Source organism: Sphingomonas sp. SORGH_AS_0870 (genome assembly GCF_031453175.1).
Lineage (GTDB): Bacteria > Pseudomonadota > Alphaproteobacteria > Sphingomonadales > Sphingomonadaceae > Sphingomonas.
On the sequence record NZ_JAVIYW010000002.1, the window covers coordinates 1605633 to 1720975 of the forward strand.

The window sequence follows — 115343 nt, forward strand, 5'->3', positions numbered from 1 at the left end:
CGCGCCCAGGACCAGAACGCCTGACACGGTGAGCAGCGTCGTCGGCAGCCCGGTGGTGACGGCGATGCGCCCGGCGATGCTCGGCGCGATGCCGCCGCCAAAGATCTCGCCCAGCCCCACCACCAATCCCATCGCGGTCGAGGACAGCGTATAGGGCACGGCCTCACCCGCCACCGGCCCCGCCAGCAGCGCGTTCGCGCCACAGCAGCAAAAGGCGGCGAGGAACAGCAGCGCGAACAGCGGCAGCGGCGTGTGCGCGGTCAGCACCAGCGCGGCGAGCGCCGCCGCGCCGCCGAGGAACGCGGCGACCAGCGCGGGGCGGCGACCGATCACGTCCGATATGCCGCACAGCGCGATCTGTCCGACGAAACCGCCAAAGCCCAGGCCCGACATCACCAGCCCCATTTGCGGACCATCCAGCCGCACGACATCGGTCAGGAACACCGGCGTCATCGCGCCGAGGACGAAGATCCCGCTCATCGAGCAGAAGATCGCCGGGATGGCGACCCGCACGTTGCGCCGCGCCAGCACGTCGCGCCACGATGCGCGGGGGGCGGGATCGGCCGTCACGGCGGGGCGGGCCGCGCGGGGAGGATCGCGCAGCACCACGAACATCGCGCCCGCCAGCACGAGGCCGGGCACCGCGACGATCTGGAACACGGCGCGCCACGACGGCACGATCGCAACCAGCTGCGTGGCGATGATCGGGCCGAGCGCCAGCCCGAACAGCGCGAACGCCCCCTGGATGATGCCGAGATTGAGCCCGCGCCGCTCCGGCCGCGACGCATCCAGCGCGGCGGCGTAGCTCGCGGGACAATAGGCCCCCTCCGCGACGCCCATCGCCAGCCTCGCGACCATCAGCATCGCCAGGCTGCCCGCCAGTCCGCTGACCCCCGACAGCAGCGAGAAGCCGATCACGGAGGCGATCACGATCCGGCGGCGGCCGATGCGGTCGGCCAGATTGCCCATTACGATCGCGAACACGCCCCATGACAGGCCGACCGCCGCGGCCAGGTTGCCGAGGTCCTGATAATCCAGCTTCAGGTCGCGCATGATCTGCGGCGCGAGCGGCATCACCAGCCAGCGATCGAGCCCGACCAGCCCGAACCCCAAGGCGAGCAGCGCGATCGCGCGAAACTCATAACGACGGTCGCCGCTCAGGGCGCCGCCATCGGCGGTGGGGGAGGGGGTCATAGTTCCTCCCACTTGCCAGCGTCGGGCACGGGGGCGCCGAACGGCTCCACCGGGCGGCGTGGCCGGGCGTTCAGCAGCAACCGCGTCGCATCGGCGCGGCAATAATGGCCGGTCGGATCGAGTGCGCTCTTGGCATGGACGATCGCGTCGAAATCGGCATCGGCATAGAGCAGCCCTTCCTCATCCTCCGGCATCGGCTCGGTCAGCGAGCGGCCATCGGGTCCGAAGATCATGGAATTGCCGCCGCCCTGCACCGCACCGGTCGCGTTGAGCAACGCCACCTTGTCGGGCGTGTCGCACAACGTGTCGTAGACGTCGGGCGACATCACGCCGGTCGCATGAAGGACGAAGCATCCGCCCTCCAGCGCATAGACGCGGCTGGCGGCCAGGTTCGCCTCCGCGCTCAGACCATAAGCGATGCCCTTGTAGAGCGTGAAGGACGGCCAGGAGGCGACATGGATCTGCTCGCCCTGCGCATAAAGGGCGAACTTGCTCAGCGGCTGGACATGCTCGGCGCAGCATAGCGCGCCCAGGCGACCGATGGCGGTGTCGACGACCTTCAGGTCGGACCCGTCGCCCTCGCCGAACACGGTGCGCTCGACATGGGTCGGCTTCAGCTTGCGCCGGTTGAACACTGTCGTGCCGGTGTCGTCGATCAGCATCTGGCTGATGTAGAGCGTGCTGTCGGCGCGCTCGACATAGCCGATGACGCAGTGGATGCCATGCCGCGCGGCGGCCTCGCGGATGCGGCCCAGTTCGGGGCCGTCGGCGGCCAGGGCGTTGCGGTGGTAGCGCGGCAGGAACTGCGCGCCCCATGCCGGTGCGCCTAGCCATATCCACCAGGGATAACCCGGTATCCAGATTTCCGGAAAGGCGATCAGCTTCGCGCCGTTCGCCGCCGCCTGGGCGATCAGGCCGATGGCCTTGTCGGTGGACGCCTGCGCGTCGAGATAGACTGGCGCCGCCTGTACGACGGCGAGCCGAACCATGGGCTTCGTCAACGCACTCTTCCCCCTCGCTGATATGGAATGAAGGCTAGCGGCGGCATCGAACCGCGCTTGCCGCCTGCGGCCCGAAAAATGGCCCGGACCGGCATGGCGCGCCGCCGCATGCGGGCTATTTCGCGGCGGGCGAGGCCGCCCGCCGATAGGGATGGAGCTTTTCGTAGAACGGCCCCACCGGCCAGATCGAGCGCCGGTCCTTGGGCGTGATCATGAAGCATTCGATGTCGAGGATGCGGCCGTCGACGATCTTGAAGATCTCATAGATCACGAAGGTGAAGGGCGCATCGGCCTTGGGGCCATTGTTGCTGCTGATGCCGGGCACCACGTCCAGATGGCTGATCCCGATGACCAGGCCGCGCGCGGTGTCGACGATCGGGAAGCGGCGTTCGCGAACCACCGGGATCCAGCCGAACTTGGTGACGCCGATGTCGCAACTGTCGGAGGTGATGACGTCGGGCCGGTTGGTATTGGTCGTCGGCGTCCCGTTTTCGGTCCGGTTGCAGTCGGGATGGAACGGCACGATCGTCGGATCATGTTCCTGGATCGACTGGAAATACAGGTTGGCGATGCGCCGCAGCTCGGCGGCGGGGACGCGTTCCTCCGGCGGCAGGACGTCGGACCAGATCGGCTTGGGGAAATGAACGCCGTCCGGGTTGAAGAGCAGGTCGTCCTTGCCCGCGGTCAGCTGCTCGACCTCGGTGATCCGGCCGTCGGCGACCTTCAGCCGGGCGACGTACAGCGCCTGCCCCGCGTCCTTGCGGCGGACGATGCCGAAGAAGATCGCCTGCCCGGCCTCCGGGTCGACGATCGTCGATCGGCCGGTGATGATCGTGGCGTCCTTCCACACGCCGTCGTCGAGCCGGCCGGGCCGGCCATTCTCATACACCATCGCGCCGGGGGCGAGGGGCAGGCGGGCGGCGTCATGCGCCTCCAGCGCCAGCAGATAGCGGTTCGTCATGTCGAGCAGGCACCCGCGATCGCAGCCCGAACGGGCGGCGGGCGCGGGGGATGCGGGCGTGCGGGGCGTGGCGGCAACGGGTGTCGCCACCGCCACCACCGCCGCAATGGCCGGGAACCATGGTTTCATCGAATGATCCTTTCTGGCGGAAGGAAAGGGGGCCGACGCGCGATCGGCCCCGATCCATCAGAATTTGCCGCGAATGCCGAAGGTGACGTAGCGTCCGACGACGTCGTGCAGGCTCTGGTTGGCCGGATAGGACAGGCCCGGCAGCGCGCTGGCGTAGAGCGGGGCCTGTCGATCGAACAGGTTGCGCACGTTGATGAAGGGCGAGAAGCGGCCGCTCTCGACATCGTAGCTGATGTTCAGATCGGTGTAGAACACGTTCGGCATCCGGTTGGACGCGTCGGCGATCACATAGCTGGCCCGCGTCGAGCGGTCATAGCGGCCGATCCAGCGTTCCTGCACGTTCAGGTTGAAGCCGCCGTTCGCGTAGTTCACCGACAGGTTGCCCCGCCATTTGGGATAACCCGCGCCGTTGCCGCCGACGGAGGTGTTCGCGGTGCCCGCCAGTTCCTCGGCCGGCTGCGTCGCGCTCGTCTGCAACCTGAGCACCGGGACATAGCTGGCGAAGGCGCGCAGGGCCAGTTGCCCCTGACCTACGCCGAAGGTGTAGGAGGATTCGAAATCGAACCCCCGCGTCCGCAGCGAGGCGCTGTTCAGCGGCGAAACCAGGATGGCCGTGGGGACGGTCGAGCCGGACGTACGGACGATCAGGTTGCACACCGGGGCGTTTCCACCGCTGGCCTGGCAATCGTCATAGGCCTGTTGCGCGTCCTGCACGGTGATCGCATCGCGCAGCTTCAGGTCGAAATAGTCGATGGCGAGGCGGGCGCCGGGCAGCCAGGAGGGCGAATAGACGAAGCCCGCACTGGTGGTCAGCCCCTTCTCGGGCTTGAGCGCGGCGTTGCCGCCCGAGATCGCCTGGGTGGGGAAATTGCCCACGCCGGGGATCGACAAGCCGAAGACGTTGATCGAGCGCGAGGCGAACAGGTCGTACAGGGTGGGCGCCCGGATGTCGCGCGAACGCGTCGCCCGGATGACCAGATCGTCGACCGGCTGATAGACCAGGCCCGCCTTCCACGTCGTCACGCCGCCGCTGGTGCTATAGTCGGTATAGCGGACCGCACCGTTCAGGTTGAGCGAACGGCCGAGCGCGCTGTCCTTGGCCAGCGGAATGTCGACCTCGCCGAACACCTCCTTGACGTCGTAACGGCCCTTGGCGCTGCCGACGTTCGTGAAGCTGTGGCCGAGCGTCCCGCTGGGCACGAAACGGATGCCGGTGAAGTCGGTCGCCACGCCGGGATCGGAATTGCTGGTCTCGACCAGCGACTGGCGCCGATATTCGCCGCCGACCGCCACCGACACGGGCCCCGCCCATGACGAGAAGGGCGAACCCGAGATCGAGCCGCTGACCACGTCCAGTTCGTTGACGACGCGGTAGCGCGAATAGTCGTTGACATAGGCGACCGCCGCGGCCGACGGCGAACCCTCTCCGAACAGGTTGAGCGGAACGCAGCCCGGATAGAGACCGGGATTGGTCAGGCTGACCCGGCAGACGATGTTGCCGCTGCCGTCCCTCACCGCGTCGAGCGCGGCGTAGAATTTCTGGTTGTTGACCTCCAGCCCCTTCACGTCGAGCTGGGTGCGGCCATGGGAATATGCCAGGTTCCAGCGATAATCGCCGAAGCGTCCGTCGACGCCCGCCGTGACATTGTAGCTGCGGTTGAACGCGTCGGACACGCGCTGGCCCAGATCGCGGCTATAGCGCGACATCGTGATCGGCGCGCCGCCCGACGCGGCGGTGAGCTGCGCCTGTTGCTGCGCCGACAGGAAGGCGTTGGTGGGCGAGAACAGGATGCTGCCGAAATGGAAGTCGGAGCCGTAATAGCCGATATTGCGCGAGTCGGCGTAGCTGCCCTGGACGAAGGCGTTGACGCCCGGCGCGACGTCCATCGACAGGCGCGCAAAGGCCTGGTTGGTCTTCAGGCTGCCGGTCAGGCCGAGCTGATCGAAATAGGCCCCGTCGCCGCCGATATTGATCGACGGATTGCCCGTCGCCGTCCCCCCGTTGAACGCGGTCAGCGCGCCGCCCGGCTGGAAGGCGAGGCCAAGCGCAGGCAACAGGCCGCCGAACGACGAGAAGCTCAGCCGGGTGTTGGCCGCGGTGACATAGGGATTGGCGGCGGTCCCGGCGCCGACCAGGCTGTAGAGATTGCCCGCATAGCGTCGGTCGTAGCGGCTGAAGATACCGGCCGAGTCGTAATGTTCGAAGCTCGCGATCAGGTGCGCCCGGTCGCCGAGCAGCCCCGTCCCGACCGCCACGCCCGCGCGCAGGCTGGGCGCGTCGCCGCGCGTCGAGACGCCCTTTTGCAGCGTGTATTTGACGCCCGTGAATGTCTTGTCGAGGACATAGTTGACCACGCCGCTGACCGCGTCCGAACCATAGGTCGCCGACGCACCGGCCGTGACCACGTCGACGCGCTGGACCAGCATCTGGGGCAGGGTGTTGACGTCGACGCTGCCGTCGAAGCTGGTCGGCGGCAACCGCCGCCCGTCGAACAGGATCAGCGCGCGCGCGGGCCCGATGCCGCGCAGGTTCAGATAGTTGCCGTTGCTGGGCGTGTTGGCGTTGGTCTGGCCATAGCTGGTCTGGCTGACCGAATTGCTGAACTGCGGCAGCTGGTTGAGCCCGTCGGCGATGTTGCTGGGCGCGGTGCGGGTCAGTTCGCCCGCGCTCAGGACGGTCACGGGGCTGGGCGACTTGCTGCCGTCGCGTACCACGCGCGATCCGGTGACGACGATGTCCTTCTGCCCATCGGCGCCGTCGTTCGCCGGGCTGGCCTGGGCCTCGATCCCGGTGGCGGTCGTGGGTGTCGCCTCCTGCGCTAGTGCCGCGTGCGGCAACGCCATCAGGGAAACACCGGCCAATAACATCGAACTATATTGCACGCGCATAACGCCCCCTTCCTATGAACCAGGACCTCCTGACGGCGCCGCTCGAGCCTCTTTCGGGCTGGATGTCGGCTTATGGTGCGAACCTGCAAAGCCCGACCCACAAGACGGATAGTCTGCGAGGACGATCGGAAAAACTTGTACGGGACGGCCTGTTTTCAGGTTTGGAGCGGCGCAGGACAGGGGGGCTGGCGTCCCTGGGGGCCGATCGGGGTGCTGGCGGTCGGGTCATGGAATAAGGGCTTGCGGCCGAACCGGTCCCTATGAGAGCATCGCTCCTTCAGCCCTCCGGCACACGAGGATGCATCGTGGACGTTGAAAGCATGAAGCGCAGGCAGGTCGATGCCGTCAGCTTTGCCGCTTGGCGGGAGACGGTGCGCGAACAGATCGTCGATCTCGATTGCGCGCGCGCGGACGACGGCCCGTTCCACGCCTCGATCAGCAGTTGCGACCTGTTGGGAACCCGCATCGCCAAGGTCGCCGCCGGGCGCCACCATGTCTCGCGCGATCGCCGCCGGATCGCATCCGACCATGACGAATATGTCCTGCTGACCGTGCTGGTCGAGGGCCGGGTGACGATCTGTCAGGGCAGCCGCGAGGCGCGTCTTCAGGTCGGCGACATGGCGATCTACGACAGCACGCGGCCCTATGATTTCTTCGTGGAGGAGCCGTTCGTCCAGACCGTCTTGCGGCTCAGCCGCAAGGACATGGCCCGCCAGATCCGCAGCCTGGATGATCTGACCGCTTGCCCCATCTCGGGCGCGCGGGGCACCGGACGGCTGGCGGCACGCTTTATCTGCGATCTCGAGGATCAGCTGGGCCATATCGATCCCCGCAGCGCGCCCGCGCTCCATGGTGCGCTGATCGATCTGGTCGGTGCGGCCTTCACCGAGCAGACCTCCGACCGGCGCCCGCCGCTGCGCGAACAGCGGCATGTGCTGATGACCCGTATCGTCCAGTTCGTCGACACGCATTTCTGCGAAGAGACGCTGACGTGCGAGCGCGTCGCGGAAACCTTCGGCTTGTCGGAGCGCTATCTGCGCAAGCTGTTCGCGGAAAGCGAACGGTCGCTGTCGGAACGGATCTGGCACCTCCGGCTGGAAAAGGCCAAGCGCGACCTTCGCGGCAATCTTGCCTATCGGTCGTCCGTCACGTCGGTCGCCTATGATTGCGGGTTCAAGGATCCCGCGCATTTCAGCCGCGCCTTCAAGGAGAAATACGGCATGACCCCGCGCGATTACGCACGGGGCTGACTTCCACTCCGCCGGAATGGCCGATGCCGCCTCCGGGCGTCAGTCGCCCGCCGCCTTGCGATAGGCGGTGGGAGACACGCCCGCATGGCGGCTGAAGAAGCGGGTGAAATAGGCCGGGTCGGAAAAGCCGATCGCATAGCCGACCTCCGCCACCGACATATTGGTATAGAGAAGCGCGCGCTTGGCATCGAGCATGGCGCGCTGGTCCAGCATCGCGGCGGGTGACAGCGCCGCGACCCGCGCGCAGGCGACGCGCAGGCGGCTTTCGCTGGTCCCCAACGCCTCGGCATAATCGGCGATCGGCTCGCGCAGGCGGAAACGCTCGTCGATCCTGGCGCGGAAGCGGGCGACCAGGCTGTGGTGATGGCCGGGGATGGCGGGGGCATGGTCGCGCATCCTGTCGAGCGAGCGCAGCGTCTCGACCAGGATTGTCAGCAACGCGGCATCGACCGCCGCGCGGTGCCCCGGTCCCGACCATAGCAGCTCGCGCATCAGCGTCGCGATCTGCGCGCCGATCCGGTCGGTCGGCATATCGTCCGAACCGATGACCCCGGCCTGTTCGAAGACGGCGGCGAGCCCCGGATAGCGGCTGTCGAGCAGCGTCAGATGCCGGACCGACAAGGTCACGACCGCGCCCGCCGACTCGTGATGCCAGTCGAAACCATGCACGATCCCCGCCGGTACGATCACCAGCGCGGGCGCGCTGACGGCCAGGCTCTTCGTCTCGGCGCGCATGGTGCCGCCGCCTTCTTCCAGCAGGAAGAGCTGGACCAGATCGGCATGGGCGTGCGGCAGAATCGTCCATTCATGCGGGCGCGAACGGCTGTCCAGCCGTTCGGCATGAACGAAGCCCTCCTCCACCGCGCGGTGCGGTTCGCCATAGAGATAGAAGCTGGGAATGGCCGCGGACACCATCCGGCCATGCTATTGCGCGGCAACCGGATCGTCCAACTTTTTGCGCGCCCCGTCCATCGTGCGCCGCCATCGCAAAGCGCATGATCGGCACAAGTCGGCGAACAGGCCGACAGTCGAGAGGATGGATATGAGGCACCGGACACAGGTGGCGATAATCGGGGCGGGACCGGCGGGCATGTTCCTGGCCCATCTGCTCCACGCCGAAGGGATCGACGCCGTCGTGATCGAGCGACGCGACCGTTCCTATGTTGAGGGACGGGTCCGCGCGGGCGTGCTGGAACAGGGGACGGTCGCGCTGATGCGGCGGCTGGGCCTGTCGGCGCGGCTGGAGCGCGAGGGGCTGGTCCATGGCGGCACCAATCTGGCGCTCGATGGCGAGGTCTTCCGCATCGACATGGCGGCGCTGACGGGCGGATCGACCGTCACCGTCTATGGCCAGCAGGAGGTGATGCGCGACCTGTTCGACGCCGCCGAGGATCGCGGCGTGTCGATCGTCTGGAACGCGGCGGACGTCGCCCTGTCCGGGCTGGACGGCGATCGGCCGAGCGTGACCTGGCGGCAGGATGGCGCGGAACACCGGCTCGATTGCGACTTCGTGGTCGGCTGCGACGGCTTTCACGGCATCAGTCGCGCGGCCATCCCGGCCGACGTCCTGCGGGTGTTCGAGCGGGTCTATCCCTTTGGCTGGCTGGGCGTGCTGGCCGATGTCCCGCCCGCCGATCACGAACTCATCTATGCCAATCACGAACGCGGCTTCGCGCTGGCGTCGATGCGCTCGTCGACGCGCAGCCGCTATTATGTCCAGTGTGCGCTGGACGAGGACCTGGCGCAATGGTCCGACGATCGCTTCTGGGACGAGCTTTGCGTCCGCCTCGGCCCGGACATGGCGGCCAGGGTGACGCGCGGACCCTGCTTCGAAAAGGCGATCGCGCCGCTTCGCTCGTTCGTCGCCGAGCCGATGCGCTGGGGGCGGCTGTTCCTGGCCGGGGACGCGGCGCATATCGTGCCGCCGACGGGGGCCAAGGGCATGAACCTGGCCGTGTCCGACGTGACGATGCTGGGTCGTGCGCTGACCGAACATTATCACGAACGGTCGGATGCGGGGATCGACCATTATTCGGCCCGTGCGCTGGCGCGGGTGTGGAAGGCGGAGCGCTTTTCCTGGTGGTTCACCTCGGTGACCCACCGTTTCCCGACGATGGATGGCTTCGACCGGCGCATCCAGATGGCCGAGCTGGAATATCTGCGCGGTTCGCCCGCCGCGCAGCGGACGCTCGCCGAGAATTATGTGGGCCTGCCCCTGGAGATGGCATGAAGAGCAAGATCTATGACAGCCCCGCGGCCGCGCTGGCTGGGCTGCTGTTCGACGGCATGACGATCATGTCGGGCGGTTTCGGCCTATCGGGCAATCCCGAAAGCCTGATCCCGGAGGTCCGCGCAAGCGGGGTGACGGGCCTGACCGTCATTTCCAACAATGCGGGCGCGGACGGGTTCGGCCTGTGGATGTTGCTGGAAAGCCGCCAGGTCGCCAAGATGATCTCGAGCTATGTCGGCGAGAACAAGCTGTTCGAGCAGCAATATCTGTCGGGCGATCTGGCGCTGGAACTGAACCCGCAAGGCACGCTGGCCGAGCGGATCCGGGCGGGCGGTGCGGGCATTCCGGCCTTCTACACCAAGACCGGCGTCGGTACGGTGGTGGCCGAGGGCAAGCCGGTCGAGACGTTCGACGGGCAGGATTATGTCCGCGAGACCTGGCTGCGCGCCGACCTGTCGATCATCAAGGCGTGGAAGGCGGACCCGGCGGGGAACCTCATGTTCCGCAAGACCGCGCGCAACTTCAACCCGAACATGGCGACCGCCGGCAAGGTGACCGTGGTCGAGGTGGAGGAGATCGTCGAAGCGGGTGCGCTCGACCCCGATTGCATCCACACGCCCGGCATCTTCGTCGACCGGATCGTCCGCTCGACCATCAACGAGAAGCGGATCGAGAAGCTGACGACCCGCGCACGGGAGGATGCGGCATGAGCTGGACCCGCGACGAAATGGCGGCGCGCGCCGCGCGCGAGCTTCAGGACGGATTCTACGTCAATCTCGGTATCGGCATCCCGACCCTGGTCGCCAACCATGTGCCCGCCGGGATCGACGTGACGCTTCAGTCGGAAAATGGCCTGCTGGGCATCGGGCCCTTCCCCTATGAGGGCGAGGCGGACCCCGACCTGATCAATGCGGGCAAGCAGACGGTGACCACGCTGCCGACCTCCAGCTTCTTTTCCAGCGCGGACAGCTTCGCGATGATCCGGGGCGGCCATATCGACATGGCGGTGCTGGGCGCGATGGAGGTGTCGGCCGGTGGCGACATCGCCAACTGGACGATACCGGGCAAGATGGTGAAGGGCATGGGCGGCGCGATGGACCTGGTCGCGGGCGTCAAGCGCATCGTCGTGGTGATGGACCATGCCAGCAAGTCCGGCACCCCCAAGATCCTGCCCGAATGCACCCTGCCGCTGACCGGCAAGGCCTGTGTCGACCTGATCGTCACCGACCTGTGCGTGATGGCGTGCGACAAGCCGGGGCTGCGGCTGATCGAACTGGCGCCCGGCGTGACGCTGGACGAGGTGCGCGCCAAGACGGGTGCGCCCTTCGCGGAGCAGCTGGCATGATCGGCTATACCAGGGATGATGCGGGCGCGCCGCCGCTGCTGGTGCCCGACTATCGCTCCACGGCGACGCGGGCGCCGCTTCGGCCGCCGATCGCGATCCCGCCGACGCTGACCGAGACGACCGGGCCTGGCGGCTGCTGGGACCGGCTGATGGGATCGGCGCTCGCCGACCTGACGAAGCAGCACAAGGCCGAGCCGCTGGGCCAGCGGATCATCGTCGCGGGCCGCGTGCTGGACGAACAGGGGCGCGCGGTGCCCGATACCGTCATGGAAATCTGGCAGGCCAATGCTGCCGGTCGCTATATCCATGCCAAGGACCAGTGGGACGCGCCGCACGACCCGAACTTCACCGGCGCGGGGCGGGTGGTGACCGATGCGGAGGGACGGTATCGCTTCGTCACGGTGCGACCCGGCGCCTATCCCTGGGGCAATCACCGCAATGCCTGGCGGCCCGCGCATATCCATCTCTCGCTGCTGGGCCCCGCCTTTGCGACGCGGCTGGTGACGCAACTCTATTTCCCCGACGACCCGCTGATCGAGATCGATCCGATCGCCAATGCGGTGCCCATGCCGTACCGCCAGCGGCTGGTCGCGCGGCTGGACATGGATGTCACCGAGCCCAACTGGGCGCTCGGCTATCGGTTCGACGTGGTGCTGAAGGGACGCGAGCAGACGCCCTTCGAGGAGGATCATCATGACCATTGATCCCGCCGACCTGCGCCCCCAGGCGCGCGCCGACAATCAGGACCCGGCGCTGTTCGGCCAGACGCCCAGCCAGACGGTCGGGCCGTTCTTCCACTACGGCCTGCCCTGGCGGGGCGGCGCGGACCTGGTCGGCCGGTCCGACATGGGCGCGCGGCCCGAACTGATGCCGGAGGCGCATTATGTGCTGAACCTCTCCTCGCCCACCGGCACGCCCGAGGGGCGGGTCATCGAGGTCACCGGCCGCGTGCTCGACGGACAGGGCGCCGTGGTGCCCGATGCGATGGTCGAGATATGGCAGGCCAATGCGGCGGGTCGCTATCGCAGCCTGGACGATGCCCGGCAGGAGGTGCCGATCGATCCGCATTTCGTCGGCTTCGGCCGGTCCGCGACCGATGAGGAGGGCCGCTTCCGTTTCCGCACGATCATGCCCGGCCGGGTGCCGGGACTGGCTGATGGCCTTCAGGCGCCGCATCTGGCCGTGTCGATCTTCGCGCGCGGGCTGCTCAGGCGGCTGGCGACCCGCCTCTATTTCGAGGGGGCGGACGGCAATGACACCGATCCGGTCCTCGCGCTCGTCCCGCCGGAGCGTCGCACCACGCTGATCGCGGTGCAGGGCGCGCCGGGCGTCTGGTCGCTCGACCTCGTCCTGCAGGGGGAACGCGAAACGGTGATGTTCGACCTGTGACCAGCCTGTTGCGCCTCCGCCCGGCCGCGACGCCGGAGATGATCGCGGTGTTCGACGATGCGGCGACCATCGCCCATGCCTGCGCCTTCGAGGTGGCGCTGGCACAGGCACAGGCCGCCCATGGGCTGATCCCGGCAGCGGTGGCGGAGGCCATCGCCAAGGGTGTCTCCCAGGTCCGGATCGATCCGGCCGAACTGGCCGAAGAGGCGGCGCTGGCCGGGACGCTGGCCATTCCGCTGGTAGCACAGCTGCGCGGTACGTTATCGGGCGAGGCCGCCAAGGCCCTGCATCACGGCGCGACCAGCCAGGATGCGGCGGACAGCGCGCTGATGATGCAGGTCCGCGCCGCGCTTCCCCTGGTCGCGCGCGATGCCCGCCGGGTGGTCGCGGCCTTGGCGGACCTCGCGGCGACTCATCGTGCGACCCCGGCGATCGGGCGCACGCTGCTTCAGGACGCGATCCCGGTCGCCTTTGGCCTGCGGCTGGCGCAGGCTGCGGCGGGGATCGCCGAGGCGCTCGATCAAGTGGAAGAGGCGGTGCAACGCCATGCCCTCATCCAGTTCGGCGGCGCGGCGGGAACGCGCGCCGGATCGGGCGGGCAGGGCGCGGCCATCGCGGCGCATATGGCGGATGCCCTCGGGTTGATGACGGGGGCGCCCTGGCATGCGCGCCGGACGGGAGTGGCGTCGATCGGCGCGGCGATCGGCATCCTGATCGGCACGCTGGGCAAGCTGGCCCGCGACGTGTCGCTGCTGGCGCAGAACGGCGTCGGCGAGGCGCGGGAGCCCGCGATCGCCGGACGCGGCGGTTCCTCGGCGATGGCGCACAAGCGCAATCCGACCGGCTGTCAGGTCGCGCTGTCCGCCGCGATCCGCGCGCCGGGCCTCGTCGCCGCGCTATTGGCGGGGATGCCGCAGGAACAGGAACGCGGGCTCGGCGGCTGGCAGGCGGAGGGTCCGGTCCTGGCCGAGCTGTTCCTGCTCGCCTCGGGCAGCGCCGCTGCGATGGCGGTGGTGGCCGAGGGGCTGGAGATCGACCGCGCGGCGGTGGCGCGCAATCTGGCCAGCGCGGGCATGGGCGACGACCTGGGCGAAAGCGCGGCCATCATCGCCGAATTGCTGGCTCCGGGACTGGAAGGGAACTGATATGGCGTTCACGACACGCGGCGGCACCCGCCTGCACTGGCGGCTGGAGGGCGCGGACGATCGTCCGGTGCTGGTGCTGCTCAACTCGATCGGTACGGATATCGGCCTTTGGGACCGGACCGTGCCGCTGCTGCTCCCCGCCTTTCGCCTGTTGCGCATCGATGCGCGCGGGCATGGCGGATCGGACGCGCCGGACGGTGACTATAGCCTGGCGATGCTGGCCGCCGATGTCGCCGCGATCATGGACGATGCGGGCGTCGGGACGGCGGCGGTGGTGGGCGTGTCGCTGGGCGGCATGGTCGCGATGCAACTGGCGCTCGACCACCCGGAACGGGTGTCGGCGCTGGCGCTGATCTGCACCTCGGCGACGATGGACCCGGCGGCGTGGAGCGCGCGGATCGACACGGTACGCACGCAGGGCACCGGTGCCATTGCCGAAATGGCGGTCGGGCGCTTCCTGTCGCCCGACTTTGCCGCGCAGCATCCCGAGATCGCCGAAACCTTGCGCGACGGCATCGCGCGGCAATCGGATGCCGGTTATGCCGGGGCGGGCGCGGCGATCCGCGACATGGCGCTGATCGAGCGGATTGCGGGGCTTGCCGTGCCGACCCTGGTCGTCACCGCGATGCGCGACGTCTCCACCCCCTATGCCGGGCATGGCGAGCATCTGGTCGCGACCATCCCCGGCGCGCGCCATGCCGGGGTCGAGGGGGCGCACCTGCCACCGATCGAGGCTCCCGCCGCGCTGGCCACCGCGCTGCGCCGCTTCCTGACCGCCGACGACGGGGTCGAGGCGGCGAGCGATACGCTGTTCGAGGCCGGGCTGATCAACCGCCGCCGGGTGCTGGGCGACGAATGGGTCGAACGCAGCCTGGCGAAGCGCACGCCCCTGACGGCCGATTTCCAGGCGATGATCACCCGGATCGCCTGGGGCGAGATCTGGGGTCGGCCGGGGCTGGACGATCGGACCCGCCGCCTGATCGTGCTGGCGATCACCTGCGCATTAGGGCGCTGGGAGGAATTCGCGCTGCATGTGCGCGCCGGGCTGACCCAGGGCGGCTTTACCCGCGACGAGCTGAAGGAAGTGCTGATGCAGGCCGCCATCTATGCGGGCGTACCCGCCGCCAATACCGGCTTTGCCGAGGCGCAGAAGATCATCGAAATGCTGGAACAGGACGCCTGATGCCCGACGCTTATATCTGCGATGCGATCCGCACCCCCATCGGCAAGCTGAACGGCGCGCTGGCGAGCGTTCGGGCCGACGACCTTGCCGCCATTCCCCTGCGCGCGCTGATGGAGCGCAACCGCCATGTCGACTGGCAGGGCGTCGACGACGTCCTTCTGGGTTGCGCCAACCAGGCGGGCGAGGACAATCGCAACGTCGCGCGCATGGCGGTGCTGCTCGCCGGTCTGCCGGAGACGGTGCCGGGCGGGACGGTCAACCGGCTGTGCGGATCGGGGCTGAACGCGGTCGGCATCGCGGCGCAGGCGATCCGCAGCGGCGATGCCGAACTCGTCATGGCCGGGGGTGTCGAGAGCATGACCCGCGCACCCTATGTCATGGGCAAGGCGGCGGGCCCCTTCGACCGGGCACAGCAGATCGAAGACACCACGCTCGGCTGGCGCTTCGTCAATCCGGCGATGAAGGCGGCGTATGGCGTCGACACCATGCCCCAGACGGCGGAAAACGTCGCCGACCAATGGCGGATCGGGCGCGAGGAGCAGGACGCCTTCGCGCTTGCCAGCCAGCAAAAGGCGGCGGCGGCGATCGCGAGCGGTCGCATGGCCGTGGAGATCGTGCCCGTCACCATCCCCCAGCGAAAGGGGGAGTCGATCGTCGTCACGCAGGACGAACACCCCCGCGCCACCAGCCTGGAGGCGCTGGCGAAGCTGAAACCCGTCGTCCGCGCCGACGGCACGGTGACGGCGGGCAATGCCTCGGGCCTCAACGACGGCGCGGCGGCGATGCTGGTCGCCTCGGAAGCGGCGGCGGCCCGCCACGGCCTGACGCCCCGCGCGCGCATCTTGGGGCTGGCATCGGCGGGTATCGCGCCACGGATCATGGGCGCAGGGCCGATCGAGGCGGCACGCAAGCTGTGTCGGAATACAGGCATAGGCCTGGACCAGCTCGACGTCATCGAACTCAACGAAGCCTTTGCCGCGCAGGCGATCGCGACCTTGCGCGACCTAGCCATCGCGCCCGACGATCCTCGCGTGAACCGCAATGGCGGTGCGATCGCGCTGGGCCATCCGCTCGGCATGTCGGGCGCGCGCATCGCGATGACGGCGGTGGAGGAACTGCATCGCACCGGCGGCCGCTATGCCATGGCCTTCATGTGCATCGGCGTGGGGCAGGGGATCGCCCTGATGATCGAGCGAGTCTGATCGAGGCCGCAACTACTATTAGGACATCGGCCCAGGGGCATCGATGGACCCGTTTTTGAAGAACACCGGACGATAGAGGAATATAGCGTGCGTCAACATCGCGTCGCCGTCGTGCAGGCTGGAACGACCCTGTTCGACACCCCCCATACGCTGGAGCGGATGGCCGCCCATTGCGAGGCCGCTAAACAGGACGGCGTCGAACTCGCGGTGTTTCCGGAAGCCTATATCGGCGGCTATCCCAAGGGCCTGGACTTCGGCGCGCGCATCGGATCGCGCACGGCCGAGGGGCGGGAGGATTATCTGCGCTACTGGCGCGCGGCGATCGAGATCGATGGGCCGGAGGTCCGTACGATCGGCGGCTTCGCGGCCGATATGAAGGCGAATCTGGTGACGGGCGTGATCGAGCGCGACGGCGCCACGCTCTATTGCACCGCGCTGTTCTTCGGGCCGGATGGGGCGCTGATCGGCAAGCATCGCAAGCTGATGCCGACCGCCAGCGAAAGGCTGGTCTGGGGGCAGGGCGACGGTTCGACGATCCCGGTCCTCCAGACGCCGGTCGGCCGGATCGGCTCGGCGATCTGCTGGGAGAATTACATGCCGCTGTTGCGCCAGTCGATGTACGCGCGGGGCGTCGAAATCTGGTGCGCGCCGACGGTGGACGAGCGTGACATCTGGCAGGCGTCGATGCGCCACATCGCCTATGAGGGACGCATGTTCCTGCTCAGCGCGTGCCAATATATGACCCGCGCCGACGCCCCTGCGGACTATGCGGCATTTGCCGGGGAGGACGCGACGGCGGAATTGATCAAGGGCGGCAGCATCATCGTCAATCCGATGGGCGAGATCGTGGCCGGGCCGCTTCACGGCCGCGAAGGCGTGCTGGCCGCGACGATCGACCTAGATGACGTCGTGCGCGGGCGATATGATCTCGACGTGGCCGGTCACTATTCCCGGCCGGATGTGTTCGCGCTGCGTGTCGATGCGACGCCCCGGTCGGCGCTCTCCGTGGAAGCGGAGGACGCCGCTCCGCCCGCATAAGGCATAGCGATGCCTTATCCTTCCCTCGCCCCTCGCAGAGGGGAGAGGGTTGCGCAGACTTGGCCTTTGCAAAAGCAAAGGCTTAGTCGGAGCTGGGTGAGGGGTGGGCGCTCGCGAAGCGAGCGCGCGAGCCTTTGGGCTCGCTCAACCCCTCACCCAAGCTGCGCTAGCCAGCAGGCTGGCAAGCTTCGCTAACCCTCTCCCCTGTCCAGGGGAGAGGGCAAGAAGAAGGCATCCCCGAATATCGATCGGCCTTAGTAGCCGACGGTGAAACGCCGCCGGATGTGGGCCGGAACCTCCAGTTCGTCGACGAGCGCGATCGCATAATCCTCGAACGAGATGCTGCTGCCGTTCGCGTTGGTCAGGAGCGCGTCGCCGCCGAGCCGGAACGTCCCGGTCCGCTCGCCGGGGGCGAAGACCGCCGAGGGCGACAGGAACGTCCAGTCGAGATCCGTCTCACCCCGCAGCTTGTCGAGAAAGGCCGCCCCGGCCAGCGCCTCGTCGCGATAGGCGGCGGGGAAATCGGGGCTGTCGATCAGGCGCTGGCCCGGCGCGACCTCCAGGCTGCCCGCGCCGCCGACGACCAGATAGCGGCGCACGCCGGATGCCTTCACCGCATCGATCAGTGCGTCGGGGCCGCTGGCGAGGAAATGGACCGAGCTGATGACCGCGTCATGGCCTCGCAGTACGTCGGCCAGCGCCGCGCCGTCGTGCAGGTCGACAGCGACTGCGCGAACACCCGGAGCGGTGGCGATTTTGGCGGTGTCGCGTGCGATCGCGGTCACCATGTGATTGCGGCGGACGAGTTCGGCAAGGATGCGCGAACCGGCATTGCCGGATGCGCCGATCAAGGCGATGTTCATGATGTTACGTCCCTTCTTGTGAAATTACGCCGCGCGGTCCAGCGCGGCCAGAGCGGTGAGCAGGCGATCGCCGCCCGCATAGATATCGTCCCCGCGAACGATGACGTGCCGACCGCCGACGATCGCGACCAGTTGCGGCACCCCGCTGATCCGCAGCGCCGCCATCGCCCGCTGCGTCTCGGCGATCCGGGCGTCGGTCCGGGCATGCAGGTCCGCGTCATGGCGCAGGCGATCGGCCAGCGCCGCGACGTCGAGCGCGATTCCCGCCTGGTCCGCCACCGATGCGGCGATCCGCGCCACCACCATTGCATCCGACGTATCCTCTCCGCCGACATAGCGAGCGATCTGCGCCTGATGCAGGAAGCGTGGCTCCAGGCCATGCTGCCACTCGCCCAGCGCCACCAGTGCGTGGGTCAGAGCGGAGGAATCGAACACGCCGCCGGGCGCCTGGAGGACGCGCTGGTGATAGGCTTCGCTGAACGGCTGGCCCGTCATACTCGCGATGCGCTGGTCGTTGTGCCAGGCATGATCCGCGATCGACGCGGTCGGCCGGGGCGCGGCGAACAGGCCGGACGGCATCATGTCCAGGCGGCCGCCCGCCTGCTCGGCGAGCGCGGCGAGCGCGGGCGCGCTGGCATAGCACCAGCCGCACAGCGGATCGAAGAAATAGCGGAACTGCATGTCGCCTATGCCGGTCATGGTCATCGTCCTGTGGCTCGGCAGCATGAGGCTGCCCGGTCGATGACGGAGATAGGCGGTTCGATGACCTGGATAAATCGGTACAAATCGTACACACTGTAAGTCCAAACAGGACAATCATACGATGGACGCCCCCAATCTCAATCGCCTCCGCTATTTCACCGCGACGGTGGAGACGGGCTCCTTCACCCGCGCGGCGGAGCGGCTGGGCGTCGCCAAGACGGTCGTCAGCCATCAGGTCGCCCGTCTGGAGGAGGAACTGCGTGTCGCGCTGCTCAAGCGCACCACGCGCAAGCTGCACCTGACCGATGCCGGGCGGCGCTTCCACGAACGCGCGATGGCGATCCTGCGCGATGCGGACGATGCGTTCGCCGAGGCGGCGCAGGGGGTGGAGACGCCGACCGGCACGCTGACGGTGACGGCGCCCAGCGATTATGGCCGGGCGGTGGTCGCGCCCGCCATGGCGGCATTCCTCGCGCGCTTTCCGGCTGTCCGGGCCGAGGTGACGTTCGACGACGCCGTCCTCGATCTGATCGATGCGGAGGTCGATGTCGCCATCCGGCTCGGCTGGTTGCCGGACAGCGGGTTGCAGATGCGTCGGCTGGGCAGCTTTCGCCAGTTGCTGGTCTGCACGCCCGACATGGCGCGCCGCGCGGTGGACGCCCTGTCGCCGGACGCGCTTGGGGCGATGCCGTGGATCGGCAACCGGCTGCTGCGGCATCCGCTCGACTGGACTTTTTCGCGCGAGGGGGAGGAGCGGCGCTGTACCGGGTCGCCCGTCGTCATGGCGGACAAGACGCCCGCCACCCATGCCTGTGTCCTGGCCGGGTGCGGGCTGGCCGTGCTGCCGGATTTCGTGGTCGCGGCGGACCTGGCGGCGGGGCGGCTCGTCCATCTGCTTCCCCAATGGTCGCTGCCAGACGGGGGCGTCCATGCGGTCTTCCCCGAGGCGCGGTTCCGGTCGGCGCGGGTGCGGCATTTCATCGACGTGCTCGCGGACATCGAGCGCAGGCGATCGGCCTAGTCCGGTTCAGCGGCCCGCAACGCGGAAAATGGCACGCAGCGGCGCCAGCATGTTGCGATGGTCGACACGGGCGCGTTCGGGCGTTTGTCCCAGCCGGGCCGACAGCCGCCGATGCGCCGTGCCGAGCGCGTGATAGGGGACCGACGGCAACAGATGATGCAGCGCGTGATAGCGAAGACCGACCGGCGCCCAGAGCGCGGGCAGTAGCGCGGGGGGCGGCACATTGACCGAATCCAGATATTGCGCGGTCAGGCTCATCGGCGTGCCCGCCTCATTCTCCCACAGATGCGCGACGAGCGTGCGGAACTGGTTGATGACCGCCAGGCCCGAGCCGAGGAGGAGCGCCAGCCCCGCCTGCGTCATGCCGACGGTCCCGGTGGCGACCAGCAGGATGACCGCGACGGCCCATGCGCTGGCCGCGATTTCGAGGCGGAGCCATTCGCGACGCGCCTGTCCTTGCGGCTCGGTCCGGCGAAAGGCCGGGTTGATCGCCAGCGCGGAATAGCGGGCGACGGTCGCCCGGCGCAGGCGGGCGCTGCCGATGCCGAGCGGCGCCAGCAGGCCGAAGCGGATCAGCAGGCCCAGCGGGGCCAACCCCGCCGCCATGAGGAAGAGGACCAGATGCTGCGGTCGCATCGACGCCAGCGGCAGATATTCCGGGTCGCGCGTCGTGCCATAGATGGGTCGGGCATGATGCCGGACATGGACGTCGTCATAGAGGAAGGACGGGGTCAGCAACGGAATGCCGAACAGGAGATTCCAGGCAGCCGTGAACCCCGGAAGCTGCGACCGGCGGAGATGCGCCAGTTCGTGGATGAAGCTGAGCCCGCGATAAAAGGCGAGCATGGCGACCACGCCCAGGACGATCGTCGCGCCGCCGAGCGGAAGCCGCATCATGCCCGCAAGGCTGGCATAGGCCACCATGGCGGTCAGCAGCAGGTCGGCCCAGTAGATGCGCGGATCGGGTCGCATGAGGTCGCGGCCGATCGCGGCGGCGGCCGCCAGCAATTCGCGGTCCTCGGGGCGCTGCGCCGTCGGGTCATCCATGAAGCGTCTTCCAGCGCGATACGAAGGCGGCCGCCCGGACGGCTACATCTTCGGCCGTGTCGCCGGGGCGGTAGAGCGCGCCGCCCAGCCCGAAGCCATCGGCACCCGCCGCGACATAAGGGGCGAGGTCCTCGGGCTCGATGCCACCCGTCGGACAGAGCGGAACGCCGGGGCCGATCACCGTGCGGAACGCCTTGACCGCGCTCGGCGGGATCATCTCCGCCGGATAGAGTTTCAGCCCGTCGGCCCCGGCATCCAGCGCCGCCAACGCCTCGGTGGGCGTGGCGACGCCGGGCAGGGTGACGAGTCCGCGCGCACAGGCGGCGGCGATCAGCGCGGGGTCGCCATGGGGCGTGACCATCAGGCGGCCCCCCGCCTCGATCAGCCGGTCGAGCTGGTCGATCCGGCGCACGGTCCCCGCGCCGACGATCGCGCCTTGTCCCCATCGCCCGGCCAGACGCGCGATGCTGTCGAACGGATCGGGCGAGGTGAGCGGCACCTCGATCAACCGGAAACCTGCCTCGACCAGCTCGTCGCCGACCGCCTCGACCTCCGTTGGCGTGATCCCGCGCAGGATCGCGACCAAGGGAAGGTCCGCCATGATGTCGGAAAAAAGAGTCTTCATGCCGCCATCCTCGCGTCGGTGGTCGGCCAGGTCGTATCGCCGGTCATGTCATGCGCTCCGTCGCAGCGTTCGGGATCAGGGGAGGAGCCAGTGGCGGATGATACTGGCGACGATGCCGAGCGTCAGCACGCTCGCCAGCCAGATCGCGGCCATCCAGCCGAGGCGGCGCCACAGCGGCGCGGGGGGCTGGCCGACCATCAGTGATAGCCCTCGGTGACGGTCTTCCCGCGAAAGACATAATAGGCCCATGCCGTGTAGGTGATGATGATCGGCAGGATGAAGACGGTGCCCACCAGCATGAAGATCTGGCTCTTCTCCGGTGCGGCGGTGTCCCAGATGGTCAGCGCGCGGGGCACGATATAGGGGAACATGCTGATCCCCAGGCCGACAAAGCCCAGCGCGAACAGGATGAGCGTGACCAGGAAGGGCAATGTCTCGCGACCGCGCTTCAGGCTCCAGAAGAAGATGAAGCCGAAGACGATCGTGGCCAGCGGCACCTGCGCGGTGAAGAGGACACCGGGCATCCGGAACCAGCGATGCCAATAGTCGATCGCCAGGAACGGCGTCGCGGCACTGACCGCCGCCATCGCGACGAGCGTCGCGATGCCGAGGCGGAACGCCATGCGCCGCGCATGGTCCTGAACGTCGCCATGCGTCTTGCCGATCAGCCAGCTCGCGCCCAGCAGGGCGTAACCGGCCAGCAGCGCGACGCCGGTCAACAGGCTGAACGGCGACAACCAGTCGAACGACCCGCCCGCATAGGCCCGGCCCGCGACCCGGATGCCCTGCAACACCGCGCCCAGCATCACGCCCTGGGCCAGCGTCGCCACCACCGAACCGCCGCAAAAGGCGACGTCCCAAAAGGCCCGGTGCCGGGGGTCGCGCCAACGAAACTCGAAGGCGACGCCGCGAAAGATCAGGCCGAGCACCATCGCGATGACGAGCGGATAGGTGGCGGGCAGGATGATCGCATAGGCCAGCGGGAAGGCCGCCATCAGGCCGCCGCCGCCCAGCACCAGCCAGGTTTCGTTCCCGTCCCAGACCGGCGCGATCGAGTTCATCGCCTGATCGCGCTCTTCGCCGACCTTCAGCGTCGGAAACAGGATGCCGATGCCCAGGTCGAAACCGTCCATGACGACATAGGCGAACACGGCGAAGGCGATGATGAACGCCCAGATGGTGGCGAGATCATAATCGTAGAACATCGCCGGTCACTCCTTGTCGAGCGCGGGGGCGGGGGTGATGCCCGCCGCGCGTTGCGGGGTGGAGGCGGGCTCGGTTTCGTGCGCCTCCGGCGGCTTGGCCATCAGGCGGAGCAGGTAATAGGTGCCCGCCCCGAAGACGACGAAATAGACGACCACGAAGGTCAGCAGCGACGTGGCGACCGCCGATGCCCTGAGCGGCGAATGCGACTGGGCGGTCAGCAGATAGCCATAGACGGTGAAGGGCTGGCGGCCGACCTCGGTCGTGATCCAGCCCGCGATCACCGCGACGAAGCCGGACGGCCCCATGGCGATCGCCAGGCGGTGCAGCGGCGTCCAGTCATAGAGCTTGCGACGGAACCGGGCCGCCAGGCTGGCCAGCCCCAGCAACAGCATGACCATGCCCAACCCGACCATCACGCGAAACGACCAGAACAGGATCGCCACGGGCGGTCTCGCGGTCGTCGGCGACGGTGTCCAGACCGGCGAGCGGCGCGTTCGGATCGTGCTTCAGGACGAGCGAGGACGCCTTGGGCACCTCTATCGCATAGTCGATATGCTTCGTGGCCGGGTTCGGAATGCCGAACAGGATCAGCGGCGCGCCGTCGGGATGGCTGTCATAATGACCCTCCATCGCCATGATCTTGGCCGGCTGATGCTCCAGCGTGTTCAGCCCGTGCGCGTCGCCCGCCAGGATCTGGGCGGGGGCGGCGATCGCGACCATCCACATTGCCATCGAGAACATCTTGCGCGCGCCCGGATTGGTCCGGTCCTTCAGCAGGTGCCACCCGCCCACCGCGCCAACGACGAGCGAGGTGGTGAGATAGGCGGCGATGACGACGTGCAGCAGGCGATAGGGGAAGCTGGGGTTGAAGATGATCGGAAGCCACGATCCGGCGGGAACGAACTGCCCCTGCGCGTTGATCGCGAACCCGGTCGGCGTGTGCATCCAGCTGTTGGTGCTGATGATCCAGGTGGCGGAGATGAAGGTGCCGAGCGCCACCATGCAGGTCGCGAAGAAATGGAGCCGCGGCCCGACCTTGGTGATGCCGAACAGCATGACGCCCAGGAACCCCGCCTCCAGGAAGAAGGCGGTCAGCACTTCATAGGCCATGAGCGGGCCGACGATGGGCCCCGCCTTTTCGGAGAAGACCGACCAGTTGGTGCCGAACTGGTAGGACATGACGATCCCCGACACCACGCCCATGCCGAAGGCCACGGCGAAGATCTTCAGCCAATAGCGATAGAGATTGGCATAGACGCCGCGTCCGGTCCGCAGCCAAAGCCCCTCCAGCACCATCAGGAAACTGGCCAGCCCGATCGAAAAGGCCGGGAATATGAAGTGGAAGGAAACCGTGAACGCGAATTGCGCACGGGCCAGTAACAGGGCTTGGTCACCCATGGCGAACTCCTTGTCTCGGGCGCGCCGTCGGGGCGCGTGACAACACGGCATGGCTTTCGCCACGCGGCAAAGAAAATGCGTCGGTGCGTTCGGTCCGGCGGACCGGATCGGATCAGATCAACTCAGATCAGCGATATCTTTCGCGTGGCGTCCGGCGCGATCATCGCACCGAGCAACCGCAAGCCCCGCTCCAGCCGATCATGGGACAGCATCCCGCCGATCGACACCCGCAGCGCCGACGACACCGCCGAACGATCGACCGCAAAGGCCTCGCCGGGAATGGCCGACAGGCCATGCGGGCGGACCGTCTGCGCGATCGATCCGGCGTCGGCATCGGCGGGCAGGGGAACCCATAGATGATAGCCTTCGTCCTGCATATGATAGCTCCCCTTGGGCAGGCATTTGCGCACCATCGCCTGGCGGGCCTGCGCCTCCCTTCGCACCGCCGCCACCAGGCGCGCGAAGGTGTCGCCGCCCACCCAGTCCGCGACCGCCGCGGCATTGAGGGGCGGGGCCATGATCGCGGTTTCGTGCATGTCCGCCGCCAGTCGCCAGGCCTTGGCGATGTCGGGCACATGCAGCCAGGCAACGCGCAGGCCCGGCGACAGGATTTTCGACACGCTGGCGATATGCCATGTCCGGTCGGGGGCGAAGGATGCGATCGGCGCGAGCGGCCGTTCCGGCAACAGTCCATAGGCGTCGTCCTCGATCACCATCAGTCCGTGCCGCTCCGCCACCTCGGCGATGGCGCGGCGACGATCCAGGCCCATCGTCGCGGTCGTCGGATTGTCGTTGGTCGGCACGATATAGACGGCGCGTATCGTCCCCGCGCGGCAGGCGGCGTCCAGCGCGTCCGGGACCATCCCCTGGGCATCCACCGAAACCGGCTGGAGCAGCACGCCGTAGCGCCGCGCCAGTGCCAGGAGGCCCGGATAGGCGAACGGCGCCACCGCCACGCGATCGCCCGCCACCAGCTCGGCCCCGAAAAACGCGTGCAGCGCCTGCTGGCCACCGGCGGCGAGCAGGACCATGTCCTCCTGCGTGGCGATGCCGCGCCGCCGCAGCAGCGCCGCCCCGGCTTCGCGCAGCGACGGCAGGCCGCCGGTCGGCTGATACTGGAACAGCGCGCCGCCGTCCGGCCCGCCGAGCAGGGCGGCGGTCGTTTGGCGAAAGGCATCGACCAGCTCTCCACCGGGGAGTTCGGGCGGCGCATTCATGCCCGGATCGATCCGCTCGACCAAAGGGGGGCGCGCCATGTCGGGTGCGGCGGATCGGACGGGCTGTTCGCGCACGAAGCTGCCCCGGCGGCCGTCCCCCTCGATCAGCCCGAGCCGCTGCGCTTCGCCATAGGCCCGCGTCACCGTCGTCAGGTCGACCCCCAGCGTCTCCGCCAGCGCGCGTTGCGGCGGCAGGCGGTCCCCCGATCCCAGCATTCCGGCCTCGATGTCGCGCGCCAGCGCGTCCGCAATCGCCAGATATTTGGGTCCGGATGACGAATCGATATCGGGTGTCCAGCTTTGCATGGGTGTTTTCTTATCCCTCGAACCATGCAATGTCCATGCATAATCCATGAGCTGGACATTTTGTCCTGTCAGTCGCGGTGCAGCTCGAACGCCTCACGGCCCGCCAGCGCGGCGCGAGCCATGGCGCCCCCGTCATGCACGGCCAGCGGCTCGCTATGCGGGTGCGCTTCCCACAGGGTTTCGTCGGCATAGCATCGCAGGGCACGTTCCAGCCGCTGGACCTTTGCGGCCATGCCGCAGAGCGCATGAAGCGCGACGCGGACTTCCGGGAAATCGTCTCCGCCGCCCGCCCGGATGATCCGCGCATCCTCGTGCCGACCGAGGCTTTCCAGCAGTTGCGCCGCCGCGCAGCGGGCATCCTCCCGCAATTCGCCGGTCACCCGGTCAGTCGCCGAAGCGGTTGTCATCCCGTCCATCCATCCGGTTCCAAAGCGCTTCGGTGCCTGCTTCCACCGACCGGTTCACATATTGCGATGCGACCAGCCACCCCTTGATCGGACGCAGCGGCAAGAGGCAGCCGAGCAGCATCAGCGGCATGGAGGTCAGCAGATGGACCCACCAGGGCGGGCTATAGGCGACCTGTATCCACACCACCACGAAGGTCAGCGGGAACGCGACGATGCACAGCGAGAAGAAGGCCGGCCCGTCATCAGGGGCGGCAAAGCGATAGTTCAGGCCGCAGCATTCGCATTGGGGCGCGAGCTTCAACCAGGACGCGAACATCCGGCCCTTGCCGCATCGGGGGCAAAGCCCCTTCCAGCCACTCTTCAAAATCCGGCGAAAGCCGTCGGAAAGGATATTTGCAGGCATAGGAGCACCATCGCATGGTCGTTTATCCATGCATAATGCATTATGTATGGTTTGTCGATTCTTATGTATGGCTGAATGGATTTCCCCCACGCCGACCGCAAGCCGCTCGCGTCATGTCGCCGACCGCCGGATCGGCCCCGCTGCCACTGTCATCTGCTGGCTGCGATCGAGGAGTCCGGACCCAAGGGGGCGAACTGGACCTGCATCCACTTGGCAACCGCCCCTTGAGATTATCGGGACGCCATCGCCAAGTGGGTGCAAATCATAAACCCTGGCCCTAACGCGCCGGCACGCCGACGATAATGGGTGCGGGGGTGCTCAGCGGCGGCGGTTCGCCTCCTCCTACAAAGCGGAACAATTCTGCCATCTTCTGCAATACCCGGAGGCCGCTGACCTGTTTCTGCGTATAGTTCGAAAGCTGGTTCTGCTTCGCTTGGAATAGCGCCTGCTGGCTATCGAGCAGATCGAACACGGACCGCTGACCGGATCGAAACTGTTCGCGGTAGAGCGTTACCACCTTTTGAGCAGCATCGATCTGTGACTCGATCGTGGCCATTTTCTCATTGGCTGCCTTGAGCGACTGGAAATCGACTCTCAGATCCTGTTCGACGTCACGCCGAACTTTCAGCAACTGGTAATCCGCCTCGCGCAGCCTTGCTTCGATCCTGCGTTTCAGCGCCATGTCCGCGCCGCCATTGAGCAGATTGTAGCTGATCGTGACGACGGCGCGAGCATCGTCGGCGCGTCCCGTACGGCCCATGACCTCGTAGCGATGGTTGCCCTGGAGATCGAGGCCGATGCGCGGGAAGAAATTGCCTTTTTGACTGGCAAGCTGACGCTCGATCGAGCGACGATCCTGGCTCGCCTGCGCCAGATCGGGGTTTCGCTGTTCGATCACATCGACGGCGGAATCGGGGTTGGGCGGCAGAGCTGAGTCAACGGGGGGCAGATCGGTCGCGCGGTCGGGAAGGCGCCCTGTCAAACGGCGATAGGCTTCGCGCTGCTGTTGAAGCTGACTCTGCGCGTCGAGCAGCAACTGTTGAAGATTGTCCTGTCGGACCTGTGCGCGGCTGACATCCGCGCTGGTCGTGAGCCCCAAATCCTTCTGCACCGCGATCATCTTGGACATTTTCGCTTGGGTCTCGATCTCCTCGCCGATCAAGTCGACAAGCTTCTGTTTTTCCAGAACGCCGAGATAGGCGGATGATATTTCGAACGATATCTGTTCGATCTTCTTGCGCGTGCCCCATCGCGCACTGGCATAAGCGGCGTTGGCACGCTTGATGTCATTGATGGTGACACCGAAGTCCCATAGGTTCTGATGAATAGTCAGCACGCCCTCGCGTCGCTGGAGCAGCGAGTCGCTGGCCGCATTCGGTTGGACATATTCGGGACCGCTGGCCAATGTCATATCGACCCGGGGAAGATATGCCGCGCGTGCTTCGTTCACGCCATATTTTGCGTCGTCCTGCTGCGCGAGGGCGATCTGGATATCCGGGTTCTGCTTGAGCGACGCGACGATGGCGTCACGGAGCGACTCCTTCGCCACGGCACTCGGCTGAGCATCAGGCTGAACGGTGGTCGTGGGGGCGGCGGCGGCGGCGCTGCGCCTCCCGCCTTGCTTATTCGGAGAGCGTGGCTCCGCGCCACCGGCCTGTGCGGCTATCGCAATTGCAACCCCAAGAACAAGCCCGTTCCCGGCATACCACGACGGCTTGGATTTATTCGTCATTGTCGCATTCCCCCCGGAAAGAAAGATTGGTGGATCATCGTTATTCGCGGAAAGCCCCATCCCGCACGCGGATCAGAGGCCCCAAAATATAGCTGAGCACCGTCTGGTGACCGGACCGGATGTCTACTTCTGCGGTCATGCCTGGCAGCACGGGCTTTGTTTTGTCGAACCGGCGCGTATCGGCGCGCAGTCGTACCCGGTAGTAAAGCTCGCCTTTGGGATCTTGCAGGGCGTCGGCGGAAATATCCTCGACCCTGGCATCGAGCCCGCCGAAGATGGTGGAATCATACGCGCTGATCTTCACCACCGCCGGTAGGCCAATCCAGATGTTGCCGCGGTCGCGCGGCGAAACGCGCGCTTCGATCATCACGGCGTCGTCGACGGGCACGATCTCGACAAGAGGCTCGCCCGGCTTGGCGATGCCGCCCAGGGTCTGGACAAGCAGCTTGTTGACATAGCCGTCGGTCGGGGCGCGAACCTCCTCGCGAAAATTGCGATCCTGAAAGGCGTTGAGCGCGTGCCCGGCCTTGGTCATTTCCAGTCTCAGGGTCGCGGCTTTTTCGCGGGTGTCGGACAGATATTTCGTCCAGGCTTCGCCGCGCTTCGCCGTCGCCTCCGCAAGCCCGGCCTGGGATTTGGGAATTGACGTGATCGTATCGGAGATACGGGTGCGGACCTGCTGCAATTCGCCCTGTTTCTCGAGCACGGCATTTTCCGACACCGCTTCGGATGCCAGGGCACGCCGCAGCCGCTCCAGTTGCGTTTCGACCGTGCTCTCTTCTTTGCGGAGGCTGGCCAGTCGCGCCGTGGAACTCGCGATGTCGGCACGGAAACCCTGGATTTGATGGTCGTATACGCTGATTTGCTGCTGAATATCGGCGCGCTGCGACGCAAAGAATGCCTCTTCCGACCGAGCGATATCAGGAGCCAGTCGTGCCAGTTCGGGCGGCGCAGTAAAATGATCTGCGCCGGATGCTTCGGCTTCAAGGCGAAGGATGCTGATATGTTTCGCTGCAACGTCGGTCTGTGCGTTGTCGAGTTCGGCGTTCGATTGCTGGTTGGATAGGCGCAGAAGGATATCGCCCTTGCGGACGCGTTGTCCTTCGCGAACCAGAATCTGCTTCACGATCCCGCCTTCCAAATGCTGGACCACTTGGTTTTGGATCGAAGGCAGGACGCGACCGGTGCCACGCGTGACCTTGTCGATCTGGAACAGCGCCGCCCATAGCAGGAGGCTCGCAAGAGCAACGGCCAGCACTTTCAAGATGTTGAAAGACTTGGAAGTTTCAATCCTTGCACTCCAAGGTTGAAGTCCGTCTATCCTTGTAAAATTTAGGTTTTCCTGCGTTAAGTCGCCATCGGCGCGGAATATCCTGCTGATAGAGCATGATAAACTAGTCAGAAATCGAGTCATGCGTCTTAGCATTGTTCGAATATGCCCTTGCGTTATCCTGTTTGCCTGTGATTTACGCTTAATATATAAAAAGAATGTAGATGTGGAGATGCAATGGGGGAATCGTGCTTGTTATGAGGAAGCGAAAGTCATACTTTCAAATGGTTATCGCGACTGTGATGCGGAGTCGCGTGAGCTTCCAGGGCACGAAACTTAACGGCGTTGTTGGGCTTGGACTGGTCGATGCAATTGTAAAAATTGCTGAAAATTCGGGTATTACTGTCGGTTCTGTCGATTTGAGCGCGTCACTGCCGATGAGCGGTGGTGATCTCGATGCCCGGTTCGCGCCGTTCGCATGCGCGCGCGTGGATCTGGACGCCAGATGGGAACGGCGCAACGTGCGGAAGCTGACCGAAGCGCATCTGCCTGCGGTGCTTTGCCTGATCGATGGCGGCTATCTGGTCGCCAGGGCGAGATCCAGCGTCGGAGAATTGACGATAATCGACGGTACGGGCGAACGGCTTGTCCCGATCGATGAGGTTGCCGCAGCGACCACCGATCAGATGCTGATCGTTGGCCATGTCGATTCCGTCAACGGTAGTTTGGCCTGCGACCAGCGTGAACGCATACGGGCCAATCCCCGCACTTGGCTGTTCTCATGTTTCCTTTCGGAACGGCGAAATTTTGCGCAATTGTTGCTGGCCGCGTTGCTGCTCAACATGTGTGCTTTCGCCATCCCATTGTATATGCGGGCCATTTACGATCGGGTGGTGCCGAACCTGGCCGTCGATACCCTGTGGGCGCTCTCTTTCGGCGCTCTGCTCATCCTGGTCTTCGAATGCCTGTTCAAGCAGACGCGGTCGGTTTTCATCGATGCGATCGGTCTGCGCGTCGGTCAGGGCATACAGCATCGCGCCATGGCCTCGGTGTTGCACGCGCGGATCGACAAGTCGAACTGGACCGTCGGAAGCCTGATGACGGCGCTTCGCGATATCGAATCGATGGCGATGCTTGCGCCGCATGCGGCGGCCACCTTCTGCGTGGAAATTCCCTTTTTCTTCGCCTTCCTTGCCCTGATTGCCATGATCGGCGGCTGGGTGGCGGTGGTGCCGCTATTCGGCGCTCTTGCGATGTCCCTGATCGGACTGGCTTCGGCCTATGGACTGAAGTTCGGCAGCCATCGGTCCAGCAAATTGGTGCAGGCGCGCAGTAACCTGGTCGCTGACGTCGTGGGCAGCCTGCATACGATCAAGAGCAATCAGGCCGAAGGGCGCTTTCTGCGCCGATGGGACATCCTCTCCGACCATGTCGGCATGAATGGCAAGGCCACCCGTCATTGGCAGGAGATTCCGGCGGTCGCCTCGGCCTTCATCGTTCAGGCGGTGACGATCGGGATCGTCGTCATCAGCATCTATCAAATCCGCGCCGGGGTGATGACGGCTGGTGCGCTGATCGCCTGCAACATGTTGGCGGGTCGCGCCATGGGCCTCGTCTCGTCGGCGATCGGGATCATCGGCAAGGGCTATCAGAGTCTGACGCAATTCGGGGCACTGGCCAATCTCCTGGCGCTCGAGCCAGAGGTCGAAACATCGGACATGGCAGTCAAAGCCCGTCCCTTTGTCGGGCAATTGGCCTTCGAGAATGCAGGCTATGCCTATCCCGATACAAGCGCGCCGGTTCTGCATGACATAAACCTGGAGATCGGGCCTGGCGAGAAGATCGGGATCATCGGGCTGGCCGGCTCCGGCAAATCCACGCTGCTCAAACTGCTTGGGGGCCTGGTCGCGCCCACCTCAGGCGCGTTCCTGATCGATGGTCATGCCGTAGAGCAATATGCGGCCTCTCTGCTGCGGGAAAACATCGCGTTCGCAACGCAGGATGCAACGCTTTTCGACGATACGATCTATGAGAATATCGTGCTGGGGCGTGCGGCTCCCGATCCGGCATTGCTGGAGCGGGCCCTGAAGACTTCGGGCGTCCATCAGTTCGTCATCCAGTCGAAGGAAGGCCTGAGCCGCACGGTCGGGGGCGGGGGCTGCCGGCTTTCCGGTGGTCAGCGCCAGGCGGTGGTGCTGGCGCGTGCCTTCATGCGCGACCCCCGCATCCTGTTGCTGGACGAACCCACCGCATCGATGGACATCGATGGGGAACAGGCCGTGATCCGCGGACTGCGGGAATTCAGCACCGACCGGACATTGGTCATCGCCACCCATCGGTTCGCCGTGCTCGACCTCGTGGACCGGGTGCTTTGGATGGAGAACGGACGCATCCTGGCCGATCAACCCAGGGACCAGCTTCTGGCGCACCTGCGCCAGCGTCAGACGGCACGCGCCGCGTGAAGGGCGCCATTCACGGGCAAGCAACCGGACAATCAGGGAAAGGGGTAACGTGGCAGGGGCATCTGAAGACGGCGAAGTCAATCACTGGCCGGCATTCGTGGACGTACTGACCGCGGTGATCATGGTCGTGACCTTTCTGCTGGTCATCATGAGTGCGGCGGTCATGGAACTGTCCAAGCGGACGGTTCAGGTCATGCAGCAGAAGATCAATGAGATGCAGCAGAGCAACGGGCAGCGGGCGGTGGCAGGGGAAACGGCACCGACGGCGAGCAATCCTGCGAACAAGGCGGCCAGCCGGGGTGTCGAGGGCATGCGGCCTGTCCAATCCCCGTCCGATGCGGCTTCGGGCAGTTCCATCGCGCAGCTCGGCTCTCCGCTGATGTCCGAAACCGCGACGAACGGGAAGGACCAGTTGTCCATCCTGACCCGGGATACGCCCGATACGATGCGGATCGCTGCCAAGTCGACGGAGCGGCCCAGCGAGACAAAGGGCATGCGCATCACCACCGCCTCAACGCTCCTGCGGGTCGACTTCGATCCGAACGCTGTTCGATACACCGATGAGGACGCGGCAAAGGTGCAGTCTTTCCTGAAAGGCGCGGCGCAGCCAGGCCGGAAATATGGGATCTGGTCCTTGGTCAGCAGTACCGGGGCGATCTCCGAGCCGATGCGGATCGCATATTATCGGGCGGCGGCGACCCGCAACCTACTGATCCAGGCCGGTATCAAGCCCGACGATATCGTCACGGAAACCCGCGTGGTGGACCCCAAGTCCGATGACGCGAACTCCGTCCGCATCGTCGTCAAGAATTGAGGGGCATGGCCATGAAACGCCAGATACGCGACGAACTCATCAAGATGTCGGCGGTCATGACGATCATGATCGGCGTCGGCGTCTATGCGCACGACTTCGTCATCGCGGGCATCAAGGCCAAGATGGCGCTGAACCTGTCGATATTTGCGCTGTTTTCCGTCGCTGCGATCATCGCCTTCCGCAACGTCCTGGCGCTGAGCAACGAAGTGCAGGCCCTGCGCGCGCTGCAACAGAGCAGCGCGATCCTGGAGGCGGACGACAGCGTCTACGAAACGCCCGCGAGCATCTTCCATGAGCCGCACCTGCTGGGACAGGGCTATCGCCTGATCGCGGAACAGCTCGCCAAGGACGGGGTCGTCAATCTGCCGTCCAAGGTGGCGGAATCGCTCGTCCACAGCGTCGACCAGCGCATCAACGAACAGAAGTCGGTCATTCTCTACTTCTCGGGCCTGATGGTCTTCATGGGCCTGATCGGCGCGTTCATGGGCCTGATGCATACTGTCGGGTCCGTGGGTGACCTGATCGGGGGTATGGATGTCTCCGGCACGGCGGGCGGCGACAGCTTCGGCAAGATGATCGAAGGCATGAAGGCCCCGCTGCGCGGTATGTCGGTGGGTTTCAGTTCTTCGCTCTTCGGCCTGTCCACATCGATGGTGCTTGGTGCGCTCGAGCGTTGCATGACCAAGGCGGCCAAGTCGCTGAGGGACGATTATGAGCATTGGCTGTCGAGCGTCACGACCCTCGAAGGTGCCACGGAAGTGGAGTCGCGAGGCGTAGTCGGGGCCGGCGCGCCTTCATTGGTGCGCGCGATGGACGTGGCGGCGCGCCAATTGTCGACCTTGCACCAGGCGGTGGAGCAGGGGCAGCGGAATGACCTCGGGATACAGGTGACATTGTCCCGTCTGCACGACGCCATGGCCGACCTGTCGAACATGGTGGCACGCGTTACCGACCCCACACCGCTGCTTCAGCCGATCGCCGATGTCGTGGCCGATCTGGGGCGGCACCAGGTTCGATTGGCGGCCGATATGGAATTGCTCTTCGCTGAGGTTCGGTTCGACCGCGCCCACTTGCATGACGTGATGACGTCGCTGCGCGAAATGGCCTGGCAGCAGCGTCATGCCGAGAATGAACGCGAGGATCGTATCGTCCGAACGCTCGACCAGATTCTCGCATGCGGGGAAGCTTTGCTCGATCGGGAACCCGTAACCCTGCAATGGCCGGTCATGAAGGACGATGCATCCACGCGCTTCGATGCGCGAATGCTGCATCATCGTCTTCTGGCGGCTTTTGGCAGACGCCGGGACGAAATCCGGACGAAGCGTGACTATCGCCGGTTCGCCATCGAGATCCGGGAGACGATGGAACGGCAATATCGTCTCCAAGAGGAATTGCAGCGGGAGGTCGCGCGGTTTCGGAATGCCGTCTCGGCCGACCGCGTCAAGGCGGCCACGCTTCTCGATGCGCTGGCGCAGGAGAGCGAACGTCTTTCCGCGCTGGCCGGGATGATCGAAGCCAGCGGAATGGCGGCGACCGTGCGGGGCGAGCTTGAGCATGCCCGTGCGCATATGAATGTTTTGACCGCACGTGCGGAGCGTCTGCGTGACGATATCACCGAGACGCGTATCAACGAAAATCTGGGGAAAAATTGATGGGCATGTCTCGCGCCAAGGCGGTCGTCTGGAAAGTCTTCCACCGGGATTATGCCGCCGCCCGATCTCAGCGTCGGCTCGAATGTCGGCTGGATGCCAGTCTGACACTGATCGAGAGCGGTATCGTTCTGAAAGGAAAGATACTGGATATCGCCAGCAAAGGGGCATTGTTTCGTCCGCCGCAAGTCTATCTACTCAATCGCGCGGGAGGCTTTGTGCGATTGTCAGTAGGAGAAAGTGTCGTGGAAGGTGTGATCGTCAACACCACGCCGCGCGGCTATGGCGTTCATTTCAGAGAGATGTTGTCACTCGACGCGATCATATCCTGATCCGAGTCGAAGGCGGCGTCTTATCCAAAAGCCTATTGCACTACACGGGCGGCATTGTCGGAATAATGACAAGCTCACCCGTTTTATTTGATATTTAACCTCAATCGGTCTGGCAGGTCAAAAATGGTTCAGGCGAACAAGGCAGCGCAGCAGGGCGCAGGCAAACCGGATAAGACCAACACGGCGTCGCAAACGGCGATGCCGGGTAACGGTGAAGCGGCGATGCTGGGCGATATCCCGTCCCTGGGTGCCTTGAAGGTCGTGCAAATGGGCCCCGATGGAAAGGCGCTTTTGGGAATTCCCTATGCGTCGTTCACGGCCCAGATCGCCGATGTCGATCTCATTCTGGTGTTCGCCGATGGTAGCCGGGTCGTCATTCCCGGCATGGCCCTGGCGACCTTCTCCGGGCAAACGCCGACCTTGGTCTTCAACGATAAGACGATCACGTCCGCGCAGGTCATCAATACCGTCGGCGAGATCAACGATAAGAGCGCGCTGATCAACGTCAGCCTCTCGTCGGATCAGGCCGATGAGAAGGCCGCAAAGCCGCACAAGGAACCGTCCGCCACCAAAGAGGATCAGGCGCAGTCTCAGGCTCAGTCCCAGATCCAGCCGCAGGATGCCACCCAGATCCAGCAGGCCGAAGTCCAGAAGCAGCAGCAACAACACAAGTCGGACGAGGATCGCCAACGGCTGACGCAGAAGATCAGCGATACCAACGCGTCTTCCTCGCCCCCACCCAGCAGCGGCAACCCGGCTGGTACCTCACAATCCAAAGACACGGTCGACAAGGGAACGGGCATAGGGCTGGGCAAGCTCGTGCCGACGCTGACCTTCACCCTGTACAATCAGGAGGGCGTCAAGACGACGTCGGAGAGCGGGGCGAACCACATCACCGGATCGACGGGCGCGGCCAGTTCGTCCACCGACAAATCCTATGGAGCGCAATCGGCGCGGGAGACGATTTCGGGAACCGGCAGCGACGACGTGATCGTCGTGGACAGTGCGGCGCAGGCGCCGTCCGGCGCCAGCTCGCGCACCCTGCATGTCGAGGCGATGGTGCCGGCGGGCAGTCTCGCCCTGCAGCAGGTGCTCGTCCCCACCCTGCCGGACGGCTATTCGGTCCAAAACGCGACCAAGACCGACAAGGGCTGGGTCATCTCGATCGACCAGGGCAATATCAAGGTCGTCACCTCGGGCGTCGACGCGACGGGCGCGACCGTGACCTATCCGTCGACGGAAACGCACTTCACCTTCGACGTTCAGCTGACCTACGTTCTGCCGAAACTCGGTACGCCGGTGGCATCCAGCGGATTCCAGAACGAATTCTTTCTGCCGATCGCGCTGGGCCTGTCCACGGGGGGAGCCGATTACACCTATTCCGTCGACGTTTCGACGCACTTCGGCATCCACATGGTGTCCGGCGAAGCCGACATGAAGGCGGTCGATCCAGTCACGGGCGCGCCGATCTATGTGCTGTTTTCGAACCCGCCGGGCAATATCGTCAACGCGGGCGACGGCAACGACCTGATCGTCGCGGGCGCGGGCGCGGACCAGATCGATGGCAATGGCGGCACCGACACGGTCAGCTACACCATGTCGAACGCCGCGGTGACGGTCGACCTGAAGGCGGGGACCGGCAAGGGCGGCTATGCCGAGGGCGACAGCTACACGTCGGTAGAGAATGTCATCGGCACCGCGTTCGACGACACGCTGACCGGCAGCGACGCCGACAACGTGCTGAAGGGCGGCGAGGGCGCGGACAAGATTGATGGCGGCGGCGGTTTCGACACCGTGTCCTATGCCGATGCCTTCGCCAACGAGAAGACCCCGCCCGCCGATAAGACCAAGGGGTTGGAAATCCACCTTGACGGCACCGCCAGCCATGGCGGCGATGCCGAGGGTGACATAATCGTCAACGTCGAGCATGTCATCGGCTCGGATCGCAACGACGCCCTCTATGGCGCGGCGGCCAACGACACGCTGGAGGGCGGCAAGGGCGATGACCTGCTGGTCGGTGGCGGCGGTGCCGACACGCTGACCGGCGGTGATGGTATCGATACCGCGAGCTACGCCACCGCGAGCGCGGGCGTGACGGCCTATCTGGACGGCACGCCGGGCAGGGGCGGCGACGCGGAAGGCGACAAGCTGTCGGGAATCGAGAACCTGGTCGGGTCCGCGTTCGACGACAATCTGTACGGCGATGCGGGCGACAATGTGCTGACCGGCGGGGCCGGGGCGGACCATGTCGACGGCGGCGCTGGCATCGACACCGTCAGCTTTGCCGATAGCAAGGTCGGCGTCAGCGTCTATCTCGACGGGCGGGTCAGCCATGGCGGCGATGCCGAGGGCGATACCTATGCCAATATCGAAATCCTGGTCGGCTCGGACCTGAACGATCGCCTGGTCGGCGATGCCGCCGACGATATTCTGAGCGGCGGCAAGGGCGACGACATTCTGGAAGGCGGGGCCGGGGCCGATACGCTGAAGGGCGGCGACGGTTTCGACATCGCCAGTTACGCTGGTGCGGCGTCTGGCGTGCAGGCATCGCTCAACGGATCGCCGATGACGGGCGATGCGGTGGGCGACACGTTCGTCTCGATCGAGGGACTTGAAGGCTCTGCCTTCGATGACGTGCTGACCGGTGACGACACGGCCAACACGCTGATCGGCGGCGCGGGCAACGACAATCTCGTTGGTGCGGGCGGTGCGGATGTGCTGGACGGCGGCGACGGGGTGGATACCGCCGACTATAGCGGCTCGCGGGCGGGCGTGACGGCCTATCTCGACGGAACGGCCGGTGTTGGCGGCGACGCCGACGGCGACAGGTTGCGCAACGTCGAGAATGTCACGGGTTCCGTCTTCAACGACGTTCTGACCGGCGACGCGGGCGCGAACCGCCTGAGCGGCGGGGCCGGTGACGACGTGCTGGTGGGCAGCGCGGGCGCCGATACGCTCGACGGCGGGGCGGGCCATGACATCGCCGACTATGCGAACAGCGCGGCGGGCGTGCAGGTCGCGCTCGACGGGTCCGTGTCCCATGGCGGCGATGCCGATGGGGATATGCTGACCGGCATCGAGGAAGTGCATGGTTCCGCATTCGACGATGTGCTGAAGGGCAGCGCCGGAGACGACGTGCTGGTCGGCGGTACGGGCGACGACATGCTGGTCGGCGGCCTGGGGGCCGACGTGCTGGACGGCGGCGACGGGTTCGACACCGCCGATTATTCGGACGCCTCGGCCGGCGTGAACGTCTATCTGGACGGCCGTGCCTCCACCGGCGAAGCGATGGGCGACCGGCTGATCAACATCGAGCGTGTGTTGGGCGGTCGATATGACGATCTGCTGGTCGGTAACGCGGGGGCGAACGACCTGGCGGGCGGTGATGGCGACGACGTCTTGGTGGGCGGCGCGGGCGCCGACACGCTGGAAGGCGGGGCGGGCGAGGATATCGCCGATTATTCCGCCTCCAGCGCCGGGGTGACGGTCGACCTGTCGACGGGGCAGGGGCATGGCGGGGACGCCGAGGGCGATCGCCTGAGCGGGATCGAGGACATCATCGGTTCCGCGTTCGACGACGTCCTGATCGGCGACGACCAGAACAACCGGTTCGTCGGCGGCACGGGCGCCGACCAGATGGTCGGCGGCGGCGGCATCGACACGGCGGATTTTTCCGGCTCGACGGCGGGCGTGTCCGTCTCGCTGGACGGCAGCGTCGGGCAGGGCGGCAGTGCGCAGGGCGACACATTGTCGGGCATCGAGAATCTGATCGGGTCCGACCTGGACGATCGCCTGGGCGGCGACGGCGGTGCCAACACGCTGACCGGCGGCAAGGGCGACGACGTGCTGACCGGGCGTGGCGGGGCCGACCAGCTGATCGGCGGCGCGGGCTTTGACACGGCGGATTATTCGGACTCGACGAGCGCGGTCGACATCGGGCTGGACGGTGGCGCCAACCATGGGCGGCGACGCCGAGGGTGACGCCTATGACAGCATCGAGGCACTGGTCGGTTCGGCATGGAATGATCGCCTGCGCGGTTCGGACCGCGCGGACGAGCTGCACGGTGGTGGCGGCGACGATATGCTGACGGGCTCGCTGGGCGCGGACATGATGGATGGCGGTGCCGGGTTCGATACCGCGGACTATCATGCGTCCTCCGCCGCGATTACCGTCGACCTGCAAGCGGGGACGGGCGCAGGCGGACTGGCGGGCGGCGATACGCTGATTTCGATCGAGCATGTCGTCGGCACCGACTTTAACGATATGGTGAAGGGCAGCGCCGCAGACGAGACGCTGGAGGGCGGTGCGGGAGACGATATGCTGTCCGGCGGCGGGGGTGCCGACACGCTGGACGGCGGCGCGGGCTTCGATACCGCCAGCTATGCCGATTCGAGCGCGGGCATCACGATGGCCATGGACGGCTCGGTCGGCAGCGGCGGTGACGCGCAGGGCGACCGGCTCGTCTCGATCGAACATGTCATCGGCTCCTCTTTCGACGATCGCATCACCGGCACGGCCGGGGCCGATACGATCGACGGCGGGGCGGGGGCCGACGAGCTGATCGGCAACGACGGCGACGATATCCTGTTGGGTGGCAGCGGCGACGACCGTCTGATGGGCGGCGCTGGCGCGGACACGCTGACCGGCGGCGAGGGCGACGACGATCTGGTCGGTGGCGAGGGCGCCGACGTGCTGACCGGCGGCAGCGGCAGCGACACTGCGGACTATGCCACGTCTGCGGCGGCGGTTCGGGTGAACCTGGCGACGGGCCTCGCCCATGGCGGCGACGCCGAAGGCGACACGCTGTCGGGGATCGAGAACCTGACCGGATCGGCGGGCAATGACGTGTTGACCGGCGATGGCGGCGCCAATGTCCTGACCGGCGGGGCGGGGGACGACCTGCTGACTGGCGGGGCGGGCTCGGACACGCTGGTGGGTGGCGACGGCATCGACACGGCCGATTATGCCGCCTCGTCCGCTGGCGTTGCGGTCGACCTGACGACCGGCTTCGCGCAATATGGCGATGCCGAGGGCGACCGACTGAGCGGGATCGAGAATGTCATCGGCACCGCCTTCGCCGATCGGCTCCGCGCGGCAGCGTCGGGCAGCAGCCTGACCGGCAGGGCCGGCAACGACGTGCTGATCGCGGGCGCGGGTGCCGATCGGCTGGATGGCGGCGCCGGTATCGATACCGCGAGCTTCGCCAATTCCGCGGCGGGCGTGACCGTCGACCTGAAGGCGGGCCGCGCGGATGGCGGCGATGCGACCGGCGATACGCTGACCAGCATCGAAAGCCTGATCGGATCGGCCCATGACGACGTGCTGACCGGCGGGGACGGCGGCGCGGTCATCGACGGCGGCGCGGGCGACGACGTCGTCACCGGCGGTGCGGGCGCGGACACCCTGATCGGCGGTTCGGGCGACGACTTTCTGGTGGGGGGCGCCGGGGCGGATAGCCTGCAGGGCGGCGCGGGCTTCGACACTGCGGACTATCGCGCATCGGGTGCGGGGGTGACGGTCGATCTGTCGGCGGGCACCGGCCGGGGCGGCGATGCCGAGAGCGACCGGCTGAGCGGCATCGAAGCCGTCCTGGGCAGCGCCTATGGCGATGTGCTGACCGGCAATGCCGGGGCCAATATGCTGGTTGGTGGCGCCGGCGACGACGTGCTGATCGGCGGCGCGGGGGCGGACGATCTGCAGGGCGGTGCGGGCATCGACGCCGCCGACTATAGCGCGTCGAGCGCGGCGGTGACGATCAACCTGACGACCGGCGTCAACAGCGGCGGCGATGCGCAGGGCGACGTGCTGGACAGCATCGAGCGCATCGTCGGGTCGACGTTCAACGACACGCTGACCGGATCGGACGCGGCCGACACGTTGCAGGGCGGCGCGGGCGACGACGTGCTGACCGGCGCCGCAGGCGCGGACGTGCTGGACGGCGGCGATGGCCGCGACACCGCCAGCTATGCGCAATCGGCCGATGGCGTGCGCGTCGACCTTGGCACCGGTGTCGGCCATGGCGGCGATGCCGAGGGCGACGTCCTGATCTCGATCGAGAATCTGACCGGGTCCGACAATGATGACGTGCTGATCGGCGATGCCGCGGCGAACACGCTGTCGGGCGGAGCGGGTAGCGATCGGCTCGATGGCGGAGCGGGCAATGACGTGCTGCGCGGCGGTTCGGGCGACGACGTGCTGGTCGGTGGCGCCGGTGCGGACGCGCTGCAGGGCGGTGACGGGGTCGACACCGCGGATTATTCGGCCTCCGGAGCGGGCGTGTCGGTCGATTTGTCGTCCGGTACGGCGTTGGGTGGCGATGCCGAGGGCGACACGCTGTCGGGCATCGAAGCCGTGGTGGGCAGCGCCCATGACGATGTGCTGGTCGGCGCGTCAGGCATCAACAGGCTGTCGGGTGGAGCGGGTAACGACGTCATTCGCGGCGGCGCAGGAGCGGACGTGCTCGACGGCGGCGTCGGCAACGATACGCTCGATTATACCACTTCCGCACAGGGGGTGACCGTCAACCTGGCCACCGGCGCGACAGCGGGCGGGGATGCGCAGGGCGATCAGATCAGCGGGTTCGAGAACGTCACCGGCGGCAGCGGCAACGACGTGCTGTCGGGCTCCAGCGGCGCGAACGTGCTGCGCGGCGGAATGGGCGACGACGTGCTGGCGGGCTTGGGCGGCGCGGACGTGCTGGATGGCGGCGACGGCAGCGACACGGTGGATTATTCCGCCTCGTCCGCTGGCGTGACGCTCGACCTTGCGGCGGGAACGGCAAGCGGCGGCGATGCGACGGGCGACGTGCTGGTGTCGATCGAGGATGCGATCGGCTCTGCGCATGACGACGTGATCCGCACGGCGGCAGCGGGGTCGGTGATCGTCGCGGGTGCCGGTAACGACGTGATCTATGCCGGGGCCGGTGCGGATACCATCGACGGCGGTGCGGGGAGCGATCGCATCGATTATTCCGCTTCCAGTGCGGGGGTCAGCGTCAGTCTGGCGACCGGCACGGGTACAGGTGGCGACGCGGCGGGGGATCGCATCTCCGGCGTCGAGGATGTCACCGGTTCGGCCTTTGCCGATCGGCTGACCGGTGATGCGGGCATCAACCATCTGGTCGGCGGCGCGGGCGACGATGTGCTGGTCGGCGGCGCGGGGGCCGACACGCTGGAAGGCGGCGTGGGCTTCGACACGATCGACTACAGCGCGTCGACGCAGGGCGTGACGCTGGATCTTGCGAGCGGTACGGGCCAGGGCGGCGATGCGGAGGGCGACAGCTTCTCGGGCATTGAGGCCGCGATCGGCAGCAACCAGGGCGATGTCTTCGTCGGCGACGCCAATGCGCATGTCCTGTCGGGACAGGGCGGCGACGACCGGCTGGAGGCGGGCGCGGGGGCGGAGAGCTTCGACGGCGGTTCGGGTACCGACACGGTCGACTATTCGCGCTCCACTGCGGCGGTGACGGTGGACCTTGCCGCGGGGACGGCGAGCGGGGGCTATGCCACCGGAGACGTGCTGCGCAGCGTCGAGGCGGTGGTCGGCAGCGGGTTCGACGACGTGCTGAGCGGTACGGCCGGGGCCAATACGCTGCTGGGCGGGGCCGGCAACGACGTCATCCGCGGCGGGGCCGGGGCGGACCAGCTCGATGGCGGCGACGGGATCGACACGCTCGATTATGCGACGTCGCAGAGCGGCGTGACGATCAATTTGACGACCAACACGGCGAGCGGCGGTGACGCGAGCGGCGACCAGATCGCGAATTTCGAGAATGTCACCGGCTCGACAATGGCTGATACGCTGACCGGCACCAGCGGTGCGAACACCCTTACGGGCGGTGCTGGCGACGACGTGCTGGCGGGTCTGGGCGGTGCCGACGTGCTGGACGGTGGCAACGGATTCGATACGGCGGACTATAGCGCCTCGGGCGCCAGCGTGACCGTGGACCTGTCGACCGGCACCGGGGCCGGTGGCGATGCGGCGGGCGATCGCCTGATCTCGATCGAAAAGGTCATTGGTTCCACCTTCAACGACCGGCTGGTCGGCGCCGCCGGTGCCGAGACGCTGCTGGGCGGCGCGGGCGACGATATCCTGGTCGGCAGCGACGGGGCGGACACGCTGTCGGGTGGCGACGGCAACGACACCGTCGATTATTCCGGCTCCGCCGCTGGCATCGTCGTCGGACTGGACGGATCGGTCGGGCATGGCGGTTACGCCGAAGGCGACGTGCTGCGCGATGTCGAGAATGTGATCGGCACCGCGCAGGCGGACACGATCACCGGCAATGGCGCCGCCAACACGCTGACCGGCGGTGCGGGCAACGACATGCTGGACGGCGGCGCGGGCAATGACGTGCTGGACGGCGGCATCGGCAACGACGTGCTGCGGGGCGGTGTCGGCGCGGATGTGTTGCGCGGCGGCGACGGCTTCGACACGATCGATTATGCGACCTCGGGCGCCGGGGTGACGATCGACCTGCAAACCGGCACCGCCAGCGGCGGCGACGCGACCGGGGACAGCTTCTCCAGCATCGAACGGGTCGTCGGCTCGGCCTATGACGACAGCCTGTCGGCGGCGGCAACGGGATCGACGCTGGACGGCAATGCCGGCGCGGACGTGCTCAGAGGCGATGTGGGCACCGACGTGCTGCGCGGCGGCGAGGGCGACGACCTGCTGGTCGGCAGCGGCGGCGCGGACGCCATGGACGGCGGCAGCGGCGTCGATACGGCGGACTATTCCGCCTCCACGGGGGCGGTGACGGTCGATCTGGCCGCAGGTACCGGCCGGGGGGGCGATGCCGATGGCGACACGCTGACCTCGATCGAGCGGGTCATCGGTTCGGCGGGCGACGACGTGCTGATGGGCGACGGCAATGCCAACACGCTGATCGGTGGCGCGGGCGACGATCTGCTCGCCGGTGGAGCCGGCGCCGACTTGCTGGACGGCGGGTCCGGGAGCGATACGGCGAATTACGCCGGGTCGGCGGCGGCGGTGACCGTCGATCTGACCAGCGGCACGGGCATCGGCGGTGATGCGCAGGGCGACACCTTGGTCCGCATTGAGAATCTGGTCGGCTCGTCGATGGCCGATACGTTGACCGGCGATGCGGGGGCGAACCGGCTGACCGGCGGTGCTGGCAACGACGTGCTGGCGGGCCTGGGCGGCGCGGACGTGCTGGACGGCGGTGGCGGCAACGACACGGCGGACTATAGCGCATCGGGTGCGGGCGTGACGGTCGATCTGCTTGCCGGGACGGCGCAGGGCGGCGACGCGCAGGGCGATGCGCTGGTCTCGATCGAGAATGCGATCGGCTCGGCCTATGCCGACGTGCTGACCGCGGCGGCGGCGGGCGGTCGGCTGACCGGCGGCGCGGGCGACGACCGGCTGGTGTCGGGCGCGGGCAGCGATACGCTGGACGGCGGCAGCGGCACGGACATCGCCGATTACGCCCGCTCGAGCGCGGGGGTGACGGTCAATCTGGCGACGGGCACCAATAGCGGCGGCGATGCGCAGGGCGACACGCTGGTATCGATCGAGCAGGTCGTCGGCTCCGATTTCGCCGACATTCTGACCGGCGACAGCGGTGCCAACATGCTCGTTGGCGGCGCGGGCGATGACATGCTGGAAGGCGGCGTGGGCGGGGACGTACTGGACGGCGGCGCGGGCAACGATACTGCGAGCTATGCCAATGCGACGGCGGGCGTGGCGGTCAGCCTTGCTTCGGGTCAGGGCAGCGCGGGCGAGGCCACCGGCGACGTGCTGGTCGATATCGAGAACCTGACCGGATCGCGCTACGCCGACACGCTGACCGGCGACGCGGGTGCCAACGTGCTGATGGGTGGTGCCGGCGACGACGTGCTGGCCGGCCTGGGCGGTGCGGACGTGCTGGATGGCGGCACCGGCAGCAATACGGCGGACTATTCGGCGTCCATGGCGGGTGTTCAGGTCAACCTGTCGACTGCGACGATCACCGCCAACCAGCTGACGGGCGGTGCGATCACGGCCGGTTCGGGGCAGGGCGGCGATGCGCAGGGCGACACGCTGCGCAATATCCGGAACGTCATCGGCACCGCGTTCAGCGACTATCTGATCGCAGGGGCGTCGGGTGGCCGTCTGTCCGCTGGCGGTGGGAATGACGTTCTGTTGGCGGCCGTCGGCGCGGACGTGCTGGACGGCGGTGACGGCAGCGACACCGCGAATTATTCGCTCTCCACGGCAGGGGTGGTGATCGATCTCTCGCTCGGCACCGCCAGCGGCGGCTATGCGGCGGGCGACACGCTGATCGCGATCGAGGCTCTGTACGGCTCGAATTTCGCAGACACGCTGACGGGCACATCGGGCAGCAACGATATCCGTGGCGCCGCTGGCGACGACGTGATCGAGGGGCTCGGTGGCGGCGATATGCTCGACGGCGGCGCGGGGATCGACACGGTGTCCTATGCCCGGTCGGGCGTCGGTGTCACCGTCGATATGGGCCTGGCCACCGCGCAGGTGTCCGCAGGCGATGCGTCGGGCGATATCCTCAGCGGGTTCGAGAAGGTGCTGGGCTCGGCCTATGCCGACCGGCTGACGGCGGCGGCGACGGGCAGCACGCTGATGGGCGGCGCGGGCAACGACACGCTGGTCGCAGGCGCCGGGGCTGACACGATCGACGGCGGCGCCGACAACGATACCATCGACTATTCCGGCTCGACGGCGGGCATAACGGTCGATCTGGCGACCCAGACGGCATCGGGCGGCGATGCGCAGGGCGACGTCATCACCAATGTCGAGAACGTCATCGGCACGGCCTATGCCGATACGCTGACCGGCGATGGCGGCGGCAACATCCTGCGCGGCGGCGCGGGCGACGACGTGCTGGCGGGTCTGGGCGGTGCGGACGTGCTGGACGGCGGCGACGGCACCGACATGGCGGATTACAGCGCCTCGGCCAATGGCGTCACCATCAACCTGACGGCTGGCACGGGGTCGGGCGGCGACGCCGATGGCGATACGCTGATCGCGATTGAGAACGTCACCGGCGGCAGCGGCAACGACGTGCTGACCGGTACGGCGGGCGTCAACCTGCTCAAGGGCGGCGGCGGAGACGATGTGCTGGCGGGCCTGGGCGGCGCGGACGTGCTGGATGGTGGCGCGGGCAGCAACACCGCCGACTATAGCGCCTCGGGTGCGGCGGTCTATGTCACGCTGGGTAATCTTCAGATCGCGACCCCGTTGGGGATGGTCACCAGTGCGGTGGGGCGTGGCGGCGATGCCGAGGGCGACACGCTGGCCAACATTCAGAACCTGATCGGATCGGCCTATAACGACATTCTCGCCGCGTCCGCAGGCGGAGGCAAGTTGCAGGGCGGCGGCGGCGGCGACAATCTGGTCGCCAATGTTGGTGCCGATCAGATCGACGGTGGCGCCGGCTTCGATTTCGTCAACTATGCATACAGCAACGGCGGCGTGACCGTGAACCTCACCACAGGTGTCGGGTCGGGCGGCTATGCGCAGGGCGATACCTATACCGGGCTCGAAGGCATCTACGCCTCCGGTAACGCCGACACATTGACCGGCACCGGCGGCGTCAACATCATTAAGGGCTTTGCCGGCAACGATATCATCGAGGGGCTGGGCGGCGCGGACACGCTCGATGGCGGGGACGGCATCGACACCGTGTCCTACGCCAATTCGGCGCAAGGCGTCACGGTCAACCTGAACCTGACCACGGCGCAGCTGTCGGGCGGGGACGCATCGGGCGATATCCTGAGCAATTTCGAGAATATCCTCGGTTCGGCGCAGGCGGACATCCTGACCGGCAATGCGGGTGCGAACACGCTGACCGGTGGCGCGGGCGACGACGTTCTGGAGGGCGGCGCAGACGCGGATACGCTGGACGGCGGCACGGGCAGCGACACGGCGAGCTATGCCGGGTCCGGCGCGGGCGTGACCGTCGATCTGAGGGTGGCGACGGCGCAAAGCTCCACGGGGGATGCGTCCGGCGACGTGCTGACCGGGATCGAGAACCTGACCGGCTCGGCGCTTGACGACATGCTGACCGGCAATAGTGGCAACAACGTCCTGCGCGGCGGTGCGGGGAACGACACGCTCGTGGGGCTGGGGGGAGACGACACGATCGACGGCGGCGACGGGACCGATACCATTACCTATGTCGCCTCGCTGACGGGTGTCACCGTCAACCTGACCACCAACGTCAATCTGGGCGGCGACGCGCAGGACGACCTGATCCAGAATGTCGAGAATGTCACCGGCTCCGCCTTTGACGACACGCTGACCGGCGACGCCAACGCCAACGCCCTGCTGGGTGGCGACGGTAACGACGTGCTGGCGGGCCTGGGCGGCGCCGATACGCTGGACGGCGGCGCGGGCAGCAACACGGCCGATTATTCCGCATCGGGTGCGGCGGTTTCGGTTAATCTGAGCCTGGTCAACGGCACCTATGCCAATGCCGGTCAGGGTGTCGGTGGCGATGCGCAGGGCGACACGCTGGTCAATATCCAGAACGTCATTGGTTCGGCGTTCAACGATTATCTCTACGCTACTGATTCGGGCGGCATGCTGACGGGCGGCGCGGGCGACGACGTCATGGTCGCAGGCGCGGGGAATGACGTCTTCGATGGCGGTGCGGGCAATGATCTGGTTAATTATATGCGGTCAAATGCGGCCGTTACGATCAACCTGACCACCAGAAGCGCATCCGGCGGCTATGCCACTGGCGACACGTTGACCGGTATCGAAAGCCTGCTCGGATCGACGTTCAACGACACGCTGACCGGCGATGCGAATAACAACAGGATCAGCGGCGACGCAGGCAACGACGTGATCGACGGCGGCGCGGGCGACGACATCCTCGACGGTGGCACTGGCACCGACACGCTGAGCTATGCCAGCGCGACCAGCGCCGTCCGGGTGACCGCGAACTATTGGGTGTGGGTAAATGGCGTCGGGCAGGCCGCGTCATACAACACCGTCGGCGCCGGCGCAGACATCACGAGCAGCTTCGAAATCCTGGTCGGTTCCGCATACAGCGACATTCTGAAGGGGACTCGGGAACTCTATGGGTTCCAGGCTGGCGCGGGCAACGACCTGATCTATGCGAACAACAACCAGAATACGAATCTGGATGGAGGCGCGGGGATCGACACCCTGAGCTATATCGAAACGAGTAACTGGGGCGGCGTCTCGGTCGACCTGTCCACCAACGGCAATAGCGCGACCAGGGCATGGGGCGGATGGGCCAATAACGATGTGATCGCGAATGTCGAAAACCTGATCGGGTCCAACTTCACCGACTATCTGGCGGGTGATGGCGGGGTGAATGCGCTGGACGGAGCGTCGGGCAACGACACGCTGGTCGGCGGCGGCGGCAACGACGTGCTGTTCGGCGGCGACGGGGACGACATCCTGATCGGCGGCACCGGAGCGGACGCCCTCATTGGTGGCAGGGGCACCGATACCGCGAGTTGGGCAGGGTCCAGCTCCGGCGTGAACGCGAGCCTCGCGACGGGCGTCGCGTCTGGCGGCGATGCGGGCACGCCCGGCGCGGCAACGCCCTATGCCAATGCCAGCCTGATCGCCGGCTGGAGCTTTTCGGAAGGATCGGGCAATACCGCCACCGCGATTGGCGGGACGCAGAGCATCGTGCTGAGCAACGCCAACTGGGTCGCCGACGATCATGGCGGCAAGGCGGTCGATTTCGCGGGGAACGGCAACAGCAATGCAAGGGTCGGCGCGCTGACCTTCGGTGATAGCTTCACGATCGCTACCAAGGTCAATTTCGATCAGCCTGCTGGCTCGAACGAGGGAATATTCCGCTTCGGGATCAGCAACTCCACCAATTCCGCCGGCCAGATCTTTCTCAGCCGCACCACGTCGGGGGGGCTGTACTATGAAATTCGTGACGGTGTGACGGGCGCCATCTACGGGGCGCAGACGGGCGGCGGTCTTACCGCCGCAGGCAATTGGTACGACGTGGCTGTCACCTATCAGGCGGGCCGCTTGACGATCTACCTGAACGGGGATGTGGTCGCCAGCGCAGATACCGGGGCCAAGCTGACGAACACCACCTACAATGACAACTATATCGGTCGGGATTATTCGAGCGCTCGCCCGCTCGATGGGAAGATGGACGATTTCGCCGTCTTCAACTCCGCACTGACCCAGGCGGAAATCCAGCAACTCGCGATGCAGACCAAGGGGCTGGAAGGTTCCGGCCTGGTGACCGACACGCTGTCGGGGATCGAGAACCTGACCGGCACCGATTATGCCGACACGCTGACCGGCGATGTCGGTAACAACGCGCTGGACGGCGGCCTGGGCAACGATACGCTTTCCGGCGGTGCGGGGGACGATGTCCTGATCGGTGGCATCGGCGCGGACCGGCTGGACGGCGGGGCGGGCTCCGACACCGCGTCCTATGCCGGGTCGACGGCGCCGGTCACTGTGAACCTCGCCACGGGCGCTGTCCTGGGCGGGGATGCGCAGGGCGATACGCTGATCAACATCGAGAATGTCACCGGGTCGGTCGGCAATGATACGCTGACCGGTGACGGCAACGCCAATGTCCTCACGGGTGGGCTGGGCAATGACACGATCGCCGGCGGCGATGGATACGACACCATCTATGGCGACGGGGCGACCTCTGCCGACCTACGGAACCTGATCACCTTTGGGAACCCGGCCAATCTGTTGGTGAATGGGGGTTTCGAAGCCTATACGGGCGCGGCGCGCAATTCCGCTACGTCCTTTACGGCTACCGCTGCGACGGGCTGGACCAGTCCGATCGGAAGGATCGACATATTCAGCAACTATACCAATTCCGATGGAACGCCGCAGAACCAGGCGATGCGCCTTCAGTCAGGTCAAGTCGCTGACGTTTGGCAGAACGTCACGACGACCGCCGGTGAAACCTACATCCTGAAGTTCGATCTGGGAAACTGGAACGGAGGCTCCGCCGGATCGATCAATGTGCTGTTCAACGGCACGGTCATCGATACGATCAATTCCATCGTGGCCGCCAATGGCTGGCAGAGCTTCGCCTATCTCGTCACCGGTACGGGGGGCAGCGACAAGATCGAATTTACCACCAATGGTAACGGCCTGCTGGTGGACAAGGTCGTTTTCGCGAACGCTGGCGGCAACGACACGCTATCGGGCGGCGGCGGCGGCGACGTCATCGATGGTGGGTTCGGCAACGACCGGATCGATGGCGGCGATGGAGACGACTCCATCATCGGCGGCACCGGCAACGACCGGATCGATGGCGGCGATGGGGACGACTCCATCATCGGCGGCACCGGCAATGACATGATCGACGGTGGTGCGGGCGACGATCGCCTGTATGGAGACTCGCTGCCACTGACATCGCTTGCGCCGGTCGAGACGTTCGAAGGCGGTCTCAATGGCTGGACCGGCGCGACGGTCACTGCCGCCGTGGATGGTAGCGGCAATTATCTGGGGCCGCTGGGCGGATCGGGTAACAATGCGATCGTTACCGAACAGATTTCGAAGACCTTCGCGATCAATAGCGGCGGTGCTCAGCAGGTAACGCTGACCTTCGACGCGCTTCGGATCGACTCGCTTGACGGAGGTGACAATCTCTCGGTCTATGTCAACGGCAAGGTCGTCGCGACGATCACGTCGACAGCCACGGTCTTGCCCAATGCGGGGGTGACCGCGACGTTGAGCAGTGGCGCGACCACGCGGATTTATTCCGCCGGCTGGGGCGGTGACACAGCCAACGATACGATCTACCAATTGACGGTGAGTGCGCCGATCGCGGCGGGGGATACATCCGTTCGCATCGGTTTCGGCAGCAACGCCAATTCCCCCATTAGCGATGAAAGCTGGGGCTTCGACAACATCCTCGTTCAGGTCGGGGGGGCGGGGGCCACCAACGCCGTCGGCGGCGACGATGTCATCCGGGGCGGTGCGGGTGACGACGTGATCGATGGCGGCGGCGGCACCGATACGGCGGTCTATTCGGGCAATCGTTCCGCTTATACGGTCACCTATTCGAGCTCGACGCAGACCTATACGATCAATGGGCCGGACGGAAACGACACCGTCACCAATGTCGAAAGGTTCCGATTCGACGACGGCACGCTAAGCGCGGCGCGGTTGATTGCAGGCATGACGATCACGCCGACCGGCACCATCGCCGAGAACAGCGCCGCCGGCACCGTCGCCGCGACGCTGGCGATGGCGGACGGCAACAGCGCGACCTATGCGATCACCGGGGGTCCCGATGCGGCGTCCTTCACGGTGTCGGGCAACACCATCGTCCTCGCCAACGGGGCGTCGCTGGATTACGAAGCAGGGGCGACCCGCAGCGTCCAGGTGACCGCGACCGATGCGGACGGATCGACCCATATCCAGACGGTGACCATCGCCGTCACCAACGTCAACGAACCGCCCGTCATCACCTCGCCAGCGACCCTCTCGATGGCGGAGAACGGAACGGTAGTGGGAACGCTGACCGCCAGCGATCCCGATGCGGGCACGACGCTGAACTGGGCGATCGCGGGCGGCGCCGATGCCAATCTTTTCACGATCAATCCCACCACGGGGGCGTTGACCTTCCGCACCGCGCCCGATTTCGAGGTCCCGCAGGATGCGGGCGGCGACAATGTCTATAACCTGACGGTGTCGGCGAGCGACGGCACCAACGTCACGACGCAGAACCTGGCCGTGACCCTCACCAACGTCAACGAGGCCCCGTCGCTGACGCTGAGCGGCGTCGGCACGGTGATGGAGAACCAGGTTGCGGCGACGGTGGCGACGTTCGTGGCCAGCGATCCCGATGCCGGGGATACGCTGACCTATACGCTGGGCGGTACGGATGCGGCGCTTTTCATGGTGGACGGCAATACCGTACGCCTGAAGGACGGCGTCAGCCTCGACTATGAGCAGGCGGCGACCCGCAGCCTGACGCTGACCGTGACGGACTCGCACGGTCTGTCGCAGACGCGGGCGCTGACCTTCAATGTCGGCGACGTCAACGAAGCGCCGGTGTTCACGACACCGACGACGGTATCGATGGCGGAGAACGGCATGGCGGTGCAGGTGGCGCATGCCAGCGACCCCGATGCGGGCGCGGTCGTCACCTATTTGCTGGGCGGCACCGACGTGGCATTGTTCGCGATCGATGCGCAGACCGGTGCGATCACCTTCCGCACCGCGCCCGACTTTGAGGCACCGCAGGATGCGGGCGGCGACAATGTCTACAATCTGACGGTGTCGGCGAGCGACGGCACCAACGTCACCACGCAGAACCTGGCCGTGACCCTCACCAACGTCAACGAGGCCCCGTCGCTGACGCTGAGCGGCGTCGGCACGGTGATGGAGAACCAGGTCGCGGCGACGGTGGCGACGTTCGTGGCCAGCGATCCCGATGCCGGGGATACGCTGACCTATACGCTGGGCGGTACGGATGCGGCGCTTTTCATGGTGGACGGCAATACCGTACGCCTGAAGGACGGCGTCAGCCTCGACTATGAGCAGGCGGCGACCCGCAGCCTGACGCTGACCGTGACGGACTCGCATGGCCTGTCGCAGACGCGGGCGCTGACCTTCAATGTCGGCGACGTCAACGAAGCGCCGGTGTTCACGACACCGACGACGGTATCGATGGCGGAGAACGGCATGGCGGTGCAGGTGGCGCATGCCAGCGACCCCGATGCGGGCGCGATCGTCACCTATTTGCTGGGCGGCACCGACGCGGCATTGTTCGCGATCGATGCGCAGACCGGCGCGATCACCTTCCGCACCGCGCCCGACTATGAGGCACCGCAGGATGCGGGCAGCGACAATGTCTATAACCTGACGGTCTCGGCGACGGACGGCACCAACGTCACCACGCAGAACCTTGCCGTCACCGTCACCAACGTCAACGAGGCGCCGTCGCTGACGCTGAGCGGCGTCGGCACGGTGATGGAGAACCAGGTCGCGGCGACGGTGGCGACGTTCGTGGCCAGCGATCCCGATGCCGGGGATACGCTGACCTATATGCTGGGCGGTACGGATGCGGCGCTTTTCGTGGTGGACGGCAATACCGTACGTCTGAAGGACGGCGTCAGCCTCGACTATGAGCAGGCGGCGACGCGCAGCCTGACGCTGACCGTGGCGGACTCGCACGGCCTGTCGCAGATGCGGGCGCTGACCTTCAATGTCGGCGACGTCAACGAAGCGCCGGTGTTCACGACACCGACGACGGTCTCAATGGCCGAGAACGGCATGGCGGTGCAGGTGGCGCATGCCAGCGACCCCGATGCGGGCGCGGTCCTCACCTATTCGCTGGGCGGCACCGACGCGGCATTGTTCGCGATCGATGCGCAGACCGGCGCGATTACCTTCCGCACCGCGCCCGACTTTGAGGCACCGCAGGATGCGGGCCGCGACAATGTGTACAACCTGACGGTGTCGGCGAGCGACGGCACCAACGTCGTGACGCAGAACGTGGCGGTGACGATAACCAATGTGAACGAGGCGCCCCAGATCACCTCCACCACGGCTGCTACCGTGGTGGAAGGTACGACGGCGGTCGCCACCGTGGCTGGTACGGACCCGGAAGGACAGACGCTGCGCTATGGCCTGTCCGGCACCGACGAGGCAAGGTTCACGATCGACCCGACGACGGGCGTGTTGCGGTTCATCGCGGCGCCCGATTTCGATCACCCGACGGACCTGGGCGGCAACAACCGCTATGACATCGTCGTTTCGGCCAGTGACGGCACCAATGTCACCACACAGGCGATGACCATCGACGTGGTGCGCGATCAGCGGCCGCCGACGATCACCTCGCCAGCGACGTTCACGATCGCCGAGAATGGGACCAGTGTCGCGACGGCCACCGCGAGCGATCCCAATGCGGGCGATACGATCAACTGGTCGATCGCGAGTGGAGCGGATGCGGCACGCTTTACGATCGACAGCAGCACGGGAGCTTTGCGCTTCGTCGCGGCACCGGATTACGACGCCCCCTCCGATGCGAATCGCGATAATCAGTATCAGGTCGTGTTGCGTGCGACGGACCAGACCGGGCTCTTCAGCGACAAGGCGGTCACCGTGACCGTGACCGATATCAACGAGGCTCCCGCTTTCGTGACGGGCGCAGCGCTCAGCGTGCCGGAAAACAGCACGGCGGTCGGGACGATCCTGGCCGTCGATCCAGAGCGTGGCGCGGTCAGCTATTCGATCGTCAATGGCGGTGATTCTGCCCTGTTCACGATCGACAGCCGGACAGGCGCCTTGTCGCTGGTGTCGCCACAGGACTATGAAACCGTCGGAGCGGTCCATTATCAAGTCACCATCGCGGCGTCCGATGGCACGCTGAATGCGACGCAGACCTTCGATGTGGCGATTACGAACGTCAATGAAGCGCCTGTGCTGACCCCGACCGCGACGGTGACGGTGGCGGAAAACCAGACGGCGGTGACGACGATCGTCGCGCATGATCCCGATGCGGGTGCGCAACTGGTCTACGCCATCGCAGGCGGTGCGGACGCCAATGTCTTCGCCATCGACTCGCGTACCGGCGTGCTCAGCTTCCGCAACGCCCCCGATTACGATGCCGGCCAGCATAGCTACGAGGTGAAGGTGCTCGCCTCCGATGGCTCGCTGGCGACGACGCAGACGCTGACGGTCAACGTCACCGACGTGGACGAAGCGCCTGTAATCACCTCGCCCAACAGCGCGAGCGTGGCGGAGAACGGCACCACGGTCATGACGATCGCGGCGCGCGATCCCGAAGGGCATGCGCTGCAATATTCCATCACGGGCGGGGCGGATCGGTCGCTGTTCTCGATCTCGTCCACCGGCGTTCTATCGTACAAGACCGCGCCGGATTACGAGACCGGCAGCCATCTGGACGAAGTGCAGGTGTCCGTATCGGACGGCACGCTAACCACCAGCCAGATGATCCGCGTTGCCGTCACCGACGTCAACGAGGCTCCGGTCATCACCTCCGGCGATTTCACGATCGACGAGAACCAGCTTGTGGTCGGAACGATCCAGGCGCGTGATCCAGAGGGCGCGTCGTTGATTTACGCGGTGGGCGGCGGCAATGACGGCGCGCTCTTCAATGTGGACTCCGCCACGGGGGCGATCAGTTTCCGTAACGCCCCCGACTTCGAGGCGCCCAGTGACGCTGATGGCAACAACATTTATGACGTCGATGTGCTGGTGTCGGACGGCACGCTGGTGACGATCCAGCATGCCCATGTCACCGTGCGTGACGTGCAAGGTGAGGTGGTCGTCGGCACCAGCGGCGACGATTTTATGAATGGCGGCGTCGGCAACGACAGCCTTTCGGGTTTGGGCGGAAACGATATCCTGATCGGCGGTGTCGGCGCGGACCGGCTCGATGGCGGAGATGGCAGCGACCAAGTAGATTACGGCCAGTCGTCCGCGGGCGTGACGGTCTATCTGGACGGAACACCGGGGGTCGGCGGCGATGCCCAGGGCGACGTGCTCGCGGGGATCGAGAACATAAACGGATCGTTGTACAACGACGTCCTGCTCGGCAGCAGCGGTAGCAACGTCATCGATGCTGGACCCGGAGACGATGTGCTGAACGGTCATGGCGGGGGCGACACGCTGATCGGCGGTACCGGTACCGATACCGTCAGTTACGCCGATGCCACGACCGGCATCGGGATGACGCTCGGCATGGGGCCGGGGCAGGGTGTCGGTACGAGCGGAGCCGCCAATGGCGACACGCTGAACGGTATCGAGCGGGTCATCGGGACGGATTATGACGACCAGTTCGTCCTCAGCCTGTCGGGAGGAATTTCGATCGACGGCGGGGCGGGGAACGACATGGTGACGCTTGCGCCCGGAAGCGGTTCAGTCACGAACACCGATCTCACCTCCGTGCTAAGCCATGTGGAAGAGATATCGTTCACGCAGAACAATGTCAGCGCGAACCTGACCGTGGATGCGGATTTCATTCGTGCCCTGGCTGGTGCAGGCAATAGTTCTCATTTGACGTTGCATACGGACGGGAACGACACCCTGACGATGGGCGGGAACGTGGTTCAGAACGGCAACGAATACACCTTCTATAGCGATAGCAGTCACCTGCATCAGATCGCATCCTTGACACTTGCGGGATAAATCGAATGCCTGTTGCTGCGCCAGCCGTCCGAAGCCTCGGCAATTCGCCGTGACGTTCGTCGTCAGCGGTCGTGTGCCGGGCGTCGACCGGTTCTATGATACGATACGCGGCACCACCGCTGTTCCGACGAAAACTTCGCCCGCCTATTATCCTGTGGTGCGATCCGCAGGACGAGGCGGGCGAGCGCTTCAGGAATCCTTATCCGGGATGCGGATATTCTGGGGCCAGGATCTTAGGTGGGGGGAAGCTGTTCGATCGCTGGAAGCCGAACAATCGGGGCGAGAAGAGCTTTGAAATAGAGGCTAGTATGGAGTTGCGTGGATTGCTGCTCATCCGTGATGGGATAGGCGTTTGTCGCAAGCCATATCCCTCTGACATATGCGGCGAGGAATGGCCGCCGAATGTGCCGTACCCGCTATTTTACACAAGGATGTCGGCCAGCAGGAGCTCGACCTGTGTGAGGTGTTCAACGTACTTTGCAGCATTGTGAAGACAATCGCCCCGTGGCGGTGGAGGCCCAACGATCTGCCGCCTGGGTAACGGTGTAACAACGCAGGTCTGGTTGACGGCCGGGGTCAAGCCGAAGAAGGCCTCGAAAATCCACATGGCCGTCACCTTGCCGGGTCATCTGCTGGCTGTCCTTATAGCGCGGCTTTGTCCGTCTGCCATAAGGTTGGGGCGAGCGGTGATTTGCATCGGCAACCCGCTTCACCGCCTCGTCGAAGACTATAAGCGTTACGCCGAAGCTTGCCGGACTGCATCATGATGAACCAGGCTGTCGCCCTCGCCGCAGATGCATAAAAACCTTCACGCCGAGTGGCATAATTCGGTCAGGATCAACCTGCTCTCGAACATGGCTAACGCGGGAATGTGAGACACAATGGCAGGCCCCGAAGCGAGAAATTTCGATAGATGAGGGGGCGCCTCGAGCCATCGCGGTCAGGCTGTTTTGAATGAACCAGACGATGTTGCTAATCACACCATGTCCGCAAAAAAAGCGCAGATTTCTGCCGCTCTTGTCTTTGAAATGGTGACCCCTACGGATAGAGAACAGCTTTAGCATAGCGTGCCAATTAGTCTCAATATATTGAGATATAACTGGGTTCTGTGCTGTAATTGTTCATAGCTGTTCCATTGCTATCCCTAGAATTGCAAACAATATGGGGGAGAGCAGGGGGTACAGGATTTGTAGGGAATCCTGACATGCGCTTGACTGTAATGAAGGTGAAGACCCTTGGGTCCGGGCGACACTTTGACGCACACGGGTTATGTCTTGTCGTGCGCCCAACGGGATCGCGATCCTGGGTGCTGCGGATGCAGTTCAAAGGTCACCGCCGGGATTTCGGCTTGGGGCCTGTTCACGATGTTTCGCTAGCCGAGGCGCGCTGCCGCGCAGCAGAACTGCGCAAGATGGTAAGGGCTGGCCTCGACCCCGTGAAGGAAAGGGGGCTGCGGCGCGCCAACGTCCCCACCTTCGAGATCGTAGCGCGGCGGTGCTATGAAGCCCTGAGCGGCGGCTGGAAGGATCGGCGGCATGCCTCTTGGCTGTCCAGCCTCGAGAACCATGTGTTTCCCGAGATCGGCACGAAGCGGATCGATGCGATCGGCACCAAGGAAGTGTTGCTGGTGCTCGAGCCGATCTGGCTGACGATCCCAGACACAGCCCGTCGGATCCTGCAGCGGATTGGGGCCATCCTCGATTTCGCGCACATCAAGGGGTACATCCCGGCCGAAGTGTCGCTGCGTTCGGTAACGCGAGGCCTGCCGAGGCAACAGCAGCAGGTAACCCACTGGGCAGCGATGGCCTACGCAGATGTCCCCGCCTTCTGGTCGCAGTTGGTGGCTGAAGCGAATAGCGTTGGCCGGGACGCCCTGAAGCTCACGATCCTCACTGCAGTGCGTTCGAATGAGGCGCGGCTCGCGACATGGCGTGAATTCGATTTCGACGGGGCGATATGGTCGATCCCGGCGTCGCGCATGAAGATGAAGCTACCACATCTCGTGCCGCTGTCTGAACCGGCGGTAGTACTCCTCCGTCGGCTAAAGGAGGAGCATGAAGCGCTCTGGCCCGGCTCGATCGATGATCAGTATCTTTTCAGTGCCCGAGGCACGGCACCGATCAGCGACGTTACGATGCTGAAGGCAATTCGCGACGCCAAGATCGGCACCATCACGGTTCACGGTTTCAGGAGCAGCTTTGCCGATTGGGCTGCCGAATGCACCAATGTCCCGAAGGAAGTGACCGAGAAGGCGTTGGCGCACCGGATCCCCAATGCAGTCGAAGCCGCTTATCGACGAACAGACTTCTTCGAAAAGCGCCGGGACCTAATGGCGAAGTGGGCGCAGCACGTATGCTCAGGGCAGGGGGTGACCGCGAAGAAGGTGATAGGACGACCTCGTAAAGCCACCATGCCCAGCGGTTAAAAGGGGTGGGCCGGAGCTGCCGTCGCTGGGCACGGCAGCCATCGACCACTTATGCCGTTCCGGCCAAGCCACGGGTACGACCGCTATCGCCGAAAAGGGCCAGTCATAGGTTCTCGACCAAAGGCCAGCTTCGCCCGGTCGAAAGCCATTCGTTGCACGCTCCTCCGCCCCGACTATGGCTGCTGCGGCACACCATTTGGCAGTCCCATTTCTCCATCTCTTGGGGACATTTTCGGGAAAGAGCAATTGGGAACAGATTTTGGGAAAACTGCCACCTACAGACGCGGGAAAGGCGCGCTGCGCTCGTCCTGTCCCGCTGGAGGTTCCCAATCGGGAAAGCAGCGGCGGTATGCTCACACCACCTCGTGCGGCTCGTCCACGTCTAACGGCTCAACCCGTGCCTTGAGCAGGTCGAAGGTGGCATGAGCAATATACAGGCTTCAGTGAGTGGCCTCGTTCCTGAGGGCAATGCGCTTTCGCGCTCCTCATCGGAACAGCTTACGCAACCGCTGCGACCGGAGCATGCGCAGGGTGTCAGAAGCGGGCACGCAAGGAGCCGATCACCGTTCGCGGCGCGCCGGGATAGTTCTCGAGGCGTTGCACAGCGGACTCAATGAAATAGCGATCGGTCAGGTTGCGGCCCGTGACGGACAGTTCCAGCCCGGTGCGCGGGATCGTATAGCTGACCGTCGCATCGTAGATCGTATAGCCGTCGACGAAGAAACTATTGTCGAGATCGCCGCTGCGCCGGCCAACGCGGGTCACGCCGCCAGCTACGGTCAATCCTTCGAGCGTCCCGCCAAGGACGTAGCTGCTCCACAACCGCCCCGACCAGCGTGGAACGTTGGTGAGGCGATTACCAACGGCGAAGGTCTCGTCCTCACTGATCGTCGCGTCGAGGTGACTGGCGCTGGCGATCACCTGCCAGCGCCGTGTCAGATGGCCCGCAAGGTCCAGTTCAGCGCCGCGGACATGCTGCTCGCCGGTCTGGATGGAGAAACCGGTATTGTCGGGATCGACGGTCGCTACATTGCGCTTGCGGATGTCGAACACGCTAACGGTGGCGGTCAGCCGGCCGCCCACGGGATCGAACTTGACCCCAGCTTCCCATTGCCGGCCCCGTTCGGGATCGAGGTAGCGGCCATCCGCCCGTTGACTCGTCTGTGGCTGGAAACTCTGCCCGAAACCGCCAAAGAACGAAACTGCGGCAACAGGCTGAAGCACGATGCCGCTGCGGAACGTCGTCGCGCCACTGTCGCGATTGGCACGCGTGGATGCGATCCGGTCGCTCTGGCGATCACGTACCTCGTCGTGGCGGACGCTGCCGAGCAGTTTCAGCCAGCTCGCCACCGTCAATTGATCCTGAAGATAGACGCTGTAGAGATCGGAGCGGCGCAGGAAGCGGGCGTTGGGCGTCACGCTGGGCGGGGTAGCCGTATAGACGGGTGCAAGGATGTCGATCGCGGCGATGTTCGCCCGGTCGTTGACGAAATCGAGCGTAGCGCGGCTGTAGTTAACCCCGGCCAGCACCGTGTGGCCAATGCGGGCGGTGGCGAAGCGTGCCAGTGCCTCACCGCGAATATCCGCGGTATCCAGCTGCTCGGTACGCACCGTCGCGCGCCGGCTCAACGTGCGACCGTTGCTGGCGAACGCGCGATTGTCGATCGCGTAATCGTCGTCGACGGTCGCCTCAACGTAACGCGCATTGAGCCGCAGTGTTAGCCAATCCGCCGCCTCATGGGCGACATCAAGCGACGCACGCGATCGATGCGCTTCCGTGCGCGACCAGGGTTCGGCCAGAAACCGGTCCCGCGGCAACGTGACACGGTTGTCGGCACCCACGACCAACCCGCGGTCGAACGGCCCGCGCTGGGTGGCATGATCGAGGTCGAGGTTGATGACGGTCGCCGCGCCCGGCGACCAGCGGGCGGACGCCGCGACGAACTGGCGTGTCGAGTCCACCGTTTCGGCCCCGCGAAACCCGCCAAGCGTCTGCGCCGCGCCGGTGACCCGTACCGCGAGCGTATCGGTGACCGGGCCGCTCGCCGTCGCCGACACCCGGGCGAAGTCGAAGCTGCCGCCTTGAAGCTCTATCTCAGCGGTAGCGCGGTCGGCCGGCCGCCGGGTCGTTATATTGATGACGCCGCCAGGATCGCCCTGACCATACATGACCGAGGCGGGGCCTTTCAGAACCTCGACCGACTGCACGTTGGCTAGATCGAGAAACACTTCCGACCGGTCCGACACGCGGTTGAGCAGCACACCGTCGATCGCGTACCGCGGTGTCGCGAAGCCCCGCACCTGGAAAATCTCACCCCGATTGCCTGCTGTTGTGGCTGGCTGCACGCTCGAAACATTGCCCAGCACGTCGGTGAGGCGGATGCTATTCTGATCCTCGATCACGCTGCGCGTAACGATTTGGATCGACTGCGGTATATCCCTGACAGGCGTAGAAGTACGGGTCGCCGCATCTGTATGGTCATCGGTGTAGGTCGATCGTTCACCGGTGACGATAATATCGCCCCGTTGCTGTTCGGGTTCTTCCGCCTTTGCCAGCACAGGCGACGAAATCAGTAGGCATGGCAATGCCACGCCAGCGAGCCAGCAAATCATGAGGTGCTCCCTGAGTACACCCGCTGCGGGGCCTTATTTGATACTGACACCGGTTAGCAATAAGCGATTCCTGATGCAATCGCTTGCATGGTTGCCATATATCTGCCGGAAGGCTGCAGCGGGGGCTGCCCGCGGGGGGGCAGCGTGATCGGAACCCTGTCTGCTGTCAGTGCCCCAGAGCCGACGGATTTCGAGGCTCGGGTTGGATGCGACGCTGTCGTCACCACCGCCGCGGCGTGGAGCAAAGACCGACGGTGGTCCTGAGCAGCCCAAGGGGCTTTCCAAGCGTATAGCCACAGGGGGCACTTGATGGCTCATGCCGCTCTTTTCGCGCCGCTATGGTTAAGCTGAAGGCTTCGTTCTCAGCTGTATTGGGTTCTGAGAAGCCTTTCCATTTCCCGAAGTTCGATCCCGATCGGCACGGTGGCCGGGCTTAACGTACGATTTTGACCATCCTCTCACCGGACACCTAATGGACTTTCCAGTCGAGAATGGCTCGCAGGCCCAGCATCACCACGCCCGGCGCATGACGCAGGCCCGATGGGCGATGGACATATTGGATATCGGGCTGAAGTGTCAGAAAACGCGCGACACGGTCGCTATAGGTCAGCTCGATCGTGCTTTCCGATCGCGTCAGAGGCGGTTTGTTGGGGGGATTGGCGCGACGATAGGCGCGGCTCAGGCCCGCGGTCGCCAGTCCGATCGAGACGAGCGACTCGGGACGTGAGGGCAGGACGCCTTGCCCGGTGACGCCAAGCTGTATCCCACCCGCAAACGGCGTCGTCAGCCCATCGGACACGCCCGCACGCAGAAAGGTGCGCCAATAGCCCATTTTGCTTGCGTGACCGATCACATCCTGCTCGATCAACCCGTACAGACCACGCGACGCGGCGGTATCGGGCGCAAGGGTGATGCCCGGCGGCAAGATCCGCTGCTGCCGGTTGCTGTAGGTCCAGCCGCCCAGCGTGATCGCCGTTCGCCCCTTGATGCCCGCCTCGGCAATGAACAGCGCTGATCGCGGGCCGCCTTTATCTGCCACGCCACGCGGGGCTCGGATGACGGCCGCCTGCACATAATAGTGCTTGTCCTCCAGACGGACGCGGATCGCTAGATCGGTCCGGGGAAAGATGGACGGCCCATTCGGTCCCGTCGCCGCCAGTTCCGACCCGATGCCGAAGGCGGGTGCGATCAGCGAGGCGGCCGAGGGATTGGCATAGAATTCGCTGTTCAGGTCGTACTTGCCAACCAGGATCGACCCACGCCCCCCGGAAAAGTGCTGTTGCACCCAGGCCTGGTAAAGGAGCAGGTCGGGACGGGCGACCTCGATATTGTCGACGCCTTGCAGCGTGCCCGCAATGTCGTTGGGCCGCGCACCGGCATTGCTCAGGGCGCCGACATAGGCGCTTGCCCCCTGCCAGCCCGCCGCACGTTCCAGGTCGAGTGATGCCATCAGGTCGACATTGTCGAGAAAGCGCGCGCCCCGCGCCCCATCGCCCGCCGCGACGCCGAAAAGGTCGGCCTTATAGAGCAGGTCGAGGCTGAAGGTGCTGGCCTGCTCCTGTTCGCCCTCGCTACCGGTTTCGGAGCGTGGTTCCGTCTCCTGCGCCAAGGCAGGCGACGGCAGCGCGGCCAGCATGGGCATTGCCATCAGCATGATCGATTGACGAAGCGTCATCGACGTAATCCCCTTTGCGGCCGGCAGGGCTAGAGCCATGGCTCCCGCCCGCACTCACGCGGCGACCGGCTGGCAGGCTGCGGCGGGATCGTCCGCCAGCGCGGCAATCGCCTCCATGTCGAGCAGCCCAACAAAGTCCTCCCCACGGCGAAGAACGCCGGACAGACGCCAGGGCCCGTGCTGCGGCACGATGGCGGGCACCTCCTGCCGGTCGGCATGCTCGTGACAGGCCACGTCGACGACCTGATCGACTAGCAAGCCCAGCCATGCGCCATCCCGCGCGGTTTGGACGATCAGGATGCGCGCATCGTCCCCGGCTCCCGCCATCGTGGTGGCGGCAAGGACGCGCAGGTCGAGCACCGCCACCGACTGCCTGCGCAGATGGATCAATCCCACCATCCAGTCGGGTGCGGAGGGCACGCGAAAGGCCGGACGTCGATCCAGGATCTCACGCACCTCCGTCACCGGCAGGGCGAACAGCGAACCACCGATCGCGAAGACGACCGCTTCGATTTGGCCGCTCATGCCGCGCGCTCGAACAGGCGGCCTTGCTCGTCCGGGTTGCCCGACGTCAGGTCGAGCGCAAGGCTCCGCGACGATGCAGACGGCTTGATCGCCTTTGCGCTACGAGACTTGCCGGACGTGTTAGCGGCAGTCCGTTGCGCCGGGCGACGAGCACCATGATCCCGCCCCGCCTCATCAATATGGAAATAGGAAATGCTGGATTGCAACTGGCCAGCGTTCTCCGCGAGTTGTTCGGATGTCGCCGACATCTCTTCCGCGGCGTTAGCATTCTGCTGCGTGACCTGATCGAGCTGCTGGATCGCCTGATTGATCTGGACGGCGCCGATATCCTGCTCGCGGCAGGCGGCGCTGATCTCGGCAACCAGCTCGGCGGTACGGCGGATGTCGGGCACCAGCTTGACCAGCATCTCGCCCGCCTGGGTGGCGGCACCGACGGTATCGGACGACATACCGCTGATTTCCGCAGCGGCCGTCTGGCTGCGCTCGGCGAGCTTGCGGACTTCCGCCGCAACCACCGCAAAGCCACGGCCATGTTCACCGGCCCGCGCCGCTTCCACTGCCGCGTTCAACGCCAGCAGGTCGGTCTGACGCGCGATTTCCTGCACGATGCCGATCTTCTCAGCGATAGTGCGCATCGCGATCACGGCCTTCTGCACCGCCTGACCGCTCACTTCCGCGTCCTGCGACGACTGGCGGGCGATCTTCTCGGTCTGGGTCGCGTTGTCGGCGTTCTGTTTTATGTTGGCGGCCATCTGCTCCATCGACGCCGAAGCCTCTTCCGCAGCGGCGGCCTGTTCGGTCGCACCCTGGCTCACCTGCTCGGACGAGGACGACAGCTGCTGGCTGCCAGCGGCTACGCTGGAGGCCGCTTCCGTTGCTTCGCCGACCACGGTGCGCAGCCGCTCAACCATCGCGACCAGCGCATGGCCCAGCTTGTCCTGGTCAGATAGCGGCTGATGCTCGACCGTTAGATCGCCCTGCGCAATTTGATCCGCCAGCGTGGCAGAGGCGCGCAGATTGTCGGTCATGTTATTCACGACATCTACCAGGTCACGGATCTCGTCGTTGCTTGGGATCTCAATATTCTGATCGAGATCGCCTGCCGCCACGGCGCGAAGGGCAGCAGAAACACGGCCCAGACCGCGCGAGACGATCCTGCTGATCCACAAGGCACCCCCCATGGCGATCAGGAAGGCCGCAGCAGCCACGGCCAACAACGTCGTGCGCGATTGCGCATACAGCGCATCGCCGGCCTCATCCGCCTTCGTCAATTCCAACCGCTGGCGCTCCACGATCTTATCAACCGTATCGCCGATCCGCACGGCCGCCTTGTTGGCGGCACCCAGCGAAATGATCGATGCTTCTGCGTTGCGATTGGCGAGCGCCAGTTCGACGGCCTTGTCGGCGATTGACTTATACTCCGCCCAGCCGCGTTGCGCGTCGGCATACATCTCGCGATCGATTTCGTCCTCCGTGCGAGAAACTTCGTCGATCAGCCGATCGGCGCGGGCACGTTGCCGGCGCAGTTCCGTATGTTGCTTGGCCATGAAGTCTGTGTCGTCGCTCATCGTGAGATTCTTTTGCGCCACGATCGACGACGTCATGGCATCGTTGAATTGCTGCATACGGTCCAGCGAGGCGACCGGATCATCCACCATGTTGCTCTGGGCCGTGTTCAGGGTCGACAAGCGGTTCACGCTGAACCCCACGATGACCGCCAGCATGGCCAGGACGATCGCGAATGTCGCGACCAGCTTCACTTTGATCGTGGCTCGCATGCTTCTGCTCCCTGTTCACCTAATATATGCCATGTGCGATCAAAAATGATGCAAAGTCAGTGTGATGACTTTGTCGAATGGCAATGGCACGTGATAAATTCAGCAAGGCTCTCTCGATCCTTGGCCAGATTGGTAGATTACAAAAATTTAATTTATGATTGGCTGGATGAGAGTGTTTTGTTAACCAGATCGCATCTTCGTCTGTGAAACTTCTTAAATTAAGCGCCAACATCCTGAATTTTTGGAAAAATAGCCACCGCCACTCTGCGCGCAGGTAGCTGGAAAAAAAGTTCAACGTGCGGTCTTTGATTTGATTCCAAGCCAACATGACAGATGTGTCATTCTACCGACGTCGCTCACTGGCCAATCTACCGGCAGGCGATTCGAACCATCGTTACGATGGCTGCCGCAATGCCGATTGCGGAAGTGAGGGGGGGGCGCATAGGCCGTAGCGGGTATAGATACGTCGCCCGTCATAGGCCGTATCGACATTAGGATTTCCAAACGGAGGTGAACGCTGTTTCACAGTCATCCGTGTTGAGGCGCGGAGCGGGCGGTCGTGATCACGCGGCACGAGTTGAGCGAGGCGCTACGGTTACGGATTGCATCGCTAGTTCCGGGCAAGGCGGCTGATCCTGGCTGGCTGGATGGGGGCAGGCTTGGGCGAGCGGATCGGTTTGTCGGATCAGGAATGGTCGCTGACCGGGTCACTGCTATTGGCCGAGCGCGGACGAGGCTGTCGTCCCGCTGGTGACAGCCGGCCTTCTTTGAAGGCATAATGTGGATCACGCGGGCAGGGGAGCAGTGGCGGTATCTGCCGGAGGCATATGGCAAGTGGAACAGCGACTTCCGACGCTATGGTTCTGTAAGCCCCCCCATTTTTTACATGCTTTGGCTCATTTGCCGTCGCAACGGAAAGCGGCCAAGTCGCGCCAGCAGCAGCGCGCCATCCCAAAATACCATCCCAATGGGAATAGTAGGCCGCTTCCACTGGTTCCGGTATGGTGCCGTCGCTTATCTTCGATTCCGGGACCGCGATCTATCTATGATAGGTGCCCGTAATCCGAGCCGTAGCGATCGTATTGGCGCGGATCATGAAGCCAGCCAGCGCATTGCTGGCGCCGAATGGCAGATCGAGCTTGTCGACCCCCAGTGCGTGGACCGTCACGACATAGCGATGCACCTCGCCGGGGGGCGGGCACGCTCCGCCGAACCCGATCGTGCCGTAGTCGTTGCGCAGTTCCGTCGCGCCGTGCAGCGCGTCCGCCTTGCCGCTCACGTTCGCTGGCAGGCGCTGCACCGACGCTGGCAGGTTGACGACAGTCCAGTGCCACCAGCCCGATCCGGTTGGCGCATCAGGATCGTAGACCGTCACGGCGAAGCTCTTGGTCCCCGACGGGGCGTTGCTCCATGCGAGGGCGGGCGACTGGTTGCCGCCTGAGCAGCCGAAACCCTCAAATACCTGCGCGGGCGCCAGCATCGCACCTTCCGCGATCGACGGGCTGGTCAGGCGGAAGGGTTCAGCGGCCAGTGCCGGCGCAGAGAGGGTGGCAAGCGGCAGAAGCAGGGCAAGGCGCATGACGGGTCCGATCATGGGAGTGGATGCCCACTTGTACTGCGGATCACCGCGCAGGACCGTCGGCAGACGCTCGAAAACTGTCGGGAAACGCTCAGATAGCGCGGTTACGGATAGCGCGGGGCGGATGGCCGAAACGACCCCTGAATGCTTCGGTGAAGTGGGAAGGCGTCAGAAAGCCGCACTCCAGTGCGATCCGCGACACCGGATCGGCGCTGGTCTGCAGCATCAGCAACCCGCGTTCGAGCCGTGCGTTGCGCAGCACCACCGAGAAGCGCAGCCCGGCGTGACCCAACCACCGGCGGAACGTCGCCTCGCTCATTGCCAGGGCGGTCGCGACTTCAGCGGCGCGCCATGGATGCGCCAGATCGGCATCGATCAGCGCGCGCAGCCGCTGGAGCGGCCCATCGCTGGCGTAGGGTAGATGCACGCCCTTGTCGTGCAACCATACCAGCGGTTCGATCGCCCGGTGTCGGCGAATGGCAGCGGGCAGGGTGTCGTTGCTGAGGGTGTCGGCCAGATGGTCGAAGACCGCGGCTGCCTCGGGATCGCCTGCAAGCACCTGCGGGACGCCTCCGCCCTGCGAGCGAGCCGCCGCATCACCGAACACCAATGCAATAAGTTCAGGCGGATAGAACAACCCCTCCGCGCGGTAGTGCTTGTCCCGCGTCGGCCTGTTTTCCATCGTCACCAGAGCGCCGGCGGGAAAGGCCACGACATCCCCTGGTCTGGCCAGGATCGAGCCGAACGCTGGATGATGGATCTGCTTTTCGCCCGATTGCACCAGGCAGACGAACGCACGCGAGATGAAGACGTCGTCCATCGGCATGGCAGTTGCCTGGCCGATCGTCACGGCCACCACCTCTTCCGCCCCCACCATCCGCATTCGCAAATTTGCCCCACCAGGTTAGTTCGATTCGGCGTGACCTCGGCTCTCCTTCGCTGTCCAGAAGTTTCTTGAAACGCGATCGTCGTGGATAGTCTTGCTCCGTCCGACGTCACTCGATCGAGGCGTCTCAACGATCAGGGTTAGCAAGACGGCACCGATCGGCCGTGTCTCGATCATACCGCGACGATTCGTTAGGCGATCCCCGGTGGGAGCCAGTTGCGGCATGCGGTGGCGACCGCCGCATCCTGTTGTCCCGAACAGCTTTTCTTTCCGGCGGTCCGCAGCCGCGCCAGCGTCGCGCTACCGTTCTGTTCGGTGCCCCACGCGACCAGTGCCTTGCCCAGCTTTTCCAGCCGCGTCCGGGTTCGTTGCCGGTATCCTTCGGGTTGGCTGGCCAGTTCGCTAATGACCGCGCCGGACGCCTTTTCGATCGCGGCATGGTCGGTGGGCGTGAGGCGCAGCAGTCCCTCGACATAGGTCACCCCCCATTGCACCCGACTAGCCGGGCCTTCGGACGTTTCGTAGCCACGCCGCAGCCAGTCGATCGCCTGCCGCCGGTCGCCGCGCGCCTCGGCCAGTTCGGCGAGCGCTGGCATGTAGTAATAAGGTGTGCGCGACCGTTTGAGTTCGGCTTCCAGCAACCGTTGCGCCCCGGCCGCATCGCCGGCATCGGCCAGCAAGTGCGCCGCGCCACTGATGACTGCCTGCCGTTCATAGGGGCTGGTGACGCTGCGGTCGGCCCATGCAACCCTTTCGCGCACTTTGGCCAGCAACGCGGCGGCCGGTGGGGCGGCGGGGCCGGCGCGATCGCGGTACAGCGCGACCGCCGCGTCGACCGATGCAAGCCGCTCCGACGCGACAAGCCGGGTGTCCACGAACAGGGCGTCCAGTGCCCCGACGATCGCTTCGCCGATCCGCTGCCGATCCGCTCCTCCGCCAGGAACCGCACCGTTGACGAGTTTCACCGCGCCATAGGATAGCGAGGCGCGGTTGGCCCGGACCTCTGCGGGATCGGCGAGTACCGTCGTCAGGGCGTGGCGCAACCGGCTGCTCTCTGCGGGAGACAAAAGCGGGGCGGTATCGGGGCGGACGGTTTGCGCCTGTAAGAGGAACTGGCGTTGCAACCGGACATCAGGGGCGGCGGCCGCCAACGCGGCCAGCGTCGCCGCCGCAGTGGCAGATCGGCTCGGGTCGTGCCACCCCCCATATCCTGCGAGCAACGCCCAATCGTCGTTCGACAGCGATTGCCTGGACCGGACACGCTGCAGCAGCGTATCGACATTGCCGGTGCCGCGATGGACCGCATCCAGTGCCGACGCGACCTGTGCGCTATCGCCGGTGCCCGACAGCCGCGTCACTTCGCTCCGATCGGGACGCAGCAGTATTAGTGTCGGATAGCCGGTGACGCCGAACCGTTCGCCCCATGCCTGCGCTCCGGGCGTATCGCCGTCCAGATAGACGGGGATGACGTCGCGTGTCCTGCTGATGAAGTCTGGGTTGCGGAACAATCCGGCCTTTAACTGATTGCAAGGCGGACACCACACCGCCCCCCAATAGAGCAGCACCGGCTTGTTCTGTTCGCTCGCCTCCGCAAACGCATCTGCGACGTCGCCGTGGCGCCACGCGATCTCGGTGGCGGCGGTGGCTGTCTTCGGTGGTGGGGACGACCGGTCCTCTTCGCCACAACCCGAAAGCACGAGCAGCGCGGCGGCGGTAAGATACGTCCAGTAGCGCGGGGACATGCGGGCCTCCTTGTCATGCCGGGTCATAGCGAAACCTTCAGGTCGATGCTGGCGGTGCGCGGTTGCCCCGGCGACAGCGAATAGCAGCAGGTGCTGGTACCGCTGTTCCAGTAGCGGGTGTCGAACAGGTTCTGAACCTGTCCGCGCAGCGTAAGTTCGCGCCCGCCGAGCTGGAAGCGATAGTCGCCGCCCAACGTCGCCAGCCAGACCCCGGGGGTATAGACGGTCCAGTCGCGGGGCTGGTTGTTGAAGATTGCGGCCTTGCCCTGATAGCGGACCAGCGCCCTGAGGCCGACGCCGGCCAAGAAGGCGGGGTCGTAGGATGCATCGAACACCGCCGTTACCCGCGCGACGCCGTGCAGTTGCCGTCCGACCAGCCAGCGATTGGTGGCCCGTTCATGCGTGCCGTCGACGAAGGTCGTCGATGCGCCGAGGGATACGGTGGGGACGGGCACGACCCGCGCCGACACCTCGATCCCCTGATAGCGTTCGATGCCGTCCTGCACGAGCCGGTTGTCGTCGGTAACGAAGTTCGCCCCGCGGTCGAGCCGGAACAGCGCGACGGCGCCGGAGAACCGGTCCCATTCCCATTTGGCGCCGACTTCATACTGGCGACTGGCCAGCGCGGGCAGGATGTCGCCGACATTGTCGTACAGGTTGCTGACGATCGTCCCTTCGGACAGCGCCTGGATATAGCTGCCGTAGAAGGTCAGCGCCGAACTGGGGCGATAGAGCAGTGCGAAGGTCGGCGTGACGCCGTCGGTGCGATAGTCGCTGGTACGTTGCTGGCTGCGCCACGCCCATGCACGCGAATGATAGTCGGTGTAGCGCGCGCCGGCGATGACCGACACCGTGTCGGCGATGGTGATCGTGTCGCTGACGAACGCCGATTTCTCCTCGTTCCAGCCCAGCGGCCGGATTTCGAGGTCGCGGCGATCGTCATAGGTCCAGCGGGCGAGGACGGGGCGGAAGATGTTGCTGCCCGCCTGAAAGGTCGCAAGATTTTCGGCATGACGGCCGAGGCTGTCGCGCCAGTCGAGCCCGAGGTTGAGCTGGTGCGCGAGGCCGAAGGTAGCGAACTTCCCCTCGACGAACACCGAACCCAGTCGGTTGCGATAAACGTTGCGCCCGTTGAACAGGCGCAGCGAATAATCCCCCGCCTGGTTGAGCAGCATGATGCGTTCATAGGGCAGCCGGTGGTCGTTGCCGACCTGTCCGCCGGTCAGCCGGACATACCAGTCGGGGTTGACCTGCCACGTCAGGCTGGTGATCGCGGAATACAGGCGCCCGTCGGTATAGGTATCGCGCGAGGCGAAGCGCGTCCGCCCGCTGACCGGGGCAGGCACCACCCGGTCGCGATAGGTCGGCACCGCCGGGTTGGCATTGCCGCCGACCACGAAGCTGGGTTCGGCGCCGTCGATCTGGTTCCGTTGATAAAACGCATCGGTGCGCCAAGCGATATCGGGCGAGAGGTCGACGCGCAGCCCGATCGCCGCGCCCTGACGCAAAATCTCACTGTCCGCATAGGTCCGGCCGAACTCCTGGACCGCGTTTAGCCGGAACCCGACTGGCCCGACCGTGTCGCCGATATCGACATGCTGCCGGAACAGCGCCGCCGACTGCCACCCAACGCTGATATTTGCGAGCAGCGTCTCGGTCGGCTTCTTGGTGACGAAATTGATGACGCCGCCGGGGGCGGCATAGCCATAGATGAAGCTGCCGGCACCCTTGAGCAACTGCACCTGTTCGAGGAATTCGGGTGGGGTGTCGGCGCCCTGCGAGTCCCGCAGCGGTACGCCGTTGTAGAGTTGGGTCCGTACCGCCGCGCCGCGTACCGTCACCCATTGCGAATGGATATTGTAGCGGCTGCCGCCGTCGCGGGTCACGCTGGCATCACCGACGAAATAGTCGGCGGTGGTCAGCGCGCGCAGTTTCTCGATATCGTCGCTGTCGACGCTGGTGATCGAGAACGGCGTTTCGAGGTTCGAGCGGGTGCCGAGCGCGCCGCCGCTGATTTCCTTCTGCTGCTTGCGGCCGTTAACGACGATGTCGCTGTCGGGACTTTCCTTCGCTTCCTCCGTCTTCGCGGCGTCGGTGCGCGGCGGTGTGCCATCGAGCGGTTCGGCAAAGGCGGACGGTGCGGCTAGGAATGCGGTCGCCGCCAGCAAAAAGGCGCAGTTCTTCATGATTCCCCCCAAGGATAAGATGTGATGTCGGCACCGTCTGCGGTGCAGATCGCGGACGTGCGCCGCGCCGGCGCTTCAGCGCGCCGCGGTAGCCATCTGCGATTCGTACCGGCCGCGTACGATCCGGCCGGCGATCGACTGCGGATCGCGCAACAGGTTGTAGATCGGGCAGGACGCCTCGACTGCGTCGCGCAATCCATCGATCCGCGCGGCCGGTTCGGGCGATGCGATCGCCACAGTATAGGCGATGTCGCGGAACCGGGCCGCCGTCGCCCCGTCGCCGCGCGGCGGCAGGACCGCGCGGGTGCGCACTTCCAGGCCATCCAGCACGATGTTGCGTTTCGCGGCCTCGATCTCGAAGATATGGGTCATGCAGGTCGCGAGCACGCCGACCAGATGCTCTTCGACCGTCGGGGCGAGGCCGTTACCCGCGCGGTCCGCCCGGCTGTCGTGCAGGATATGGTAATTGCCCTTGCCGGTCCGGGTGGTGCGCAGGCCGCTGTGCGGTTCGATACGGGCATGGGCGCGCAGCCCGGTCGGCGGCGCGGCGGTGCCGGCGGCGGAGGCCTGCGCCAGTCGCGCGATCGCCTGGCGCTTTTCGACCAGGAAATCGCGCAGTCCGGGCGGCGCACCGGCATCGGGTTGCGCCGCGCTGACGGTCAATCCGACCGGACCGTGGGCGATCGCCTGCGGATCGCGCACGGCGGCCAGCACCGGCGATGCGCGTTCAACATCCTGCCGCAGCGATTCGAGGTCGGCGTCGCTGGCCGACGACGCGATATAGGCGGTGTAGGCAAGGTTGCGGGGATAGGACACCTTGCGCGTGCGGGCGATTTCGGGGGCGTCTGGGTGACTGGTCAGGACGATGTCGATCGCGTCGACGGGCAGCTTGCGCCGTGCTGCCTGGGTCGCGAATTCGTCGGCCAGCGCGCTGGCCAACACCGCCGCGAACGTGTCCCACGATCCCGCGCCCAGATCATAGCCGGCATAGCCGCGGTCGCTATCACTCAAATACTGGAAATCGCCGATCCGCAGGCGTCGTACGCCCGAACGGCTTTCCGCCGTGGCCCGCGTTTCGATGACCTGCTCCACATCGGGGCTTGCCTGCGCCGCACGTCGGCGGGCCAGCACCTGCTCGAGCGACGGGTCGGCGTCCGGTTCGGACGCGAACGTCGGCGACGGGACGGTTGCCAGCATGGCGATACCCGCCAGCACGGCGATCGCACCCCGATGCGAACGTCGTTCGTGTCGTACGGCGCGCGGCCGCAATCGGTTCGGCATGACCCGTTCCCCCTATGATTCTGATCTGGCGCGGCGGCCCTCTCCCCGGACCGATGCATGACCGTCGCGGCCCCGTCTGAGTGCCTCGCGAACCAGGCAAGCTTAGGTCGCCGGCCGGCTTCCCGGAACAAATCATATCTATCAAGTAGGAATAAAAGGGATTGCTGTCACTCGGCCGGTTTCGAGCGGATATGGCTCACCCGTTGTGGGGTAGAGTAAGCCTCTTCATGGAGGGGCTGTTGCACGCTTGCGGTAGAGAGCCGACGCGACTGTGTCCGGCTTCATCGGAGCCGGAGTCATACTTGGCGCGGCGGAATCGATCGGGACACCGGCTGCGGTCAAGTCCGCTGCCACCTATTCGAACAGAAGGACCGGCCAATCGCGCTCGGCATCGGTGATACCGCGCCTAATATTGGTGCGCTCATCACCCCGCTGGCGATCCCGGCGCTCGCGGTCGCATTCGGGTGGCAGGCGGCGTTCCTCGTCGCAGGCGCGCTGGGGTTGGTGTGGGTGGCGGCGTGGTTGACCGTCAAACTGCCGCCGCCGCTCCCCGACGGCGAAGGATCGACGCGGATAGGGGCGTTCGCCACCCTCTGGGCCAAGCGCCTCGGTGCCACGGTGACCGGGACCTTGGGATCGGACACCAAGGCCGCGATCGCAATCTCGCATGGGCTCGATCCGGTGATCTTCGGGCGTGACGCTGACTTCGCGGCCGAAGTGCCCATCATGCAAAGCGCGTCGCCGCCATAGAGGGTGCCGCAATGGTTGGTCTGGTTCGGGAAGATCATGTCGACCATTCGCAACGGCTGCGCCGCATCTCTCGGAACCGTCTCACCAATCGGGGGCAGAGGGTCTTCGCTTCCGACGGCAATGAGCGTGAACCGACCACGGGTACATAGCCGTCGTAGGCCTGATACCGGTGCCTCCGCGATCAGTTCGACCTCGACGTCGAGCGATTTCCGGCCGCCCCCACGACACGGCCCGTCACCTCCACCATGTCTCCGATCTTGGCTGGCGCTGCGAAATCAATTTTTTTCCGACAACGCGGTGACGAAGGCAGCACGGCCGTGACGAGACGCTGCAAGGAAGGCGATTTTGTCCATGTGCTCCAAAGCCACCCCACCGAATAATGTACCGTGGTGATTAGCATCGCCGGGAAAGACCATGTCGATCAGCTGGATGGGGGTGCTGCGGTATTCCTGTGACATCCTGATCCTCAATCATTCGCGAGGGCATCCAGACGCCAGCGGCCAACGGGAGAGGTGTACCTCTTCCCGCAGCAACGCAGCGGCCAGACCGGGCACCCCGCCGGTGGTCGCTATGGCGTCGAAGGCAGGTCTCCTGGCTTGCAGGTCGTCATGAAACCCCGGCCTTCCCGGCACCCAGGCGCCAGTGACACACGAGGGCATTTCTATTCGCCGCTTACAGTTGCGGGGGCAGCATCGGCATCGAACCGATTTCCCGTCTTAGGCTTCGGCCATCCGGCGAAGGAACCTTGACCGTGCCGGGGTCGCAGAAAACGTCCCTTCAGGTCAAGATCAGGGGGCCGACAGCGCATGGCGTGACCGACGTCACACGATCACGACGGCGCCTCGAACGGGATCAAGATATAAAGATATCTTTATATGGTCGTTGACTCCATCGGACTGATGGTGTTCAACGACTATGTCGAGGTTCCCCATCCCAGGCGTGGCGATGGGGCTAAGACGGGAAGCCGGTGGTGTCCTTTGGGGCAGAATCCGGCGCTGCCCCCGCAACTGTAAGCGGCGAGTGGCGGCTCCATTTCGTGTCACTGGGTTCCCGCAAGGAGCCTGGGAAGGCCGGAGCCACCGCGTTGACCCGTGAGCCAGGAGACCTGCCTTCGACGCCATAACGTTCCTCGGACGGGGGTTCCTCCGGTGGATCGCGCTTGATGCGACGGTCCGTGGCTTGCCGCCATCCGGGCCTGTTCACGCCTCGCGCGCTTTCGCCTGACCTCCCGCCCGCAAAACCTGGGTGAGTCATGACGAATAGCGGGTTCACATTCTCGATCAGCCATATCCCGTTCGACGAGGATTATCGTCCCGCCGACAACACGCGCATCACCACCAACTTCGCCAATCTCGCGCGTGGGGACAGCCGCCAGAAGAATCTGCGCAACACGCTGGTGATGATCGACCACCGCTTCAACGCGCTGATGCACTGGGATAACCCCAGGGGCGATCGCTATACGCTGGAGCTGACAATCGTCTCGGCCGCGCTCACGCTCGGGGACGGCGCGGACGACGAAGCGTTTCCGCTGATCGAAATCCTGCACACCACCGTGACCGACCGGATCAGCGGCGAGCGCAGCGATGGCATGATCGGCAACAACTTCTCGTCCTATATTCGCGATTACGACTTCAGCGTCGTCCTGCCCGATCACCTGAAGGCCGGGGGTGGCGGCGCGCCGGAGGGGTTCGGCGATCTGCATGGCAACCTGTTCAAGCATTTCCTTGGATCGAGCGCCTACCGCGACCACTTCCGCAAACCCCCGGTCATCTGCCTCAGCGTATCGAGCAAGGGGGTCTATCGCCGGACCGCCAACGTACACCCGATCCTGGGCGTCGAGTATCGCAACGACAAATTCTCATCCACGGATCAGTATTTTGCGAAGATGGGCATGAAGGTGCGATATTTCATGCCGCCACACAGCGTCGCGCCGTTCGCCTTCTACCACATCGGCGATCTGGTCAGCGACTACACCAACCTCGAACTCGCCAGCACCATCGCGACGATGGAGACGTTCCAGAAGATCTATCGCCCGGAAATCTACAACGCGAACTCGGTCGCGGCGGAGCATTATCAGCCGAGCCTGAGGTATCAGGACTATTCGCTGACCCGCATCGTCTACGATCGCGAGGAACGCAGCCGCCTCGCCGTCGAGCAGGGCAAATTCGCCGAAGAGCATTTCATCAAGCCGCATTGGCCCGCGCTTCAGCGCTGGTCCGCGACCTGCGGACTCTGATCCCTACCCACACGACAGGTATTTGCATCATGACGACATTGTTGCCGACGACGACCGCAGGCAGTCTGCCCAAGCCATTCTGGCTGGCCCAGCCTGAGACCCTGTGGTCGCCGTGGAAGCTGGAGGGCGAGGAACTGGTCGCGGGCAAGCAGGATGCGCTGCGCCTGGCAGTCGACGATCAGCGGCAGGCCGGCATCGACATCCTGGGGGACGGCGAGCAGACCCGCCAACACTTCGTCACGACGTTCATCGAGCATCTGGACGGCGTCGATTTCGAGAAGCGCGAGACGGTGCGCATCCGCAACCGCTATGACGCCAGCGTGCCGACGGTCGTCGGCGCCGTCTCGCGGCCGACGTCGGTGTTCGTCGATGACGCCCGTTTCCTGCGCGCCCAGACCGATCAGCCGATCAAGTGGACGCTGCCCGGGCCGATGACGATGATCGACACCCTGTACGACGCCCATTACCAGAGCCGGCAGAAGCTGGCATGGGAGTTCGCCCGCATCCTCAATGCGGAAGCCCGCGAGCTGGAAGCGGCTGGCGTCGACATCATCCAGTTCGACGAACCCGCCTTCAACGTATTCTTCGACGAAGCGAACGACTGGGGCATCGCCACGCTGGAGCGCGCGGCCGAAGGGCTGAAGGCCGAGACCGCTGTCCACATCTGCTATGGCTATGGCATCAAGGCCAATACCGACTGGAAGAAGACTCTGGGTTCCGAATGGCGCCAGTATGAGGAGACCTTCCCCAACCTCCAGAGGTCGAAGATTGATATCATCTCGCTCGAATGCCAGAACTCGCACGTGCCGATGGACCTGATCGAACTGATCCGGGGCAAGAAGGTGATGGTTGGTGCGATCGACGTCGCGACGGACACGATCGAGACACCGGAACAGGTCGCCGACACGCTGCGCAAAGCGCTGCGCTTCGTCGATGCCGACAAGCTCTTGCCCGCGACCAATTGCGGGATGGCGCCGCTGGCGCGCAACGTCGCACGGGGCAAGCTGAAGGCGCTGGGTGCTGGCGCGGAAATCGTACGTCGAGAGATACTCAGCTGATCACGGCGGTTGGATCGCCAGCGCGGGATGGGTCCCAGGCTGGCGAGAAGCGCCTACCTGTGGCACCTGCAAGATTGCCCATAGCTGCCCTATCGGGCGATCGACATTGGCGGACAATCACCTACCACTTTGTCCCAAAACACCTATCAAACAGGATGTTGGGGCACTGGATAAACTCCCATTTCACCATCCCAACAGGAATGCCTCTGCTATGCTGGCCGCCGCTCCAATGAAAAGCACCGGTAGGCCGGATCACCCTCAAAGCGGCTTCCTGGCGACGCCATTCTCGTCAAAATTGTCGTCGTCGAGCCAGGCCTTGAAACGATCACGTTGTGCAGGCCACTCAGGCGCCAGGAGGGAGAACCATGCGGTATCACGACGACGGCCCTTCACGATCCCGTCGCACCGCCATGTCCCTTCATGGGTGAAACCGAAGCGGCTGGCAGCGCGGATAGACGCTGCGTTCAGGGCGTTGCAGCGCCAGACGACCCGGTGATAGCCGAGCGCGTAGGCATGGTTCATCATCAGGAATATTGCTTCGGTCGCGGCGCGGGTGCGTTGCAGGACGGGTGAGAACCAGATGCTGCCGATCTCGATGGCAGCATCGTCCGGCGCGATATCACAGAAGGAGGCCCAGCCCGCAGCCGTTCCGCTGGCTCGCGGGATCACGGCGAAGAAGGGTTGCCGGCCGATCCCGGACAATCCCGCGACATGCGCGGCGAACGCCTCCTCCGTCGCGAACGGCCCATAGCGCAGATAGGTGAAGGAGCGATCCGCTCCTTGCGCGACACGCCAGAGATCGGCCGCGTGCGCCATCCCGAGCGGTTCGAGCGTAACGGCGCGACCGGCATGGATATCGAACCCCGGCAATGGCGGAGCCGCACCGGTGACGACGGCACCGAGCGGCAGGTCGTCGGTCCGATCCGGCGCGGGGCCGGCGGTCACCGCAGCCGCCCCGATGCGAGCAGGGCGGACAGGCCTGCGGGGAAAGCGATATCCCCGCCCAGTTCGGGGGCGGGTTCGGGTGCGGCGAAGGTGCTGCGGATCGGCAACACCCCGGCCCAGACCGGGTGCGCTGCCTCGTCACCGTCACTGGGCGGCTCGGCCCGTGCCTTCACGCTGGCTTCCTCAATATCGAGGTACAGGACACTGGTTGCCTTCAGTTCCTGCGTGGTCATCGGCCGCAATGTCTCCCAGCGACCAGGGAACAAGCCGTCGGTGAACCGCCGCAGCGCGTCGGCGATCGCGTCGGGTTCCTCGACGACCCGCGCGATGCCAAAGACCATCGCCGAGCGGTAGTTGACCGAATGATTAAACGCCGACCGCGCCAGCACATAGCCGTCCATATGGCTGACGGTCAGGCAGACGCGCTGTCCCTCGGCCTGACGCAGGAAGCGGCTGGCCGCCGAGCCGTGCCAATAGATCCGCTCCCCCTCGCGCCAGTGGATGGTCGGCGTGACATAGGGCTCGCCATCGATGACATAGCCGACATGGCAAAGCGGCGCGGCGTCGAGCACCGCATGGACCGTGCCGGTGGCATAGTCCGCGCGGCGATGCCCACGCCGCACCCGGCTGCGTTCGGTGATCGGATAGGCGTCCTTGTCGGATGAATGATCGGTCGGTGTCATGTGGCCCCCTTGCCTGTTGCGGGGCCGCCATGTCAGGAAAGCGGATTGCTGCATAATGCCACTTGCGCAAAGATCGGCAGTCCAGTTGAAAGGGACATGGCCGCCACACATCCTGCCACCTGGATCCTGATCGATCGCCGCGCCGGGTATCTCGAACGACAGATCCATGACGCCATCCGCGACCGGGTTTTGGCGGGGCAGCTCGTGGCAGGCGAGCGCCTGCCGTCCTCTCGCGCGCTGGCGGCGATGCTGGGGGTGGCGCGATCGACGGTCGTGGCGGGCTATGAGCTGCTGCGTGCCGAGGGCTTCGTGACCGGGCGGGCGGGGTCGGCGATGCGGGTGGCCGACCTGCCGCCGGCTCCCGACGGTGCACGTGCAGCGCCGCTGCCGCGATTATCACCGCCGGAACCGGAGCCGGAACGGTTCCTCCCGTTCCGGCCGGGCCTGCCCGATCTCGACAGTTTCCCGCACGAGGTCTGGTCCCGCTGCCTCAGCGCCCGTGCGCGCCATCTGCATATCCATGACCTCGGCTACCGCGATGAGAACGGCCTGCCGGCACTGCGGCAAGCAATCGTCGATCATGTCACGCGGGCGCGGGCCGTGCTGGCCGACCCCGAGCAGGTCATCATCATGCCGTCGACCGCGGCCATCCTGGCGCTGCTCGCGCGGGTGCTGCTGCCAGCTCCCGGCCGGACCGTCTGGCTGGAAGAACCGGGATATCGCACCGCCCACGACATCTTTGTCGCGGCAGGCGCCGCGATCGTGCCGCGTCCCTGCGATGCGGAGGGCATGACTATCGGGCATAACGATCCGGCACCGTCGATCATCTACGTCACGCCGTCACACCAATATCCGACCGGCGTGGCGATGAGCCTGACGCGCCGCATCGCCCTTCTGCACTTCGCCGCTGCACAGGATGCCGTCATCATCGAGGACGATTACGACAGCGAGTTCCACTATGCGTCCCGTCCGCTCGCGGCGTTGCAGGGGATCGATCGCGCGGATCGCGTGGCCTATGTCGGCACCTTCTCCAAGGTGCTCGCGCCCGGCCTGCGCATTGCCTATGCGGTGCTGCCGGCGTGGCTGCTTGCGCAGGTACGGCCTATCCTGCGGCGCGAGGGCGGGTCGGTGCCGATCCATGTCCAAGCGGCGATGGCCGATTTCCTGAACGCCGGACATCTCCGCGCGCACGTCCGGACGATGCAGCGCGTCTATGCCGAACGGATGACGGCGCTTTGCGATGCGTTAGCCACCGTCGCCGGAGATATGCTCTGTGTCGAGCCAGCCGCGGGCGGGCTGCAACTGCCCGTCTGGTTCCGCGACCAGCGTATCGACGATCGCAAGGTCGCCCATGCGCTTCAGAACCGGGGGATCGGCGCGATGCCGCTTTCGCCCTTCCATGCGGCCATGCCGCGCAACGGCCTGCTCTTCGGGATTGGGGGTGCGACGGATCGGAATATCGCGCGCCTCTCGAACGTCATTGAGCGCAACTGGCCATTTTATCGCATTTCGACGTCTTGAACGCCGATCCGGTCGTTCTCGAGACCGCAGCGATTCCGAGAACGGTCGTGCCGTCTCGCTGACCGTTCCCAATCGGGAAGGTTGGGAGGGCCTATCAGAGCCGCGGATCAAGGTATGCCAGGATCGGTGGGGTGTGGTTGTCCGGGACCACCGGGGTCCGTCTGCAACGTAGATTCTAGACGTCGCTTTTGCGATGATATATCGTACCATATATGTTGGAGGCTCGGGGGGAAAGCGTTGATAGCGAATCTGTTACGGTGGTGATTGGTGCCGCCTTGTCGATGCTGCCCGGCGCCGCGCTGGCGCAGATCGCTGAGGACCAGCAGACGAACCCGAATGATATCGTCGTGACGGCGACGCGGACCGAGAAGCCGATTATCGACGTAGCTGCGGCGATCACCGTTGTCGACAATGACGAATTGCGCAGACGCGGCCTGACGATCGGGAGTGATGAGTTCCGCGGCATTCCCAGCATCTTCTTTCGCCGCACGGATGGCGATGCAGAGGATGATTTGCAGTTCTCGTTCCGAGGCGTGACCGGTAGTGCCGGAGGGGATACGTTCCTGGCACTGATCGACGGCATACCATTCGTCGGTCCGGATGAGCAGGTGTTGCTCAACCAGATCCCCTACGGGGCGATCGGCCGTACCGAGATCATACGTGGACCTGTATCCGCACTGTACGGGCGCGGGGCGACGGCCGGCGCGGTCAATTACATCACGCACAGCCCGGGCGTCGACAGCACGACTGCTTCGCTGACTGCCGGGACGTACGACTATTTTCGCGGGGAAGCGACCTTCGAGCGGAAGATGTTCGGCGATGGGGGTGGGGTACTCCTGTCCGGCTTTTACGAAGATGACGGCGGATGGCGGGAAAACTCCCATCGAAAGCTGCTGAACCTATTCGGCAAGGTCGTCGTGCCGATCGGCTCGGACACCACCCTGACGGCCTATGGCAACTCTTTCAGTCGAAAGGTCGAAGTGCCGAGCAACATTCCCCTGCTCGGCGACGGGACCCGTGTCGCCGTTGCAGGAGGCCGTCGGGGCTACATCGGTTACTTGCCGAACGACCTGGAGACCAAGGGAGGGATCGGCGCTCTCAGGCTAAGGCACAGCTTCGGGAGCGATGTCGAGCTTGTGCTGACCGGGCAGCATCGACGGTTCGACCGGAACAACAGCTTCAATCTGTACGTCAGTGGCAGCGTCGATCCGCGGGCGGAAGCCTATGCGGTCAACGGCTTTGCGCGGCGTGACGAGAGCAATGTCTGGATAGGCGATGCGCAAATTACGGCTCGCTTGGGCGCTCACACGATCGTGGCCGGTGGCAATGTCGAGCATGCCCGGATGGACGAACGCGACTTCTGGTCCGGCGAATATGGATTCACGCCGCAATGCCGGTTCCGCTTCTTTCAGATCGATATCAGTTACGCGACCGGAGCTGTACTGAACGCAGATGCGCCCTGCTTCCAGCGCGATTTTCTCCTTACCGACGGGACGGTGCGAAACCGCTTCTGGGGTGCATATTTTCAGGACGAATGGGCCGCGAGCGATCGGCTGACCGTGACTCTCGGCCTGCGATATGATGACTTCCGCCGGCGCGCGGTCTTCCGCCCCATCCCGGCGGCCTTCAATGCGGGTGGCCGGCTGTCGGCATCGGAGAATGCCTTTTCGCCCAAGGCGAGCGTCGCCTATCGTCTGGGTGAGCGTGACGGAACACGCGGCACGGTTTATGCCTCTTACGGGCGAGGCTTCAGCTCCAACTTCGGACCGCTCTTCTACTTCGATCCGGCCTTGTATCAACTCGACCTCAAACCGATGACGATCGACAGCTACGAGGTCGGCTACAAGGGCAAGACGGGCTCCGGCATCCTTGCCTGGGAAGCGGCGCTGTTCCGCTACGATCAGCGCAACCGGCTTGTCACCACCACGAACCCGGACCCGAACGCTCCATCGACCCTTCTAACGACCGGGCAACGCTACCGCAGTCAGGGGGTCGAGCTTTCCGCCGTCGTGCGCCCGGCCTTCGGCACCAGCGTTTCCGTCAACTACTCTTATGTGGATGCGGTGTGGCAGGAATACCGGGTGCCCGGTGCGACCAGCGAGGTCGACCTGACCGGTGATCGCCCCGTCGGCGTTCCGACCCACATCTTCAACTTCAGCGCGCAACGGCGGTTCGCGTCGTGGTTGAACGGTCGCGCGGACCTCTACGTCTATGGCGATTACCCGATCACGGGCGACAATCGCGTCGAGAAGGGCGGCTATGAACTGCTGAACCTCAGCGCGACGACAACCTTGCCTACGCGCTTGCCACTGGCACTCGATCTGGCGGTGACGAACGTCCTCGATCGCGACATCTACTCCTACTTCGGGACGGACACACAGCCGACCTATGCGACGCCGTCGGCCCCGCGCCAGTTCCGGGCAACAATAAGGGCGAGCTTCTGATGCGTTGGCTGTTCCCGCTCCTGATCGTTCTTCTTGCCGGGTGCGGCAAGCAGGCGACCGATACACCCGCCATCGGTCGCCCGATTCCGGTCCCGCACACCCGAACCTTCAGCGTGGTCGAACGGAACGGCTACAGAGTGGTCGATCTGCACGCCAACATCGTCACTTGGGGTGGGGCCGCAAACGGCCCGGAGCAGCGGGTGCGCGTTGTGCTCGTGCCCCGAAGCATCAAAGCGCCCGCACTGACCGGCGATCTCGCGGGTGCGGTCGTGGTGCGCACACCGGTGAAGCGTATCGCAGTCAATTATGGAGGCAGTGAAGCGCTGCTGAGCGCCATCGGGGCGGCGGACCGACTGGTCGCGGTGGGCGGCACGAAGTCTTACGACGATTCGATCCGCAGGCGGGTGAAAAATCGAGAAATCGGCCAGATCGGCTATGGGTGGCACTCGCCTCCCAATCTCGACGTCTTGCTTGCGGCCAAGCCCGATGTCTTCCTCATGACGATCGGTGATCCGGCACATGCGGATGCCATGCGCCGCGCGATCGCGATGGGCATACCCGTTGTCCCCGTCTTCATGGCCAACGAGTCGGATTATCTCGGCCCCGTGCAATATGCGCGGCTGTTCGGCATGCTGACCTGACGGGAGCAGCAGGGCGAGCGGTTTGCCGCCATGGTCCAGAATGGCGTCGATCAGATCAGGCGGGCCGTGGCTCGCTTGCCCCGGCGCAGCGTGCTCTCCGCCTGGTGGATGAATGGCGACACTTGGATGGTGACGGTTCGCGGGGCCGCCAATCGCCTGCTCGAAGATGCGGGCGGCATCAACGTTATGCGTCGCCCCGACGACCTCCGCTTGGACGACACGATGCAAATGGCATCCGAAACGTTGCTGACGGAAGGCGGCAACGCCGAGTGCTGGCTGTGGCGGGATCCGATCTCAAAGCGGTTCGGGGACCAACGGTTCCTCGCGCATATGCGTGCCTGGCGTGACGGGTGCGTGTTTGCAGCCGACGGCAGGGTGAAGCCGGAGGCGGACGCATTCGATCTGTTCGAGACGGCGGCGTTGCGTCCCGACCTGCTGCTCCGCGACTATGCGCGGATGCTGCACCCCGAACTGCGCAGCTGGCCCGCGAACTGGGTGCGGCAGGATCAGCGGGTGGGGAACAGCGCGGGGGTTGGCCATGGATCGTAGTCTGACCGGCGCCGGCGCGCTGCTTTTCGGCATCCTGATCGTCGCTGGCGCGTCCCTCAGCTATGGTCAGGTCATCCTCTCGCCGCATGAGGTCATCGGCGCGATAACGGGATTCGGGGATCCCACCGTTTCCGAGATCGTCTGGGCGATCCGCCTGCCCCGTGTCGTGACCGCCGTCGTGGCGGGCGGCGCGCTGGGCGTTGCCGGTACGTTGATGCAGGCGCTGTTCCGCAATCCGATGGCGGATGCCTGGTCGCTGGGGCTTGTGGCGGGCGGACAGCTCGGTGTCGGACTCGCCGTCGCGGGTGCGGCCTTCGCCGGTCCGGCGGCACTTACTGCGCTGACCTCCTTTGCAGGACTGAGCCTCACGCTCGGCGCGGTTATCGGTGTCGCGGTCACCGCCGCTGCGATGGCCGCGCTCGCCCGCCGTGTCGGCAACATCACGCTCCTTGTCGTCGGCCTAATGCTGGGCTTCACCGCGCAAGGGCTGGTCAGCGTAATACTGCACTTCGCCAGCCGGGTCGGGGGGCGCGTATTCTCGGGTTGGGATGACGGGACGTTCGCGGCGGCGACCACCGCCGACCTGCCATGGTTGATGCTGCCGGTCGCTGGCGGACTGGCGCTGGCGGTCCTGAACGCGAAGGGGCTGACGGCACTGCTCCTCGGCGAAACCTATGCCACAAGCCTCGGCACGAATGTGCCGCGCCTGCGCCGGATGACCTTGGCAGCGACGGTGCTGCTCGCCGCGCCGGTGACGGCCCTGTGCGGGCCGGTCACCTTCGTGGGGCTCATCGTTCCACATCTGGCCCGCTGGCTGGCGCGTACCGCACGTATCCTGCCGCTGATCCCCCTGGCGGCACTTGCCGGCGCGCTTCTGGCGCTCGGAGCCGACTTCATCGTGCATCTGCCGTGGGAACAGCATTTCCTGCACCTCAACGCGGTGCTGGCGCTGGTAGGAGCGCCGGTGGTGATCGCGCTTCTCGTGTTCGCCCCGGCAATGCGGAGCAGCGGCTGATGCTTGGTCTGGACAATTTGAGCGTCGGTTATGCTGGCCCGCGCGGCACCGTACTTGCCGATCTTGCATTGGAGGCGCCGGCAGGCAGCTTCGTCTGCGTGCTCGGCCGCAACGGTGCTGGCAAGTCGACGCTTATGCGGACGATTGCCGGCCTGCAGGATGCGCGCGGCGGTCGCGCGATTCTGGGCGACGAGGATATCGCCGCGATGCGGCCGCAGGCCCGCGCGCGGGCCATCGCGGTGGTCCTGACGGAGCGCGTGTCGAGCCCGGGGCTCACCGTCGCCGACGTCGTTTCGATGGGACGCCAACCGTTCACCGGCTGGCAGGGACGGCTCTCAGCGGCCGATGATGCGCGGGTGACTGAGGCGCTTGCCCAAGCCGGTGCCTCGTCCTTCGCAGCTCGACCGTTCGACGGCCTTTCCGATGGCGAGCGGCAGCGGGTGATGATCGCGCGCGCCATCGCTCAGGCACCGCGCCTGATGGTGCTGGACGAGATCACCGCCTTTCTCGACCTGCCCGGGCGGGTCGAGGCGATGGCGCTGCTCCGCGCACACGCCCATGCCACCGGCACGACCGTGCTGCTCTCCAGCCACGATCTCGACCTGTCGCTTCAGCTTGCCGACGCGATATGGCTGCTCGATGGCGACGGCGGGCTGGTCGTGGGATCGGCAGCCGACCTGATCGCGGCGGGCCATGTCGGTCGCGCGTTCGACACGGACGCCGTTCGCTTTTCGCCAGAGCGCGGGCGGTTCGAGCTGGTTCGATGACCGCGCTTGGCCCCGGCCTTTGGCTCCTTGCGCAAGCGGCAGCGGGCCAGGCACCGCCGATAGCGCCTGCCGCGCCGCTGCCCCCGGTCCAGACGACGCCCGCGCCGCCGGCGGTGCCGCAGGGCCGGGCGGAGGAGAACGCCGTACGTCAGGCGGAGGATGCGTTCGGCACCACGATCGGGCGCGAGACGATCGGCATCTACAGCAGCGACAGCGTGCGCGGCTTCTCGCCCATCGCCGCCGGCAACGCGCGGATCGACGGCCTCTACTACGACCAGGCGACCCCGCCGAACCCGCGCATCCGCCGCTCCACCAGCATCAAGGTCGGATTGTCGGCGCAGGGTTATCTGTTCCCCGCACCGACCGGTGTCGTCGACTACGCCCTACGTCGCCCTGGCACCGAGGCGCTACTGTCAACCACGGTCGGCCTCAACAGCCTGGGCGACAAGAGCCTGGAGTTCGATGCCGAGCTGCCGCTCGTCGGCGACACATTGTCGCTCGGCGCGGGCCTCGGCCTCTACGATCATGTCTTCAACAACGGCGCCACCAGTCGTCAGCATGTTGAGGGGCTGACGCTGCGCTGGCGGCCCCGCCCGGGCATCGAGCTGCTACCGTTCTGGGGCCGCTCGTACATCGCCGACAGCCAGATCGGTCCGCTGCTCACCACGGCCGGGCCCTATCTGCCGCCACGGATCCGGCGCGGCATCCTTTACGGGCCCGCCTGGGCGGATTATTCCGGCCCATCGGAAACGGCCGGGATCACCGGAAGTGCGGCGCTGGCCGGCGGCTGGAAGATCGAGGGCGGCCTGTTCCGCTCGCTGTCCGCCAGCAAGGAAGACATCTTCACCTTCCTCGACGCAATCACGCCGAACGGCCGTGCCCGCTACATCGCCTTTTCCGACCCGCCCTATCGCCGCGTGTCGGTGTCGGGCGAGCTACGCGTGACCCGCACGATCGCCGATGGCCCGCGCGTTCATAATATCAGCCTGTCCGCCCGCGGTCGCGCCCGCGACGAGCGCGTCGGCGGCTCCGCCTTCCTCGATTTCGGCGACGTGCGGTTGGGCGATCCGCTCGATTTTGCCGAGCCGCCGATCGCCTATGGCGCGTATAGCCGGGATCGGGTGCGGCAGTGGTTCGGCGGCTTCGCCTATACCGGGCGCTGGCGCGGCGTCGGCGAACTCAGCGCCGGGCTGTCCAGAACCGACTACGCCAAGCGCTTCCGCCGTCCAGACCAGCCCGTCTTGGAAACACGGGACCGGCCCTGGCTCTATAACGTGGCCGGAGCAATCTATGCCGGGGAGCGCGTCGCCTTCTACGCCGGCTATACGCGAGGGCTGGAAGAAACCGGCCTGCCGCCGCAGAATGCCGTCAACCGCAACCAGCCGCTGCCCGCCATCCTGACCAGCCAACGCGATGCGGGCGTGCGCTGGACCATCGCGGGCGACGTGAAGCTGGTCGCGGGCGTGTTCGACGTGCGCAAGCCCTATCTCAGCCTTGATCCGATCGGTCTCTTCACGCGGCTCGGCGACACCCGCAACCGAGGCGTAGAAGCATCGCTGTCGGGGACGCCGTTGCGCGGCCTCAGCATGGCGCTGGGTGGCGTGTTCCTCGATCCGCAGGTGACCGGCGAGGCGCGGACGTCGGGACAGACCGGCAAGCGCCCCGTCGGCGTGCCGTTGCGATCGGTCGATCTCAATCTCGACTGGCGTCTTCCGGGCTTCGAGGCGCTGTCGATCGATCTAGGCGTCGGGCATCAGGGACGTGTCGCCTCCACGGTCAACAACGACCTGTTCATTCCCGCGCGCACGCTGGTGGATATTGGCAGCCGCTACCGCTTCACGATTGGCAAGAAACGCGCGACGCTGCGCGTGTCCCTCAGCAATCTCTTCAATGTCTATGCCTGGGATTATTACGGCCCGTCGACCTTCGACTACGTCCCGCAGCGGCTCGCGACCGCCTACCTTGCCGTCGACTTCTGAGGTGCACCGCATCATGATACCGCATCGATACTTCGCGCTCGGCATGATTGCCGGCATCGGTGTCACTTTCTGCCTCAGCGCAGCGGTGCCGCCGGCGCCGCTGCGCCCGGTCGAGGTGACGCTGCACCGCTTCGATCGAAAGCTGGGCAGCGACGCCGCCTTCCGCGAGTGGATCGATTATCTTCGCAGCCATCATCGCGAAGCGGTCGCGACGCTGGGGCGCGAGCGAATCTATTTCGAAGCGATGTTCACCGCGCCGGACGAGCCGCATCGTCTATACTGGCTTGAAGTCAAAGGGACTGGCGGCAAGCCGGTCGAAAGCTCCAACCATGAACTCGATCGTCGCCACATCGCGTATATGGGTGCGGTTCTAGTCAAAGGATCGCACGTGCGGATGCAGACCGAGAACGTGCTAGCGCCAGACTTCATCGTCCGCGCCGTTGCAACCTGCACCGCAACGAGCGATGATGCAGAGCGTAAGCCGCAGTGCCGATAGAGGCGCGCTCGGGTGGTCTGGGCGGACGACCGCCCTCTTTATTCTCTCATGCGATCCTCAGCATGAGTTTTGAGAACACTTTCACTTCCCCAAAATACCATCCCAATGGGAACGCCTGCGCCGTCTCGCTGGCCGTTCCCAATCGGGAAGCCGGGTGCCCGTGCCGCTACAAGCGAAACAGGTTCAGCCCCTCTATGATTTCGGCCTTCGTCTGTTGCGTGATCTGCCTGCCCTTCTCCGCACCGGCGCGCAGTATATCCATGATGGTGTCGGGATCGGCGGCAAGCGCCGCTCGCCGCTCGCGGATTGGGGTGACGATCGCCTGAAGGATGCCGGTGAGACGACGCTTCAGCACCATGTCGCCCAAGCCGCCGTGTCGGTATTCCGCCTTCAATTGGGCGACCACTTCCAAGTCCACGTCGAACGCATCGAGGTAGGTGAAGACCACGTTGCCCTCCACCTGCCCCGGATCGGATGCCCGAAGGTGGTTCGGGTCCGTATACATGCGCTGAACCGCCGCCGCGATCTCGGCATCCGTGGCCGATAGCGGAATGGCGTTGCCCTGCGACTTGCTCATCTTCGCCTTGCCGTCCACGCCGGGCAACCGCCCCGTCGTTGGGATCAGCGCCTGTGCCTCGGGGAGAAGCGCCCGTCCGATCTGGCGGTTGAGACGGCGGACAAGCTCGTTGGTCTGCTCGATGATCGGCGCCTGATCCTCCCCGACCGGGACCACGGTAGCCTTGAAGGCGGTGATGTCGGCCGCCTGCGCCGCAGGGTAGCAGAGGAAGCCAGCAGGAATGTCTCGGCCGAAGCCGCGCGCCTGTATCTCATCTTTGATGGTCGGATTGCGTTCAAGGCGTGCGACCGACACGAAGTTGAGGTATAGAAGCGTCAGTTCGGCCAGCGCCGGCATTGCGGATTGCAGGCAGATCGTGGACAACGACGGATCGATGCCCACCGCGAGGTAATCGGTTGCGACTTCCAACACGTTGCGGCGAACCTTGCCAGGATTATCGGCATTATCGGTCAGTGCTTGGGAGTCAGCGAGCAGCACATATTGCTGGTGCGTATGTTGAAGCTCCACACGGTTGCGGAGCGAACCGATATAGTGACCGAGGTGTAGTGCACCGGTCGTGCGGTCGCCGGTCAGGATCACCGGGCGCGAAGAAGATGGCATTGAGGCAACTCTCCAAAGGTTGCCGCTGCTATCGTCGGGATTGTTGTGACCGGGCCGCCGAGAGCAGCGGCCGGGTCAAAGGTATATGACAGGCCGCGCTTAGATCGCGGGCCACCAGCGTTGCGAGTTGATCGTCATCGGGCTTGTCATGCCAACCCAATAGCGGATCAGCGCACCCGGCGGAAGCGGCCAATCTTTTCGCTACGTGCGGGTTTTGAGAAGCGATCTACGTTCCCGATATTCGATCCCAATGGGAATGTCCCAGCCGTCTTGCCCAACCTTCCCACTCGGGACGGCCGGAACCGCTCCGAGTGGGGGCCTTCAGATCAAAGTGGCTTTAACGCCAACGTCGAAAGGAAGGTCGGCAGATACTGGTCGATGACGAAGCGCGGGGCCGATGCACGGGCCTCCGCAAATCCTGAGATTCTGAAACCTGCCTCGGTCTGGCCGCCAATCTGATCGGTCAGGCTATGGCCGTAGACCTGAACCGCGCCGGGTTTGTCGGAGGCCCCAACTCCTGAGAGGAAGGGGCTATGACGAGCAAGACGACGAACAAGTTTTCGCCTGAGGTGCGCGCGCGTGCGGTGCGGATGGTGCTGGACCATGAGAAGGATCACCCGTCGCGCTGGGCAGCGGTGGTATCGATCGCGGCGAAGATCGGATGTGCAGGCCAGACGCTGCACGAGTGGGTGAAGAAGGCCGAGATCGACAGTGGCGCCCGCGCCGGGGTGCCGAGCGATGTTGCCGCCCGGATGAAGGCGCTGGAACGCGAGAACCGCGAGCTGCGCCAGGCCAACGAGATCCTGCGTAAGGCGTCGGCGTATTTTGCGATGGCGGAGCTCGACCGCCGAGTGAAGTGATGGTGTCGTTCATCGACGCGCATCGCAAGGCGTACGGGGTCGAGCCGATCTGCCGGGTCCTGCCGATCGCCCCGTCCACCTATCATGCTCATGCAGCCAGGAGGATTGAGCCGACCAGACGGTCGGCTCGGGTTCGGCGTGACGATGCGCTCGGACCGGAGGTGCGCCGCGTGTTCGAGGAGAACTTCCGCGTCTACGGCGTGCGCAAGGTCTGGCGGCAACTGCGACGCGAAGGGTTCGACGTCGCTCGCTGCACTGTTGCCCGCCTGATGCGGGCGATGGGTCTGGCCGGCGTGATGCGCGGCAAGCCGGTGCGCACCACTGTCGGCGACAGGACGGCCCTATGCCCGCTCGACCGGGTGAACCGGCAGTTCCGCGCGCCAGCACCGAACATGCTGTGGGTATCGGACTTCACCTACGTCGCGACCTGGGCGGGGTTCGTCTACGTGGCGTTCGTCATCGACACCTACGCCCGCCGGATCGTTGGCTGGCGCGCCAGTCGGAGCGCACATGCCGGCTTCGTCTTGGATGCGCTCGAGCAGGCGCTACATGACCGACGGCCGATGCGGGGTGGCGGCCTCGTCCACCATTCCGACCGCGGCAGCCAGTACGTGTCCATCAAGTACACCGAGCGCCTGGCCGAAGCGGGCATCGAGCCGTCAGTCGGCAGCGTCGGCGACAGCTATGACAACGCTTTGGCGGAAACCATCAACGGCCTCTACAAGGCCGAGGTGATCTACCGCCGCGGGCCGTGGCGAAGCTTCGAGGCGGTCGAGTACGCCACGCTGGAATGGGTGGACTGGTTCAATCATCGCCGGCTGCTCGAGCCTATCGGCAACATTCCGCCCGCCGAGGCCGAAGAGCAATACTATGCTGCCGCGAACATCGTCGATATGTCAGCGTGACTCACATCCAACGGCCTCCGGCAAACCCGGCGCGGTTCAACCGCCGTCTCGACCGGGAGGTATGGAACGAAGCTCAGTTGCAAGCTTCGCTCCTCGCCCTTCTGGAGCAGCCCCGCTTTCATGTTCTTGCGGCGCCTCACCGTTATTCGGTCTCTGCGCAACTCCCGGATAGCCCAGTTGCTTGAGGGCGTCTAAAATCGCAGAGGCTCCTGCCGTTGGAATCGTCACCCCGGCATCGAACGAACCAAGAGAGGAACTCAACTCTCGATCAGTCTCAATTAGTTCGGCTTCAACGTCGGGGAACGCTGCCGCCAGCACAAGAAGATCTTCGAGCCCGAGCAGGATGACGCCGGCATCGCTGGCATGTGAGATTGGTAGATTATCTCTCCGCCCATTCGTTACAACAATCGCGTTATCAGCGGCGAACGCGTACTGAGCGCGTTTTGCAATCTTGAAGGCTGTAGCAAGCTGGCCGGGGGCGGGCGTTCGTGATCGGTAGAGCTTTACCTCCACGACGCTTCGTACATCACCAGCAGTGAGCAGCATGTCGACTTCCGCAACAGACCCACGCCCGCGTTGAACAGCTATGCGTCTCTCAACTCCGAGCCCATTTCGTTCAAATACCCGGGCTACTAGTTCCTCAAAATGCTCATAGCGGCGCAGATTAGCTCTTTCCTCGCTATGCACGGGCCCTCCTTCGATCACTACCCGTCTCTTGCCTCGACAGGCACTCGCCGTCCAGCACCGCCTCGGCGCTCACATGAATGAGCAACCGAAGTTAATGCGGGGCTGACATGTTGTGAATGACCGTTTCTGGGTCGAAGCGTTCTGCGTCACGGATACAACGTCAGTATCGCCACGATCGCCTTTTGCTAGATTGCTGTAATGAAGCGCTGGACTACGCGATCCCAATCCACCTCTGGATAGTTAATCTTTTTGATGGCGTCGCGTAGCACCTGCATATCCGCGCCGCGCCCGTAGTGCGTGCTGACTGATCCGTTGGCATGACCGAATAACAGGTCGACGATTTCGGCGGGAGCCTTGCCCCGAATTGCCCGTTTGCCGGTGTGGCGGAACGAGTAGAAGACCAGTTCTGGATCGGATAACCCGATACTATCCAGGAAGTCGTTCATCACCCGCGAAAGGCGCTGTGTCCGGCTGCCATATTTGTTGGTGTCCAATTCCGGAAACAGCCATTCGGCATTCTCATTCCTTCGCTTGGCCACCAGATCGAGGAAGCCCGCCTTTATGAGGATGGGGTGCAGTGGGATATCGCGTTTGGCACTCGCCGTCTTCATCCGCTTGGCTGGGCCTTCCTGTTCCTCGCGGATACGCAGGCGATCTGGCTCGATCGCGATGTAGGGAATGCCGTCGTAGATCCTGACGTTACCTAGACGCAGCTTGCCCAGTTCCTCCAGCCGGCATCCGGTGAAGGGAGCCAAGAGCAAAGTCCAGGCCAAGGTGCTGGGTGCAACACCGCTCTTATTCGGAAGCTCTGCACTGAAGATTTTGACAAGATCCTGCGGTTCGAACGGCAGGCGAGGGTCTTCGATCTCGTTTTTTGGGAGCGACTTGACAGTCTTTGCTACGTTCTCGGTTATGACTTCGAGTTCTTCGACGGCATGATCGAGCATCACGCGGATGGCGGACAGCGCCTTGTTGACCGTTGCGGGCGCGAGTAATTTCAGCCCCTGCGCCTTGGCGAGTTCTACCTGCTCGAGCAGCGGAAGCGCGGTGATCGCCTTGCCCGCGCGCGACGGCAACGCCGCGCACGTCCGGCGATAGGTGCGGACCATCGACGCGGTGATGGTATCGACGGGCGGATCATTGTGCAGGCGGGCGAACCGAGCAATCGCGGTACGCCATTCGTCGACGAGCTTGGGCTCGCGGGGCTGGGACACAGCCCAATCCTCGAAGACCTTGGTAATGGTCGGTGCCGGAGCGTTCGACGAGGTTTCTGCCGACTGTAGGGCTTCGGCCGTGTGATGAGTACTTGGCACCACGCCGAACGGAATTGCGGATGGCAGGATGCGCGTGCGGGCCGGATCGATCTTCGGCGTGCAGGCCTCGCAAAGTCTGTCAAGAAAGGCTTGGCCGATCGCCTCGTAGAGCGCTGGCTCGACTGGTTGGGCGATGCCGCTGTTGAACGCGATCGCGAGGATGGCCCAGTCGATCGGATCCAGCGACGGGAGACTGGAAATCCGCCGTAGCGTTTCAAGCCAAGGCAGCGGGCTGAAGTCCGGCACTGCCTCCAGCATCGTCTTGCGGTCGCCGAAGTTTTGGAGGTCAGGCCGTTCCGGCGGGCTGCCGAAGTCATAGCGCGAACCGGGGTCATGGTCGGTTAGGCCGTAGGCGTGTTGGAAAGCACCAAATTCGAGCGATGCGAGCTTCTGGGCGATGCCTTGCAGTTGCTGGTCGCTGACGCCGTCAAGATAGGCGTCGACCATGGATCGCGCCGATCTAAGCTGCTGACTGGCAAGGCTGCGCCGCGCTGCCGCAAGCTTCTGGTCGTAAACGACGGCGTGCGGATGGTAGCGCTGGCGAGCTTCATCCGGATCGCGCGTATCGAGGGTCCGCTTATACTCGCGTGACGCGCCGTCGAAGAACGGCCGAAGCGCCTCGGGAATGACCCGACGGAAATAGAAAATACCAGTGCGAGGATCTTTGAACGGAGCAGCCATGCGGATCACTTTGTACGCATCCTTTGTACACAAGGATGGGTAAAGCGTCCATGAAGACCACATACACCGCGCAAATCCGCCATTTTAGCGGGCGCTGGTGACCCCTACGGGAATCGAACCCGTGTTTCAGCCGTGAAAGGGCCGCGTCCTAACCGCTAGACGAAGGGGCCGCCGGGTGGCGTGGAGGGGCCTCTAAGGGAGGTTGTGGAATCGGTCAACAACTTTTTTCAGTCGGCCCATGCGGCGTCCTCGATATGGAGTTCGGCGACGTCGCGGCCCGACCAGTCGTCGACCTTGGCGCGGCCTGCCAACCACAGGCGGCGCGTGCTGCCGGCCCCCAGCAAGGCCTGTCCCAGCGCGGTGTCGGCCTGGCGGAAGGCCATCGCCTTCAGGCTGCGGCCGTCCGCGCCCGCGACGATGGCGCGGACATGGTTGGTGCCGACCAGATCGGCGCGGATCACGCGGAAGGGGCCGGCGGCGATGCGCGGGGCGGGCCAGCCCATGCCGTAAGGGCCGCCCGCCTCCATCGCGCCGACCAAAGCGGGATTGACCCCGCCGGGGGCCAGCACGGCGTCGACCAGCAGCGCGCGGCCTGCGCTGGCGCGGACCACCGCTTCGGCCAGGCGCTCCTCCAGAAATTCGGCGAACTCGGCGATCCGATCCGCTTCCACGGTCAGGCCCGCCGCCATGGCATGGCCCCCTCCGGCGATCAGCACGCCCTGTTCCCTGGCGGACAATATGGCGGCGCCCAGATCGACCCCGGCGATCGAGCGGCCCGATCCCTTGCCGATCCCATGCTCGTCGATCGCGATGACGATGGCGGGGCGGTCGAGCTTTTCCTTCAGCCGCCCCGCGACGATGCCAATGACGCCGGGATGCCAGCCCGCACCGGAGACGACCACGACCTGCCGCGCGCGGTCGACAATGGTCTCGGCGGTGGCCTGAACCCCGGCCTCGATCGCGCGGCGCTCGTCATTGAAATGGTTGAGCTCCTCGGCGATGGCGCGCGCCTCGGCAGGGTCCTCGGTGGTAAGCAGCCGCACTCCCAGATCGGCGCGGCCCACCCGTCCGCCCGCATTGATGCGCGGACCCAGCGCAAAGCCGAGGTCGGAACAGGTCGGGGCGCGGGTCAGCCGTGCCGCCTCGGTCAGCGCGGCCAGGCCGATATTGCGCCGCTGCGCCATCACCTTCAGCCCCTGGGCGACGAAGGCGCGGTTGAGGCCGCGCAAGGGGGCCACATCGGCCACCGTGCCCAGCGCGACGAGGTCGAGCAGATCGAGCAGCCGCGGCTCGGCCCGGTCGGCGAAGAAGCCGCGGGTGCGAAGCGTCCGGATCAGCGCCGCGCCCAGCAGGAAGCAGACGCCGACTGCCGCCAGATGGCCGTGCGCGGCGCCCTCGGTCTCGTCCAGCCGGTTGGGGTTCACCACCGCATGGGCACGGGGCAGCTCGGTGGCGCATTTATGGTGGTCGACCACCAGTATCTCGATCCCGGCAGCCTGGGCGGCGGCGAGCGGCTCGAACGCCTGCGCGCCGCAATCGACGGTGACGATCAGGTTCGCGCCCTCCGCCTGGAGGCGCAGCAGCGCCGCCTCGGTCGGGCCATAGCCTTCGCTGAGACGGTCGGGGATATAGGCGCGGGGCGCCAGGCCGAGGTCGCGCAGCAGGCGGACCATCACCGCCGCCGAGGTCGCTCCGTCCACGTCATAATCGCCAAAGATGGCGACCGCCTCTCGCGCCATCACCGCATCGGCCAGGCGCGCGGCGGCGCGGTCCATGTCGCGGAAGATCGAGGGATCGGGCATGAACCCCCGGATCGAAGGTGTGCGATGCTCCTCGACCGCATCGGGCGGGCAGCCGCGCGCGAGCAGCAGCTGCGCGACCAAATCGTCATGGCCCAGCCCGTCGCGCGCATCGGCGGCCAGGGCACGCCAGCGCCAGGGCTGGCCGAGAATCGATTGGCCGATGCCGAGGACTTCGGTCATGGGCGAGCGGCGAAAGCGGAGAACGTCACGCGAACGCCATGCCATGCCGCGCGGAGTCGCGACAAGGGGGGATGGGGCGGGGGGATGGGGGAGGGCAGGGGCCGCTGGGTCAGCTGACCCAGTTGCCCTCGCGAAACCATTTGGTGATGACGTATTTGACGCCCTCGACCACCGGCATTCCTTCGTGCAGGGTCATCTCGTTGGGGCTGCCGTCCCGCTTCATGTTGTTCCAGGCGAGCAGCAGGCCCCGGCGCGGCGCGACGCGGATGCCCGCCTGCGGAAACCAGGTTGCGCCGCCCTCCGGCACGTCGTTGAGATAGATCATCGCGGTCCAGGTGCGCTGGCCGCCATGGACCCGGACCTTTTCCCAATAGCTTTCGCTTTCGTGGAAATAGTCGTGATGCGCGCGGAACTGCTGGCCGGGGGCATAACGCTGGCCCTGCATCGTCTCGCCCTGTTCGGGGGCGATGCCGAGCAGATCGGCGATCGATTCGTCGATCGGCTGCACATCGGGGGACCAGCGATTCATGTCGCAGCTTTCCGAGGTGCGGAATCCGTAATCGGGCCGGTCGGACAACAGGGTCGAGGGCCGACGATTGGAATCGATCATCGCGATCAGCGCGTCGCACTGGGCGGGCGTGAGGAAGTCATGCTGATAATAGATTTGCGCGGTGTCGGTCACCACGCGCTGGACCGCGGGGTTGGCGTCCAGCCGTTCGGGCACGCTGACCCCGAAGCGGGCGCGGACGGGGGAGGCGGCGGGATTGCCCTTCGGCTTCCTCGAAAACAACGACATGCCCCGGATGTGCGACGATGGGCCGCCAAAGACAAGAGGCTGGAGACGGAGGGGGCGTGTGCACCCCCTCCGTCCCGCCATTACCAGAAGATGTCGTAGACGATGTCGACCACCAGCCCGCTGCGCAGGTCGACCAGCACCGCATCGTTGTAATAGCGGACCCAGCGATACGAGCCGTAAGCGGGCGGCAGACGATAGGCATAGGGATCGTCCAGCCAATAGCTCTGGCCGAAATACATCGGCTCCAGGATCACGCCACTGGAGAAACGCTGATAGCCATAGCCGCCATAGGGCGAATAATAGCGGGGCAGGTGATAGGCGCCGCGATTGAGCGAGCGCCAGCCCAGCCAGTCATAGCGGCGGTCGCGACGCCAGCTGCGGTTCCACTGATCGGCCCAGGCGCGCCGTTCGGCAAAGCCGTAATTCTGGTCGTTCTGGTCCCGCCAGTCGCCGAAGCTGCGGCCCCAGCGATCGCGATCCTCGCGCCGACGCCGTTCCTCGTCGCGCAAGCGCTGGTTCTGCGCCTGGTCCCGCCATTCCCTCTGACGCCATTCCTGCTGCCGGCGGTCGTCGTCCGGCGTCCGCCAGCCCGCCGGGTCGCGCGGTCGGTCACCGCGCCAGTCGCCGCGATCGGGGCGCGGCCGGTCCGGGCCGGGTCCGTCGGGGCCGGGGCGGTCATAGTTGCGTGGTCCGCCATCGGGGCCGCCGGGGCGGCCGGGCGCGGGGCTGGGTTCGGGACGCTGCGGGCGCGGCGCCTCGGCATGGTCCGGGCGGAAGGCCGGGCGGTTCTCGGGAAAGGCTTCGCGGTCGTGGAAGATCGGCCGCCCCTCGCTGCGCTCCAGCCGACCGGCCGGGCCGCCCGGATTGCCCGGACCGGGGGCGGGACCGGGGCCGCCGGGGCGCGGTCCGCCCTCGGGACGGCCGCGCGGGCCATCCATGATCATCGCCTGCGCGCTGACCATCGCGGGGGCCATGCCCGCCGCCATCGCCGCCGTCGCCAGCAAGCCCGCCATCCAGTTCCTGCTCATCGCTCGCATCCCCATCCGTCGGCGCACGAGCCGACCCCGATCATGCGATGCACCTTGCCCCATGGCCGTTGAGCGGATGCTGAACCCGTCCGTCAGCATTGTGAAAGAATTGGGTCATGGCGTGTCATGAACGCCCGCAGGCGCAAGGAGCGCGGGAACGGCACGCGCGGCGTCGGCGGGATCGGTGCCGGGCAGGGGGGCGGCGGGGATCGTCTCCTCGCCCCGCGCGGCACGGGCTGCGCGCTGGATCGCCTCGACCAGCCGGGGATAGACGCCGCAGCGACACAAATTGGTGATCTGCGCGCGGATCGTCGCTTCGGAAGGGGCGGGATCGCGGCGGAGCAGCACGGCGGCGGCCATTACCAGGCCGGGGATGCAAAAGCCGCACTGGCTGACATTGGCGGCCAGGAACGCCTGCTGCACGGGGTGCGATCGGTCGCGCGATAGCCCCTCGATCGTGGTGACGACGCTGCCCTCGATCCGGCCGATGGGGATCTGGCAACTGCGCACCGCCCGCCCGTCCAGATCGACCGTGCACGCGCCGCAATCGCCCGTGCCGCAGCCATATTTGGTGCCGGTCAGGTTGGACGCGTCGCGCAGCGCCCAGAGCAGCGGCGTGTCCGGGGGCAGGCGATAGCGGACGGGCTGGTTGTTGACGGTCAGGCTGGTCATCGGGGGCGAGGCATAGGCGATCGACCAGCCCCGCTCAATCGAGGCGGGTCACGTCGTCGGCCGGTCGCGTCCCAGCAGCGGCGCGGCGCGGTCGAGCATCAGGTCGGCGTCGGAAAAGCGGATCGGGGTGCGGACGCCGGGAACGGTGGAGCCGTCGGGCCGCTGCGGATGGATGGCCAGTCCGCGTGCGACGACCTGCGGATCGGCAAAAGCCTGTTCCACCGTATTGATCGGCCCGGCGGGCACGCCCTCCGCCGCCAGCCGGGCGAGCAGCGTGTCGCGCGGCCAGACCCGCGTCGCCGCTTCGATCATCGGGGTCAGCGTGTCGCGATGCTCGCAGCGCAAGGCGTTGGTCGCGAAGCGGGGATCGTCGCCATCGATGCCGACCAGTGCGGCGAAGCGCCGGAACTGCGTGTCATTGCCGACCGCCAGGATGAACCAGCCGTCGCTGGCGGGAAAGGCGGCATAGGGCACGATATTGGGATGCGCATTGCCCAACCGGGTCGGCGTCGTGCCCGAGGCGAGATAGTTCATCGCCTGGTTGGCGAGCACCCCGGTCATCGTGTCGAGCAGCGCCATGTCGATCCGCTGCCCACGGCCCGTGCGCTCCCGCATGTGCAGCGCCGCCTGGATCGCGATCACGGCATAGAGCCCGGTCATGATGTCGGCGAGCGCCACGCCGATCTTCTGCGGCGGACCGTCGGGCTCGCCGGTCAGGTCCATGATCCCGCTCATGCCCTGGACGATGAAGTCATAGCCCGCGCGCGGGGCATAGGGGCCGTCCTGCCCGAAGCCGGTGATCGAGCAATAGATCAGGCGCGGGTTGATCGCCGACAGGCTGTCATGGTCGAGGCCGTAGCGGGCGAGACCGCCCAGCTTGAAATTCTCGATCACCACATCGGCATCGGCGACCAGGTCGCGGACGATCCGCTGCCCCTCCGGCGTCGCGAAGTCGGCGACGACCGAGGATTTGCCGCGATTGGCGGCGTGGAAATAGGCCGCGTCGCGGCTGCCGTCCGGGTTGGCGATGAAGGGCGGGCCCCAGCGGCGGGTGTCGTCGCCCTCGGGGCTCTCGACCTTGACGACCTGCGCGCCAAGGTCGGCCAGCACCTGCCCCGCCCAGGGACCGGCAAGGATGCGGGCCAACTCGACGACCTTCAGTCCGGTCAGGGGTGGGGGATTTGCCATCCTCAATCCTCCCCATCGCAAGAGGGGGAGGGGGACCGCGCCCGTAGGGCGTGGTGGCGGGGCAGGGGCATCAGCCCCTCCACCATCCTTCGGATGGTTCCCCTCCCCAGGCCAAGCTTGGGGAGGAATGGGGACGGGATCAAAATGCCGCGATCCCGGTGATGGCGCGGCCCAGGATCAGCGCGTGGACGTCATGCGCGCCTTCATAGGTGTTGACCGTCTCCAGGTTCAGCATATGGCGCATCACCTGATACTCGCCCGAAATGCCGTTGCCGCCATGCATGTCGCGCGACGCCCGCGCGATGTCGAGCGCCTTGCCGACATTGTTGCGCTTGACGATCGAGATCATCTCGGGCGCGAACCGGCCCTCGTCCATCAGCCGCCCGACGCGCAGCGAGGCTTGCAGACCCAGCGCGATCTCGGTCTCCATATCGGCCAGCTTCTTCTGATAGAGCTGCGTCGCCGCCAGCGGCCGCCCGAACTGCTTGCGGTCCAGGCCATATTGGCGCGCGGCGTGGAAGCAGAACTCCGCCGCCCCCATCGCGCCCCAGCTGATTCCGTAGCGCGCGCGGTTAAGGCAGCCGAACGGGCCCTTCAGCCCCTCGACATGCGGCAGCAGCGCGTCCTCGCCCACTGCCACCTCGTCCATCATCACCATGCCGGTGATCGAGGCGCGCAGGGACAGCTTGTTGTCGATCTTGGGCGCCGACAGCCCCTTCATGCCCTTTTCCAGCACGAAGCCCCGGATCGCGCCGCCATGCGCATCCGACTTGGCCCAGATCACGAAGACATCGGCGATCGGCGAATTGGAGATCCAGGTCTTGGCACCCGATAGGACATAGCCGCCATCGACCTTCTTCGCGGTGGTGCGCATGCCGCCGGGATCGGAGCCCGCATCGGGTTCGGTCAGCCCGAAACAGCCGATACACTCGCCGCTCGCCAGCTTGGGCAGATAGCGGCTTTTCTGTTCGTCCGAGCCATAGGCATGGATCGGATACATGACGAGGCTCGACTGCACGCTCATCATCGAGCGATAGCCGCTGTCGATCCGCTCCACCTCGCGCGCGATCAGGCCATAGGCGACATAGGATGCGCCGACGCCGCCGAATTCCTCCGGGATGGTGGGGCCGAGCAGCCCGAGTTCGCCCATCTCGCGAAAGATCGCGGGATCGGTATGCTCGTTGGCGAAGGCGTCGATGATGCGCGGCGCCAGCCGGTCGTCGGCATAGGCGCGCGCGGTGTCGCGGATCATCCGCTCGTCATCGGTCAGCTGGTCGTCGAGCAGCAACGGATCCGCCCAGTCGAACTTGCCCATTCGGGACATGTCTTCTCTCCTTATCCCCCGCTTCTCCCGAAGGCGGCCTGGTTTGTCCACCCCCGGCGGGGGCGGGCGGCGACATGAAAAAGGGCCCCTCCCGCCGGAACGGGAAGGGCCCAGGTCTGAACGCTCGAGGGGGCGTCAGAGCTTGAAGCTGAGCGTCGCGCGCAGATCGCGACCGGCCAGCGGCGCGAAGTCCTTCAGCACGCTGGCATGGCGGCGCGCATCGACGTCGAAGATGTTGTTGGCCGACAGGGTCAGCGTCGTCGGGTTCACCGCGCCCCAGGGCTTGAGCTGGACCGAGGCGTTGACCAGCGTGAAGCCGTTGGTCGGCGTCTCCAGCCCCAGCACGCGGCTCTGGCGGAAGCTGCGCTCCACCTCGACGCGGGCGTTCACCCGGTCCGACTGCGCTTCCAGCCCGCCGAGCAGCCGCAGCGGCGGGATGCGTGGGGCGGGGCCGGTGTTCAGGATCTGCGCATGGACATAGTCGCCCAGCAGGTCGGCGTTGATCGCATAGGTGCCGATCGTCGCGAGGCGAACCGAACCCTCTGCCTCGATCCCGTAATAGCGGGCATCGGCCTGCGCATATTGGAAGCAGGGCAGGTCGACGGTGCGGCCCGAAGGCGCCGCCGCCGCCACGCAGGGGGTCTGGGTGACCAGCGCGTCATAGATATAGTTGGAGAAGCGGTTGTAATAGGCCGAGGCGTCGAAGCTATAACCCTCGCCATGGCCGTGGACGGTCGCCTCGATGCCCCAGCTCGCTTCCTTCTTGAAATTGGGGTTGCCCAGCTCATAGGCCTCGGTCCCGGCGTGCGGGCCGTTGGCGAACAGTTCCTCGGCCGACGGCGCGCGTTCGGTGCGCGACAGGTTCAGGCCCGCACGCCAGTCGGGCGCGAAGCCGTAGCTGGCACCGACCGAGCCCGAAAAGGCGTCGAAGCTGCGCTGGCCCCGGAAGAAGCGGTTGTCGGCGACGGCGGTGCGCGCGGTCAGCGAGGTATGCTCGTAACGGGCGCCCGCCTCCATCTTGAAGGCGCCGCGATCCAGCTGTTGCAGGGTGAACAGGCCGACCTGCGCGGTGTTGTTGCGCGGCAGGAACGCCTCGTCGCCGCGCACGTCGAAGTCGCGGTTGAAGAACTGGACGCCCGACGCACCCTGCCAGCCGTCGCGCTTCGACTGGACCAGCTCGAGGCGGCTCTCGATACCCTTGTTGTAGAAGGCGGTGCCGATACCGCCATCTTCCTCCAGCTCGTAATGGCGATATTGCGCCGCGCCCGCGCGCAGGCGGATGCGGTCGAGGAAGCCGCCGCCCGTCTCGATCTCGCCGCGCAGGTCGAGGCGGTTCTGGACGAGGCTGAGACGCGGCGCCTCGGGCTTTTCGCCGCCGGGGGTGAGGGTATAGCGGATCGGCACGCCGTACAGGCTGTCATAATGGCTATAGGCGATGCCCAGCGAGCCCGTATCGGTGATCAGCGCGCCGCCGACCCCCGCCGTCCAGGTTTCGCTGGCGGTGTTGGGCAGGCGACCGCTAAGATTGGCGAGCCGGGCGAAGTTGAGCGGGTCGCGGGGCGCCTGTGCCGCCGCCGCCTGCGCCTCGGCGCGGGCGCGCGGAGACAGGACATAGCCGCCGATCTTCAGATTGTCGGTCTTCAGATACGAACCGTCCGCGTGCACCACGAACTGCTTGCCGACCGCGACATCGGTCGCGCCCGCCACCGACCGTTCGGTTGCGGCCGAGCCATAGGTCGCCATGCCCGACAGGCGATAGCCATTTTCGGGCACGGTGCGCGGGATGCGGGTGTCGATGACGTTGACCACGCCGCCCACCGCCGACGATCCGAACAGCAGCGCGGAGGGGCCGCGCAGCACCTCGATCCGCTCGGCGAGCAGCGGGTTGATGACGACGGCATGGTCGACACTGGTGTTCGACACGTCGATCGATCCGATGCCGTCGGTCAGCACGCGGATACGCTCGCCCTGGAAGCCGCGCAGCACCGGGCGCGAGGCGTTGGGGCCGAACGAGGTGGCCGACACGCCCGGCTGACGGGCCAGCGTCTCGCCGATGGTCGGCCGGATCGAGCGTTGCAGTTCTTCGCCCGTCACGATCGAGGTGCCCGACAGCACGTCCGCTTCCGACTGCTGGACCGGCGCGGTCACCACGATCTCGCGGCCGCGATTGGTCGGCTGGCCTGCGGTCTGCGCGGCGGCGGGAAGGGCGAACAGGGCGGCGACGGCGGTGGCCGACAGGCCGGACAGCAGGACGGACTTGGGCAAGGACAGGGCTCCGATGATTGGCGAAGCCCCGTCGGTAGCGTAGTGTTACAACATATCAACAGAAAAATGACCGACCGTTCATCCGTTTGCCGCATCCGCACAGGTCAGGACGCGCAGCAGCCACCCCTCCGCCGCCGGTTCGACCGCCAGATCGGCGACGATATCGCGACCCAGCGGAATATCCGCCTCCGCCAGATCGGCCAGCCAGGCGGCCAGGGCCGGGGAAGAGGGCGCGGCCAGCGACAGGGTCGCCACCGATCCGCTGAATGTCGCCGACGACCAGGGCTCGACCGCCTGGACCGCGATCGTGACCATACAGCCCGCCTGCGCGGCATGGGCGGCAAGGACGCGGGCCAGCCTTTCGCCGCGATCGGCGGGACGCGGACGGCTGCGGCACAGACCGGCGGAGCGGCGGGCGGGGTCCGACCAGGCGAGCGCGGTCATGCGCGATGCTCCGCGATGAAGCTGCGGACGCGCTGGACCATCTCCGGCCCCGGCTCTCGCCCGCGCCGCAGGTCGCCCACCAGTCGCGGGTCGTTGACCGCCATGCGGCCGAACTTGGTTTCCGGCATGTGGCTGGCCTTTAGATAGCGTTCGATCAACCCCAGCAATTCCATGGACGTTCTCCCATTGTCCGAATCTCCGTCGTTCTTGTTCTGTTCTAATTTCCAACTTGTCTAGGAAAAATCCTATGCCTATATCGGAGGCCATGTCGGGATCGGAGATCAGGGCCACGCTTCAGGCGCTGGCGGAGCAGGCGGGCGTCAGCCTGGCCGCGCTGTCGCGCATGCTGGGGCGCAACGAGGCCTATCTCCACCAGTTCGTCCATCGCGGGTCGCCGCGCATGCTGGCCGAGGGCGATCGCCGTCAGCTGGCCGAATTCTTCGGCATCCCGGAAACGCGGCTGGGCGCGTCGGTGGAGGCGGGGCCGATGCTGGTGCGGCGGCTCGCGGTGGCGGCCTCGGCGGGGCCGGGGGCGACCGTGGATGACGAGGTGATGATCGGGGTCGAGGCGCTCGATCGCCAGTTGGCGCGGCGGCTGGGGCTGCACGAGGGCGCCGCTTCGGTCATCCGGGTGCGGGGCGACTCGATGGCGCCGGGGCTGATGGACGGCGATCACCTGGTCGTCGATCAGCAGGATGTCCGCCCGCCCGCGCGGGGCGGCCTCTATATCATCCGCATCGGCGAGGTGCTGATGGTCAAGCGCGTCCGTGCCGGGCCCGAGGGGCTGGTCGCCTCAAGCGACAATCCCGCCGCGCCGCCGGTCCCGCAGGGGCCGATCACGGTGATCGGGCGGGTGGTGTGGCAGATGCGCCTGCCCAGCTGACGGGCTCAGCGGCTCCGCCACCAGAGTAGCAGCGCGACGAGGATGCCGACCCCCAGTCCGGCCAGCACGCCCAGCGTCACCTGTCCCGTCGCCAGCCCGGCCAGGATGCCGCCCACCACGCCGACCGCGATGAAGAACCCGCCCGCGGGCGCGGACGGCCGCGACGCGCGGGGCGGGGACGGCGGGGCGGAAGGGCGCTGGGGATCGGTCATGGCGACCGTCCTCGCACGATGCGCCGGGCGAGGCCAGCCGTCCCGCGACGGGGCGCGCGGCACAGGCCAAGGGGACTGGCGAAAAACGGAAATCCGGATTAGGGACGGCAGCGAAACGGCACGGTTCAGGAGTGTATATGCCCGATCGCGGCGGCGGCTTTCAGGTTCCTCCCTTCGTCACCGACACCGATGTGGCGACTGCGGCGGAGATGATGGAGACGTTCGGCGAATCGGCGGGCGGAGAAGCGGCCGCGCGCGCGGGGCGTAGCCGCGACCTGGGCAACCACATCCATTTCTGCCGCTGGCGCCAGATCGAGCGCCTGATCGGCCTGTTGTCCAGCGAAGAGGCGTTCGGCACCGTGCATTGATGCGGGCCGGGCGGCACGCGGACCATGGCGCGCGACGTCCGGCGCGGCAAATCTGTTCAACCGAGCGTGCCGGGGGGTGTCGCTGCCGCTCCGTCGCGGCTAGGGACTGGGCCATGATGGTCCGCGTCGGGCGGCCGCGCCGCTCGGTCGCCATCCTTTGTATTGCCATGGAAATGGGCGGAATCGCCTGGACGGGCCAGGCGCGTGCCCAGACGGTCCCGGTCGGGGCCAACCCCGCATCGTCCTCGACCGCGCCCGCCGCGCAGACGAGGCCCGATGCCATCGATCCGACGATGCTCGACCCGTCCGCGCCGCTTGCGCCGCTGCCCGAGATCGGGGTGGCCTGGCCCGACCTGTCGACCGCGCCGGGCGATCCGTCCGCGACGATCGCGGCGACGGTCGATGCGGCGGCGGAGCGGCGTTATCGCTGGCGGGTCGAGGGGATCGACGACGCGGGGGACCTGCTCCGCAAGCGGTTCGACGAGCTGTCCAGCCTCCACACCAATGACGGCGATCCCGCCAACGCCGCGCAGCTCGACCGCCGCGCGCGCGAGGATGCCGCGCTGCTGACCAATTTGCTGTGCGGCGCGGGCTATTATGATGCGCAGGTCGCGACGCGGATCGAACCCGGCGAGGTGCCGACCGTGCTGCTGCAGGCGACACCGGGCAATCTGTACCGTTTCGCCGGGGTGACGCTCGACGGGGTGCAGAAGGCGGGGGACAAGGCCGCGCCGCTGACGCAGGCGTTCGGCATCAAGCCGGGCGATCCGGTCGACGCCGATACCATCGTCGCGGGCGAGGCGGCCCTGAAGGCGGCGGTGGGCGAGGCGGGCTTTCCCTTCGCCAAGGTCGGCGATCCGCAGATCGTGGTCGATCGCGCCGCACGCACCGCGACGCTGGACCTGTCGATCGCACCGGGCACGCCGCGCCGTTACGGGCGGATCGTCACGACCAGCGACCGGCTGTTCGACGCCGAGCATGTCCAGGACATTGCGCGCTTCCGCCCCGGCGATCCCTATGACTCGGCCGGGCTGGACGATCTGCGCCGCGCGTTGGTGCAGACGGGGCTCGTCTCCTCGGTCCAGGTCAAGCCGGTGCCCGGCGACACGCCCGAGACGGTCAATGTCGCGGTCACGCTGGAACCCGCGCCGTCGCATACCATCGCGGGCGAGCTGGGCTATGGCACCGGCGAGGGCGCGCGCGCGGCGATCAACTGGACCGATCGCAACCTCTTCCCGCCCGAGGGCGCGCTGACCCTGCGCAGCGTGCTGGGCACGCGCGAGCAGCTCGGCTCGGTGGTGTTCCGGCGCAACAACTTCAACGGCCGCGACCGGGTGCTGACCGCGCAGTTCGCCGCCGCGCATCTGCTGCGCGACGCCTATGAGGCCAAGACGCTGTCGCTGTCGGCCAGCCTGGAGCGGCAGACCAACATCTTCTTCCAGAAGACCTGGACCTGGTCGCTGGGTGCCGAGCTGTTGACCTCGGACGAGCGCGACGTGATCGAGTCGACCGGCCAGCCGCGCCGACGGACCTTCTTCATCGGCGCGTTGCCGACCAGCCTCAACTATGACGGATCGGACGATCTACTGAACCCGACGCGCGGCTTTCGGCTGGGCGGGCGGCTGAGCCCCGAATTGTCGTTGCAGGGGGCGGCGTTCGGCTATGCGCGGACGCAGGTCGATGCCAGCATCTATCGCCCGCTCGGCGACCGGGTGGTGCTGGCGGCGCGCACCCGGCTGGGGACGATCCTGGGGGCGCCGCGTGACCAGATCGCGCCGTCGCGGCGTTTCTACGCGGGCGGCGGCGCGTCGGTACGCGGCTATGGCTTTCAGGCCATCGGGCCGCGCGATGCCAATAACGACCCGATTGGCGGGCGCAGCTTGGCGGAGTTTTCGATCGAGGCGCGGGTCAAGGCGTTCGGCAATTTCGGCATCGTGCCCTTTCTCGACGCGGGCAACATCGCGACCTCGCCGCTGCCGCGCCTGACCGGGCTGCGCTTCGGCACCGGGTTGGGGGTGCGCTATTACTCCAATTTCGGACCGATCCGCCTTGATCTCGGCACGCCGCTCAACCCGCAAAAGGGGGATAGCCGGGTCGCCGTCTATGTCTCGCTGGGGCAGGCATTTTGAACGAGGGGGAGGATCTGCCCGACGATCCGCCGGTGACCGCGCGCCGGTTCCGCTGGGGTCGGGCGCTGGCGATCCTGATGGCGCTGGTGCTGGCCACGATCGGCGCCGCGCTGATGATCGTCGATACCGCGATCGGTCATCGCTGGGTCGCCGACCGGATTGCTGCGATCCGCACCCCGACCGGCCTGCGCTTCTCGATCGGGCGGATCGAAGGGTCGCTCTATTCGGACATGCGGCTGGTCGATCTGCGCGTCTATGATCTGGACGGGCTGCTGGTCCGGGTACCGCGGGCGCGGCTGGACTGGCGGCCGTTGAACTGGGCGCGGGGGGCGCTCGACATCCGCGCGGTCGAAGCGCCGCTGGCCACGCTCTATCATGGGCCGCACACCCGCCGCACCGGGCGCGACACGCCGATCCTGCCCGATTTCGATATCCGCATCGACCGGCTCCACCTCGACCGGCTGGTCCTCGCGCCCGCCGTGCTGGGGCGTCGGCGGGTGGCGCGGATCGATGGGCGCGCGGACATTCGCGACGGCCGGGCGCTCGTCGCGCTCGACGGCGCGGTGGCGGGCAGCGACCGGCTTCGCTTGCGGCTGGACGCGCAGCCCGACCGCGACCGGTTCGACCTGGCGGTTCAGGCGCGGGGGCGTGCCGGGGGCGTGTTGTCGCGTCTGTCGGGCACGCGCGCGCCGGTGTCGCTCGACGTCGCGGGCAAGGGCAGCTGGACCCGCTGGGACGGGCGCGCGCACGGCCTGATCGCGCAGCGGCGCGCGGCCGACCTGACGCTGTCGGCGCGGGCGGGGCGCTATGCTCTATCGGGCTATCTCACCCCCTCGCTGATCCTGCGCGGGCGGTTGCAGCGCCTGACCGCGCCGCGCGTGACGCTGGCCGGGCAAGCCGATTTCGCCGAGCGCCGCCTGACCGGCGCACTGGCGCTGCGCTCGGCCGCCTTGCGGGCGCGGGCGGCGGGGACGGTCGATCTGGGCGGCAACCGTTTCGACGGCCTGCGGGTGGAGGCGCGCCTGCTCCGGCCCGAAGCACTGTTCGCCAATATGCGCGGACAGGCGATCGCGCTGCGCCTGCGGCTGGACGGCGCGTTCGACCGGGCGGCCTTCGATTATCGGCTGGCGGCGACCCGCTTCTCGTTCGATCGCACGGGGTTCGACGGCGCGCTGGCCGAGGGGCGGGGGCGGTTGAGCGGCGGCTGGCCGCTGACCCTGCCGGTCCGGTTCACCGCCGCGCGGGTGACGGGGGTCGGAGAGGCGGCGGGCGGCATATTGCGCCGCCTGTCGGTGGCGGGCGACCTGCGCATCACGCCGCGGGCGATCGTCGGACAGGGGCTCGCGCTGCGCTCGGACAGGCTGGCGGGGCGGCTGGGCCTGCGGATCGACCTGACCAACGGCCGCTACGATGTCGCGCTGGACGGCGCGCTCCAGCGTTATCTGATCCCCGGCCTGGGCATCGTCGATGTCCGGTCCAAACTGACCGCCGTGCCGGGCGCGGGCGGCCATGGCACGCGCATCGTCGGGCGCGGCGAGGCGCAGGTCCGACGCCTAGACAACAGCTTCCTGCGTTCGCTGGCGGGCGGATTGCCGCGCCTGACCACCGATCTGGAGCGCGGGCCGGACGGCGTCTTCCATTTCCATCGGCTGGTGCTGACCGGCCCGGATATCCGGCTGACCGGCGAGGCGATCCGCCGGACCGACGGCAGCTTCCGCTTCGTCGGGGGCGGGCGGCAGCGCAGCTATGGCCCGGTGCAGATGACGCTGGACGGGCGGATCGACCGGCCGACGCTGGACCTGATCCTCGCCCAGCCCAATGCCGCGCTGGGTCTTGCCAATGTCCGCGCGCATCTCGACCCCACCGACCAGGGCTTTGCGGTCCGCGCCGATGGCGGATCGCGCCTGGGTCCGTTCCGCCTGACCGGCGCGATCCTGCTGCCGCGCGGGCAGGATGCGGTGATCCAGTTCCAGCCGCTGGAGGTTGCCGGTGCCAGGGCGACCGGCGCGCTGACCGTGGCGCAGGGCGGCTTTGTCGGACAGCTGGGCGTGGCGGGCGGCGGGCTGTCGGGCGAATTGCTGTTCCGGCCCGCCAATGGCGTGCAGCGCATCGAGACCCATCTGGCGGCGCGACAGGCGCAGATCGCGGGCGTGGCGGTCCGTCAGGGGCGGCTCGACCTGATCGCGTTGCTCGATCCCGCCGGGGCCTCGGTCGAGGCGTCGGCGCGTGCGCAGGGAGTGCGGCACGGTGCCTTCCACATCGCGCAGATGACCGGCACCGCGCGGCTGCGTGGCGGGACGGGTGAGGTGCGGGTCGGCATTTCGGGGTCGCGCGGTCGCGCCTTCGCGATCCAGACCGTGACGCAGGTGACGCCGGGGCGGCTGTCGATGACCGCGCAGGGCACGCTCGACCGGCGTCCGCTGCAATTCCTGTCGCCCGCCGTGGTCACGCGCGAGGGCGACAGTTGGACCCTGGCACCGACGCGGCTGGCCTTTGCGGGGGGCGAGGCGAAGCTGGCCGGGCGGCTCGACGCCGATGGCGTGGAGGTACAGGCGGGGCTGTCCCGGATGCCGCTGGCCGTGCTCGACATCGGTTATCCGGGCCTTGGGCTGGGGGGCAGCGCCAGCGGGACGCTGACCCTCCGCCGGGCGGGCGGGGCGCCGACCGGCAAGGTCGACCTGACCATTCGCGGGCTGACGCGCGCGGGACTGGTGCTCAATTCCCGGCCGATCGACATGGGGGTGGCGGGGGTGTTGTCCGCCGACCGGCTGGGCGTGCGCGCGGTCATGGCATCGGGCGGGCGGATCGTCGGGCGCGGCCAGGCGCTGCTGGTGCCCGCCGGACAGGGCGATTGGGCCAGCCGGATGCAGACCGGGCAGCTGATCGCGCAGCTACGCTATGCCGGGCCCGCCGATACGCTGTGGCGGCTGACCGGGGTCGAGCTGTTCGATCTGTCGGGGCCGGTGGCGATCGGCGCGGATGTCGGTGGCTCGCTCCGCCAGCCGGTCATCCGGGGGGCGGTGCGCGCGACCGGCGCGCGGATCGAAAGCGCGACGACCGGCACCGTCCTGACCGACGTCCAGGCCAGCGGCCGGTTCGGCGGATCGCGGCTGGTGATCGACCGTTTCGCCGCGCAGGCGGGGCGCGAGGGACGGGTCAGCGGCAGCGGCCAGTTCGACTTCGCCGCCGCCCATGGCATCGGGCTGGACCTCTCGCTCCAGGCCAGCCGCGCGGCGATGATCGCGCGCGACGACATCTCCGCGACGGTGACCGGGCCACTGACCTTCCATTCGGACGGGACGGGCGGCACGATCGCGGGCGATGTGGTGCTCGACAGCAGCCGTTATCGCCTGGGCCGCGCCTCCGCCGCGACGGCGGTGCCGCAGCTCAACATCCGCGAGATCAACGTTCCCGGCGGCGGCGAGGAGGATGATGCTCCGCGCAAGCCCTGGACGTTGGCCGTCCGCGCGCGCGCCTCGGGTGGGTTGATCGTCTCCGGGCTGGGTCTCAACAGCGAATGGTCGGCGGACCTGAAGATCGGCGGCACGCCCGACAATCCCGCGATCACCGGACAGGCGACGCTGATCCGCGGCGATTACGAGTTTGCGGGCCGCGAGTTCGATCTGGCGCGCGGCATCATCCGCTTCGGCGGCGAGGTGCCCGCCAACCCCGCGCTCGACATCGCCGCCAGTGCCAATGTCCAGGGGCTGAGCGCCTCGATCCGCGTCACCGGCACCGCGCTGAAGCCCGAGATCGGCTTTTCCAGCACCCCCGCGCTTCCCAATGACGAGCTGTTGTCGCGCCTGTTGTTCGGCACCTCGATCGCCAAGCTGTCCGCGCCCGAGGCGTTGCAGCTGGCCGCCGCCGTCGCCGCGCTTCAGGATGGCGGGGGCGGGCTGAACCCGATCAACGCGGTGCGCCGGGCGGCGGGGCTCGACCGGCTGCGCGTGCTGCCCGCCGATGTGCAGCTGGGGCGCGGCACGTCGGTGGCGGCGGGCAAATATATCACCCGGCGCCTCTATGCCGAGATCGTGACCGACGGTCAGGGCTATTCCGCGACCCAGGTCGAGTTCCAGGTCACCCGCTGGCTGTCGTTGCTCTCCAGCATTTCGACGCTGGGGCGGCAGAGCCTGAACGTGCGCATCTCGAAGGATTATTGAGGCGTTGCGCTTGCCACCATGTCGAACAGGAGCCTGAACCCCATGGAAAAGACCGCGTTCATCGACAAGACCGGCGGCCCCGAGGTGATCCGGTGGCGCGAGCACGAACTGCCCCCGCCCGGCCCCGGCGAGGTTCGCATGCGTCACCATGCGGTGGGCCTGAACTATATCGACACCTATCACCGCAGCGGGCTCTATCCCATCGACCTGCCGGGCGGGCTGGGCTCGGAGGCGGCGGGCGTGGTCGAGGCGCTGGGCGAGGGCGTAACTGATTTCGCGGTGGGCGACCGCGTCGGCGTGTTCGGCCCGGCGCGCGGTGCCTATGCGACGGCCCGCAATGTCGCGGCCGATCTGCTGGTGCCCTTGCCCGACAAGGTGGATGATCGCACGGCCGCAGCGATCCTGCTCAAGGGCGCGACGACCGCGTTCCTGATCGAGGATTGCGCCGCCGTCCAGCCGGGTTGGCCCGTGCTGGTCCATGCGGCGGCGGGCGGGGTCGGGCATCTGGCGGTCGGCTGGCTGAAGGCGATCGGCGCGACCGTCATCGCCACGGTGGGCAGCGAGGCGAAGGCCGAAAAGGCGCGCGCGGCCGGGGCCGATCACGTCATCCTGAACCGGACCGAGGATGTCGCCGCCCGGGTTCGCGAGATCACGCAGGGCCAGGGCGTGCCGGTGGCGCTGGACGGTGTGGGCAAGGCGACCTGGGGCGCCTCGCTCGACAGCATGGCGCGGCGCGGGCTGGTGGTCAGCTTCGGCAATGCCTCGGGGCCGGTCGACGGGGTCCATCTGGGCCTATTGGCGGCCAAGGGCTCGTTGTTCGTCACGCGGCCGACGCTGTTCGACTATGCGGTGACCGCCGGGGACAAGCGGCGGCTGATCGCGCGGGTCTTCGCGATGCTGGAGAAGGGCGCGATCACGCCCGAGATCGGCCAGAGCTTCGCGCTGACCGACGCGGCCGATGCGCACCGCGCGATCGAGGCGGGCGAGACGGTGGGCAGCACGGTGCTGATCCCCTGACCAAAGTCGAAGCGCCAGGAATATTCCTCGTCCGACATTCCCGTTAAGCTGGCTGAAATCGCCCATCGGAGATCCATATGATCGCGCTCCTCCCGCTCGCCCTGCTGGCCATTCAGGCCGCGCCCCCCACGCCGACGGCACCGGCCACGATCGAAGCCCCCAAGCCCGTCATGGTCCGGGTCGCGATGCAGACCAGTCTGGGGCCGGTCGTCCTCGACCTCGATCGCACCCATGCGCCGATCACCACCGCCAATTTCCTGCGCTATGTCGACCAGCACCGGCTGGACGGCGTGACCTTCTATCGCTCGGTCCGCGTCGCGCCCGATTTCGGCTTCGTCCAGTTCGGCATCCAGAACGAGCCCAAGCGCATCCTGCCCCCGATCGCGCATGAGCCGACGACGAAGACCGGCCTGAAGCATCTGGACGGCACCATCTCGATCGCGCGGCTGGCGCCGGGCAGCGCGCGGGGCGACTTCACCATCATGGTGGGCGCGCAGCCCTCGCTCGATGCCGATCCCTCCAAGCCCGGCGACAATCTGGGCTATGCCGCCTTTGGTCATGTGGTCGAGGGGATGGACGTGATCCACAAGATCCTCGACGCGCAGACCGACGCCGCCAAGGGGCCGTTCAAGGGCGAGATGCTGGCGGCACCGGTCAAGATCCTGTCGGCGAAGCGGGTGTCGGTGACGCCGTGAGCGACAGGCTGCTGATCATCGGCACGGTGCGGTTGCCGCCGGACAATCTGGACGCCGCCCGCCCCGTCATGCGCCGCATGGTCGAGGCCAGCCGCGCCGAGCCGGGATGCCTGGAATATGGCTATGCCGAGGACGTGCTCGACCCCGGCCTCATCCATGTGAAGGAGATATGGCTCGATCAGGCGGCGCTGGATGCGCATTTCGCGTCGCCGCATATCGCCGAATGGCGGGCGGCATGGCCGGCATTGGGCATCGGCGAGCGCGATCTGCGGGTCTATACGGTCGGGGAAGCCCGCCCTGTGTGATGCTCGGACCGACATTCGATCCGCTTATTCTTCCCTCTGCCCTCGCTGATTCCAAAGTGGACAATGCCCCTGAAGGGCAGGGGGCGGGTGCTTATGTCATCCTGCTCTATCGGCGGACGACGGGAAGTGCCGTCTTTCCGCCAGTCGGAGAGCCTTGACGTCATCCGTTTCGCACCGGCGCGGATCGGCGGCCGCCCTCCCAAAAAGAAGGCGATTATGTAATTTGCAAACAAGTGTAACGCGTCAGTGATCGCCGCTCTCAAATAGCTCTTGTCCATAAGGCAAGTGGACGCCGAGCCGCTCGCGACAACACTCCGCATGACAGGGCCACGACTGATCGCCCTCGCCTTTGGTAAAAATGGCGAGAGTGCATGGGTCTAACCCAACCTCGGCGACAGGCTCGCCGCAGAAACAGCAAATGCCGTCAATCATTCGGCATCTCCGACGAGGGCTCGTTTGCAAGGTATATAATCGCCAAAAGAAAAGGGGCCTTGCGGCCCCTTTCCCCGTAGTGACATCGTGCAGGGGCTGGATCAGCCGCTGTAGTACATGTCGTATTCGACCGGGCTGGGGGTCATTTCCCAGCGCATCACTTCGCTCATCTTCAGCTCGATATAGCTTTCGATCTGGTCCTTGGTGAACACGTCGCCCTTCAGCAGGAAGTCGTGATCGGCGGCCAGCGAGTCGAGCGCTTCGCGGAGCGAACCGGCGACCGTGGGGACCTGGGCCAGCTCGGCGGGCGGCAGGTCGTACAGGTTCTTGTCCATCGCCTCGCCCGGATGGATCTTGTTCTGGATGCCGTCCAGACCCGCCATCAGCAGCGCCGCATAGGCGAGATACGGGTTCGCCAGCGCGTCGGGGAAGCGCACTTCGACGCGCTTCGACTTCGGCCCGGTGCCGTAGGGGATGCGGCACGAGGCCGAACGGTTGCGCGCCGAATAGGCGAGCAGCACCGGCGCTTCGTAACCCGGCACCAGGCGCTTGTAGCTGTTGGTGGTCGGGTTGGTGAAGGCGTTCACCGCCTTGGCGTGCTTGATGATGCCGCCGATGAAGTACAGGCACATTTCCGACAGACCCGCATAGCCGTTGCCGGCGAACAGCGGGTTCTTGCCTTCCCAGATCGAGAAGTGGGTGTGCATGCCCGAGCCGTTATCTTCCTTGATCGGCTTGGGCATGAAGGTCGCGGTCTTGCCGTAGGCATGGGCGACCTGGTGCACGACATACTTGTAGATCTGCATGCGGTCGGCGGTCTGGGTCAGCGTGCCGAAGGTCAGGCCCAGCTCGTGCTGCGCGGCGGCGACCTCGTGGTGGTGCTTGTCGCAGGGCAGGCCCATTTCGAGCATGGTGGTGACCATCTCGCCGCGGATGTCGACCGCCGAGTCGACCGGCGCGACGGGGAAATAGCCGCCCTTGGCGCGCGGACGGTGGCCGAGATTGCCGCCCTCATATTCGCGGCCGGTGTTGGTCGGCAGCTCGATATCGTCAATCTTGAAGTAGGAGGACGAATAGTTCGTGTCGAACTGCACGTCGTCGAACATGAAGAATTCGGCTTCCGGGCCGACATAGACGGTGTCGCCGATGCCGGTGGTCTTCACGAACGCCTCGGCGCGCTTGGCGGTCGAGCGCGGATCGCGGGCGTACAGCTCGCCGGTCGACGGCTCGACGATGTCGCAGAACACGATCAGCATCGGGGTGGCCGAGAACGGATCGGTGTACACGGCGTCGAGGTCGGGCTTGAGGACCATGTCCGACTCGTTGATCGCCTTCCAGCCCTCGATCGAGGAGCCGTCGAACATCAGGCCGTCGGTCAGCTCATCCTCACCCAGGATCGAGGCGACCATGGTCAGGTGCTGCCACTTGCCCTTGGGATCGGTGAAGCGCAGGTCGATCCACTCGATCTCTTCGTCCTTGATCTTCTTCAGGATGTCGCTGGCCGTATTCGCCATGTGCCGTTCTCTCTCTGCTTGGCCGCCCTCCGGCGAAAGGCCGGGGCCGGTGATACGTGTTTAGCCGGGCCGAATGTCAGCCCGGTGACGGATGAGTGTCGGGTGCGTCAGATCGCCGCGTCGTCGCGCTCGCCCGTGCGGATGCGCAGCGCCGTTTCGACCGGGATCACGAAAATCTTGCCGTCGCCGATCCGGCCGGTCTGCGCGGCGGCGGCGATCGCCTCCACCACGCGCTCGGCCAGACCGTCCTCGACGACCACCTCCAGCTTTACCTTCGGCAGGAAGTCGACGACATATTCGGCACCGCGATAGAGCTCGGTATGTCCCTTCTGGCGGCCGAAACCCTTCGCCTCGGTGACGGTGATGCCGGACACGCCGATTTCGTGCAGCGCCTCCTTCACCTCATCGAGCTTGAACGGCTTGATGATCGCCTCAATCTTTTTCACGAGCCTGACTGTCCCCGATGATGTTCGAACCCTCGCCCGATCTTACGCGTTGCAGAGATCGTGCCAACTGGCTTCCCCTCGTGAGAGGGTAAGAAAATGGTCAGATTTGCGCCCGAAAAGCGGGCATAAGGATGGATGCTGCTCAAATAATGGGCAGCGATCACAGGATACCCCGCACGGCTTCGGGCGGACGGCCGATGACCACGCCCTTGGGCGTCTCGACCAGCGGCCGCTCGATCAGGATGGGATTGGTAGCCATCGCGGCCAGCACGGTGGCGTCGTCCGCCTGTGCGAGCGCCTTCGCTTCGGCCTCGGCCTTGCGAAGCCCGTCGCGGGGCGCCAGGCCAGCCTTGGCATAGAGGCGCGCGAGTTCTTCGACGGAAGGCGGCGACTTGAGATATTCGACCACCGTCACATCGGCACCGGCGTCGTTCAGCAGGGCCAGCGCCTCGCGCGATTTGGAGCATCGCGGATTGTGATAGATGGTCGCCCGAATGGCCATGAGCGGCTTATGCGCTCCGCAGCGGTGAAAGCCAAGGCTCTCGTGACCGGAAAGAG

The 115343-nt window shown here is 66.0% G+C and carries 81 protein-coding genes, 1 tRNA gene, 2 pseudogenes, 2 riboswitches and 1 other annotated feature (1 of these 87 only partly in view); of the genes and pseudogenes, 38 read left to right on the forward strand and 46 right to left on the reverse strand.

All coding sequences use genetic code 11. The features are described 5' to 3' along the window. From QE363_RS08030 to QE363_RS08045, 4 genes are all read right to left on the reverse strand, one after another. Positions 1-1194, reverse strand: the 5' portion of a protein-coding gene (locus QE363_RS08030) for an MFS transporter (RefSeq protein WP_309694092.1). The gene continues 84 nt to the left of window position 1, outside the view; only the first 1194 of its 1278 coding nucleotides appear in the window; the start codon lies at positions 1192-1194; its stop codon lies off the left edge, out of view. Then, positions 1191-2183 (reverse strand): carbon-nitrogen hydrolase family protein, encoded by a 993-nt coding sequence (locus tag QE363_RS08035; RefSeq protein WP_309694094.1) that lies wholly within the window; start codon positions 2181-2183, stop codon positions 1191-1193. The genes QE363_RS08030 and QE363_RS08035 overlap by 4 nt, the downstream gene beginning before the upstream one ends. Positions 2184-2310: 127 nt before the next feature. After that, positions 2311-3285, reverse strand: a complete 975-nt coding sequence (locus QE363_RS08040) for a hypothetical protein (protein ID WP_309694097.1) — start codon at positions 3283-3285, stop codon at positions 2311-2313. Between the two features lie 57 nt (positions 3286-3342). Continuing rightward, positions 3343-6129: a TonB-dependent receptor domain-containing protein gene (locus tag QE363_RS08045; protein WP_309694099.1), complete on the reverse strand. Its 2787-nt coding sequence runs from the start codon at positions 6127-6129 to the stop codon at positions 3343-3345. Between the two features lie 365 nt (positions 6130-6494). On the opposite strand from QE363_RS08045, the gene QE363_RS08050 reads away from it, so the two are divergent. Continuing rightward, the gene (locus QE363_RS08050; RefSeq protein ID WP_309694104.1) at positions 6495-7424 is read left to right on the forward strand and encodes a helix-turn-helix domain-containing protein; all 930 of its coding nucleotides are present in this window, start codon (positions 6495-6497) and stop codon (positions 7422-7424) included. A 39-nt stretch (positions 7425-7463) separates the two neighbouring features. Here the strand turns inward: QE363_RS08050 and QE363_RS08055 are convergent, their stop codons facing one another. After that, the gene (locus tag QE363_RS08055) at positions 7464-8339 is read right to left on the reverse strand and encodes a helix-turn-helix domain-containing protein (RefSeq protein ID WP_309694108.1); all 876 of its coding nucleotides are present in this window, start codon (positions 8337-8339) and stop codon (positions 7464-7466) included. Positions 8340-8466: 127 nt separating this feature from the next. Between QE363_RS08055 and pobA the strand changes: the two genes are divergently transcribed. The 9 genes from pobA (at position 8467) to QE363_RS08100 (ending at position 16956) form a co-directional block, all read left to right on the forward strand. Further along, positions 8467-9654 (forward strand): 4-hydroxybenzoate 3-monooxygenase, encoded by a 1188-nt coding sequence (pobA, locus tag QE363_RS08060; RefSeq protein WP_309694112.1) that lies wholly within the window; start codon positions 8467-8469, stop codon positions 9652-9654. Further along, a complete protein-coding gene (locus tag QE363_RS08065; RefSeq protein WP_309694115.1) occupies positions 9651-10364 on the forward strand; it encodes a CoA transferase subunit A in 714 nt (237 codons plus the stop codon). The genes pobA and QE363_RS08065 overlap by 4 nt, the downstream gene beginning before the upstream one ends. Further along, entirely contained in the window at positions 10361-10999 is a 639-nt protein-coding gene (locus tag QE363_RS08070; protein WP_309694118.1) for a 3-oxoacid CoA-transferase subunit B, read from the forward strand. The genes QE363_RS08065 and QE363_RS08070 overlap by 4 nt, the downstream gene beginning before the upstream one ends. Then, on the forward strand, positions 10996-11703 hold the full coding sequence (pcaH, locus tag QE363_RS08075; RefSeq protein ID WP_309694121.1) for a protocatechuate 3,4-dioxygenase subunit beta: 708 nt from the start codon (positions 10996-10998) through the stop codon (positions 11701-11703). The genes QE363_RS08070 and pcaH overlap by 4 nt, the downstream gene beginning before the upstream one ends. Continuing rightward, positions 11693-12388: a protocatechuate 3,4-dioxygenase subunit alpha gene (gene pcaG / locus QE363_RS08080; protein ID WP_309694123.1), complete on the forward strand. Its 696-nt coding sequence runs from the start codon at positions 11693-11695 to the stop codon at positions 12386-12388. The genes pcaH and pcaG overlap by 11 nt, the downstream gene beginning before the upstream one ends. Next, positions 12385-13533 (forward strand): lyase family protein, encoded by a 1149-nt coding sequence (locus QE363_RS08085; RefSeq protein WP_309694125.1) that lies wholly within the window; start codon positions 12385-12387, stop codon positions 13531-13533. The genes pcaG and QE363_RS08085 overlap by 4 nt, the downstream gene beginning before the upstream one ends. Before the next feature lies 1 nt (position 13534). Further along, the gene (pcaD, locus tag QE363_RS08090; protein ID WP_309694126.1) at positions 13535-14716 is read left to right on the forward strand and encodes a 3-oxoadipate enol-lactonase; all 1182 of its coding nucleotides are present in this window, start codon (positions 13535-13537) and stop codon (positions 14714-14716) included. After that, the gene (pcaF, locus tag QE363_RS08095) at positions 14716-15918 is read left to right on the forward strand and encodes a 3-oxoadipyl-CoA thiolase (protein WP_309694129.1); all 1203 of its coding nucleotides are present in this window, start codon (positions 14716-14718) and stop codon (positions 15916-15918) included. The genes pcaD and pcaF overlap by 1 nt, the downstream gene beginning before the upstream one ends. 87 nt (positions 15919-16005) lie before the next feature. Further along, positions 16006-16956: a carbon-nitrogen hydrolase family protein gene (locus QE363_RS08100; RefSeq protein ID WP_309694132.1), complete on the forward strand. Its 951-nt coding sequence runs from the start codon at positions 16006-16008 to the stop codon at positions 16954-16956. A 254-nt stretch (positions 16957-17210) separates the two neighbouring features. Here the strand turns inward: QE363_RS08100 and QE363_RS08105 are convergent, their stop codons facing one another. Beyond that, a complete protein-coding gene (locus tag QE363_RS08105) occupies positions 17211-17819 on the reverse strand; it encodes an NAD(P)-dependent oxidoreductase (RefSeq protein WP_309694135.1) in 609 nt (202 codons plus the stop codon). 24 nt (positions 17820-17843) lie between these two features. Beyond that, positions 17844-18518 (reverse strand): DsbA family protein, encoded by a 675-nt coding sequence (locus QE363_RS08110; RefSeq protein WP_309694137.1) that lies wholly within the window; start codon positions 18516-18518, stop codon positions 17844-17846. A 124-nt stretch (positions 18519-18642) separates the two neighbouring features. On the opposite strand from QE363_RS08110, the gene QE363_RS08115 reads away from it, so the two are divergent. After that, complete coding sequence (locus QE363_RS08115; protein WP_309694141.1) at positions 18643-19542, forward strand: LysR family transcriptional regulator; 900 nt, start codon at positions 18643-18645, stop codon at positions 19540-19542. A gap of 6 nt (positions 19543-19548) precedes the next feature. Here the strand turns inward: QE363_RS08115 and QE363_RS08120 are convergent, their stop codons facing one another. The 10 genes and pseudogenes from QE363_RS08120 to QE363_RS08165 form a co-directional block, all read right to left on the reverse strand. Next, positions 19549-20589 carry a fatty acid desaturase gene (locus QE363_RS08120; RefSeq protein ID WP_309694143.1) on the reverse strand — a complete coding sequence of 347 codons (1041 nt, stop codon included), beginning with the start codon at positions 20587-20589 and terminating at the stop codon, positions 19549-19551. After that, entirely contained in the window at positions 20582-21214 is a 633-nt protein-coding gene (locus tag QE363_RS08125) for a 2-dehydro-3-deoxy-6-phosphogalactonate aldolase (protein WP_309694146.1), read from the reverse strand. Before QE363_RS08125 ends, QE363_RS08120 begins: the two co-directional genes overlap by 8 nt. A gap of 75 nt (positions 21215-21289) precedes the next feature. After that, positions 21290-21412: a DUF2474 domain-containing protein gene (locus QE363_RS08130; RefSeq protein WP_309694150.1), complete on the reverse strand. Its 123-nt coding sequence runs from the start codon at positions 21410-21412 to the stop codon at positions 21290-21292. Further along, positions 21412-22419 carry a cytochrome d ubiquinol oxidase subunit II gene (gene cydB, locus QE363_RS08135; RefSeq protein ID WP_309694153.1) on the reverse strand — a complete coding sequence of 336 codons (1008 nt, stop codon included), beginning with the start codon at positions 22417-22419 and terminating at the stop codon, positions 21412-21414. Before cydB ends, QE363_RS08130 begins: the two co-directional genes overlap by 1 nt. A 6-nt stretch (positions 22420-22425) precedes the next feature. Next, positions 22426-23818: pseudogene (locus QE363_RS08140) on the reverse strand (cytochrome ubiquinol oxidase subunit I). Positions 23819-23940: 122 nt separating this feature from the next. Next, positions 23941-25341: a PLP-dependent aminotransferase family protein gene (locus tag QE363_RS08145; RefSeq protein ID WP_309694155.1), complete on the reverse strand. Its 1401-nt coding sequence runs from the start codon at positions 25339-25341 to the stop codon at positions 23941-23943. Between the two features lie 68 nt (positions 25342-25409). Beyond that, complete coding sequence (locus tag QE363_RS08150; RefSeq protein ID WP_309694158.1) at positions 25410-25748, reverse strand: hypothetical protein; 339 nt, start codon at positions 25746-25748, stop codon at positions 25410-25412. After that, positions 25726-26151, reverse strand: coding sequence for a DUF983 domain-containing protein (locus QE363_RS08155; protein ID WP_307104332.1), 426 nt, complete (start codon positions 26149-26151; stop codon positions 25726-25728). The genes QE363_RS08150 and QE363_RS08155 overlap by 23 nt, the downstream gene beginning before the upstream one ends. A 277-nt stretch (positions 26152-26428) precedes the next feature. Beyond that, positions 26429-27883 carry a TolC family protein gene (locus QE363_RS08160; RefSeq protein WP_309694162.1) on the reverse strand — a complete coding sequence of 485 codons (1455 nt, stop codon included), beginning with the start codon at positions 27881-27883 and terminating at the stop codon, positions 26429-26431. A 40-nt stretch (positions 27884-27923) separates the two neighbouring features. Continuing rightward, entirely contained in the window at positions 27924-29141 is a 1218-nt protein-coding gene (locus QE363_RS08165) for an HlyD family type I secretion periplasmic adaptor subunit (protein ID WP_309698148.1), read from the reverse strand. Between the two features lie 326 nt (positions 29142-29467). On the opposite strand from QE363_RS08165, the gene QE363_RS08170 reads away from it, so the two are divergent. The 7 genes from QE363_RS08170 (at position 29468) to QE363_RS08200 (ending at position 57953) form a co-directional block, all read left to right on the forward strand. Beyond that, positions 29468-31615, forward strand: coding sequence for an ATP-binding cassette domain-containing protein (locus QE363_RS08170; protein WP_309694164.1), 2148 nt, complete (start codon positions 29468-29470; stop codon positions 31613-31615). A 49-nt stretch (positions 31616-31664) separates the two neighbouring features. Further along, the gene (locus QE363_RS08175; RefSeq protein ID WP_307104338.1) at positions 31665-32429 is read left to right on the forward strand and encodes a hypothetical protein; all 765 of its coding nucleotides are present in this window, start codon (positions 31665-31667) and stop codon (positions 32427-32429) included. Positions 32430-32434: 5 nt separating this feature from the next. Beyond that, the gene (locus tag QE363_RS08180; RefSeq protein ID WP_309694168.1) at positions 32435-34081 is read left to right on the forward strand and encodes a hypothetical protein; all 1647 of its coding nucleotides are present in this window, start codon (positions 32435-32437) and stop codon (positions 34079-34081) included. Between the two features lie 5 nt (positions 34082-34086). Further along, positions 34087-34410, forward strand: a complete 324-nt coding sequence (locus QE363_RS08185; RefSeq protein WP_309694170.1) for a PilZ domain-containing protein — start codon at positions 34087-34089, stop codon at positions 34408-34410. A gap of 291 nt (positions 34411-34701) precedes the next feature. Next, positions 34702-38391 carry a hypothetical protein gene (locus tag QE363_RS08190; protein WP_309694173.1) on the forward strand — a complete coding sequence of 1230 codons (3690 nt, stop codon included), beginning with the start codon at positions 34702-34704 and terminating at the stop codon, positions 38389-38391. Further along, positions 38357-55528 carry a cadherin domain-containing protein gene (locus QE363_RS08195; protein WP_309694178.1) on the forward strand — a complete coding sequence of 5724 codons (17172 nt, stop codon included), beginning with the start codon at positions 38357-38359 and terminating at the stop codon, positions 55526-55528. The genes QE363_RS08190 and QE363_RS08195 overlap by 35 nt, the downstream gene beginning before the upstream one ends. Positions 55529-56747: 1219 nt before the next feature. Then, entirely contained in the window at positions 56748-57953 is a 1206-nt protein-coding gene (locus QE363_RS08200; protein ID WP_309698150.1) for a phage integrase central domain-containing protein, read from the forward strand. Between the two features lie 534 nt (positions 57954-58487). Here QE363_RS08200 and QE363_RS08205 read toward each other — a convergent pair. The 9 genes from QE363_RS08205 to QE363_RS08245 form a co-directional block, all read right to left on the reverse strand. Beyond that, entirely contained in the window at positions 58488-60566 is a 2079-nt protein-coding gene (locus tag QE363_RS08205; RefSeq protein WP_309694181.1) for a TonB-dependent siderophore receptor, read from the reverse strand. A 469-nt stretch (positions 60567-61035) separates the two neighbouring features. Further along, complete coding sequence (locus tag QE363_RS08210; protein WP_309694184.1) at positions 61036-62241, reverse strand: carbohydrate porin; 1206 nt, start codon at positions 62239-62241, stop codon at positions 61036-61038. A 54-nt stretch (positions 62242-62295) separates the two neighbouring features. Continuing rightward, positions 62296-62766 (reverse strand): chemotaxis protein CheW, encoded by a 471-nt coding sequence (locus QE363_RS08215; RefSeq protein ID WP_309694186.1) that lies wholly within the window; start codon positions 62764-62766, stop codon positions 62296-62298. Continuing rightward, the gene (locus QE363_RS08220; protein WP_309694189.1) at positions 62763-64544 is read right to left on the reverse strand and encodes a methyl-accepting chemotaxis protein; all 1782 of its coding nucleotides are present in this window, start codon (positions 64542-64544) and stop codon (positions 62763-62765) included. The genes QE363_RS08215 and QE363_RS08220 overlap by 4 nt, the downstream gene beginning before the upstream one ends. 1039 nt (positions 64545-65583) lie before the next feature. Beyond that, positions 65584-66123: a YbhB/YbcL family Raf kinase inhibitor-like protein gene (locus QE363_RS08225; protein WP_309694191.1), complete on the reverse strand. Its 540-nt coding sequence runs from the start codon at positions 66121-66123 to the stop codon at positions 65584-65586. A 91-nt stretch (positions 66124-66214) separates the two neighbouring features. Continuing rightward, entirely contained in the window at positions 66215-67006 is a 792-nt protein-coding gene (locus QE363_RS08230; protein WP_309694194.1) for an AraC family transcriptional regulator, read from the reverse strand. 194 nt (positions 67007-67200) lie between these two features. Then, on the reverse strand, positions 67201-68778 hold the full coding sequence (locus QE363_RS08235) for a thioredoxin family protein (protein WP_309694198.1): 1578 nt from the start codon (positions 68776-68778) through the stop codon (positions 67201-67203). After that, on the reverse strand, positions 68775-70937 hold the full coding sequence (locus tag QE363_RS08240) for a TonB-dependent receptor (protein WP_309694201.1): 2163 nt from the start codon (positions 70935-70937) through the stop codon (positions 68775-68777). The genes QE363_RS08235 and QE363_RS08240 overlap by 4 nt, the downstream gene beginning before the upstream one ends. A 75-nt stretch (positions 70938-71012) precedes the next feature. Next, the gene (locus QE363_RS08245; protein ID WP_309694204.1) at positions 71013-72218 is read right to left on the reverse strand and encodes an OsmC family protein; all 1206 of its coding nucleotides are present in this window, start codon (positions 72216-72218) and stop codon (positions 71013-71015) included. Positions 72219-72608: 390 nt separating this feature from the next. Between QE363_RS08245 and QE363_RS08250 the strand changes: the two are divergent. Both QE363_RS08250 and QE363_RS08255 read left to right on the forward strand, forming a co-directional pair. Continuing rightward, positions 72609-72731 (forward strand): annotated as a pseudogene (locus tag QE363_RS08250) (hypothetical protein); the annotation flags it as partial. Positions 72732-72740: 9 nt separating this feature from the next. After that, positions 72741-72968 (forward strand): hypothetical protein, encoded by a 228-nt coding sequence (locus tag QE363_RS08255; protein WP_309694207.1) that lies wholly within the window; start codon positions 72741-72743, stop codon positions 72966-72968. A 275-nt stretch (positions 72969-73243) separates the two neighbouring features. Here QE363_RS08255 and QE363_RS08260 read toward each other — a convergent pair whose 3' ends face one another. Continuing rightward, positions 73244-73426, reverse strand: coding sequence for a hotdog domain-containing protein (locus QE363_RS08260; protein WP_309694209.1), 183 nt, complete (start codon positions 73424-73426; stop codon positions 73244-73246). 105 nt (positions 73427-73531) lie between these two features. Continuing rightward, positions 73532-73731: riboswitch (cobalamin riboswitch) on the reverse strand. A 141-nt stretch (positions 73732-73872) separates the two neighbouring features. Continuing rightward, positions 73873-74096, forward strand: a riboswitch (cobalamin riboswitch). Positions 74097-74220: 124 nt separating this feature from the next. Between QE363_RS08260 and QE363_RS08265 the strand changes: the two genes are divergently transcribed. Beyond that, positions 74221-75204, forward strand: coding sequence for a putative oxygenase MesX (locus QE363_RS08265; protein WP_309694212.1), 984 nt, complete (start codon positions 74221-74223; stop codon positions 75202-75204). A gap of 29 nt (positions 75205-75233) precedes the next feature. Beyond that, positions 75234-76262, forward strand: a complete 1029-nt coding sequence (locus tag QE363_RS08270; RefSeq protein WP_309694215.1) for a methionine synthase — start codon at positions 75234-75236, stop codon at positions 76260-76262. 258 nt (positions 76263-76520) lie between these two features. On the opposite strand, the gene QE363_RS08275 is transcribed toward QE363_RS08270, so the two are convergent. Both QE363_RS08275 and QE363_RS08280 read right to left on the reverse strand, forming a co-directional pair. Beyond that, complete coding sequence (locus QE363_RS08275; protein WP_309694220.1) at positions 76521-77207, reverse strand: GNAT family protein; 687 nt, start codon at positions 77205-77207, stop codon at positions 76521-76523. Next, positions 77204-77890, reverse strand: coding sequence for a pyridoxamine 5'-phosphate oxidase family protein (locus tag QE363_RS08280; RefSeq protein WP_309694223.1), 687 nt, complete (start codon positions 77888-77890; stop codon positions 77204-77206). The genes QE363_RS08275 and QE363_RS08280 overlap by 4 nt, the downstream gene beginning before the upstream one ends. Before the next feature lie 96 nt (positions 77891-77986). Here QE363_RS08280 and QE363_RS08285 point away from each other — a divergent pair, with 96 nt between their 5' ends. The 8 genes from QE363_RS08285 (at position 77987) to QE363_RS08320 (ending at position 87302) form a co-directional block, all read left to right on the forward strand. After that, positions 77987-79411: a PLP-dependent aminotransferase family protein gene (locus QE363_RS08285; protein WP_309694225.1), complete on the forward strand. Its 1425-nt coding sequence runs from the start codon at positions 77987-77989 to the stop codon at positions 79409-79411. Between the two features lie 257 nt (positions 79412-79668). Next, the gene (locus QE363_RS08290) at positions 79669-81855 is read left to right on the forward strand and encodes a TonB-dependent receptor (RefSeq protein ID WP_309694226.1); all 2187 of its coding nucleotides are present in this window, start codon (positions 79669-79671) and stop codon (positions 81853-81855) included. Then, a complete protein-coding gene (locus tag QE363_RS08295; RefSeq protein WP_309694228.1) occupies positions 81855-82496 on the forward strand; it encodes a hypothetical protein in 642 nt (213 codons plus the stop codon). Before QE363_RS08290 ends, QE363_RS08295 begins: the two co-directional genes overlap by 1 nt. Positions 82497-82526: 30 nt before the next feature. Continuing rightward, positions 82527-83045 (forward strand): hypothetical protein, encoded by a 519-nt coding sequence (locus QE363_RS08300; protein WP_309694230.1) that lies wholly within the window; start codon positions 82527-82529, stop codon positions 83043-83045. Then, positions 83035-84060, forward strand: a complete 1026-nt coding sequence (locus QE363_RS08305) for an iron ABC transporter permease (protein WP_309694232.1) — start codon at positions 83035-83037, stop codon at positions 84058-84060. The genes QE363_RS08300 and QE363_RS08305 overlap by 11 nt, the downstream gene beginning before the upstream one ends. Continuing rightward, positions 84060-84827: an ABC transporter ATP-binding protein gene (locus QE363_RS08310; RefSeq protein ID WP_309694235.1), complete on the forward strand. Its 768-nt coding sequence runs from the start codon at positions 84060-84062 to the stop codon at positions 84825-84827. Before QE363_RS08305 ends, QE363_RS08310 begins: the two co-directional genes overlap by 1 nt. Further along, positions 84824-86806: a TonB-dependent receptor gene (locus QE363_RS08315; RefSeq protein WP_309694237.1), complete on the forward strand. Its 1983-nt coding sequence runs from the start codon at positions 84824-84826 to the stop codon at positions 86804-86806. Before QE363_RS08310 ends, QE363_RS08315 begins: the two co-directional genes overlap by 4 nt. Before the next feature lie 43 nt (positions 86807-86849). Then, positions 86850-87302: a DUF6176 family protein gene (locus QE363_RS08320; RefSeq protein WP_309694240.1), complete on the forward strand. Its 453-nt coding sequence runs from the start codon at positions 86850-86852 to the stop codon at positions 87300-87302. A 166-nt stretch (positions 87303-87468) separates the two neighbouring features. Here QE363_RS08320 and trpS read toward each other — a convergent pair whose 3' ends face one another. After that, positions 87469-88479, reverse strand: a complete 1011-nt coding sequence (gene trpS, locus QE363_RS08325; protein WP_309694243.1) for a tryptophan--tRNA ligase — start codon at positions 88477-88479, stop codon at positions 87469-87471. Between the two features lie 533 nt (positions 88480-89012). Between trpS and QE363_RS08330 the strand changes: the two genes are divergently transcribed. Beyond that, a protein-coding gene (locus tag QE363_RS08330) for an IS3 family transposase (protein ID WP_309690612.1) occupies positions 89013-90244 on the forward strand; the annotation gives its coding sequence in 2 pieces (ribosomal slippage) (positions 89013-89304 and positions 89304-90244; 1233 coding nt in all). Continuing rightward, positions 89297-89413 (forward strand) — a sequence feature (AL1L pseudoknot). It overlaps the preceding gene by 117 nt. 36 nt (positions 90245-90280) lie before the next feature. Here the strand turns inward: QE363_RS08330 and QE363_RS08335 are convergent. The 12 genes from QE363_RS08335 to QE363_RS08390 all read right to left on the reverse strand — a co-directional run bounded on the left by QE363_RS08335 (position 90281) and on the right by QE363_RS08390 (position 102797). After that, positions 90281-90949, reverse strand: coding sequence for a restriction endonuclease (locus QE363_RS08335; protein WP_309694246.1), 669 nt, complete (start codon positions 90947-90949; stop codon positions 90281-90283). 167 nt (positions 90950-91116) lie between these two features. Beyond that, on the reverse strand, positions 91117-92925 hold the full coding sequence (locus QE363_RS08340) for a site-specific integrase (RefSeq protein ID WP_309694247.1): 1809 nt from the start codon (positions 92923-92925) through the stop codon (positions 91117-91119). Positions 92926-93020: 95 nt separating this feature from the next. Then, positions 93021-93095: transfer RNA gene (locus QE363_RS08345), tRNA-Glu, on the reverse strand. Positions 93096-93152: 57 nt separating this feature from the next. Further along, positions 93153-94907: a single-stranded-DNA-specific exonuclease RecJ gene (gene recJ / locus QE363_RS08350; protein ID WP_309694251.1), complete on the reverse strand. Its 1755-nt coding sequence runs from the start codon at positions 94905-94907 to the stop codon at positions 93153-93155. 109 nt (positions 94908-95016) lie between these two features. Further along, complete coding sequence (locus QE363_RS08355; RefSeq protein WP_309694253.1) at positions 95017-95703, reverse strand: 2OG-Fe(II) oxygenase; 687 nt, start codon at positions 95701-95703, stop codon at positions 95017-95019. Between the two features lie 80 nt (positions 95704-95783). Further along, positions 95784-96731, reverse strand: coding sequence for an RcnB family protein (locus tag QE363_RS08360; RefSeq protein ID WP_309694255.1), 948 nt, complete (start codon positions 96729-96731; stop codon positions 95784-95786). 114 nt (positions 96732-96845) lie between these two features. Beyond that, entirely contained in the window at positions 96846-97403 is a 558-nt protein-coding gene (locus tag QE363_RS08365; RefSeq protein ID WP_309694257.1) for a 2Fe-2S iron-sulfur cluster-binding protein, read from the reverse strand. A gap of 48 nt (positions 97404-97451) precedes the next feature. After that, positions 97452-98591, reverse strand: coding sequence for a CaiB/BaiF CoA-transferase family protein (locus tag QE363_RS08370; RefSeq protein ID WP_309694260.1), 1140 nt, complete (start codon positions 98589-98591; stop codon positions 97452-97454). A gap of 139 nt (positions 98592-98730) precedes the next feature. Beyond that, a complete protein-coding gene (locus QE363_RS08375; RefSeq protein ID WP_309694262.1) occupies positions 98731-99915 on the reverse strand; it encodes an acyl-CoA dehydrogenase in 1185 nt (394 codons plus the stop codon). 135 nt (positions 99916-100050) lie between these two features. Beyond that, a complete protein-coding gene (locus QE363_RS08380; RefSeq protein ID WP_309694264.1) occupies positions 100051-102180 on the reverse strand; it encodes a TonB-dependent receptor domain-containing protein in 2130 nt (709 codons plus the stop codon). Positions 102181-102258: 78 nt separating this feature from the next. Then, the gene (locus QE363_RS08385) at positions 102259-102624 is read right to left on the reverse strand and encodes a hypothetical protein (RefSeq protein WP_309694269.1); all 366 of its coding nucleotides are present in this window, start codon (positions 102622-102624) and stop codon (positions 102259-102261) included. Further along, a complete protein-coding gene (locus tag QE363_RS08390; protein WP_307104405.1) occupies positions 102621-102797 on the reverse strand; it encodes a hypothetical protein in 177 nt (58 codons plus the stop codon). Before QE363_RS08390 ends, QE363_RS08385 begins: the two co-directional genes overlap by 4 nt. Positions 102798-102871: 74 nt before the next feature. On the opposite strand from QE363_RS08390, the gene QE363_RS08395 reads away from it, so the two are divergent. After that, positions 102872-103507, forward strand: coding sequence for a S24 family peptidase (locus QE363_RS08395; RefSeq protein ID WP_309694275.1), 636 nt, complete (start codon positions 102872-102874; stop codon positions 103505-103507). Positions 103508-103512: 5 nt separating this feature from the next. Here the strand turns inward: QE363_RS08395 and QE363_RS08400 are convergent, their stop codons facing one another. Further along, the gene (locus QE363_RS08400) at positions 103513-103719 is read right to left on the reverse strand and encodes a hypothetical protein (RefSeq protein ID WP_309694278.1); all 207 of its coding nucleotides are present in this window, start codon (positions 103717-103719) and stop codon (positions 103513-103515) included. A 137-nt stretch (positions 103720-103856) separates the two neighbouring features. On the opposite strand from QE363_RS08400, the gene QE363_RS08405 reads away from it, so the two are divergent. The 6 genes from QE363_RS08405 to QE363_RS08430 all read left to right on the forward strand — a co-directional run bounded on the left by QE363_RS08405 (position 103857) and on the right by QE363_RS08430 (position 112393). Continuing rightward, positions 103857-104087 carry a hypothetical protein gene (locus QE363_RS08405; protein ID WP_307104411.1) on the forward strand — a complete coding sequence of 77 codons (231 nt, stop codon included), beginning with the start codon at positions 103857-103859 and terminating at the stop codon, positions 104085-104087. Positions 104088-104200: 113 nt separating this feature from the next. Beyond that, the gene (locus tag QE363_RS08410; RefSeq protein WP_309694282.1) at positions 104201-106216 is read left to right on the forward strand and encodes an autotransporter assembly complex family protein; all 2016 of its coding nucleotides are present in this window, start codon (positions 104201-104203) and stop codon (positions 106214-106216) included. A 77-nt stretch (positions 106217-106293) separates the two neighbouring features. Next, on the forward strand, positions 106294-110376 hold the full coding sequence (locus tag QE363_RS08415) for a translocation/assembly module TamB domain-containing protein (RefSeq protein ID WP_405053218.1): 4083 nt from the start codon (positions 106294-106296) through the stop codon (positions 110374-110376). 42 nt (positions 110377-110418) lie between these two features. Next, positions 110419-111393: a quinone oxidoreductase gene (locus tag QE363_RS08420; protein ID WP_309694288.1), complete on the forward strand. Its 975-nt coding sequence runs from the start codon at positions 110419-110421 to the stop codon at positions 111391-111393. Between the two features lie 77 nt (positions 111394-111470). Beyond that, positions 111471-112088: a peptidylprolyl isomerase gene (locus QE363_RS08425; RefSeq protein WP_309694291.1), complete on the forward strand. Its 618-nt coding sequence runs from the start codon at positions 111471-111473 to the stop codon at positions 112086-112088. Next, positions 112085-112393 carry a putative quinol monooxygenase gene (locus QE363_RS08430; protein WP_309694293.1) on the forward strand — a complete coding sequence of 103 codons (309 nt, stop codon included), beginning with the start codon at positions 112085-112087 and terminating at the stop codon, positions 112391-112393. The genes QE363_RS08425 and QE363_RS08430 overlap by 4 nt, the downstream gene beginning before the upstream one ends. A gap of 533 nt (positions 112394-112926) precedes the next feature. Here the strand turns inward: QE363_RS08430 and glnA are convergent. From glnA to arsC, 3 genes are all read right to left on the reverse strand, one after another. Continuing rightward, positions 112927-114339, reverse strand: coding sequence for a type I glutamate--ammonia ligase (gene glnA / locus QE363_RS08435; protein ID WP_307104423.1), 1413 nt, complete (start codon positions 114337-114339; stop codon positions 112927-112929). 107 nt (positions 114340-114446) lie between these two features. Then, a complete protein-coding gene (locus QE363_RS08440; protein ID WP_007405799.1) occupies positions 114447-114785 on the reverse strand; it encodes a P-II family nitrogen regulator in 339 nt (112 codons plus the stop codon). Positions 114786-114945: 160 nt separating this feature from the next. Continuing rightward, on the reverse strand, positions 114946-115281 hold the full coding sequence (gene arsC / locus QE363_RS08445; RefSeq protein WP_309698152.1) for an arsenate reductase (glutaredoxin): 336 nt from the start codon (positions 115279-115281) through the stop codon (positions 114946-114948). Positions 115282-115343 lie beyond the last annotated feature (62 nt).

Bases quoted from the DNA above. Each gene is read 5' to 3' on its own strand.
- QE363_RS08035 (WP_309694094.1), bottom strand. From the start codon at position 2,183: ATGGTTCGGCTCGCCGTCGTACAGGCGGCGCCAGTCTATCTCGACGCG.
- QE363_RS08040 (WP_309694097.1), bottom strand. From the start codon at position 3,285: ATGAAACCATGGTTCCCGGCCATTGCGGCGGTGGTGGCGGTGGCGACA.
- QE363_RS08045 (WP_309694099.1), bottom strand. From the start codon at position 6,129: ATGGCGTTGCCGCACGCGGCACTAGCGCAGGAGGCGACACCCACGACC.
- QE363_RS08050 (WP_309694104.1), top strand. From the start codon at position 6,495: ATGAAGCGCAGGCAGGTCGATGCCGTCAGCTTTGCCGCTTGGCGGGAG.
- QE363_RS08055 (WP_309694108.1), bottom strand. From the start codon at position 8,339: ATGGTGTCCGCGGCCATTCCCAGCTTCTATCTCTATGGCGAACCGCAC.
- pobA (WP_309694112.1), top strand. From the start codon at position 8,467: ATGAGGCACCGGACACAGGTGGCGATAATCGGGGCGGGACCGGCGGGC.
- QE363_RS08065 (WP_309694115.1), top strand. From the start codon at position 9,651: ATGAAGAGCAAGATCTATGACAGCCCCGCGGCCGCGCTGGCTGGGCTG.
- QE363_RS08070 (WP_309694118.1), top strand. From the start codon at position 10,361: ATGAGCTGGACCCGCGACGAAATGGCGGCGCGCGCCGCGCGCGAGCTT.
- pcaH (WP_309694121.1), top strand. From the start codon at position 10,996: ATGATCGGCTATACCAGGGATGATGCGGGCGCGCCGCCGCTGCTGGTG.
- pcaG (WP_309694123.1), top strand. From the start codon at position 11,693: ATGACCATTGATCCCGCCGACCTGCGCCCCCAGGCGCGCGCCGACAAT.
- pcaD (WP_309694126.1), top strand. From the start codon at position 13,535: ATGGCGTTCACGACACGCGGCGGCACCCGCCTGCACTGGCGGCTGGAG.
- pcaF (WP_309694129.1), top strand. From the start codon at position 14,716: ATGCCCGACGCTTATATCTGCGATGCGATCCGCACCCCCATCGGCAAG.
- QE363_RS08105 (WP_309694135.1), bottom strand. From the start codon at position 17,819: ATGAACATCGCCTTGATCGGCGCATCCGGCAATGCCGGTTCGCGCATC.
- QE363_RS08110 (WP_309694137.1), bottom strand. From the start codon at position 18,518: ATGACCGGCATAGGCGACATGCAGTTCCGCTATTTCTTCGATCCGCTG.
- QE363_RS08115 (WP_309694141.1), top strand. From the start codon at position 18,643: ATGGACGCCCCCAATCTCAATCGCCTCCGCTATTTCACCGCGACGGTG.
- QE363_RS08120 (WP_309694143.1), bottom strand. From the start codon at position 20,589: ATGGATGACCCGACGGCGCAGCGCCCCGAGGACCGCGAATTGCTGGCG.
- QE363_RS08125 (WP_309694146.1), bottom strand. From the start codon at position 21,214: ATGAAGACTCTTTTTTCCGACATCATGGCGGACCTTCCCTTGGTCGCG.
- QE363_RS08130 (WP_309694150.1), bottom strand. From the start codon at position 21,412: ATGGTCGGCCAGCCCCCCGCGCCGCTGTGGCGCCGCCTCGGCTGGATG.
- cydB (WP_309694153.1), bottom strand. From the start codon at position 22,419: ATGTTCTACGATTATGATCTCGCCACCATCTGGGCGTTCATCATCGCC.
- QE363_RS08145 (WP_309694155.1), bottom strand. From the start codon at position 25,341: ATGCAAAGCTGGACACCCGATATCGATTCGTCATCCGGACCCAAATAT.
- QE363_RS08150 (WP_309694158.1), bottom strand. From the start codon at position 25,748: ATGACAACCGCTTCGGCGACTGACCGGGTGACCGGCGAATTGCGGGAG.
- QE363_RS08155 (WP_307104332.1), bottom strand. From the start codon at position 26,151: ATGCCTGCAAATATCCTTTCCGACGGCTTTCGCCGGATTTTGAAGAGT.
- QE363_RS08160 (WP_309694162.1), bottom strand. From the start codon at position 27,883: ATGACGAATAAATCCAAGCCGTCGTGGTATGCCGGGAACGGGCTTGTT.
- QE363_RS08180 (WP_309694168.1), top strand. From the start codon at position 32,435: ATGGCCATGAAACGCCAGATACGCGACGAACTCATCAAGATGTCGGCG.
- QE363_RS08185 (WP_309694170.1), top strand. From the start codon at position 34,087: ATGTCTCGCGCCAAGGCGGTCGTCTGGAAAGTCTTCCACCGGGATTAT.
- QE363_RS08200 (WP_309698150.1), top strand. From the start codon at position 56,748: ATGAAGGTGAAGACCCTTGGGTCCGGGCGACACTTTGACGCACACGGG.
- QE363_RS08205 (WP_309694181.1), bottom strand. From the start codon at position 60,566: ATGATTTGCTGGCTCGCTGGCGTGGCATTGCCATGCCTACTGATTTCG.
- QE363_RS08210 (WP_309694184.1), bottom strand. From the start codon at position 62,241: ATGACGCTTCGTCAATCGATCATGCTGATGGCAATGCCCATGCTGGCC.
- QE363_RS08215 (WP_309694186.1), bottom strand. From the start codon at position 62,766: ATGAGCGGCCAAATCGAAGCGGTCGTCTTCGCGATCGGTGGTTCGCTG.
- QE363_RS08220 (WP_309694189.1), bottom strand. From the start codon at position 64,544: ATGCGAGCCACGATCAAAGTGAAGCTGGTCGCGACATTCGCGATCGTC.
- QE363_RS08225 (WP_309694191.1), bottom strand. From the start codon at position 66,123: ATGCGCCTTGCCCTGCTTCTGCCGCTTGCCACCCTCTCTGCGCCGGCA.
- QE363_RS08230 (WP_309694194.1), bottom strand. From the start codon at position 67,006: ATGCGGATGGTGGGGGCGGAAGAGGTGGTGGCCGTGACGATCGGCCAG.
- QE363_RS08235 (WP_309694198.1), bottom strand. From the start codon at position 68,778: ATGACCCGGCATGACAAGGAGGCCCGCATGTCCCCGCGCTACTGGACG.
- QE363_RS08240 (WP_309694201.1), bottom strand. From the start codon at position 70,937: ATGAAGAACTGCGCCTTTTTGCTGGCGGCGACCGCATTCCTAGCCGCA.
- QE363_RS08245 (WP_309694204.1), bottom strand. From the start codon at position 72,218: ATGCCGAACCGATTGCGGCCGCGCGCCGTACGACACGAACGACGTTCG.
- QE363_RS08260 (WP_309694209.1), bottom strand. From the start codon at position 73,426: ATGTCACAGGAATACCGCAGCACCCCCATCCAGCTGATCGACATGGTC.
- QE363_RS08265 (WP_309694212.1), top strand. From the start codon at position 74,221: ATGACGAATAGCGGGTTCACATTCTCGATCAGCCATATCCCGTTCGAC.
- QE363_RS08270 (WP_309694215.1), top strand. From the start codon at position 75,234: ATGACGACATTGTTGCCGACGACGACCGCAGGCAGTCTGCCCAAGCCA.
- QE363_RS08280 (WP_309694223.1), bottom strand. From the start codon at position 77,890: ATGACACCGACCGATCATTCATCCGACAAGGACGCCTATCCGATCACC.
- QE363_RS08285 (WP_309694225.1), top strand. From the start codon at position 77,987: ATGGCCGCCACACATCCTGCCACCTGGATCCTGATCGATCGCCGCGCC.
- QE363_RS08295 (WP_309694228.1), top strand. From the start codon at position 81,855: ATGCGTTGGCTGTTCCCGCTCCTGATCGTTCTTCTTGCCGGGTGCGGC.
- QE363_RS08300 (WP_309694230.1), top strand. From the start codon at position 82,527: ATGGTCCAGAATGGCGTCGATCAGATCAGGCGGGCCGTGGCTCGCTTG.
- QE363_RS08305 (WP_309694232.1), top strand. From the start codon at position 83,035: ATGGATCGTAGTCTGACCGGCGCCGGCGCGCTGCTTTTCGGCATCCTG.
- QE363_RS08310 (WP_309694235.1), top strand. From the start codon at position 84,060: ATGCTTGGTCTGGACAATTTGAGCGTCGGTTATGCTGGCCCGCGCGGC.
- QE363_RS08315 (WP_309694237.1), top strand. From the start codon at position 84,824: ATGACCGCGCTTGGCCCCGGCCTTTGGCTCCTTGCGCAAGCGGCAGCG.
- QE363_RS08320 (WP_309694240.1), top strand. From the start codon at position 86,850: ATGATTGCCGGCATCGGTGTCACTTTCTGCCTCAGCGCAGCGGTGCCG.
- trpS (WP_309694243.1), bottom strand. From the start codon at position 88,479: ATGCCATCTTCTTCGCGCCCGGTGATCCTGACCGGCGACCGCACGACC.
- QE363_RS08340 (WP_309694247.1), bottom strand. From the start codon at position 92,925: ATGGCTGCTCCGTTCAAAGATCCTCGCACTGGTATTTTCTATTTCCGT.
- recJ (WP_309694251.1), bottom strand. From the start codon at position 94,907: ATGACCGAAGTCCTCGGCATCGGCCAATCGATTCTCGGCCAGCCCTGG.
- QE363_RS08355 (WP_309694253.1), bottom strand. From the start codon at position 95,703: ATGTCGTTGTTTTCGAGGAAGCCGAAGGGCAATCCCGCCGCCTCCCCC.
- QE363_RS08360 (WP_309694255.1), bottom strand. From the start codon at position 96,731: ATGAGCAGGAACTGGATGGCGGGCTTGCTGGCGACGGCGGCGATGGCG.
- QE363_RS08365 (WP_309694257.1), bottom strand. From the start codon at position 97,403: ATGACCAGCCTGACCGTCAACAACCAGCCCGTCCGCTATCGCCTGCCC.
- QE363_RS08370 (WP_309694260.1), bottom strand. From the start codon at position 98,591: ATGGCAAATCCCCCACCCCTGACCGGACTGAAGGTCGTCGAGTTGGCC.
- QE363_RS08375 (WP_309694262.1), bottom strand. From the start codon at position 99,915: ATGTCCCGAATGGGCAAGTTCGACTGGGCGGATCCGTTGCTGCTCGAC.
- QE363_RS08385 (WP_309694269.1), bottom strand. From the start codon at position 102,624: ATGACCGCGCTCGCCTGGTCGGACCCCGCCCGCCGCTCCGCCGGTCTG.
- QE363_RS08390 (WP_307104405.1), bottom strand. From the start codon at position 102,797: ATGGAATTGCTGGGGTTGATCGAACGCTATCTAAAGGCCAGCCACATG.
- QE363_RS08395 (WP_309694275.1), top strand. From the start codon at position 102,872: ATGCCTATATCGGAGGCCATGTCGGGATCGGAGATCAGGGCCACGCTT.
- QE363_RS08400 (WP_309694278.1), bottom strand. From the start codon at position 103,719: ATGACCGATCCCCAGCGCCCTTCCGCCCCGCCGTCCCCGCCCCGCGCG.
- QE363_RS08405 (WP_307104411.1), top strand. From the start codon at position 103,857: ATGCCCGATCGCGGCGGCGGCTTTCAGGTTCCTCCCTTCGTCACCGAC.
- QE363_RS08410 (WP_309694282.1), top strand. From the start codon at position 104,201: ATGATGGTCCGCGTCGGGCGGCCGCGCCGCTCGGTCGCCATCCTTTGT.
- QE363_RS08415 (WP_405053218.1), top strand. From the start codon at position 106,294: ATGGCGCTGGTGCTGGCCACGATCGGCGCCGCGCTGATGATCGTCGAT.
- QE363_RS08420 (WP_309694288.1), top strand. From the start codon at position 110,419: ATGGAAAAGACCGCGTTCATCGACAAGACCGGCGGCCCCGAGGTGATC.
- QE363_RS08425 (WP_309694291.1), top strand. From the start codon at position 111,471: ATGATCGCGCTCCTCCCGCTCGCCCTGCTGGCCATTCAGGCCGCGCCC.
- glnA (WP_307104423.1), bottom strand. From the start codon at position 114,339: ATGGCGAATACGGCCAGCGACATCCTGAAGAAGATCAAGGACGAAGAG.